The organism is Aneurinibacillus sp. XH2 (genome assembly GCF_001439585.2).
GTDB classification, from domain to species: domain Bacteria; phylum Bacillota; class Bacilli; order Aneurinibacillales; family Aneurinibacillaceae; genus Aneurinibacillus; species Aneurinibacillus thermoaerophilus.
Genome location: NZ_CP014140.1, coordinates 3,125,172 through 3,240,514, shown reverse-complemented (window position 1 = coordinate 3,240,514; position 115,343 = coordinate 3,125,172). Strand labels below are relative to the sequence as shown.

The 115,343-nt window shown below is 39.7% G+C and carries 105 protein-coding genes, 6 pseudogenes and 2 CRISPR repeat arrays (2 of these 113 cut by a window edge); of the genes and pseudogenes, 76 read left to right on the top strand and 35 right to left on the bottom strand.

Annotated features, from left to right (window positions below):
* The 10 genes from ACH33_RS16070 to ACH33_RS16030 all read left to right on the top strand — a co-directional run.
* On the top strand, positions 1–2,590 hold the 3' portion of the coding sequence (locus ACH33_RS16070) for a lantibiotic dehydratase (protein WP_057899911.1). 551 nt of this gene lie to the left of the window's left edge; only the last 2,590 of its 3,141 coding nucleotides appear in the window; the start codon falls outside the window, past its left edge; it ends in the stop codon at positions 2,588–2,590.
* Positions 2,568–2,801, top strand: a complete 234-nt coding sequence (locus ACH33_RS19735) for a hypothetical protein (protein ID WP_162265051.1) — start codon at positions 2,568–2,570, stop codon at positions 2,799–2,801. The genes ACH33_RS16070 and ACH33_RS19735 overlap by 23 nt, the downstream gene beginning before the upstream one ends.
* 14 nt (positions 2,802–2,815) lie before the next feature.
* The gene (locus ACH33_RS16065) at positions 2,816–4,645 is read left to right on the top strand and encodes an ABC transporter ATP-binding protein (protein WP_057899910.1); all 1,830 of its coding nucleotides are present in this window, start codon (positions 2,816–2,818) and stop codon (positions 4,643–4,645) included.
* A complete protein-coding gene (locus ACH33_RS16060; protein ID WP_236781913.1) occupies positions 4,626–5,921 on the top strand; it encodes a lanthionine synthetase C family protein in 1,296 nt (431 codons plus the stop codon). The genes ACH33_RS16065 and ACH33_RS16060 overlap by 20 nt, the downstream gene beginning before the upstream one ends.
* Positions 5,922–6,076: 155 nt before the next feature.
* A complete protein-coding gene (locus ACH33_RS16055) occupies positions 6,077–6,775 on the top strand; it encodes a response regulator transcription factor (RefSeq protein ID WP_057899908.1) in 699 nt (232 codons plus the stop codon).
* Positions 6,762–8,189 carry a sensor histidine kinase gene (locus tag ACH33_RS16050; RefSeq protein WP_057899907.1) on the top strand — a complete coding sequence of 476 codons (1,428 nt, stop codon included), beginning with the start codon at positions 6,762–6,764 and terminating at the stop codon, positions 8,187–8,189. Before ACH33_RS16055 ends, ACH33_RS16050 begins: the two co-directional genes overlap by 14 nt.
* Positions 8,190–8,470: 281 nt before the next feature.
* Complete coding sequence (locus ACH33_RS16045) at positions 8,471–8,653, top strand: hypothetical protein (protein WP_057899906.1); 183 nt, start codon at positions 8,471–8,473, stop codon at positions 8,651–8,653.
* A gap of 674 nt (positions 8,654–9,327) precedes the next feature.
* Positions 9,328–10,785 (top strand): type I restriction-modification system subunit M, encoded by a 1,458-nt coding sequence (locus tag ACH33_RS16040; protein WP_057899905.1) that lies wholly within the window; start codon positions 9,328–9,330, stop codon positions 10,783–10,785.
* Positions 10,786–10,791: 6 nt separating this feature from the next.
* Positions 10,792–11,952, top strand: a complete 1,161-nt coding sequence (locus ACH33_RS16035; protein ID WP_057899904.1) for a restriction endonuclease subunit S — start codon at positions 10,792–10,794, stop codon at positions 11,950–11,952.
* A 43-nt stretch (positions 11,953–11,995) separates the two neighbouring features.
* Entirely contained in the window at positions 11,996–15,337 is a 3,342-nt protein-coding gene (locus ACH33_RS16030; RefSeq protein ID WP_057899903.1) for a DEAD/DEAH box helicase family protein, read from the top strand.
* A gap of 169 nt (positions 15,338–15,506) precedes the next feature.
* Here the strand turns inward: ACH33_RS16030 and istB are convergent, their stop codons facing one another.
* Positions 15,507–16,262, bottom strand: a complete 756-nt coding sequence (gene istB / locus ACH33_RS16025) for an IS21-like element helper ATPase IstB (protein ID WP_057897355.1) — start codon at positions 16,260–16,262, stop codon at positions 15,507–15,509.
* On the bottom strand, positions 16,259–17,467 hold the full coding sequence (gene istA / locus ACH33_RS16020; RefSeq protein WP_057897356.1) for an IS21 family transposase: 1,209 nt from the start codon (positions 17,465–17,467) through the stop codon (positions 16,259–16,261). The genes istB and istA overlap by 4 nt, the downstream gene beginning before the upstream one ends.
* A gap of 570 nt (positions 17,468–18,037) precedes the next feature.
* On the opposite strand from istA, the gene ACH33_RS20235 reads away from it, so the two are divergent.
* The 10 genes and pseudogenes from ACH33_RS20235 to ACH33_RS18860 all read left to right on the top strand — a co-directional run bounded on the left by ACH33_RS20235 (position 18,038) and on the right by ACH33_RS18860 (position 26,360).
* A complete protein-coding gene (locus tag ACH33_RS20235) occupies positions 18,038–18,403 on the top strand; it encodes a PTS transporter subunit IIC (protein WP_057899902.1) in 366 nt (121 codons plus the stop codon).
* A 39-nt stretch (positions 18,404–18,442) separates the two neighbouring features.
* Complete coding sequence (locus ACH33_RS20230; RefSeq protein ID WP_335338948.1) at positions 18,443–18,643, top strand: hypothetical protein; 201 nt, start codon at positions 18,443–18,445, stop codon at positions 18,641–18,643.
* Complete coding sequence (locus ACH33_RS20225; protein WP_236782042.1) at positions 18,588–18,755, top strand: hypothetical protein; 168 nt, start codon at positions 18,588–18,590, stop codon at positions 18,753–18,755. Before ACH33_RS20230 ends, ACH33_RS20225 begins: the two co-directional genes overlap by 56 nt.
* A gap of 124 nt (positions 18,756–18,879) precedes the next feature.
* On the top strand, positions 18,880–19,833 hold the full coding sequence (locus ACH33_RS16010) for a DUF1835 domain-containing protein (RefSeq protein ID WP_236782037.1): 954 nt from the start codon (positions 18,880–18,882) through the stop codon (positions 19,831–19,833).
* A gap of 420 nt (positions 19,834–20,253) precedes the next feature.
* Entirely contained in the window at positions 20,254–20,511 is a 258-nt protein-coding gene (locus tag ACH33_RS16005; RefSeq protein ID WP_057899900.1) for a hypothetical protein, read from the top strand.
* Between the two features lie 70 nt (positions 20,512–20,581).
* A complete protein-coding gene (locus tag ACH33_RS16000) occupies positions 20,582–20,905 on the top strand; it encodes a transposase (RefSeq protein WP_057899899.1) in 324 nt (107 codons plus the stop codon).
* The gene (locus tag ACH33_RS18870) at positions 20,886–21,365 is read left to right on the top strand and encodes an IS3 family transposase (protein WP_082706109.1); all 480 of its coding nucleotides are present in this window, start codon (positions 20,886–20,888) and stop codon (positions 21,363–21,365) included. The genes ACH33_RS16000 and ACH33_RS18870 overlap by 20 nt, the downstream gene beginning before the upstream one ends.
* Positions 21,251–21,697, top strand: coding sequence for an integrase core domain-containing protein (locus ACH33_RS20395; RefSeq protein ID WP_442854483.1), 447 nt, complete (start codon positions 21,251–21,253; stop codon positions 21,695–21,697). Before ACH33_RS18870 ends, ACH33_RS20395 begins: the two co-directional genes overlap by 115 nt.
* A 287-nt stretch (positions 21,698–21,984) precedes the next feature.
* Positions 21,985–25,311: a CRISPR direct-repeat array (repeat unit 29 nt; unit sequence GTTTTATCTGAACGTAGTGGGATATAAAG).
* A 73-nt stretch (positions 25,312–25,384) separates the two neighbouring features.
* Positions 25,385–26,217, top strand: a pseudogene (locus ACH33_RS20610) (IS3 family transposase).
* A 35-nt stretch (positions 26,218–26,252) separates the two neighbouring features.
* Complete coding sequence (locus ACH33_RS18860; protein WP_082706208.1) at positions 26,253–26,360, top strand: helix-turn-helix domain-containing protein; 108 nt, start codon at positions 26,253–26,255, stop codon at positions 26,358–26,360.
* Between the two features lie 100 nt (positions 26,361–26,460).
* On the opposite strand, the gene ACH33_RS15985 is transcribed toward ACH33_RS18860, so the two are convergent.
* Complete coding sequence (locus ACH33_RS15985; RefSeq protein WP_057899898.1) at positions 26,461–27,954, bottom strand: peptide MFS transporter; 1,494 nt, start codon at positions 27,952–27,954, stop codon at positions 26,461–26,463.
* A 358-nt stretch (positions 27,955–28,312) separates the two neighbouring features.
* On the opposite strand from ACH33_RS15985, the pseudogene ACH33_RS20215 reads away from it, so the two are divergent.
* From ACH33_RS20215 to ACH33_RS15940, 10 genes and pseudogenes are all read left to right on the top strand, one after another.
* Positions 28,313–28,491: pseudogene (locus ACH33_RS20215) on the top strand (sugar diacid recognition domain-containing protein).
* A gap of 768 nt (positions 28,492–29,259) precedes the next feature.
* Positions 29,260–29,985 carry a CRISPR-associated endoribonuclease Cas6 gene (cas6, locus tag ACH33_RS15980; RefSeq protein ID WP_057899897.1) on the top strand — a complete coding sequence of 242 codons (726 nt, stop codon included), beginning with the start codon at positions 29,260–29,262 and terminating at the stop codon, positions 29,983–29,985.
* 7 nt (positions 29,986–29,992) lie between these two features.
* Entirely contained in the window at positions 29,993–31,819 is a 1,827-nt protein-coding gene (locus ACH33_RS15975) for a Cas8a1 family CRISPR/Cas system-associated protein (protein ID WP_057899896.1), read from the top strand.
* Positions 31,816–32,706 carry a type I-B CRISPR-associated protein Cas7/Cst2/DevR gene (gene cas7i, locus ACH33_RS15970; RefSeq protein WP_057899895.1) on the top strand — a complete coding sequence of 297 codons (891 nt, stop codon included), beginning with the start codon at positions 31,816–31,818 and terminating at the stop codon, positions 32,704–32,706. The genes ACH33_RS15975 and cas7i overlap by 4 nt, the downstream gene beginning before the upstream one ends.
* A 3-nt stretch (positions 32,707–32,709) precedes the next feature.
* Entirely contained in the window at positions 32,710–33,426 is a 717-nt protein-coding gene (cas5b, locus tag ACH33_RS15965) for a type I-B CRISPR-associated protein Cas5b (RefSeq protein WP_057899894.1), read from the top strand.
* Between the two features lie 16 nt (positions 33,427–33,442).
* Positions 33,443–35,641, top strand: a complete 2,199-nt coding sequence (locus tag ACH33_RS15960; RefSeq protein WP_057899893.1) for a CRISPR-associated helicase/endonuclease Cas3 — start codon at positions 33,443–33,445, stop codon at positions 35,639–35,641.
* Between the two features lie 13 nt (positions 35,642–35,654).
* Positions 35,655–36,170 (top strand): CRISPR-associated protein Cas4, encoded by a 516-nt coding sequence (cas4, locus tag ACH33_RS15955; RefSeq protein ID WP_057899892.1) that lies wholly within the window; start codon positions 35,655–35,657, stop codon positions 36,168–36,170.
* Entirely contained in the window at positions 36,164–37,147 is a 984-nt protein-coding gene (gene cas1b, locus ACH33_RS15950; protein ID WP_057899891.1) for a type I-B CRISPR-associated endonuclease Cas1b, read from the top strand. The genes cas4 and cas1b overlap by 7 nt, the downstream gene beginning before the upstream one ends.
* A 3-nt stretch (positions 37,148–37,150) precedes the next feature.
* The gene (cas2, locus tag ACH33_RS15945) at positions 37,151–37,414 is read left to right on the top strand and encodes a CRISPR-associated endonuclease Cas2 (RefSeq protein WP_057899890.1); all 264 of its coding nucleotides are present in this window, start codon (positions 37,151–37,153) and stop codon (positions 37,412–37,414) included.
* A 208-nt stretch (positions 37,415–37,622) separates the two neighbouring features.
* Positions 37,623–38,312: direct repeats of the CRISPR family, unit length 29 nt; unit sequence GTTTTATATGAACGTAGTGGGATATAAAT.
* A 126-nt stretch (positions 38,313–38,438) separates the two neighbouring features.
* A complete protein-coding gene (locus ACH33_RS15940) occupies positions 38,439–38,714 on the top strand; it encodes a hypothetical protein (RefSeq protein ID WP_162265050.1) in 276 nt (91 codons plus the stop codon).
* 185 nt (positions 38,715–38,899) lie between these two features.
* On the opposite strand, the gene ACH33_RS15935 is transcribed toward ACH33_RS15940, so the two are convergent.
* Positions 38,900–39,598, bottom strand: a complete 699-nt coding sequence (locus tag ACH33_RS15935) for a hypothetical protein (RefSeq protein ID WP_057899888.1) — start codon at positions 39,596–39,598, stop codon at positions 38,900–38,902.
* Positions 39,599–39,722: 124 nt separating this feature from the next.
* On the opposite strand from ACH33_RS15935, the gene ACH33_RS15930 reads away from it, so the two are divergent.
* Complete coding sequence (locus ACH33_RS15930; protein WP_057899887.1) at positions 39,723–40,217, top strand: hypothetical protein; 495 nt, start codon at positions 39,723–39,725, stop codon at positions 40,215–40,217.
* A gap of 516 nt (positions 40,218–40,733) precedes the next feature.
* Here the strand turns inward: ACH33_RS15930 and ACH33_RS20210 are convergent.
* The 3 genes from ACH33_RS20210 to ACH33_RS15915 form a co-directional block, all read right to left on the bottom strand.
* On the bottom strand, positions 40,734–40,952 hold the full coding sequence (locus ACH33_RS20210; protein ID WP_236781910.1) for a GNAT family N-acetyltransferase: 219 nt from the start codon (positions 40,950–40,952) through the stop codon (positions 40,734–40,736).
* A 380-nt stretch (positions 40,953–41,332) separates the two neighbouring features.
* Positions 41,333–42,172, bottom strand: coding sequence for a 1,4-dihydroxy-6-naphtoate synthase (locus ACH33_RS15920; protein WP_057899886.1), 840 nt, complete (start codon positions 42,170–42,172; stop codon positions 41,333–41,335).
* Complete coding sequence (locus ACH33_RS15915) at positions 42,169–42,873, bottom strand: futalosine hydrolase (RefSeq protein WP_057899885.1); 705 nt, start codon at positions 42,871–42,873, stop codon at positions 42,169–42,171. Before ACH33_RS15915 ends, ACH33_RS15920 begins: the two co-directional genes overlap by 4 nt.
* Before the next feature lie 674 nt (positions 42,874–43,547).
* Between ACH33_RS15915 and ACH33_RS15910 the strand changes: the two genes are divergently transcribed.
* From ACH33_RS15910 to ACH33_RS15900, 3 genes are all read left to right on the top strand, one after another.
* A complete protein-coding gene (locus ACH33_RS15910; protein ID WP_057899884.1) occupies positions 43,548–43,934 on the top strand; it encodes a saccharopine dehydrogenase NADP-binding domain-containing protein in 387 nt (128 codons plus the stop codon).
* Positions 43,935–44,253: 319 nt separating this feature from the next.
* Entirely contained in the window at positions 44,254–45,585 is a 1,332-nt protein-coding gene (locus tag ACH33_RS15905) for an APC family permease (protein WP_057899883.1), read from the top strand.
* A gap of 276 nt (positions 45,586–45,861) precedes the next feature.
* Complete coding sequence (locus tag ACH33_RS15900) at positions 45,862–47,253, top strand: L-cystine transporter (protein WP_057899882.1); 1,392 nt, start codon at positions 45,862–45,864, stop codon at positions 47,251–47,253.
* 134 nt (positions 47,254–47,387) lie between these two features.
* On the opposite strand, the pseudogene ACH33_RS15895 reads toward ACH33_RS15900, so the two are convergent.
* Positions 47,388–47,938 (bottom strand): annotated as a pseudogene (locus tag ACH33_RS15895) (tyrosine-type recombinase/integrase); the annotation flags it as partial.
* 124 nt (positions 47,939–48,062) lie between these two features.
* Between ACH33_RS15895 and ACH33_RS15890 the strand changes: the two are divergent.
* The 10 genes from ACH33_RS15890 to ACH33_RS15860 all read left to right on the top strand — a co-directional run bounded on the left by ACH33_RS15890 (position 48,063) and on the right by ACH33_RS15860 (position 56,865).
* Complete coding sequence (locus ACH33_RS15890) at positions 48,063–48,470, top strand: hypothetical protein (protein ID WP_057899881.1); 408 nt, start codon at positions 48,063–48,065, stop codon at positions 48,468–48,470.
* 27 nt (positions 48,471–48,497) lie between these two features.
* On the top strand, positions 48,498–48,896 hold the full coding sequence (locus ACH33_RS15885) for a hypothetical protein (RefSeq protein ID WP_057899880.1): 399 nt from the start codon (positions 48,498–48,500) through the stop codon (positions 48,894–48,896).
* Between the two features lie 95 nt (positions 48,897–48,991).
* The gene (locus ACH33_RS19520) at positions 48,992–49,252 is read left to right on the top strand and encodes a hypothetical protein (protein ID WP_139184998.1); all 261 of its coding nucleotides are present in this window, start codon (positions 48,992–48,994) and stop codon (positions 49,250–49,252) included.
* Between the two features lie 680 nt (positions 49,253–49,932).
* Positions 49,933–50,319, top strand: a complete 387-nt coding sequence (locus ACH33_RS15880; protein WP_057899879.1) for a DoxX family protein — start codon at positions 49,933–49,935, stop codon at positions 50,317–50,319.
* Between the two features lie 618 nt (positions 50,320–50,937).
* Positions 50,938–51,069 carry a subtilosin A family bacteriocin gene (locus ACH33_RS19515; protein WP_139184999.1) on the top strand — a complete coding sequence of 44 codons (132 nt, stop codon included), beginning with the start codon at positions 50,938–50,940 and terminating at the stop codon, positions 51,067–51,069.
* A gap of 205 nt (positions 51,070–51,274) precedes the next feature.
* A complete protein-coding gene (locus ACH33_RS15875) occupies positions 51,275–52,636 on the top strand; it encodes a radical SAM/SPASM domain-containing protein (RefSeq protein WP_057899878.1) in 1,362 nt (453 codons plus the stop codon).
* Positions 52,637–52,717: 81 nt separating this feature from the next.
* Complete coding sequence (locus ACH33_RS15870; protein ID WP_057899877.1) at positions 52,718–54,469, top strand: ABC transporter ATP-binding protein; 1,752 nt, start codon at positions 52,718–52,720, stop codon at positions 54,467–54,469.
* A 23-nt stretch (positions 54,470–54,492) separates the two neighbouring features.
* Complete coding sequence (locus tag ACH33_RS19510) at positions 54,493–54,645, top strand: hypothetical protein (protein WP_156424100.1); 153 nt, start codon at positions 54,493–54,495, stop codon at positions 54,643–54,645.
* Positions 54,642–55,376, top strand: a complete 735-nt coding sequence (locus ACH33_RS15865; protein ID WP_057899876.1) for an ABC transporter ATP-binding protein — start codon at positions 54,642–54,644, stop codon at positions 55,374–55,376. The genes ACH33_RS19510 and ACH33_RS15865 overlap by 4 nt, the downstream gene beginning before the upstream one ends.
* Positions 55,366–56,865: a hypothetical protein gene (locus ACH33_RS15860; RefSeq protein ID WP_057899875.1), complete on the top strand. Its 1,500-nt coding sequence runs from the start codon at positions 55,366–55,368 to the stop codon at positions 56,863–56,865. The genes ACH33_RS15865 and ACH33_RS15860 overlap by 11 nt, the downstream gene beginning before the upstream one ends.
* 76 nt (positions 56,866–56,941) lie before the next feature.
* Here ACH33_RS15860 and ACH33_RS15855 read toward each other — a convergent pair whose 3' ends face one another.
* Together ACH33_RS15855 and ACH33_RS19505 are read right to left on the bottom strand one after the other, a co-directional pair.
* Positions 56,942–57,805: a DUF421 domain-containing protein gene (locus ACH33_RS15855; protein ID WP_057899874.1), complete on the bottom strand. Its 864-nt coding sequence runs from the start codon at positions 57,803–57,805 to the stop codon at positions 56,942–56,944.
* Positions 57,806–58,066: 261 nt separating this feature from the next.
* A complete protein-coding gene (locus ACH33_RS19505) occupies positions 58,067–58,225 on the bottom strand; it encodes a hypothetical protein (RefSeq protein WP_156424099.1) in 159 nt (52 codons plus the stop codon).
* A 117-nt stretch (positions 58,226–58,342) separates the two neighbouring features.
* Here ACH33_RS19505 and ACH33_RS15850 point away from each other — a divergent pair, with 117 nt between their 5' ends.
* From ACH33_RS15850 to ACH33_RS15820, 7 genes are all read left to right on the top strand, one after another.
* A complete protein-coding gene (locus tag ACH33_RS15850; RefSeq protein ID WP_057899873.1) occupies positions 58,343–59,686 on the top strand; it encodes an aspartate aminotransferase family protein in 1,344 nt (447 codons plus the stop codon).
* Between the two features lie 68 nt (positions 59,687–59,754).
* Positions 59,755–61,188 (top strand): sodium:solute symporter family protein, encoded by a 1,434-nt coding sequence (locus ACH33_RS15845; protein ID WP_057899872.1) that lies wholly within the window; start codon positions 59,755–59,757, stop codon positions 61,186–61,188.
* A 509-nt stretch (positions 61,189–61,697) separates the two neighbouring features.
* Positions 61,698–62,651 carry a magnesium/cobalt transporter CorA gene (corA, locus tag ACH33_RS15840; protein ID WP_057899871.1) on the top strand — a complete coding sequence of 318 codons (954 nt, stop codon included), beginning with the start codon at positions 61,698–61,700 and terminating at the stop codon, positions 62,649–62,651.
* 127 nt (positions 62,652–62,778) lie between these two features.
* On the top strand, positions 62,779–64,119 hold the full coding sequence (locus ACH33_RS15835; protein ID WP_057899870.1) for a sodium-dependent transporter: 1,341 nt from the start codon (positions 62,779–62,781) through the stop codon (positions 64,117–64,119).
* A 93-nt stretch (positions 64,120–64,212) separates the two neighbouring features.
* On the top strand, positions 64,213–64,638 hold the full coding sequence (locus tag ACH33_RS15830; RefSeq protein ID WP_057899869.1) for an Hsp20/alpha crystallin family protein: 426 nt from the start codon (positions 64,213–64,215) through the stop codon (positions 64,636–64,638).
* An 85-nt stretch (positions 64,639–64,723) separates the two neighbouring features.
* Positions 64,724–65,065 (top strand): thioredoxin family protein, encoded by a 342-nt coding sequence (locus tag ACH33_RS15825; protein ID WP_082706105.1) that lies wholly within the window; start codon positions 64,724–64,726, stop codon positions 65,063–65,065.
* 174 nt (positions 65,066–65,239) lie between these two features.
* Entirely contained in the window at positions 65,240–66,580 is a 1,341-nt protein-coding gene (locus tag ACH33_RS15820) for a sodium-dependent transporter (RefSeq protein WP_057899868.1), read from the top strand.
* Positions 66,581–66,660: 80 nt separating this feature from the next.
* On the opposite strand, the gene ACH33_RS15815 is transcribed toward ACH33_RS15820, so the two are convergent.
* On the bottom strand, positions 66,661–66,885 hold the full coding sequence (locus ACH33_RS15815; RefSeq protein WP_057900430.1) for a DUF1128 domain-containing protein: 225 nt from the start codon (positions 66,883–66,885) through the stop codon (positions 66,661–66,663).
* Between the two features lie 238 nt (positions 66,886–67,123).
* Here ACH33_RS15815 and ACH33_RS15810 point away from each other — a divergent pair, with 238 nt between their 5' ends.
* Entirely contained in the window at positions 67,124–67,438 is a 315-nt protein-coding gene (locus ACH33_RS15810) for a rhodanese-like domain-containing protein (RefSeq protein WP_057899867.1), read from the top strand.
* Positions 67,439–67,628: 190 nt separating this feature from the next.
* Here ACH33_RS15810 and bacA read toward each other — a convergent pair whose 3' ends face one another.
* The 5 genes from bacA to ACH33_RS15785 all read right to left on the bottom strand — a co-directional run bounded on the left by bacA (position 67,629) and on the right by ACH33_RS15785 (position 70,924).
* The gene (gene bacA, locus ACH33_RS15805; RefSeq protein ID WP_057899866.1) at positions 67,629–68,426 is read right to left on the bottom strand and encodes an undecaprenyl-diphosphate phosphatase; all 798 of its coding nucleotides are present in this window, start codon (positions 68,424–68,426) and stop codon (positions 67,629–67,631) included.
* A gap of 275 nt (positions 68,427–68,701) precedes the next feature.
* Positions 68,702–69,190, bottom strand: coding sequence for a PaaI family thioesterase (locus ACH33_RS15800; protein ID WP_236781909.1), 489 nt, complete (start codon positions 69,188–69,190; stop codon positions 68,702–68,704).
* Complete coding sequence (locus tag ACH33_RS15795; protein ID WP_057899864.1) at positions 69,138–70,151, bottom strand: cation diffusion facilitator family transporter; 1,014 nt, start codon at positions 70,149–70,151, stop codon at positions 69,138–69,140. The genes ACH33_RS15800 and ACH33_RS15795 overlap by 53 nt, the downstream gene beginning before the upstream one ends.
* Before the next feature lie 166 nt (positions 70,152–70,317).
* Positions 70,318–70,503, bottom strand: a complete 186-nt coding sequence (locus ACH33_RS15790) for a YlaF family protein (RefSeq protein WP_057899863.1) — start codon at positions 70,501–70,503, stop codon at positions 70,318–70,320.
* Between the two features lie 52 nt (positions 70,504–70,555).
* The gene (locus ACH33_RS15785) at positions 70,556–70,924 is read right to left on the bottom strand and encodes a hypothetical protein (protein ID WP_057899862.1); all 369 of its coding nucleotides are present in this window, start codon (positions 70,922–70,924) and stop codon (positions 70,556–70,558) included.
* A 214-nt stretch (positions 70,925–71,138) separates the two neighbouring features.
* Here ACH33_RS15785 and rlmD point away from each other — a divergent pair, with 214 nt between their 5' ends.
* The 6 genes from rlmD to ACH33_RS15760 all read left to right on the top strand — a co-directional run bounded on the left by rlmD (position 71,139) and on the right by ACH33_RS15760 (position 77,834).
* Entirely contained in the window at positions 71,139–72,533 is a 1,395-nt protein-coding gene (gene rlmD / locus ACH33_RS15780; protein WP_057899861.1) for a 23S rRNA (uracil(1939)-C(5))-methyltransferase RlmD, read from the top strand.
* 259 nt (positions 72,534–72,792) lie between these two features.
* Positions 72,793–73,662 carry a DUF4238 domain-containing protein gene (locus ACH33_RS15775; protein ID WP_057899860.1) on the top strand — a complete coding sequence of 290 codons (870 nt, stop codon included), beginning with the start codon at positions 72,793–72,795 and terminating at the stop codon, positions 73,660–73,662.
* A gap of 263 nt (positions 73,663–73,925) precedes the next feature.
* On the top strand, positions 73,926–74,807 hold the full coding sequence (locus ACH33_RS15770; protein ID WP_057899859.1) for a hypothetical protein: 882 nt from the start codon (positions 73,926–73,928) through the stop codon (positions 74,805–74,807).
* A gap of 400 nt (positions 74,808–75,207) precedes the next feature.
* Positions 75,208–75,801: a hypothetical protein gene (locus tag ACH33_RS15765; protein WP_057899858.1), complete on the top strand. Its 594-nt coding sequence runs from the start codon at positions 75,208–75,210 to the stop codon at positions 75,799–75,801.
* A 657-nt stretch (positions 75,802–76,458) separates the two neighbouring features.
* Positions 76,459–76,617 (top strand): helix-turn-helix domain-containing protein, encoded by a 159-nt coding sequence (locus ACH33_RS20605; RefSeq protein WP_082706104.1) that lies wholly within the window; start codon positions 76,459–76,461, stop codon positions 76,615–76,617.
* Between the two features lie 467 nt (positions 76,618–77,084).
* Positions 77,085–77,834, top strand: coding sequence for a hypothetical protein (locus tag ACH33_RS15760; RefSeq protein WP_057899857.1), 750 nt, complete (start codon positions 77,085–77,087; stop codon positions 77,832–77,834).
* 435 nt (positions 77,835–78,269) lie between these two features.
* Here the strand turns inward: ACH33_RS15760 and ACH33_RS15755 are convergent, their stop codons facing one another.
* A complete protein-coding gene (locus ACH33_RS15755) occupies positions 78,270–78,623 on the bottom strand; it encodes a hypothetical protein (protein WP_057899856.1) in 354 nt (117 codons plus the stop codon).
* Between the two features lie 173 nt (positions 78,624–78,796).
* On the opposite strand from ACH33_RS15755, the gene ACH33_RS19500 reads away from it, so the two are divergent.
* Entirely contained in the window at positions 78,797–78,952 is a 156-nt protein-coding gene (locus ACH33_RS19500) for a hypothetical protein (protein ID WP_156424098.1), read from the top strand.
* Between the two features lie 2 nt (positions 78,953–78,954).
* The gene (locus ACH33_RS15750) at positions 78,955–80,451 is read left to right on the top strand and encodes a recombinase family protein (RefSeq protein WP_057899855.1); all 1,497 of its coding nucleotides are present in this window, start codon (positions 78,955–78,957) and stop codon (positions 80,449–80,451) included.
* 73 nt (positions 80,452–80,524) lie between these two features.
* On the opposite strand, the gene ACH33_RS15745 is transcribed toward ACH33_RS15750, so the two are convergent.
* On the bottom strand, positions 80,525–82,066 hold the full coding sequence (locus tag ACH33_RS15745) for a recombinase family protein (RefSeq protein WP_057899854.1): 1,542 nt from the start codon (positions 82,064–82,066) through the stop codon (positions 80,525–80,527).
* A 1,147-nt stretch (positions 82,067–83,213) separates the two neighbouring features.
* On the opposite strand from ACH33_RS15745, the gene ACH33_RS15740 reads away from it, so the two are divergent.
* Both ACH33_RS15740 and ACH33_RS15735 read left to right on the top strand, forming a co-directional pair.
* A complete protein-coding gene (locus ACH33_RS15740; RefSeq protein ID WP_057899853.1) occupies positions 83,214–84,047 on the top strand; it encodes a restriction endonuclease in 834 nt (277 codons plus the stop codon).
* Positions 84,048–84,130: 83 nt separating this feature from the next.
* Positions 84,131–85,213, top strand: coding sequence for a YecA family protein (locus ACH33_RS15735; protein WP_236781907.1), 1,083 nt, complete (start codon positions 84,131–84,133; stop codon positions 85,211–85,213).
* A 146-nt stretch (positions 85,214–85,359) separates the two neighbouring features.
* Here the strand turns inward: ACH33_RS15735 and ACH33_RS20205 are convergent, their stop codons facing one another.
* The 3 genes from ACH33_RS20205 to ACH33_RS20200 all read right to left on the bottom strand — a co-directional run bounded on the left by ACH33_RS20205 (position 85,360) and on the right by ACH33_RS20200 (position 86,809).
* On the bottom strand, positions 85,360–85,566 hold the full coding sequence (locus ACH33_RS20205; RefSeq protein WP_057899851.1) for a DUF4368 domain-containing protein: 207 nt from the start codon (positions 85,564–85,566) through the stop codon (positions 85,360–85,362).
* A gap of 189 nt (positions 85,567–85,755) precedes the next feature.
* A complete protein-coding gene (locus tag ACH33_RS18845) occupies positions 85,756–86,616 on the bottom strand; it encodes an IS630 family transposase (protein WP_236781906.1) in 861 nt (286 codons plus the stop codon).
* A 1-nt stretch (position 86,617) separates the two neighbouring features.
* Complete coding sequence (locus ACH33_RS20200; RefSeq protein WP_057899850.1) at positions 86,618–86,809, bottom strand: hypothetical protein; 192 nt, start codon at positions 86,807–86,809, stop codon at positions 86,618–86,620.
* 473 nt (positions 86,810–87,282) lie between these two features.
* On the opposite strand from ACH33_RS20200, the gene ACH33_RS15715 reads away from it, so the two are divergent.
* On the top strand, positions 87,283–87,741 hold the full coding sequence (locus ACH33_RS15715) for a hypothetical protein (protein ID WP_057899849.1): 459 nt from the start codon (positions 87,283–87,285) through the stop codon (positions 87,739–87,741).
* Positions 87,742–87,810: 69 nt separating this feature from the next.
* On the opposite strand, the pseudogene ACH33_RS15710 reads toward ACH33_RS15715, so the two are convergent.
* A pseudogene (locus tag ACH33_RS15710) lies at positions 87,811–88,380 on the bottom strand (IS3 family transposase); the annotation flags it as partial.
* 6 nt (positions 88,381–88,386) lie between these two features.
* Between ACH33_RS15710 and ACH33_RS20195 the strand changes: the two are divergent.
* A pseudogene (locus ACH33_RS20195) lies at positions 88,387–88,682 on the top strand (IS3 family transposase); the annotation flags it as partial.
* A gap of 150 nt (positions 88,683–88,832) precedes the next feature.
* Here ACH33_RS20195 and ACH33_RS15705 read toward each other — a convergent pair.
* Both ACH33_RS15705 and ACH33_RS15700 read right to left on the bottom strand, forming a co-directional pair.
* Positions 88,833–89,072, bottom strand: a complete 240-nt coding sequence (locus ACH33_RS15705) for a hypothetical protein (protein ID WP_057899847.1) — start codon at positions 89,070–89,072, stop codon at positions 88,833–88,835.
* Between the two features lie 129 nt (positions 89,073–89,201).
* Positions 89,202–89,846, bottom strand: a complete 645-nt coding sequence (locus ACH33_RS15700; protein ID WP_139185043.1) for a hypothetical protein — start codon at positions 89,844–89,846, stop codon at positions 89,202–89,204.
* Positions 89,847–90,164: 318 nt separating this feature from the next.
* On the opposite strand from ACH33_RS15700, the gene ACH33_RS15695 reads away from it, so the two are divergent.
* Together ACH33_RS15695 and ACH33_RS15690 are read left to right on the top strand one after the other, a co-directional pair.
* Positions 90,165–90,548 (top strand): hypothetical protein, encoded by a 384-nt coding sequence (locus tag ACH33_RS15695; protein WP_057899845.1) that lies wholly within the window; start codon positions 90,165–90,167, stop codon positions 90,546–90,548.
* 439 nt (positions 90,549–90,987) lie between these two features.
* Entirely contained in the window at positions 90,988–91,614 is a 627-nt protein-coding gene (locus ACH33_RS15690) for a LysE family translocator (protein WP_057899844.1), read from the top strand.
* Positions 91,615–91,737: 123 nt separating this feature from the next.
* Here the strand turns inward: ACH33_RS15690 and ACH33_RS20600 are convergent.
* Positions 91,738–91,927 (bottom strand): annotated as a pseudogene (locus ACH33_RS20600) (IS3 family transposase); the annotation flags it as partial.
* Positions 91,928–92,267: 340 nt separating this feature from the next.
* On the opposite strand from ACH33_RS20600, the gene ACH33_RS15685 reads away from it, so the two are divergent.
* Together ACH33_RS15685 and ACH33_RS15680 are read left to right on the top strand one after the other, a co-directional pair.
* Complete coding sequence (locus tag ACH33_RS15685; RefSeq protein WP_057899843.1) at positions 92,268–92,930, top strand: type II restriction-modification system restriction endonuclease; 663 nt, start codon at positions 92,268–92,270, stop codon at positions 92,928–92,930.
* Positions 92,927–94,660 carry a hypothetical protein gene (locus tag ACH33_RS15680; protein ID WP_057899842.1) on the top strand — a complete coding sequence of 578 codons (1,734 nt, stop codon included), beginning with the start codon at positions 92,927–92,929 and terminating at the stop codon, positions 94,658–94,660. Before ACH33_RS15685 ends, ACH33_RS15680 begins: the two co-directional genes overlap by 4 nt.
* Before the next feature lie 34 nt (positions 94,661–94,694).
* Here ACH33_RS15680 and ACH33_RS15675 read toward each other — a convergent pair whose 3' ends face one another.
* The 3 genes from ACH33_RS15675 to ACH33_RS15665 all read right to left on the bottom strand — a co-directional run bounded on the left by ACH33_RS15675 (position 94,695) and on the right by ACH33_RS15665 (position 97,157).
* Positions 94,695–95,312, bottom strand: coding sequence for a class I SAM-dependent methyltransferase (locus ACH33_RS15675; RefSeq protein ID WP_057899841.1), 618 nt, complete (start codon positions 95,310–95,312; stop codon positions 94,695–94,697).
* A gap of 81 nt (positions 95,313–95,393) precedes the next feature.
* Complete coding sequence (locus ACH33_RS15670) at positions 95,394–96,437, bottom strand: MerR family transcriptional regulator (protein ID WP_057900428.1); 1,044 nt, start codon at positions 96,435–96,437, stop codon at positions 95,394–95,396.
* Positions 96,438–96,758: 321 nt separating this feature from the next.
* Positions 96,759–97,157, bottom strand: coding sequence for a GNAT family N-acetyltransferase (locus tag ACH33_RS15665; protein WP_057899840.1), 399 nt, complete (start codon positions 97,155–97,157; stop codon positions 96,759–96,761).
* A 319-nt stretch (positions 97,158–97,476) separates the two neighbouring features.
* On the opposite strand from ACH33_RS15665, the gene ACH33_RS15660 reads away from it, so the two are divergent.
* The 5 genes from ACH33_RS15660 (at position 97,477) to ACH33_RS15640 (ending at position 104,120) form a co-directional block, all read left to right on the top strand.
* Complete coding sequence (locus tag ACH33_RS15660; RefSeq protein ID WP_057899839.1) at positions 97,477–98,787, top strand: sensor histidine kinase; 1,311 nt, start codon at positions 97,477–97,479, stop codon at positions 98,785–98,787.
* Positions 98,788–99,666: 879 nt separating this feature from the next.
* On the top strand, positions 99,667–100,161 hold the full coding sequence (locus ACH33_RS15655; protein ID WP_057899838.1) for an SH3 domain-containing protein: 495 nt from the start codon (positions 99,667–99,669) through the stop codon (positions 100,159–100,161).
* A 499-nt stretch (positions 100,162–100,660) separates the two neighbouring features.
* On the top strand, positions 100,661–101,314 hold the full coding sequence (locus ACH33_RS15650) for an SGNH/GDSL hydrolase family protein (protein ID WP_057899837.1): 654 nt from the start codon (positions 100,661–100,663) through the stop codon (positions 101,312–101,314).
* Positions 101,315–101,639: 325 nt separating this feature from the next.
* Entirely contained in the window at positions 101,640–102,881 is a 1,242-nt protein-coding gene (locus ACH33_RS15645; protein WP_057899836.1) for a CaiB/BaiF CoA transferase family protein, read from the top strand.
* Positions 102,882–102,911: 30 nt separating this feature from the next.
* Complete coding sequence (locus ACH33_RS15640; RefSeq protein WP_057900427.1) at positions 102,912–104,120, top strand: acyl-CoA dehydrogenase family protein; 1,209 nt, start codon at positions 102,912–102,914, stop codon at positions 104,118–104,120.
* 60 nt (positions 104,121–104,180) lie between these two features.
* Here ACH33_RS15640 and ACH33_RS15635 read toward each other — a convergent pair whose 3' ends face one another.
* The 4 genes from ACH33_RS15635 to ACH33_RS15620 form a co-directional block, all read right to left on the bottom strand.
* Complete coding sequence (locus tag ACH33_RS15635; RefSeq protein WP_057899835.1) at positions 104,181–105,608, bottom strand: amino acid permease; 1,428 nt, start codon at positions 105,606–105,608, stop codon at positions 104,181–104,183.
* 194 nt (positions 105,609–105,802) lie between these two features.
* Positions 105,803–106,294, bottom strand: a complete 492-nt coding sequence (gene pssA / locus ACH33_RS15630; protein ID WP_057899834.1) for a CDP-diacylglycerol--serine O-phosphatidyltransferase — start codon at positions 106,292–106,294, stop codon at positions 105,803–105,805.
* A 576-nt stretch (positions 106,295–106,870) separates the two neighbouring features.
* On the bottom strand, positions 106,871–107,149 hold the full coding sequence (locus tag ACH33_RS15625; protein ID WP_057899833.1) for a hypothetical protein: 279 nt from the start codon (positions 107,147–107,149) through the stop codon (positions 106,871–106,873).
* A 15-nt stretch (positions 107,150–107,164) separates the two neighbouring features.
* Positions 107,165–108,445, bottom strand: a complete 1,281-nt coding sequence (locus ACH33_RS15620; RefSeq protein ID WP_057899832.1) for an ArsB/NhaD family transporter — start codon at positions 108,443–108,445, stop codon at positions 107,165–107,167.
* Between the two features lie 168 nt (positions 108,446–108,613).
* Between ACH33_RS15620 and ACH33_RS15615 the strand changes: the two genes are divergently transcribed.
* A complete protein-coding gene (locus tag ACH33_RS15615) occupies positions 108,614–109,759 on the top strand; it encodes a glycerate kinase (RefSeq protein WP_057899831.1) in 1,146 nt (381 codons plus the stop codon).
* Positions 109,760–110,100: 341 nt separating this feature from the next.
* Here ACH33_RS15615 and ACH33_RS15610 read toward each other — a convergent pair whose 3' ends face one another.
* From ACH33_RS15610 to ACH33_RS15600, 3 genes are all read right to left on the bottom strand, one after another.
* The gene (locus ACH33_RS15610; RefSeq protein WP_057899830.1) at positions 110,101–111,297 is read right to left on the bottom strand and encodes a Ger(x)C family spore germination protein; all 1,197 of its coding nucleotides are present in this window, start codon (positions 111,295–111,297) and stop codon (positions 110,101–110,103) included.
* A complete protein-coding gene (locus ACH33_RS15605; RefSeq protein ID WP_057899829.1) occupies positions 111,294–112,427 on the bottom strand; it encodes a GerAB/ArcD/ProY family transporter in 1,134 nt (377 codons plus the stop codon). Before ACH33_RS15605 ends, ACH33_RS15610 begins: the two co-directional genes overlap by 4 nt.
* Positions 112,428–112,570: 143 nt before the next feature.
* Positions 112,571–114,196: a spore germination protein gene (locus ACH33_RS15600; RefSeq protein ID WP_057899828.1), complete on the bottom strand. Its 1,626-nt coding sequence runs from the start codon at positions 114,194–114,196 to the stop codon at positions 112,571–112,573.
* Between the two features lie 646 nt (positions 114,197–114,842).
* On the opposite strand from ACH33_RS15600, the gene ACH33_RS15595 reads away from it, so the two are divergent.
* The gene (locus tag ACH33_RS15595; RefSeq protein ID WP_057899827.1) at positions 114,843–115,025 is read left to right on the top strand and encodes a hypothetical protein; all 183 of its coding nucleotides are present in this window, start codon (positions 114,843–114,845) and stop codon (positions 115,023–115,025) included.
* Positions 115,026–115,036: 11 nt separating this feature from the next.
* A protein-coding gene (locus ACH33_RS15590) for a hypothetical protein (protein WP_057899826.1) crosses the window boundary here: on the top strand, positions 115,037–115,343 show its 5' portion. 227 nt of this gene lie beyond the right edge of the window; the window shows 307 of its 534 coding nt (coding positions 1–307); it begins with the start codon at positions 115,037–115,039; its stop codon lies beyond the right edge, outside the window.

Sequence of the window (115,343 nt, the reverse complement as noted above, 5' to 3'; positions counted from 1 at the left end):
AGTAACCTCGCCTTTTGAAATCACGTATAAATTGGCCGTTAATTTGATACCTTACCAAAAATTAAAAAAAGAATTAATGAAAAAATTTCAAAATACAGCTGAAGATAGAATTGATAATTTTTTAAAACAATTAATAGAAAATGAGTTTTTAATTTCTAACCTTCAACCGCCATTAACTGTGATGGATCAACTTGATTATCTTATAAAGGAATTGAAAAAAAGTAATATAGAAGAATTGGTCAATGAGTTAATTGATATTCAAGATTACATTCACAGATATACCATGACGCCTTTAGGTGAAGGTGAAAAAATATATAAAGATTTGCACAGGAAAATGGCTAAATTGGCAAAGACAGAATATGTATTGCAAGTTGATACGAAATTAAATTTAAAAGAAAAGAAGCTTAACAAACAAGTTATAAAAGATTTAAATCAATTGATGCGTATACTTTTGCCTTTTTCGATGACCTATCAACAAACAGATTCTCCGTTTTCAAGATATAAGCAAGAATTTATCGAAAAATATGGTGTGGACAGAGAGGTACCTTTACTGGAAATGCTTGATAATGATTTTGGTATAGGTGCTCCTTTGGATTATGAAAATCCCAAAAACTCAAAACTAGAAGTTGGAGTTATAAATCATTTGACCGATGAGAAATTAAAAGAATATTTTTTTAATAAATATGTACAGGCGGTTAAAGATAATAAAAGTATAACGATAATTGATGAAGAGATAAAAGAATTAGGGTTGGATGATTATGATTACAACAGTATCCCTGACTCATTAGACATAAACGTAATAATGAAATGTGATTCTAAGGAAGATTTTGATAACAATAATTTTAAATATTATCTTGGTCCTAATTTAGGATCTACACATGCAGGGAAAAGTTTTGGAAGATTTTCTTATATGATGGAAGGCGAGCAGAAATTATTCGAGACATTAAACGAGGAAATTCTGGAACTGAATAATGATTTTGATGATTATGTAACTTGTGAAATCGTTTATTTGCCAAATGAAACAAGAAATGCAAATGTAACCAGAAATATTCACAACAGTGAATATGAACTCGCTTTATTTACAAACAGCAGCAGAGATGAATCTCATAGGTTAAGTTTAAATGATATTCTGATCGGTATAGAAAATGATATTTTTTATGCAAAAAGCAAATCGCTAGATAAAAAATTAATTATTACTATGAATAATATGCTGAATACGCGAACAGCCCCTAATGCTATTCGATTCCTGTATGATGTAAGTTTAGACGGTAAAAAGATTTGGTATAATTTTCCTTGGGATACGATCTTTTCTGACTATCCTTACATCCCCAAAATTGAATATAAGAATTTCATTATATCACCGCAAAAATGGGTGATAAATAAGATTATCAATACAAAGAACAAAATAGATTTTGCGGAATTTAAAGAACTTTTCGAGAAGTTTTGTTTAGATTATAATGTACCGAAATATGTTTATTTAACTTTTGCAGATAATCGGGTTCTTTTAAATACTGAGGACGAAAATTGTTTGAGAATTCTTCATCACCAATTTAATAACAGATTTGGAAATATCATATTAAGTTCTTATGAAGATGCTGGTTATAATCTTGTTAAAGATCATGCTGAGGAAGAATATATTTGTGAATTGGTTATTCCGTTAGTTAAAGTTAAACAAAAAAATAACGATATGTATTCAAAACCCAAAAAATCAAATAATATCTCCAGTTTATCAAATATAAGAGTAAAATTACCTTTTGAAGATTGGATTTATCTAAAATTGTATGGAGTCAATTCCAGCGCGGATGATTTAATTGCCTTTCATATTTCGGAATACTGTCGCGATAAGTTGGCTAAAGGCGAAATTGAAAAATACTTTTTTATGCGATATGCCGACCCGGAACAACATATAAGATTAAGGTTCAATGCAAGTGAAGAGAAACTGTTAAGTATGTATCCCGACATCAAACAATGGCTCCGAACTTTAATCGAAAAAGGGTTGCTAAATCGTTTTTCCATTGATTCTTATGAAAAAGAAATTGAACGTTATGGCGGAACTGAATTGATAAATTTTGCAGAAACCTTATTTTGTTTTGATAGCATAGTAGTAGAAGACATGTTAAGACTAAAACGTTTAAAAAATATTAATTTTAGCGATGAAGTTATCGGAATGATTTCTATCATTCATTATATGGAACAGTTCGGTTTAGATTATGAAAGTCAATTGGATTTCTTACAACAGCAAATAAATAAACAGGACTATCGGGAAGATTTCAAACGCAATCGCTCTTTTTATATGAAAGCATGTAATACCGACAATAATTGGAAGGGGTTAAGAGAAAGTGAAGAGGGGATGTTATTATTAAATATTTTGAATCAGAGAAACAGAAGCATAAAAGAGTATGCAAGCAAGATCAAGGAAGGTCTGGAAGCTTCATCGGAATTATCCATCTTAGACAGCGTGATTCATTTACACTGTAACAGGTTATTCGGGATCGATCGGGAATTTGAAAAGAAAATCCGAACATTGGTTGCGCATACTTTATACGCATTAAAATACATTAAACTAAATGAAGTGGTATTGGAAAAATAAAGATTGCGGAAAAATTAAAAATGCAGGTTTGACCCTTCATTTGTGCAAGCTCTTGGAGTTTGCACAAATGAAGGTTTCACATGTTAAAGCTTTTTTAAAAACGAAATCCAGCGGCAAAAGTTCGGCAAGTTATCTCCTGTTAACTCAGGTTACACTTCTGAAAGCGAAAAAAGCCTTTATGGCTGGAATAAGGTTTAATTCTAGCATGTGAGGATTGAAAATACTATGAATATAAAAGAGTATGATGATCACGTTACCGTAAAAGATATAATTAATTCAATAAAGATGGTTCCCAAGACGCTTGTTCTCATAAAGAAAGTAGACAGCAAAAGTTTTTTTATCATTATTTTCCTGAGTTTATTAATGGGGATCGCGCCTATTATTACATTATTCGGTTCGCAAAATTTACTTAATGCAATCGGGTTCCAAAATATTCGCATTATCGTATCCGCATTAATTTTTTATATTTTTGCCAACTTATTCAGTGAGATTATCAGCAGTTTTACGGAATATTACCAAAATAAATTTCAAACTTTACTCAATTACAAACTTAATTTAAAAGTAATGGACAAGTGTACAAAACTGCCCTTAAGACATTTTGAGGATGCTGAAGTTTATGACAAGTTGCAAAGAGTTCAAAATGAAACACCGTACAAACCATTTGAAGTGTTTTTGTCAATATTAAGTACAATATCTGCTATTGTAACACTTTTCTCATCAGTAATGATCCTAATAAATTGGAAACCTTGGGTATTGATTATATTAATCATAATACCGGTAATTTTTTCTTTTTATTTTTTTAAAATCGGTCAAAGAGAGTTTAATGTCAGTTGGCTGCGTGCTCCGGAAAAAAGAAAATCATGGTATTTATCCTACTTAATGACAAGAGATAACACTTTCAAGGAAGTAAAATTATATAACCTTGCTGGATATATATTAAAACAATTTAAAGAAATTAATAAAAAGTTTGTTAAACAGGATATTAAGCTTTTTAAAAGAAGAACAGTTTTTACATTTATATTTGAGGTCGTAGAACAAATATGTATAAATACAGTATTGGTTATTATCATCATCTCAGCGTTGGCAGGTGAAATACTTGTTGGTAATGTCGTTGGGCTTATTCAGGCGTTAAACTTAATTTCAAATAATTCCAGAAAGATACTAAATACTATTCATTCTTTGTATAAAAATAATTTATATATTAATCAACTATTCGAATTTTTGGATTTAGAAGAGGAAGTATTGAATAAAGATGATAGATTAGCATTAGGAATAGACAAAATCGAAAATATAAAGATAAAAAATTTAACGTTTAGTTATCCAACCAATCCTAAAGTTGTATTAAAAAATATTAACCTTGAGATCAATAAAGGTGAAAGAATAGCAATCGTCGGTGCTAATGGTTCGGGGAAAAGTACTCTTATAAAACTTTTATTGAAACTATACGATCATGACGAAGACAGTATTTATTATAACGATGTATCTATAAATGATTTGGATACAGCACAATTAAGAAAATGCATCGCGGTGTTATTCCAAGATTTTGTCAAGTATGAATTGAAATTAAGGGAAAATGTGGGGTTCGGCGATATCACACGAATTGATAATGATAAGGAAATAAAACAAGCCATGGAAAGAGCGCAGGTAGATTTTATCGAGGATTTGAATACTCAGATGGGTTTATGGTTTGTAGACGGCGTGCAGCTTTCGGGAGGACAGTGGCAAAAGGTGGCTATTGCCAGAGCGTTCTTTAGGGATGCGTCTGTATATATATTAGATGAACCAAGCTCAGCGCTGGATCCCATTTCAGAAAAAGAAGTCATTGATATGTTTATCAATATGACAAAAGATAGAATCGGTATATTTATATCACATCGACTATCTACGGCAAAGCTTGCTGATAAAATTGTGGTAATGAACGATGGTGAAATAATCGGGATAGGTACTCATCATGAACTTTTAAATAATAATGATTTATACAGAAGAATGTATGAATTAGAAACTTTGCAAAACGAGGTGGAATATGAACGTCTCAGTGAAAGAGCTAGTTTGTAATATCGCAAAAAAATTATCGGATTATGAGAATATGAAGTGTATTGTTAATCATCCAAATAATTATATTAAAATAGGAAATAGGAGTATAAATCCATTTAATGAATTGAGTTTAAGCCATGGTTTACCGGCTTTATGCGCGCTATACGGTGAATTGAGCGAGCAATATCCCGATGAAGATTGGGATGTATTAGGGCATCAATATATGAAAAGGATTGGTGAACAAATAAATCAAAATGGTTTCTCCTCTTTATCCATGTTTAGCGGATTGGCCGGTATCGGTCTGGCTGCAGTATGCTTATCTAAAGAAGGGAAAAGATATCAAAACTTTATCTCTAATATTAACCAGATAATAGATGAAAGAATAGAATCGATCATAGATTATTTAAAACAGAAACAGTATCCGAATATGGATGATTATGATGCGATTTCTGGAGTCGCGGGTATAGCAAGTTACTGTATGTTATTCCCGCAAGAAATGGAAAAAAGTATATCTTTAATCTTAAAATATATTGTAGACTTATGCCAAGACAAACAGATTGAAGATATAAAAGCTCCGGGATGGTATATTCCTCCTGAAAATTATTTTTCGGAAAGGGATAAAAGAAATTGGCCCGACGGTTTCTTTAACATTGGTTTGTCTCATGGCATACCTGCTTTATTAATCGTTTTATGCAATGCAAAAAAACTTAATATTTATGTAGATGGACAAGATGAATGTATAAAAAAAATAGCCGACTTTCTTATCAAATTTCGTATTAAGGAAGAAAATGAGGCTTATTGGGGCACACACGTTTCTCTGGAAGAATACAAAAAAGGATCTATCCTAAACAAAAATACAAGAGATGCATGGTGCTACGGAACTCCCGGTGTTGCTTATTCATTACTTATAGCGGGAAAAACGCTAAATAATCAATCATATATTGACTGCGCCGTCAGTGGAATGGAAATAGCAAGCAAACGACTTTACGATATTTATTCTCCTTCGTTTTGTCATGGTTTATCAGGTGTTGCGTATATCTGCAATAGATTTTATGAAGAAACGAATTTAAGCTATTTTAGAGAAACAGCCCTCAAATTAGCGAATGATATAATGGAATTTTATAATGATGAATTTCCTTTTGGTTTTAAAAATATTGAGGGGAGCGAAGAAAACAGGGTTTATTATGATTACGTTGGATTAATAGATGGAACAGCAGGAATTTTATTGACGATATTAGCTATACAAAACGGTAAAAAAACGCCTTGGGACTGTGCATTTCTATTATCTGAAGTTTAAAATTAAATCATACAGTACTGTTATTGTTTAATCAGACTAAGAAAAAGGCAGGGTATTCTCTGATTACGTTAAGAGGGTACCCTATCTGCATAGATATTGAACACGTTAAAAAATGTGTTCTAATTCCAATGATCTGTAAGGTGGGATATGGAAGAATGAATAAAAAGAAAATTTTAGTCGTTGATGATAATGAAGATATTTGTCTCACGATAAAACAATATTTGGAACTTTATAATTACATTGTTGAAATTGTACATAGCGGCACCGAGGCATTACAAATCATCAATAATAATTTTGATTTGATTATTTTGGACATTATGATGGAAGGCATTGACGGTATGGAATTGTGTGGCATTATCCGTGACAGAGTGGATTGTCCTATCATATTTGTTAGCGCAAAAACGCTGGAGGAAGATAAGGTTCAAGCCCTTTCTATAGGCGGAGACGATTACATGACTAAACCCTTTAGTTTAAAGGAGTTAAAGGCAAGAATAGATTCCCATTTAAGACGAGAAGAGCGGATCAGATCGAATGATAGGCATCTTCTAAGTTCTAAAAATATTACGATAGATCTTTTAGCTAACGAAGTCTTTTGTAAAGGTGTTAAATTACAGTTAACAAAAAAAGAGTATGAAATCATTAAATTGTTAATGTTGAATAAAAATATGGTTTTCTCTAAAGAAAGAATATTTGAACGTGTATGGGGATTGGATTCGGAAAGTCAGTTAGAAACGGTTACAGAGAGCATTAAAAATATCAGGAAGAAAATAAGATCTTTAGATAAAGAAACTTCCTATATTAAAACATTATATGGATTAGGCTATAAATGGGATGTTACATATGAAAAAAGATAAAACAATAAAAAGGGATTTTTATTTATTAGTTGTTAAGGTCTTCTTGTCAACCATTATATCCTCACTTATTACTTATTTATGTTTATTATTATTCATATTTATGTTTACAAATAATAATACGATCAAACCGACGGATTATTTTGTTAAATATCTGGATTTAATTGAAGAAAAGATTGAAGAAAACTCAGCATCCATTTTAATGGGGCGATTAATTGATATAAAGTCCTATAGCGAGAAAATTCAGGGGGAAGTTTTGGACATCAACGGTAATCATATGTATGGCGATAAGGGAGTTGCTGGGGACAAAATAGATATCGGTGAAGTTATAAATCATGAGATTGTAAAAGGAAGTTATGTTTACAAATTTATACCTATTAAACATGATAACTCTATTCAAGCGGTGTATGTGCTGAAAGCTCCTTTCGGGTTCATAATTAATAATAAGGATCGCCTCGGAGTGGTATTCATTTATATTGTGCTGCTGATTTCTCCGTTAATATTTTTTATTATTTATTTAATTTTATTTACATCTAAGCTGTATAAATCATTGTTTAATAATATTAAAGTATTGCTTCAGGCCGCAGATAAAATTTCGAACGGTGATTTTGACTTTAAGGTCCATGGACTTAAAAGGCAAGAGTTTATAAGGATACAAGATTCTTTTAATACAATGATTAGCGCCCTTAAAGATATGATTGAAAGTTTATCAAAGATTGATGATGAACGTAAAATAATGGTGTCATCGATTGCCCACGATATAAGAACTCCTTTAACCGTAATCCAAGGACAAATGGATTTAATTGCTGCTCTGAAAAACCTTGATAATTTTGATATTACTCCCCATTTAGATATTATCCGCAAGAATTGCAGTAAAATGAGCATGCTTACAGACAATTTGTCGTTACTATATAAAGTAGAAAAAGCAGACTTCTTGTTGAATATTAAAAGAATTGATTTAAACAAAATGCTTGAAGAGAAAAAGCAAGAGATATCAACAATGGCCTATAATAAAAAATCCGTAAAAATTAATTTTGATGTCAATTTAAGCAAACAATTTTATTTTCTTGACGAAGCAATGTTAATGAGGGTCTTAGATAATATTTTATATAATAGCCTAAGATTTACAACAAGTGGAGAAATTAAACTTGAGGTCCATGATGAAGCTGATGGACATAGTAATAAAATTTATTTTAAATGCATGGACACGGGAATCGGATTTAAGCAAAAAGATACATCCGTTTTGTTCAAGGCTTTTTATCAAGATGATCAATATAAAAATCATGTTGGTTTAGGTCTTTATATTTCTAAAAAAATTGTAAACAATTATGATGGAGAGATTTGGGCATACAACAACGAAAAAGGCGGAGCGACAGTTGAGTTTTATATAAAGGTGCTTTCAAATTATTTATTATAAATTGGGACAAATTTTGGGGGTAGACCAAAATTGTTGTGCGAATTTGCTTAACTTTAAAAAGTTCTTCCTAATTGAGTCCTTTATTTTAAAAATATGTTCTGCCGCAACTGGCCTTGTGCTTCGGATGCATCATGTTAAAACAAAAGAAGGATTTAGTCGCAAAAAAGGCGTATAAGAAGGTCCCCCCTCTCTGTTAAAAAACTTTGATTTTCTGTTATACCCCCCTTTTTTGAAAAAAGTAACATAAGGTATATCTTTTTATGTAAGCAGATGCAATTTTTATGATAATAAGATCTAAGAAGGGGAAAATAGATGAAAAAGAAAAAATTGTAAAATGGCTATTTTTAGCTTTATTTGTTATCATTTTAGGATTTTTAGCCTATTTATTTTATCAAAAAACTGTTATTGTTGGACAATTGGAGGAAAGAGAACAGTTATTAACTGCTGTATCAATGGAATTGTAAGAAAATAGATATAAATATAGTGATTTTCAAGATATAGGTGTGGTGTAGTATATAATTATTTTAAAGGTGGAGAGTTCCCTTACCAAGTATATGTTGTATGTAAGGAAGATCCATCTCGTAAATATTATTTTGGATGGAAAGACCATAAAAAAATGAAGTTACGCTTGAAGAAGAAAGTGCCAATTAAATATCAAATTTAAAGGGACAGTTCAGTTTGGAGATGCCCCTTTTTGAAAGAGCATCGCCAGCAACTCTACTTATTTTTTGCCTCCGTATTTACCTAATCTGCATCTCTTTTTTATAGTGATAAGGGAAAGATGGCTATTGAATGGATAGTTATTAATAAATGCTAAAGGCTCTTTTCACAAAGATTGTTGTTCGTAACGTAAAATTTTTACTGAGCTAACGGGCACAATTGGATTGCTTTTTTGGCGCAGTCAATAATTAAAGAAACTTTGTATTGTATTATGAAAAAAAGAATAAGAAGTTGCGGTGTATTATATGGAGGAAGATTGTGTAATACATTGCTGATTTTTTGTTGATATGCTAACCTATACGTACGAGGCATGCAACATTCTCCTTTGCGTAAAAATCGTTGGTGGTACATTTATTTTTACACAGGATGAATGTTGAGGCCTCTTTTTGTTTGCTGGAAATAGCAAGGGGGTAGTTGCATGATTACAGGGGAATTAAAGAACAAAGTCGATAAAATATGGGAAACATTTTGGACAGGCGGGATCACAAATCCGCTGACGGTCATTGAGCAGTTTACATATCTTTTATTTATTAAAGGGCTTGACGAAGTGGAAGCAAAAAATGAACAGGAAGCCGGTCTGTTAGGTATTGATTTTGAACCAATCTTTCCTGAAGATAAACAACACTTGCGTTGGAGCAAGTTTAAAAACTTAGAAGCTACGCAAATGTACGAAATCGTATCAAAAGAAGTATTCTCGTTTATTAAAAATCTGCATGGTAATAAAGATTCTGCGTACGCCAAATACATGAACGATGCGATTTTTATGATTCCTACACCGCAAATGCTTTCAAAAATTGTGGATGGTATCGACAATATCCCGATGAAAGATCGCGATACACAAGGAGATTTATACGAATATTTGTTGTCAAAAATTGCGACAGCGGGAACGAACGGTCAATTCCGTACACCGCGTCATATTATCAAAATGATAGTAGAGTTAGTAAAACCAACACCGGAAGATATTATTGTTGACCCGGCGGCTGGTTCTGCGGGCTTCCTGGTAGCGGCAGGTGAATATCTGCGTGATAAGCGAAGTGACTTATTTTTAGTCCAAAGTTTAAAAGAACATTTTAATAACCATATGTTTCACGGCTTTGATATGGATCGTACGATGCTGCGCATCGGTGCGATGAACATGATGCTTCACGGTATTGAAAATCCGAATATCGAATATCGTGATTCATTATCTGAGCAAAACAAAGATAAAGACAAATATACGCTTGTTCTTGCCAATCCGCCTTTTAAAGGTTCGTTAGATTATGATGCGGTTTCAAGTGATTTATTAAAGATTTCCAAGACAAAGAAAACCGAGCTTTTATTCTTGGCCTTATTCTTGCGCATTTTAAAAACGGGCGGACGTTGTGCGTGCATCGTGCCGGACGGAGTGTTATTTGGAAGCTCGAAAGCGCATAAAGATATTCGCAAAGAAATCGTGGAAAATCATAAATTAGAAGCGATTATTTCGATGCCAAGCGGCGTATTTAAACCATATGCGGGCGTTTCGACGGCGATTATGATTTTCACGAAGACAGGTGCTGGCGGTACGGATCAAGTATGGTTTTACGACATGAAAGCGGATGGCTATTCGTTAGACGATAAACGCAACCCGATTGAAGAAAACGACATTCCGGATATTCTTGCGAGATTCAATAATCTTGAAGTAGAAAAAGAACGGAAACGCACGGAGCAGTCGTTTTTTGTGCCGGTGGAAGAAATTCGTGAAAACGACTATGATCTTTCGATTAACAAATATAAAGAGATTGAGTATGAAGAAATACAGTATGAAGCACCGGGTGCGATTCTTGAAAAAGTAGAAGCGTTGGAAAAAGAGATTATGCAAGGACTACAAGAATTGAAAGAAATGATTAGAGGGTAAAGCATTATGACTGCAATTAAGTATAAAAGAGTTTCAGAAGTATGTGAAATAATCATGGGACAATCTCCTTCTTCTGATACATATAATAATAGGAAAGAAGGATTGCCTTTTTTTCAGGGGAAAGCTGATTTTGGAAAACTGTATCCAACTCCCAAGATTTATTGTTCTGCACCTTTAAAAATTGCAAATAAAAACGATATATTAATGTCAGTACGAGCACCTGTAGGAGATGTTAATATTGCGAATACAAAGTGCTGTATTGGTAGGGGATTGGCTGCTATCAGAGCGAATAATGATATGATTAACTATAAATATTTATTTTATGCACTAAACTATAAGAAAAATGAAATAGAAAATATGGGGACAGGAAGTACTTTTAAAGCTATAAGTAAAAAAGATATAGAGAATATTAAGATACCGGTTTCCGATATAGAAAATCAAATAAAGATTTTAAAAGCATTAGACAAAGCCCAAGAACTCATCGACAAACGAAAAGCCCAAATTGAAGCGTTAGACCAGTTAACGCAAAGTGTGTTTTTGGAGATGTTTGGCGATCCAGTGCAAAATTCTTTAGGGTTTAAAACAGAACCACTTCATGAATTATGTGTTCACATTTTTGGAGGGGGTACACCATCAAAAAGTAATCCGGAATACTATATAGGAAATATACCTTGGGTAACCCCAAAGGATATGAAGGATATTGTTATAAATGATAGTATTGATCATATTAATGAGGATGCAATAGCAAATAGTTCAGCTAAGTTAATCCCACCTAATTCACTTTTGATGGTTATCAGAAGTGGGATTCTAAAGAAAAAGCTTCCTATAGCGATAAATACTAGAGAAGTGACAGTAAATCAAGATATGAAGGCTTTTGTAGTGGATAAAAATAAGATAACTGTTGAATATTTACTTTATTTCTTTGAATTTTACCAGAAAGTTTTATTAAACCGAGTTAGATCAGTTACAGCTGATAATCTCGATTTTCAACAAATTAAAGAAATATTAGTACCAGTTCCCGCAATAAATAAGCAAAAGGAGTTTAGCAACATCTTTTATAAAGTTCTAGCAGAGAAAAATAAATGCTTACAACAATTAAATGAATTAGAGAATAACTTCAACTCCCTTATGCAACGTGCATTTAAGGGAGAATTGTTTAGTGATTAACAAATATAGAGAGAAATGGTTTCGATTACGGGAGGGGTGTTTGTTGCTATCCAATTTTCATTTTTTAGTAGAGAAGCCACATTATGAGAGCTTTACGAATGCCTGTCTAGAAGCCGAAAAAGCTTTGATTGTCAGCCCGGCGACGTGTGCGATTTTGACGCGCCGCGCGCTGGAACTTGCGGTAAAGTGGGTATACAGCTTTGACAGCGCCTTGAAAGCTCCTTATCAGGACAACCTTTCAAGCTTGATTCATCATCATGGATTTTTGTCGATCATTGACGAAGATTTATTACCGTTATTGCGTTACATTGTCAAACTTGGAAATGTCGCAGTTCACACGAACTCGATGATTACGAGAGAAGAAGCAATTCTTTCCCTTCACAATCTTCATCAGTTCGTCTCTTGGATTGATTATTGTTATTCCGATGAATATACTGCTGCTGACTTTGATGAATCATTGCTGCAAATCGGCGAGGAAAAGCGTGAGCGTCCGGAAGAATTAAAGGATTTATACGAACGGCTAAGCTCGAAAGACAAGCGTCTTGAAGAGATGATGAAAGAAAACGAACAGCTGCGCGCTCTTCTCACAGCCAAACGGGAAGCGAACACGAAAGAGTACGATTTCCAAGTCGATGAATCAAGCGAATTTGAAACAAGAAAGAAATATATTGACTTGGACTTGAAGCTTGCAGGCTGGGAATTTAAAAAGGATGTTGTCATTGAATACCCTGTTGTTGGCATGCCGAATCAGGAAGGAATCGGCTATGTCGATTACGTCCTTTTTGGCGACAACGGCAAACCGCTTGCGGTCATCGAAGCGAAACGAACAACCGCTGACCCGAACAAAGGAAAGCAACAGGCGAAACTATATGCCGACTGCATCGAAAAAATGTACGGCCAACGCCCGATTATTTTCTATACAAACGGTTTTGAAACGAACATTTGGGATGATCTGAACTATCCGGCGCGGAAAATTTCCGGTTTTTATAATAAAGAAGAGTTACGCTTACTGATCGATCGCCGCACAATGAATTTGCCGTTAAAAAATGTAAAAATCAATGACAATATTACAAACCGCTATTACCAAAAAGAAGCGGTTTTAGCCGTATGTGACGCCCTTGAGAAAAAACGGCGCAAAGCATTGCTTGTCATGGCGACAGGGAGCGGCAAAACACGGACGGCGATTTCGATTGTTGATGTGCTCACCCGCCACAATTGGGTGAAAAATATTTTGTTTTTAGCTGACCGCAAAACGCTTGTAACGCAAGCAAAAAATAATTTTAGTCATTTGCTGCCGAATTTAACGCTTTGTAATTTACTTGATAATAAAGATAATCCGGAAGAAAGCCGGATGGTGTTTTCGACTTATCCGACGATGATGAACGCGATTGACGAAGCGAAACGAAAAGACGGAAAACGTCTCTTTACGGTTGGGCATTTTGATTTAATTATCGTCGATGAATCTCATCGAAGCATTTATAAAAAATATCGGGCGATTTTTCACTATTTTGATGCGATGTTACTCGGGCTTACCGCAACACCGAAGGACGAAATTGACCGCAATACATATGAAGTGTTCGATTTAGAAAACGGTGTACCGACCTATGCCTATGAATTAGATCAAGCGGTTCAAGATGGATATTTAGTTGATTATCGTACGATTGAGACAAAACTAAAGTTTCTTGAAGAAGGTATTCATTATGATGACTTATCTGAGGAAGAAAAAGAACGATACGAAGAAACGTTTGATGATGAAGTAGGCGAGGATATTGACAGCGCGGCATTAAATGAATGGCTGTTTAATGACGATACGATCGATACCGTGCTTAAAAATTTGATGGAAAAAGGAATTCGCGTTGAAGGTGGAGACAAACTTGGAAAAACGATTATTTTTGCGAAAAACCATCGTCACGCGGAAAGAATTGTACAGCGCTTTGATCAATTGTTTCCTGAGTACAAAGGTGGCTTCGCACGGGTTATTGATTACAGTGTGAACTATTACCAAACGTTAATCGATGATTTTTCTGACCGCAACAAACTGCTGCAAATTGCCGTATCGGTCGATATGCTTGATACTGGAGTGGATATTCCAGAAGTTGTGAACCTTGTGTTCTTCAAGAAAGTACGCTCCAAATCAAAGTTTTGGCAAATGATTGGGCGCGGAACCCGCTTATGTAAAGACTTATTAGGAATCGATCAAGATAAAACCCACTTCCTCATTTTCGACTATTGCGGCAACTTCGAGTTTTTCCGAGAAAACCCAAAAGGGATCGAAGGAAAAGCGGTGGAAAGCTTAACGGAGCGTTTGTTTAACTCTAAAGTTGAAATCATTAAAGAACTGCAACATTTACAATATCAAGAAGAAGAGTATATTGCCCATCGCAATGAATTCATTGATGAGGTACTAGCCGAAATCAATAAGCTAAACGAAGAAAACTTCCGTGTACGCCAACATATTCAATATGTGCACAAGTTTAAAAATAGAGCCAAGTGGGACTCTTTAGCAGCGATGGATGTAAATGAGATCAAAAAATACATCTCGCCGCTCATTGTTCCGCTGAACGATGACGAATTTGCGAAACGTTTTGATTTACTTATGTACACGATTGAGTTGGCAAAACTGCAAACAAAAAATGCGACAAAGCCGATTAAAAGCGTCATCCGAACCGCCGAAGCGTTATCCAGGCTTGGTTCAATTCCTCAAGTGGTAGAACAAAAATATATCATTGAAAAAGTACAAACAGAAGAGTTTTGGAGCGAAGCTGATATTTTTGAATTAGAAACTGTTCGCGAAGCGTTACGTGATTTAGTCAAATTCCTTGAAAAAGAGACGCAAAAAATTTATTACACGAACTTTAAAGACGAAATCTTAGAAGTGAAAGAAAACGGCCCGATGTTTGATGTCAATGACCTGCAAAGCTATCGAAAAAAAGTTCACCATTACCTTCATGAACACCGTGACCAAATCGCAATTTACAAATTAAGAAACAACAAAAAGTTAACAGCCCAAGATTTAAAAGCATTAGAAGAGATTCTATGGAACGAGCTTGGCACAAAGGAAGATTATCAAAAAGAGTTTGGGGAAACACCAGTGACGAAACTTGTTCGTCAAATTGTTGGTCTTGACCCGCAAGCGGCTAATGAGGCCTTTTCCGAGTTTTTATCTAGTGAACGACTTAACATCAACCAAAGCCGCTTCGTCAAACTGATTATTGATTACTTCGTTAGAAACGGAGTCATGGATAAAAAAGTATTGCAGGAAGAACCATTTAAAACCGCAGGCGGCATTGTCGAACTTTTTAAAGATAACATGGACGATGCGCGGAAAATTATTCGCATTATCGACGAGATTAACAAGAATTCGGAAGATATTGTCGGGGCTTAGCAAAAGCGTGCTTGTAGTATCTAATATTAAGTCGGTTGGGTTTTACTAACACCTAAAAAGGCAAAATACATTTGACAATTAACAATAAATACGATTATTCCCTCAGTACTGTCAAGGCCGGCTATAACTTCCCCAAAATCGCCGTTTTAAAATTCCCCAGAAGGGCTCCTCACGAACCCTTCTGTTTTCGTGATGCAGCCTTCTTTTCCCGTAATCTGTAGCTTTCACCTTTCATGTTAAAGATACGAGAATGATGCAGAAGTCGATCCAACATCGCTGTCGCAATAACTGGATCTCCCAATACTTCTCCCCATTCACCAAATGACTTGTTGGAGGTCATGATGATAGAACCACGTTCATAGCGGCGAGAGATGACTTGAAAAAGATAGTGGGCACTTCCGTGCTCTAGATGCATATAACCCATCTCATCCACAATGAGTAAACTTGGCTTTACGAATGTGCGAAGCTTTTTCTCCAACTTTCCTTCTTGGTCCGCTTTTCGTAACTGGGAGATTAGCTCCTGTGCTGTAATGAAATATACCTTATGCCCTTGTCCAATTGCCTCAAGAGCGATGGAAACGGCAAGATGTGTTTTCCCAATGCCGGGAGGACCAAGAAAGATGAGGTTCTCTTTGTGTTTCAAGAATGAAAGGGTCATCAATTCTCGAATACGCCGTTCATCTACAGAAGTCTGCACAGAGAAGTCAAACTCGTCCAACGTTTTGCGAAACGGTAGTTTCGCCAACTTGAGTAACGTTTCCGTTGTACGTTGATGCTTCTGCGCAATTTCTGCTTCTAGAAGGCTGAATAAAAACGCAGAGTATGGTACATTATTCTTGGCAGCTTGTTCTGCTGCTTCCGACCACATATCGCATATGGTCGGTAAATTTAATCTTTGACAGTACTCTTCGATTTTCTCCATCATGACATCTCACCTCCGGTGAGCTCGTCATATTCAGAAAGCGAACGAGTATGTACCTCAAAATGAGAAGCGGGTTGAGAGCGGCCAACTCCAATGTCCTGTTTCTCATTTTGCTTTTGCGGAAGGAAAATCACGTTCTCGTGAAGCTGTTTGCACGAGATGCGCACTCCTTGATAGTAGGCTGTCACTTGTCCATCTAGGGACTCTTTGACCAGTATCTCTTTTTGTGAGTACTCTGGATCCACAATCCATTTCACGCCACGATAGGAGAACGTCCCGTCGAAATGCGTCTTGCGATAGGAACGATAACTTGTGTCATAGTCCGCTTTCTGGAGAATCGGCTGAAGCTTTTCTTCTGCCCAACGCTCTTGCGGAGAAACCCCTGTCGTATCGTTTTTCTTGCGGTTTCCAACGCGATCCAGCCATCGAAGAAGCTGTTGGTTCAGATCCTCTACCGAATCGTAAGATGTCCCTACATAGAATGAATTTATAATGTACTGAATGGCTCGCTCTACTTTGCCCTTTGTTTGAGCCCTGTAGGGCTTACAAGCCTTCGGAGTGAAGGAGTAGTAAGAGGCAAACTCCGCAAATCGTTCATTCCACTTCACCACACCTTGTTCCCGTCCATCTGTCACAGTCTTCATGTTGTCAAACAAGATATGTTGCGGAACACCGCCAAAATACTTGAAACTATGAATGAGACACTGCATCAAGTGCTCCTGGTCTTGAGACGTTGTCACTTCTGCATACTTCATTCTGGAGTATCCTAATACGGCAACGAACATTGTCAGCTTGACTGGTTCGCCATGTAGGATCACGGTGCCAATTTCTTTCCAGTCTACCTGCATCTGTTCTCCAGGCAACGTTTCATACCGTACGGTATACTTCGCTCTATGCGTATCCCGAAAGGGCTTGATGTAGTCTTTCAGGATCGTTCTTCCCCCTGTATAACCAAGGCTCTGGATTTCTCCATACAGTTTCTCGCTGTTAAACACACCATCTTCTATCATGCGTTTATGCAAGTAGTCTTTATAGCGGTCTAGTTTACTTCCTCGGCTCGTTCGTTTCTTTTTCAAAGGCGGGGAGTTTTCCCCAAGATACTTACGAACTGTTTTTCGATCAATCCCCAACTGCCGGGCAATGTCAGAGATAGACATTCCTTTCCGGTATAACTCCTTGATCATAAAAAATTCCCCTCTCGTAATCATGAACCATAGCTCCTCTCAGATGTCTATGGTTCTTATTGTAGGTTGGGGAATTTTATTCCGGCTATATTGGGGATTTTATCATCGGCTTTAACAGTACAGGAGCTTACAAATTTTCTTAAAGCGCTTAAAAGTGAATCACCTTATGTATTATTGTCCGAAACACACATTGGAAATTTACAAGGTTTCACGAAAAAATGTCACGAAATGAATATATTTCTACGAATGAAATGATAACAGAATTGTTTGATTGTGGAATAAAAAGGGTTACAACGAGTCATCCTGCTCTTTGGAAAACAAAATAGCTTATACGGGTTATGTGAATAAGCGAAACCCTACAGAGCTCTAGTCGTTGTTAAGCTAGGTTTTTGTAGGGTTTTTTGTTTTTTTAGGAGGTGAGTGTTATTTATGTAGTCGTTTAATTACGAATGTTTACGACAAATAAGGAGGAGGGGCTCAAATGACAATGATCGAATCGTTAATACAATTAGGACCTTCTGTGATGATGCCGATCATTTTCTTTATTCTTGAATTGTTTTTCAAGTAAAGATTGGTCAAGCTTTTAAAGCAGCGATGTTAATTGAGATTGGGTTTGTAGGAATTAATTTAGTCATTGGCTTATTACTAGATATTCTTGATCTTGCCGCAGAATCAATGGTTAACCGTTTTGAGCTAAAGTTAACCGTTGCTGATCCCGGATGGCCAGTCGGTGCTACGATCGGTTGGGGAACTCCGATTGTTCCGTTTGTTGTTTTTGGAGCGATTATTTTAAATGTAATTCTATTATTGTTAAAGCTTACGAAAACTGTAAACATTGATATTTTTAATTATTGGCATTTCATGCTGACAGGCGGCGTTGTGCACACTGTGACAAATAGCATCACGATATCTGTAATCGCTTCTTTGCTTCCCTTCTATATTGGACTGGACACCACCTGACTAGTTGGAAATCCAGCTGTATTAGCAACAGGATTACTACTGATTCCAGGAACGCTTGTTTTAGCTGTGTTTCTCCCAGGAAACAAAGTCCTTCCATTTGTCGACTTAGCGTCGCTTATCTTTCTCGTACCAATGGCGGTTCCTTATTTAAAGAAAAAATTAATTCGTTTTTTTATCCGGTATAGTGATTATATTATATGCAGGAAGTTCAATTGCCCCTTTTTATACAAAAACAGCTGAAATGGTGAACGTAACTTTGCCAGAAAATCTTCAATCTGCAACTGATACTGATCATATCCCTTTTTTGAAAATGATGGATAATTATTACATATCCCCTGATCTTATATTATAATACATATGATAGTTTTTGCGATATAGAAAGGAATGATAAAACAATGATAGAAAATCTAAAGAAAATAATAGATGATTTGCCAGAAAAAGAAGCGAAAACATTGTTGTACCATATATTCTTGAGAATGAATCTGGTGGAAGAAACGCAATACAGCCAAGAACAATTTTTTACTGATATGAGCAAGACATATAAGCAAATTCTGAATTACAAAGTCAATCAGATGCATAACAAAGAAAACAAGCCATACAAAAAAGTACATATTATTTTTGGTGTTTCTGCTTCTGGATCTCTACGAATGGTACTTAAGGAGTCAGGGGTAAGTGGAGAAGAGAAAGTGATTACGTTTTCTGACCTGTTTTCTATTGGTCCTGTATGGCAATTGCACACTGAAGAAGGCAGGGAGGCGAGAAAAGAGTGGTTTACAGAGCATTTTCGCTACAGCGAAGGAGACAGCACGCATTATATGCAGCACTTTCAAACCGCCCTCAATGAAATTTACTCGATTCCTTCGGATGTGCCCGTCACAATTTGGACAGGAGAAAACGCCCATGAGCAAACTGGACTCCGATTCGTTTTGTATCTGTTAAGAGAGAAAATAAATACGATTACTATTATTAATACTGCAGAAGCCTATAAACAGCATTTCAATCGACAGGATACTAGGTCTTTATATACAGGGGAAATTAGCACGGAACGATTGCAGACTATATATGATGAAATAGATAGGCTCATTCAGCCACTAACAATTCAGAACCGGGACAGGCTTGTTGAAGAATGGCTTCGTCTTGCTGATACGCGGGAAGTATTGCGTATTTGGAAAAATGGATGCGTGGAGAGTGTTACAGAAGAGTGGTGTGACTCATATATTATCCAGGCGGCTCAGAAGTTTCATAACAAGCAGAAGCAAAAAAATTTCATGAAAGCAGCGAGAGTGATTGGAGAAGCTTTAGGGAGCCTGGAACAATATGTCGGTGATGAATTTCTGGAATATCGACTTAGAATGCTGATAAGTCAAAATGTTTTTGAAGCAATAGGCAGTTTGGAAGCTATGAGGTATTATAGCGTCCGACTGCAATAAAGAGGAAATTGGAAAATATATAAGAATTCCTTTGCTTGTAATTGTAGAAGGATTCTTTCCAAAACACCATTTATCACCAAAAAAGAGCTATGAGTATTTCACAGCTCTTTTTGTGTACATGAGGGTTTTATTTCCGTTTTCACTTAATTGATTTCTTATTCTAAAATTCTGTGATAATTTTTCAGCTACGTTTATGCAGAAACCCTACCAAAAGACCAGAATCCAGCCATGTTTTCCAAGCTTCTTACCTTCACCACAAATGGATGGCGATTTTTCAAGTAAGACTTATATAAAACATTTTTTTAAGATGAAACAGTTTAAATATTACCAAAATTACCATTATAATTATAATAAAAAGTATAGAAAACTTCCCATATAGCACTAGTGGATACCTACTACATTTTACGGAGGATTATAGCTATGGATCATCTAATTGCTTTAGATGCGTGTGCTAGTCCTAAATTAGAACGAGCAAAGCTTGAATATGAATGGGAACAATTTATTTCTGGAAACAATACAAGCCCATCCATTCGTCCCCTAATATACGATTCATGGAAACGATGTCTGGAACAAAACGTAAATCCTTTTCAAAGCAAAACATTCATCAGACTTAGTAAGGAGCAGATCGAGGAATATTTATCAACCAATCTACTATATCGTATTCTAAAACCTCTTTAGCCCCCTAGAGAAGTTGGACACTAAGGGTGTATTTTGATTACACTTATAGTGACAGAGGGGGAAGACATCAATGACAAGAAGAAAGTATTCCATTGATTTCAAAAAACAAGTGGTGAAAGAAGCGAAAGAGACCGGTAATTTAGCAGCCGTTGCCCGCCGTTATGAGTTATCCGCTAACATGGTGGGGCGCTGGAAGCGAGAGTTCGAGAGCGGAAAACATGGAGAAATTGATTTCTCTATGGTTCCGGTCCTTGATGCCGAAGAAGTTGTGAAAGAAAACGAACAACTTAAACGGTTACTTGGCGAACAGGCATTAGAACTTGCGATTTTACGTGATTTGATAATACTACCATCGAAAACGAAAAGGGCAGAACGTGGAACCAGTGAAAAGTGAGGGACGAGCCATACCGGGCTATTCCCTAAAGCAGGACGGCACAAAAGTGTCCGATGAACAGATCAAAGAATGGTTGATGGAAGGCATGGAAGGCGAAGCCTATGCCTATGGGTACCGTAAACTGACCGTCTTTTTACGTCGGACATACGGGCTTTGTATCAACAAGAAAAAAGTGTACCGATTATGCAAGGAGATGGATATTCTACGGCCACAGCGCCAAAAACGGGATTCGTACTCGAAAAAGCTGGCACGAAACCGCATTATTACCGGCTCGAATCAATTGTTTGAAACGGACATTAAATACGGGTATATCGAGAAGACCGCTTCTTTTTCATCCAGTCCGTTCTGGACGTATATGACCGTTCGGTCATTGCGTATCATATGGGTCTGTCCTGTGAGGCAAAGGATGCGAGTCGTACGATACAACAGGCATTATTTAAACGGCAATTATTTGGAATAGATACGCTTCCCGTTCTTCGTTCCGATAATGGCCCGCAGTTTACGTCTCATCATTTTACACAAGCATGTGAAACGTTTGGAATTGTTCATGAGCGTATTCCGCCACGAACACCGAATATGAATGGGCACATCGAAGCGTTTCATCGCATCCTGGAAGATGAATGTCTGGCACGTTATGAGTTTATGTCCTATGCAGAGTCGTATCAAGTTGTAACAGATATCCGCTTTTATAACGAGAGACGAATCCATTCGAGCATTTGCGATTTAGCTCCACAAGAGTTTTATGCGCTCCAAACAGAACGTAAGTTCGTAATTAGAGAAGTGCGAGTATAAGCGAGGAATTTTACGAAAAAGGATGAATAAGGTTGTTTGTGTCCAAGTAATGGGGGTTAATCCGAAACCAATACTTGTGAATTTAATTTAGAAGAGAATGGGTAGTTTGCAGTGAAGATAGTTTTTGGTAGAATAAGCACAAAGCCTTGTGTGATAAGGTTTTCGTGCTTTTTTTTATAGAGTATGAAAATAGAATTGCCGGTTTACTGCAAAAAATGATTTTTGGTTGATTTGTTGGAACGTGAAAGGTTTGAGAAATAAAGGATTTTGGCTGCTTGGTTTTTAGGGTTTTATCTGAACGTAGTGGGATATAAAGACGCCCTGCCAAGCGAAGTATAATTAAACAAATTCTTGTTTTATCTGAACGTAGTGGGATATAAAGAGTGAACGAAGTAAGTCATACTGCTTCTGTGCATTAGTTTTATCTGAACGTAGTGGGATATAAAGTCGCTTCGTTCCGCTACCGCTCCACTTCGCTCGGCGGTTTTATCTGAACGTAGTGGGATATAAAGGATTCACGTGGTGCAAATATTCCAATGTACTCAATGTGTTTTATCTGAACGTAGTGGGATATAAAGCTTTCAGCGCCTTTGCTTCAGCATCCATCGTTTTAAGTTTTATCTGAACGTAGTGGGATATAAAGATTAGTGGTATTGTTGGGGCGGGCGTTGTGTCCGCCGTTTTATCTGAACGTAGTGGGATATAAAGTTGTAAACGTCTTTTTCGTAACTGGGCCGTTATACTTGTTTTATCTGAACGTAGTGGGATATAAAGTCTCTCCCGTCTGAGCAAACGGGGGGAACTACGACTACAGTTTTATCTGAACGTAGTGGGATATAAAGTGACATCATTATACTATACTACAGTCATGAAATCAATGTTTTATCTGAACGTAGTGGGATATAAAGTTGGGTGGCTTCCGAACTCGCCCTTCCAAACTTCTGAGGTTTTATCTGAACGTAGTGGGATATAAAGTTTCGTTTTTCATACGATTTTTCTAGTTTGGATTCGTATGTTTTATCTGAACGTAGTGGGATATAAAGTATATATTGCGCGTCTCACCAACTTTAACCGACTTCGTTTTATCTGAACGTAGTGGGATATAAAGTATCCTCGCTGGCGCTCCGGTACCGTTGACGAGCGCCGTTTTATCTGAACGTAGTGGGATATAAAGTTTTCTTTGCCTTGGGACGCATATTTCTTGCTCTCTATGTTTTATCTGAACGTAGTGGGATATAAAGTAGAAAGAATTGGATTGAAAAAAAATATCGCTGCACAGTTTTATCTGAACGTAGTGGGATATAAAGGAAGTTCGGATATGATTTCATATTTGTCTGTCAGTCTGGTTTTATCTGAACGTAGTGGGATATAAAGGGTGATGGTTCTCCTGACCCGACTGACTGGGGGAAAAGTTTTATCTGAACGTAGTGGGATATAAAGGGCTATGTGGTTCTTGGGATTTATCGTGGCTAGTTGTGTTTTATCTGAACGTAGTGGGATATAAAGGTTTTTTTATGGAAGGAGGTGAATGTGTGGGTAGGAAGGTTTTATCTGAACGTAGTGGGATATAAAGTCAGCCAACCTTTTTCTGTTATGTTCACCCACTCACCCGTTTTATCTGAACGTAGTGGGATATAAAGTGCTCACGGTGGGTTGCTGTTGCTCATTTCGATTCTGTTTTATCTGAACGTAGTGGGATATAAAGAAAGACAAAAGCCAAATAAACGAAACAAACGGCATAGTTTTATCTGAACGTAGTGGGATATAAAGGGGAACTGGTTTTTTAGTCCATCTTTGAGAATGTGCGTTTTATCTGAACGTAGTGGGATATAAAGGTGCTTACTGCGGGCGGCTTCATGCGTCTTGCCCGGTTTTATCTGAACGTAGTGGGATATAAAGCTGGAAGGGTATATCATACCGGTGAGCAGTATTATTGTGTTTTATCTGAACGTAGTGGGATATAAAGGGGCTTGAAAATGTCCATACGCAAGTTGGCTTTAACTGTTTTATCTGAACGTAGTGGGATATAAAGTTTTCTTTGCCCTGGGACGCTTATTTTCTTTTGGGCAGTTTTATCTGAACGTAGTGGGATATAAAGGAAGAGACATAGCCCTATCGGATACAATTTCCACTGTAGTTTTATCTGAACGTAGTGGGATATAAAGGCTTGAGTGATATGGTATCAAGGAAGCAAACTGACCGTTTTATCTGAACGTAGTGGGATATAAAGTTTTCTTTGCCCTGGGACGCGTATTTTCTTTTGAGGTTTTATCTGAACGTAGTGGGATATAAAGAATTCGCCCTTCCAGACTGCTGAGTTTCGTGATGCTGTGAGTTTTATCTGAACGTAGTGGGATATAAAGTTTATATAGCCCAAATACATTTGCGGGCAGGTCGCAAGTTTTATCTGAACGTAGTGGGATATAAAGTTGTCCATATTTGTTGTATATTTCGATACGTGGCTCAGTTTTATCTGAACGTAGTGGGATATAAAGTTTTCATTCCTAAACGAAACCCACCTAATCCTGCAAAAGTTTTATCTGAACGTAGTGGGATATAAAGGGGAATCATGTATTCTTCCTCCTTTTTGTCCGTAATCTTGTTTTATCTGAACGTAGTGGGATATAAAGAAGAACGGCGAGACGGGGCAGGGAAGCTGCTCTCAAAGTTTTATCTGAACGTAGTGGGATATAAAGGAGATTGAAGCGGGCAACATTTTTCTTCCTGACCCGTTTTATCTGAACGTAGTGGGATATAAAGCTGCTGAACCTGGTTTAGATACTTCTATTTCTAAAGTTTTATCTGAACGTAGTGGGATATAAAGATGGATATTGAGTTTTGAGTTTGGTCACTTTTAACTCGTTTTATCTGAACGTAGTGGGATATAAAGTCAACTGCATCTTTCGGCAGTTTTTCGCAGAAAGCAGTTTTATCTGAACGTAGTGGGATATAAAGGGGCTTGAAAATGTCCATACGCAAGTTGGCTTTAACGTTTTATCTGAACGTAGTGGGATATAAAGAAATAACAGGGTTCATTTCTCGCCACTCTTCAGGAGTTTTATCTGAACGTAGTGGGATATAAAGACCGTTCGCAACAACTATTGCCGGGTCAGGAAAATGAGTTTTATCTGAACGTAGTGGGATATAAAGTCATTACATTGTCTTTGACCGTCCCATTTCCTTTAACAAGTTTTATCTGAACGTAGTGGGATATAAAGTAGAATATGAAGGGGAAGAAGTTTACACCTGCTGGCAGTTTTATCTGAACGTAGTGGGATATAAAGTCAAAAGCTGAAAGAACATATTGAGATTTCCCACGAAGAGTTTTATCTGAACGTAGTGGGATATAAAGAGGCAAACTGAACGGAAACTTCGTAGTGAAAAGCGTCTGTTTTATCTGAACGTAGTGGGATATAAAGTTGAGAGGATTTTTTAAACATAAAATCACAACGTAGTTTTATCTGAACGTAGTGGGATATAAAGGCTACTTCGTCCGACTCTACTCCTAGCGATTCGTATGGTTTTATCTGAACGTAGTGGGATATAAAACAACTGTGAGCAAATACGGCAATTCACGAAATACCTGTTTTATCTGAACGTAGTGGGATCTAAATCAAACTACTAAGATATCTAATCTGATGTTAGACTAAAAAGTGGACACACATTATGTATACATGAGTTGTTCGTATGAGAAGACAATATGATGAAGAATTCAAACGCCAAACCGCTCGCTATATTATATGAAGAGGGGAAGGGTGTCATTCAAGTAGCGGGAGAGTTGCAAATTAGTAAAAATACATGAATAACTGGGTGAAGAAGTATAAACAAGAACCTGAGATAGCAAGCAGAAATTCCGAAGAGAAAATCACCAGCTCTCCGAGCTTCAAAAGCGAATTCGTGACCTAGAAGAAGAAAATGCTATTTTTAAAAAAGGCCATGCACATCTTCGTCAAAGACCAGCGATAATTTTTGCCTTTATTCATCAACATCGCCACACGTTTCGGGTGGAGAAGATGTGCCGGGTGTTTCAAGTTTCCCGAAGCGGATATTACGTACATTCCTACTCGCGAAGGCTGGCTTTATTTAGCCAGTGTGATGGATTTATATTCCCGTAATCGTAGGATGGCACGTAGATAGCCAGATGACGAAAGAGCTTGTCCTTCAGGCACTGGATTGAGCTTATATCCGTCAAAAACCGAAGGGTACTGTTCTCCATCATTCCGATCGAAGCAGTCAGTATGTTTCAAAAGAATATCAGGCACGCCTTATACGATACGGCATGCGTTGCAGTATGAGTTGAAAGGGAAACTGTTACGATAACGCTTGTATTGAGTCCTTTCATGGCATTCTCAAACGAGAGTTCATCTACCAGCAGACATATATATAGAACAAGAGAAAAAGCCAAGAAAAGCTTATTTGAGTATACTAAAATTTTTTACAACAATAAACGGATTCATTCGGCAACAGAGTACTTTTCGCCTTCTGAATACGAACGTATGTACTTCAAGAAAACAGCCTAGTTTAAAAGTTTTTGTGTCTACTTTATTGACCTAATATCAGCCATCTTTGTTCAGACCAAGTAGACAGAGTCTACCTCTCAACATCGGAGAAACTGTGTAAAGTGTTAGACATCGATATTCAGGAGTTAATTGAGGTGGAGTAATCCTCTCACTATAGAAATCTGTGGTAGTGAAGAAAAAGTTACGAAAAAAATTTTTAAGCCGTGTTTGGTAAATCCTCAACGGTCGCTTGTAAATAAAAGTTTACTTTACACCTTTCATATAGCCTTCAATTTTTGGCGATAGCGCGAAGAGGAGAATGCCAAAGAGAATGGCTGCTCCGCCAATGAAGCCAAAGTAAATCATTTCGGTCTTAGGTGTATAAAATTTGACAATTTGCGCATTAATCGCTTGCGCGGCGGCATTGGATAAAAACCATAAGCTCATCGTTTGCGCCGAGAAGGCGGCAGGTGCTAATTTTGTAGTAGCCGATAGCCCTACAGGTGACAAGCATAATTCTCCAAATACAACAATTAAATAGCTAAGAACGAGCCATAACGGGTTCACTAATGAATCGTCGCCGCCAAAGTAAGCTGGCAAAAGAATGACAATGTATGATAAGCCTGCGAACAACAAGCCTAAAGAGAACTTTTTAGGTATCGATGGCTGACGGCTTCCGAGCTTCACCCATAACCAGGCAAACACAGGGGCGAACAGGATAATAAATAACGGGTTTAACGATTGAAACCAAGCAGGCGAAATATGGATTCCTGCAAAGTCTAATTGTGTGCGTTTATCCGCGTAATTGGCAAGGATGGTCGATCCTTGCTCTTGAATAGCCCAGAACATCACGGAAGCGATAAATAACGGAATATAAGCAATAACACGTGAACGCTCTATTGCTGTTGTTTTAGGGCTACGGTACATAACAATGAAATAAATCGCTGGAATTACGATGCCGAGAATTCCCACAAGAGCAATAAAGGTATCAAATGTCAGCAGATTCATTGAAATTGCGATAACGATCAAGACAGCAATAAGAGCGGCCCCAACGCCAATCAAGGTGAAAACTTTTTTCTTTTCGGCCGGTGACAGAGGATTTGCCACAAATGTACCGGCAAGGCCAAGATTTTTTTTCTTGGTGAAAATAAAAGCTAACAATCCTAAAAACATGCCGACAGCGGCGATACTGAAACCTAAGTGGAAGTTGTATTTCATTCCTACCGTTCCCACAATTAATGGAGCAAGGAATCCGCCAAGGTTGATTCCCATGTAGAAAATGCTGAATCCCGCATCGCGACGATTGTCTTCTTCGCTGTAAATATCCCCTACAATGCTGGAAACGTTAGGCTTCAGCAACCCTGTGCCAAGCACGATCAAGACCATGGAAACGAAGAACATCGTTATGTTTCCAGGTATCGCCAAAGCAATATGACCAAACATAATTAATATTCCACCGTAAAACACGGCTTTAGAAGTACCAAATATTCTGTCAGCCAGCCAGCCGCCGATGATACTCGACATATACACTAGCGATCCGTAAATCGACATAATAGCAAGAGCAGTGGTTTCATCAAGCCCCAATCCGCCTTTTGATACTTCATAATACATATAGAAAACGAGGATTGCCCTCATTCCGTAATACGAGAAGCGTTCCCAAAATTCGGTAAAGGAAAGGGTGAACAGCCCCTTAGGATGGCCAAAAAAGCCTTGTTGAGGAACGCTTGAAACAATTTTCTGCTTGTTTGAATTTGACATAAAACAACCTCCTTTATTCAACTATAATAATTTTTCTTTTCTATATTGACAAAATATTTTTAAATGAATGAGATGGAAATATATGTAATACTTAATTAATTTTAAAGTAAATAATTAAGTAAAGTCAATAATATTTTTTTAGAATAATAAGTTAATTATGGTGGAATAGATATTATTTCCTTTAGGAGTTTAAAAAGGACTTATGATTTCATCTTATTGGCGAAATGCCGGCATCGGTGCGATAGTCGTTCTACAATCGTGATGATAAAAACAAGCATTTATAAAAATTGTGAAGAAGAAGGGAGAAGCGTTGTATCCATTTACGAAAGAGCTAGCGCAAGAAATCGTCGAACGGACGATGGAAATTTTAGGGGGAAATATTAACGTGATGAACCGAGAAGGGTCATTATTGGCTTTGGCGATAAAGAGAGAATCGGCGATGTTCATGAGGGAGCATTGTTAGTACCAAAGGAGAATAAGACCGTTGAAATTGACGAACGGGCCGTAACATTTTTTGGGCGTACAAGAAAAATCTAATAATTATCAAATAGGAGTTTCGTAGGTCATATGTACATGGATTATTAATAAAGTTTTATTCGTCACTCTATCTAACATATCTAACATAAAAAAATGAGGGTGACTCCATGGCTATCAAGTTAAGGTTCAAAAGCTTTTAGTTTTTGAACCTTTTATCTATTCTTTATCTATAATCACTATTTTTCTCCATGCCAAAGAGCCCCCTATCTGTTATCCACCAACCTATCGCGAATCAACTTGGCAACGCTTCTGAAATCTTAAGAGGACTTTTCTTATTATATCTCTTTGATTTTTTACCATTTTTCCTCATGAGATCATACAGATCATCGAAAAAGGCCGTGATTTTTTCATATGTTTCAAACATGTGGAGATAAATACTGGGTAACGCTTCTTTCACATTCATTTACATGTTCAGAAGAAAAAATTTGTTTAAACGTATGTAAAAAAGGTATCCAATCTATTTCTTGAGACGATAATGCAGGGAAAGGCAAAGTAAAGACTACTTTTATTTTCAGATTCACAATGAATAAGGATGGTCATTTTTTGTCTTTTTATATCATGTTTTTAACTTGATGGCTAGCTTGTAGACCTGTCTGGAAGTTAGACTTTGTCTACAAGCTGTAATCAGTACAAAGAACCTCTTGTGCTGATTTTTTTATGATAAAATTAGGTAAAATATACTTGATTTGTTAGTCCTGTGAGAGTATATTAAAGTTAATAAGAATTCAAATATAGAAAATACAACTTTTAAAAGAAAGGGAGGGGAATATGCGGATCGTTTTTTCTCTAAAAACAAAAGTCATACCTATTTCCTATCGGATGATTATTGTCTCTCTTGTCAAAGAATGCCTCCAGCAAGCGAATGAAAAGTACTATCGAAAGCTATATGAAACAAATCAGGCTGTTTTAAAGCCGTTTACATTTGCGCCGTACTTAAAAAACTTTCGCTTTGCGGAAGATGAGATCTATCTTGATGAATTGGTTCTTACTTTTAGCTCTCCGGATTTTGAATTTATGCTCCATTTTTATAACGGCCTGCGGAAAGTGTCCTGGTTCCGATATAAACAATATGAGTTTATTCGGGGACGTGTTCGGATGCTACCAGAACAAACGATTCGTAATCGATCAATTATTGTAAAGACGCAGTCACCGCTTCTCATTGAAGATGAAAATCGGAAGCCGGTTTCGCCTGAACGACCGGAATTCGCCAAACATTTTGCGTACATGGCAGATACCATTTTACGTGAATATAGAGGAAAAGGACTGCGGGAGTCTTTGATTGTTACGCCATTGGCAATGCAAAAAAAGGTTATTAAAGAATCCAATCATGTATTTACGGAAACACATGGTCCGAATCGCTATCTTTATTTCACAACATATCAGGGACAATTAAGACTGGAAGGACATCCGGAAGATTTGCAGTTGCTGTATCAGTTGGGCATGGGGAAAAGAAGAGGGCAAGGGTTTGGACTTGTAGATGTAATAAGGGGATGAGAAATGTATGGTACTTCGCTTGTATGCAAGTGATTGGCTGATGTCGATGGCGTTGGTCGGATTGCAGCGATTGTACATATATGGTGAAAAACACAACATAATTCCTGACGAACACAGGGGGACTGTTCGTGAAACAGACAGTGGACTGGAAATAGAGCCTGTTGCGTTAGGATATCTTCCGCAAATCTTTTTTTCCTACCTCATTGATGAATATAGCGTGGCTGAACGAGACTACGAACGATTGAAGAACAATCTAAAATACGGAAAAAATAAAGAGCGTTTCTCAGATGCTTTGGCATCTATTAAGAAAACAATCGCTGACTCCACTAAGAAAATTCTCAAATATTTCACAGACACTCCGGCAGAAGCTGCTTTGCAGGACATCCAGAACCGCCTCAAAGAAATAAAACACCACGATCAACTAGAAGAATTACAAATATGCATCCATGATTATTATAACGTAGTAAAACAGAAAGAAATTAACGACAAGCTGACGTTGAATTATTTCAAGAGCGTTATCTTATCTCCGTTTTTTGGACAACCCTCTTTTCTTAATGTAGCCAAAAATAGCCTCGATTTATCAGGGCATATTGATTTGTTTTATAAAGACTATGTGTTACCTGTACAAAATGATATTCAGCTATTAGAAGTTATTAACAAGACGGAAACAGGGGAGGATGTGCTGGCATTTCTTGATGAACATGCGGATTACTCGCCGTTTCGTACATTGAAAAAGGCATGGAAGAAAAAAGACATTATATTTATACGCAATTATATGAAAGAAGAAGTGCCGGAATGTACATTAGCCGCGGGACAGCCTGCTTTTCAAAATTTTGAAGAGATGATGTTTTCGCCGCTGGGGGTATCTAGTAAGAATGCAGCTAACTTCTTCTGGGATTTAGAGAAGAACCGTGCTTTGCCTATTTCTTCGCTGGCAAAATTGGTGCTTTTTTGTGTGCCGCTAGGGGCAACGATGTATTACCGAAAAGACGGGTTTGATGATCAGGGCGAGGTGCGATTGTATGCGGGATTTGTGCATACAGATGAAAAGTTTAAAGAAATTTTTCAGAAAAATGAACATTTTAAACAGTTGAAAAAACAGTCACAGTCATTTGAAAAGATTGTGAGCCGCCTAGTTCGAGGTATTAGAAAAGAAAGTGAATATATTATGCAACATCTGTTTTTTCTTGAAATGTCGGCTAATTATCAAAGTAAACGAACGTTGCTTGATTACTATCATATTCCACACTATTTGGCGAAATATTTTCAAGAGTACGGGGAGAAATTGGAGCATATTTCGCCATACGAATATCGGGAACATTTTATCCGAAATGCTTTGCAGGGAATGGATACGAAGCATGTTATCTTTAAGTACTTGCGGCATGTTATCAAAAAAGGTGGTTCCGGGCTTGGGGTATATATTGCGGTAAGAGAACGGCATAGAATTGAATGCTATAAGAGAGGAGAGAAGGATATGAAAAAGCAGGATAATCGGGTTGCGGCATTTTTTAATAGTGGACGTGACATTCGCAAAGCATTTGAGCAAGCGGGAAAAGCCCGAGAAAGCGAAGATACATACAGTGCCAGTGCAGGAAAGAAAGTGGCCGGAATTGCGTATCGTCTGTTGAATGCAACGAAAGCGAACAATAAAGATAGTTTTATGGACACGCTGTTGCGTGTGTATATGTCAGTAGATAAGCCGGTGCCGACTGTATTCTTACATGCGATACATGAACGAGAAATGGATTTTACGACAGCGGCTAACGCATTTATTGCCGGAATGTTGTCAAGTGAAAATGAAAAACAAAAAGATAGGGAGGAAGCAAGCGTATGACACAGGCTTTAACGATGACCATTGTGTTTGAGGGGAATTCATTGAATTACGGAGAAGGAATTGCTAACATTTCCGAATTGAAAAAGCTTCATCGTTCCAATGGGGAGGTATATTCGTTCGCTTCGCGCCAGAGTCTTCGCTATGATATAGTACGACTTGGTAACCAGTGGTATGGCTGGAATCTTGATACGGTAGCGAAAGAAAAGGGCGGTGTTGTTCAGTTTCGCAAAGATGTTACAATTAACGATTCAGTTGAAATGGATTTATTTGGTTACTTAAAAACATCACAAAAGTCAGAAAAGCGTCCGGCAGTCGTGCGCTTGAGTCACGCAATCTCGCTTGAACCGTACAGAGGGGATTTAGAGTTCCTGAATAATATGGGACTTGCGAGCCGAATTGATCAAATGCCGAATCTGGCTAATATTGAGCAGCATGCTAGTCTATATACATATACGGTAACAGTCGATTTAAGCCGTGTCGGGGTTGATGGTGAAGTAGAATTACCTAATGAACAAAAAGCAGAGAGGATGCGGCAATTTTTGGAAATATTAAAATTCTTAAATCGTGATATTCGTGGTCGTCAGGAAAGCCTCGCTCCTTTGTTTGTTATTGGCGGCGTATATAAGGCGGCGAATCCATTTTTTCTTGGCAAAGTGCAGTTGAAACAGAGCAGTGAAAAGTGGGAGATTGACACGAGGCCACTGGAATCAACAATGGAGCAAACATTTGCCGGAGAACCAGTTGGCGAGCGGACACGTATTGGTATGGTATCTGGCATATTTGGTAATGAAGAGGAATACCATACAACATTTGGGGATCGAGTCGTGTCCATTGAGGCGTTCTTTCAGCATATTCAAAAAGAAGTTGCAGCGTTTTATGGGGGATAACCAATGAAGGCGTTGCGGTTGAAACTATATCAAGAAACGGCATGTTATAAAAAGCCGCTGGCGTTTAAAGTAGGAGAAACATATCCTTTGCCGCCATATGCAACAGTAAAGGGTATGTTGCATGCAATGTTGGGAGCAAATGAGTTTATCCCGATGCGTCTCAGCATCCAGGGAACATACGAAGCAAAGATGGTCGACTATCAAGCACACTATTTTTTTAAGAAAACAGATGTAGCCGAGTTTCCGCTTGTACTGGATGGATTAGCGTCGAAACCGTATGAATATGAGCACATGACCAAAATGCCACTCTATATGCATCTTCTGTATGGTGTGCAGTTATTAATTCATGTGGAAGCAGTACCGGAAGTATTGGAGGCTATTGTTGCGGCTATCGAAAACGGAAATACTCACTGGAGTCTGGGACGCTGGGAAGACCTAGTACGGATTGATGAGTATGAACTAGTGGAAGTAAAGGAAATAGAGGAACGTATTCGTTTAAAATATAATGCCTATATTTTGCGGGATGTGCTCAACTCATTGGAGACGGAACTAAATGCTGTACCGTATCAACTGAACTGGAAGTATGAGATCAAAAACGGGATTCGCCGCTGGGAGAAAATTGATGTTGGTTATGTATTAGCGGTTTCAGGTCTTGAATTTGATGCCGATGATGATGTGTTACAGGATCAGGATGGCAACCTCATTTTCTATAATTTGTAAGTAAGGGTGATGGGCATTGTTTTATGCCAAAACCAAGCCTGTCCAGACAATCCGTGAACATACGGATTGTCTGGTAGCTGAATTAGAACGGTTGAAAAGTACGTATGGTTCTCGTTTTGTCCACATGGATGAACGCATGTGGAAATTGTTACGTTTGGCAGTAGAGTATCATGATGTAGGAAAAGCATGGCCCGGTTTTCAAAATCGGTTGCGTAAACAGCTAGGGGAGAAGAAACTTCCAAATACTATTACATATTCTGTGCCGCATAACTATTTGTCGGTTGGTATGATTCCTATTAAGAAATATAAGTTAACCAAAGAAGAAAGTCGCTTGTTAATTCATGCTGTAGGGTACCATCATGAGCGAAGTGAACTACCAGATAAAGAGAAAATTGAAGAAATTCTAGAGAATGAGATGCGCCCATATCTACCACAATTAATTGATCATATGAAATTGGACATTCCAGAAACGTTTTCATATAAGTCTATTGCCCGATTGTCCAAGCGATACAGTCAGTTCGACGATGATTTTTATAAATATGTGCTGCTTAAAGGGCTTGTGCATCGCATAGATCATGCGGCTTCAGCGGGTGTTGATATCGAGTTACATGCGGATAAGCATATCGGAGCACAGGTAACCGCGTATATGGAGCACAAAGGATATGCGAAAAACGAGTTGCAGCAATTTGCAGAAGCAAATACAGATAAAAGTATTATTGTTATTGCACAGACCGGAATGGGGAAAACAGAAGCTGCATTGTTGTGGATTAATGAAGATAAAGGGTTTTTTACCCTTCCGTTGCGCGTTAGCATTAATGCGATTTATGATCGTATCCTCAGCCCCCAAGAAATTAACTATCACCCAGAAGCGCTGGGCCTGCTTCACTCCACTAGCAATGATTACCTTCAAGAGAAAGAAGAGCTGGATGAGAAGTGGGAGGACATTTATCGCCATTCACGTCATTTATCGTCCAAGCTATTGTTGACGACAATAGATCAGATTTTGAAGTTTCCATTTGGTTATCGCGGATTTGAAAAAGAACTGGCCGCCATGGCAAATGCCAAAGTGGTAATTGACGAAATTCAAGCGTATGAGCCTAAAATTGCCGCGATGCTTATTAAAGCATTGGAAATGATTCATAAAATTGGTGGCAAATTTATGGTGATGACCGCAACGTTGCCTACTATTTATCTGGACGAACTTAAAAAACGTAATATTATTACGGAGAGTGATGTAGGAAAGTTCATTAATCAGGATATTACCCGGCATCGAATTTGTCTGCGTCAGGAGGGAATTACAGAGGTAGGGGAAGAAATCATCGAACAGGCAAAAGATACACAAGTGCTGGTCATTGTGAATACGGTGCGCCGAGCGGTAAAGATGTATGAACAACTGAGGAAAGTCGATCCGGAAGCTAACGTATATTTGTTGCATTCACAATTTACACAGGAAGACAGAAAACTTCTGGAGGAAGAAATTAAATCGTTCAACAAGCCCAAACCGGGTGAACCACGGAGAAGTGGGGTTTGGGTTACGACGCAGTTGGTAGAAGCAAGTCTTGATATTGACTTTGATTATTTATACACAGAAATTTCAACATTGGACAGCTTTTTCCAACGGTTAGGGCGGTGCTATCGGAATGGTAAGCGCAGTCCGGTTCAACCAAATGTATATGTGTTTACAGAAGATGTGGCAGGGCTTGGATACATATATGATGCCGATCTTGTAAAAAAGGGCCTCGCCTTACTTCAGCCATATCAGGGCCGCATCCTTGATGAACAGGCGAAAGTTGAGATGGTACAGCGTTTGTACAGTCGAGAGAGTCTGGCGAATACAGCGTTTTTGCGAGAGTTTGAAGAGGCGCTTCATGAATTTGATTTTTTAGATTTTTATGAGGTAACAGGACAGGAAGCACAGAAGAAGTTACGGGATATTCAAACGGTTCAGGTAATTCCAGAGTGTTTTTTTGATGAGATATTTGATTTAGTGAAAGAGTATGAGAAATGTCAAGTTGATTGGAAGCGGCGTCAGGAGATTCGTAGAAAAATTGAAGCAAAGTCAATAGGAGTTTATCGTTTTCAGGCGGAAGATAAGCTTTCTACTTTGTCGGGATTAGACAATATTTTTATTTTGCATTGTGGATATGAATTTGACAGAGAAAGTAGGCAGGGGCGAGGTATTGTCAGTGACATAGAAATAACCATGTTCTCTTGATGGAGGGAGACCGATGGTGGAAGCAGATATCAAAGGACTTCAGGTGCACTATTATAGCGTATGTCAGCGAAAGCTATGGCTCTTTTCTAAAGGGATCACAATGGAACAGACTAACGATCGTGTTATGGAAGGGAAAATGCTGCATGAGCGTGCCTATCCACAACTCGAACAGAAAGAAATTCTTATTGATGATACGTTTAAAATTGATGCGTTTGATGGGGAATATGTTCGTGAAGTAAAAATCTCCAGCAAAATGGGCGAAGCAGATCGAATGCAGATGCTGTATTACCTGTATCAGTTAAAGCAGCGTGGTGTCGAAAAGAAAGGTCTTATTAGCTATACGAAAGAGCGAGATACGGAAGTTGTTGAACTTACAGAAGCCGAGGAAGCAAAAGTGATTGAAGCATTGGCTGGTATCAAGCGTATTTTGCAGCGGCCCAGGCCGCCTGGTTTGAAAAAGCTGCGATATTGTTCGAAATGTGCATACTATGAATTTTGTTTTGCAATGGAGCGGGATGAAGAATGTTAAAAGATCATTATATTTTTTCAACCGGGAGATTGCAGCGTAAGGATAATACATTATATTTCGTTGACGCAGAAGGAAAGAAAAAATCATTGCCCATTGAACAAATTGAAAACTTGCATATTTTTGGGCAGGTAGACGTAAATTCAGCGCTGCTCAACTTGCTGGCACAGTATGGAGTTTGTTTGCACTTTTATAATTATCATGATTACTATGTTGGGACATTTTATCCACGCGAGAAAAATGTGTCGGGTTATACAGTGGTTCAGCAGAGTGTTCATTATTTAAATAGGGAGAAGCGGCTGTATCTTGCTAGAAGTTTTTTGTATGGAGGAATTCATCATATGCTGCGCAATTTGCGGCGGCATAAGGAAAAAACAGAAGAAATTATACGAGCAATTGAAAAAGAAGCTGCCAAACTGGAGGATACAGCGAAAATTCCGGAATTGATGGGGATTGAGGGGCGTATTCGGCAAGAGTATTATCAGGCATTTAATGTGATGTTGAAGCCGGAGTTTGCATTTGAAAAGCGGACGAAGCGTCCACCGACTGATCCGTTGAATGCGTTAATTTCGTTCGGGAATAGTCGAATGTATACTGAGATTTTGTCGGAAATGTATAAGACGATGTTGGATCCTACCATTAGTTTTCTTCATGAGCCCTCCAGCAAGCGTTTCTCGTTAAGTCTAGATTTAGCTGAAATTTTTAAGCCGTTATTGGTAGACACATTGATTGCTTCGTTGGTTAATAATAGAGTAATTACGCTTAAGCACTTTGATGAGATGGAAGGCATCGTGTTCCTGAATGAAGAAGGACGGAAGAAGTTTTTGGCTGAATGGGAAAAGAAGTTAGAAACAACTGTGCAGCATCGAACATTGAAAAGGAAAGTGTCATATCGCTATTTCATCCGACTGGAGTGTTATAAACTGATTAAGCATTTTATCGGAGATACTTTGTATAAACCGCTAAAGGCATGGTGGTAGAAGATGTTTGTAATTGTGACATACGATGTGGGTGAGAAGCGGGTACATAAAGTATGCAAGAAGTTGAAACAATATTTGATGTGGACGCAGAATTCGGTGTTTGAAGGCGAAATTACAAAGGGAAAGTTAGTGAAGTGTCTGACGGAATTGGAGAAGATAATGGATAAGCGGGAAGATTCGATTTATGTATATGAGGTGCAAAATCCGAGAAATATCGTGAAGCGGGTGTATGGACAGGAGAAAAGTTTTGAGGAGATGTTTTTATAGTATGTAAGGGAAGTTTTAGAAGGGTTTGCAGTAAACCGGGTTTTTAGATAGAGTGAGTATGAAAACGTATATCGCAATGGTTTTGGCCTTTTTTTCTGTGAGGTTAAAAATAGAATTGCTGGCTTACTGCAAAAAAGCTGATTTTTGATTGTTTTTTAGGTGATAAAGACCCCGGCAAATTAATGATTTTCGCTGTTTTATTTTTAGGGTTTTATATGAACGTAGTGGGATATAAATGTCCCATCGTTCAAGCGTTCCGTCCGCTTTCTTACGTTTTATATGAACGTAGTGGGATATAAATCATTCGGGAGCTGTTACCAGTATACCACGGAAGGTGATGGTTTTATATGAACGTAGTGGGATATAAATTGGGATGTAATCAACGGCGGTATCCAGGCGGAAGAAGAGTTTTATATGAACGTAGTGGGATATAAATTACTTACCCTCCTGGGTGGGGGTTGTCTTTTCTACGTGGTTTTATATGAACGTAGTGGGATATAAATTTCAGAAACGATTTTCGGATGCTCGCCCAGTTTCAAGTTTTATATGAACGTAGTGGGATATAAATGGTTCCGTAGCGGGCATGGAAACGATAGAGCCCGAAAGGTTTTATATGAACGTAGTGGGATATAAATCGGCATTAACTTGCATCAAATTGGACGCGATATTATGTTTTATATGAACGTAGTGGGATATAAATTTTGTTGCGGGCGTAAAAGAAGGAAAACGCTGGGTTGTTTTATATGAACGTAGTGGGATATAAATAAAATTTGTGACACCTTATTCCGGGCGAAAAAGCCAAGTTTTATATGAACGTAGTGGGATATAAATTACATCCACACTATCTATTAGATAGTGCACAACCTTTAGTTTTATATGAACGTAGTGGGATATAAAGAAGCGATGTGGAGGACTCTGTAGATTTAAAAGCAATCGTATGCTGTGTACCGGCGGAAACTCCGCAGGATGTGGTGTGGGCATTAAAGGAAAAGAAAAAAACAGCCAAAATTTTTCGGCTGAGATTATGCGGTTACTCACTGTAGCAATCCGTACAGAATCAGACCCTTATACTGTGACATTTCCAATGCCGCAAGAAATACCAGATGATGTATTGCAATGGGTAAAAGAAGATGAAAACAAGAAAATGTTAGGCCGATTCATATACGCGGCACTCACCGGGTTACAGGGACAAATGCCGGGAACATTTCAACAAACAAAGCCAGAAAAGAGTAAAGAAAAGATGGAGGCGGACGAAGCGGCCCGGAAAGCAGCGGCCATGTTTTTAAATGACGATGAATAGAAAAAATCTTACCCGGTAGAAATCTAAAAATCTACTATTCTACCGGGTTATTTCTTGTTTTACCCGGTGAATGTATGGCCGTATCTTCTATGGCGTACCAATCTTCTTTACCTTTTTGGTGGTAAGAAAAATTAAAAAGAAACAGCCTGTTTGGTTCGCGGCTGTTTCTTTTTAATTTAAGAGAATTAAATCGGGCTAACAAATATAGCACCCTCAACACTTTCAGTTGGACTTAATACAACAAAGTTCCGATCAGGTGAAAAGATATTATGCTCAGTAAAGTGAAAACGGTTATAAATATCCCATGTTATGATATCAGCTTTGTTTTTGGCTGGAACATCCGGAATCATGAATTCATGTGAATATTCTACCTTTTTATCCAATTTAACACCTGTAGTTGCCTTGAAATAGTCCGCAAATCCTGCCTCTAATGTAATGAATGTTTCCGTTGAGAATGTTCTATCTACTGTCTTTTTTAGTGTCACTCTCTTGTCGCTATAATTATATACCGTAGTTGTTGCATGCCCATAATTATATCGGTCTACCCCCCTGTATGTATAGCCGCTTTTTGTGCCATAGGTAGGTGTTACTACTTCTGATGAATTGGGAGCCGAGTTTAGAGCTTGCTGTTGGACCTGATTCATCAATTCTTGCTTATATGACTCAGCGCCCTCTTTACTATTGAAATAAAAAACAGGAATTTCATTTCCGTTTATGATTGCTCTTTCCACTTTGTATGGCTTATTGGTGTTTGAAATATTTTCAGTAGACTGTATTTGTGATGTACTGGAACTCGGTTGAAAGCTTTCATCAGCAAAAACCATGCTGCTTCCTAAAAGACTTATCGCAGCAACCAAAGGTATGATTTTCGATTTTTTTGCCATAAAAACATCCCCTTTTTATTGTAATATTTATATAATTAAATGGCACCATAAAAATACAATATTTAACATTTATTTGGTTTAATTTGTAAAATTAAGTTATTTGATGGAATCATAGGAGGTTTATATGAGAATATTAACACTGATGCTTGTTATTTCTCTATTTCTTACGTCTTGCACTGAAGTGAGAGACAAAGAAAAAGAACAGAAGAAAAACCAAATAAAAGAGGAAGTATGGTTGAAAGGGAAGGGGGAAAACTGGAAAATAGAAAATTGTTCAGCGAGAATTTTTGGTAATTCTATAGAGTTTGAAGGAGGCAAGATTCAATATATTGGCTCTGACCTATTTAAGAACGAAAAAAATTTAAAAGATTTTTCGCTAGAGTTTTATCTAAAGGATAATACCCCTTTATACCGACATAAATTAATATATACTGATGTCAATATTCTAATAAAAAATGAAAAAATTGGTTTAATAAAAACTGATCTTCCTGAAAATAAGATATATGATACCAAAAAATACTTTGAAGAGATGTATTGTCTCATTACATGGAATCAAGAAGGAAAGGAAAAAATAGAAAAAATAAAACTAAACATTGTCGAAAGTGAAAAAAATCCTTGAAGAATCAAAAAACAACCCATACTTTTAGTTGAAAAAGACGGAGTAATACAATTTTGTATTTGCTCGGTTAGTTATTTACCCGGTAAAATCAAAATAGACAATCTGCTATGCTTGAACCAATTACAAATTGTACGGAAATACAAAAAAGCCACCGGGACTGATGGGGCTCCTACCTCCCACCAGTTCTGGAACGCCGAACAGGCCTCGGTGACCAGGCGAAACGCTCCGGCGACTTTTTATTACGTTTTATCTGAACGTAGTGGGATATAAAAATCTCCTTAATCTTGCGTCATTCATACACCATGATGTTATTCAACCATCGTTTCATTCGTCTAATATTTTACAAAACTCTTTTTCCAGAATAGAAAAAGAGCATGGGTCAATCCATTTATTTCGCTAAAAAAAGTTCTTCTTTAAAAAATAGCTCCCCTTGTCATACCAATACATTCCATTGATGTTGCTGAACGCGTGTTATTTGAGTTACACATTCCGACTACTTTATGTGCATTCAACTTTTCAAAAGCGAACTTGTAGTAAAAGCTTTGCCGCTTCGCTTCCGTAACCTCGACCCCAATATTCAGGAAGGATTGAAAATCCGATTTCCCGGCTTTTTCTATAATTGACATAGCTCCAAATTTGTGCTAAACCAATCGGCGTTTTACTTCTATCCGCTGCTAAAGTTACAACAAAATTATAATGGTTCGTTTCTTCGTTTTCTTCAATTTTACGTAACAATTCTCTCGAACAACCTTTTCATCTAACGCTACATATTCTTCAAAATACCATAAATCTTTATTATATTCTAAAATCCAAATCATTGACTGATATCTTTGACAGCAATACTTTTTGTCCCGAAATGTCCATTAAACATTCCTACCTTTTTCTATCTTGTTTTATCGTACGGAAGAAGTGTATGTTAAGGTTATTGTAAAATATTTCTTTATCTATTAGATTTTTTGGATATATTAATGTGTAACACTCTCATTTGCTTTAATTTGATTCGGCCGATGAGCTGATGAAGATGCGAACTTCCAGCGTGAAAACAAACGGGGCTGTCTCATAAATAAGTGAGACAGCCTCCCTTTTTTTCTTGGGTCAACTATTTGCGGGTCGTGTTAGCGCAGCGCCGCCAGATCCACTTTCGGCACAAGTCCTTCTTCTGCAGCCCGACTAAGTAGGGCGGTCACGGCTGCGTACCCATCTTCACCCAGATTCGCGGTGAACTTGTTTACGTACAGGTCAATATGAGCCTGTGCTACTTCAGGGGCCAGCTCCTGAGCGTGGCATAGCACGTACTCACGGGATGACTCCGGGTTCGCCCACGCGTATTCGACCGATGCGCGAATCCAGCCTGCGATCGCTTCCAGATCCAATGATCGACGGGCGATGATTGCTCCTAGCGGAATGGGTAGATGGGTGTCGGCTTCCCACCAGCTTCCTAAATCAACCAAGAGATTTAAACCATACGAAGGATATGTAAAGCGCGCCTCGTGGATTACCAGCCCGGCATCGACCAAACCATCGCGCACCGCCGGCATGATTTCATGAAACGGCATAACAATAATTTCACCCACGCCTCCTGGCACGTGCTGGGCTGCCCATAGCCGGAACAGTAGGTAGGCGGTTGATCGCTCACTAGGCACTGCGACCCGTCGGCCAGAGAGCATCGCTGGTTCCTTAGTTTTGGACGTACTGCTTTTCGTTAGCACCAATGGCCCGCAGCCTCGACCCAATGCCCCTCCGCATGGAAGTAATGCGTACTCGGACAGCACCCATGGCAGAGCTGCATACGAAATCTTGAGCACGTCCGGCCCGTTGGGGCTCGCTGCCAGACTGTTGGTGATGTCGATGTCCGCGTATAAAACGTCAAGCCGGGGTGCACCGGGCACAAGTCCGTGTACCCAGGCGTGGAAAACAAACGTGTCGTTGGGGCAGGGAGAAAAAGCGATTCTCATAGTAACACCTCCAGTAATACTGAGCTTGCTGATTCTAGTATGTTTAGAGCTTCTTCGATACGCCATGCAGCTCGGTCACGTGGCCCGACGAGGTTCGATATAGCGCGAATTTCCAGGATTGGAATGCCATGATTATGGGCTGCGGTGGCTACGCCATAACCCTCCATTGCCTCGGCGGTCGCCCCTGGTACCCGCGAGGCTCGTTCGAAGGAGGTTGCAGCGGTACCCGTCACGGTTGATACAGTAAGCACCGGGCCAGTAGTGACCGGTAGTCCAGCGGCATGTAAAGCCTCTGTGACCTGGGTCACCAGGCTAGCATCGACTGGGATGCGGGTGGAGCCAAAGCCCAGCTCGTCCAAGCTACAGAAGCCTTCTGGAGTTTCTGCTCCCAGGTCGGCGGCGACGATCTCGTTTGCCACCACTAGAGAGCCTACTTCAGCCCGATTGGCAAATCCACCGCCAATTCCGGCGTTCACTACCAGGCCGTACTTGGCAGTTGCTAACGCCGTTGCCGTGCTGGCTGCGGCAGCCGCCGGGCCGACGCCTGCCACTAGGACGTTGAACCTGCTGTTGCCGTGAAGCCCACGCAATACCGCGTCTTTCTCGGCTGGGACAGAGGTTATCACGAGTACGCGCATTTCCGTTTCCTGTTGTTTGGGGTGTGAAACAGCAGGCGTTTTTGCGCTCAAATCAAAATTCATAATTATGCTCTCCTTTATTTTCTATCTACAATGACTTTGTTCCAAGCATGATCACGCTTTACTATTTTTAAAAAATCTATATTTTATCTGCTCTGTCCTCTCTATAAAACGCAGCAAGAATTTTTACATCCACTAAAATAATATTCTTATTCAAAGTTATCTTTATCTTAACGCCGTGTAAAGAGGGGAAGTTTATTGAAAAATTTTTATGGGAATGTTTGGAGACGAACATAGATTTTCATATTCGACATAATAATAAAGAAATTCTAGTTTTTTAAAAATTCTGTTTATTTCGAGAAATATGATTCAATACGTCATTGAATCAGGGTAAGGGGCGTTTATTTTTTACTTTTGATTTCTTAATGCTTGAGAAATTTTTTGGGTAAAAAGCTTAAAAACAATGCTTTGCATTTGGTATAATAACTCTTCATACATTTTTTATATTAAGTCTATTTTGAATATATTGTATAATTTTCATTGTCTTAATAGAAAAGGAGGCACATGGAAGGGAAACGACACGATAAGTGAAAAAGGGATGCGAAGCTGTTACGATAGAGCGTTGATTGTTTCGAATTCGAAGATAGGAATATTAATTTAAGGCGGACGACTGTTTGAGCTTACATGTTGCAGTTTTAGGTGTTGGCGGTGTAGGTTAAATATGTGCTGCGGAAGTTGTGAAAAAAGGGTATGTAAAAAAGTTAATTCTCGCAGATATCTTCGCCGAAGGAGCAGAGAAATTCGTGAAAAAGTTATGTGAACAAACATCTGCAGAAATTGTTGTTCGTCAGGCAGATGCAAGCAGTACGGAAAGTGTTGTGGCGATTTTAACGGATGTTGATGTCTTGCTTTATACGAGAATACCGGAGTATAATTTTAAAGTTATGCAAGCATGCTTAGATACAAAAACACATGATATCGACATGGCTTCCGACGGCCCAGACTCGCTGTTACAGCAGTTAGATTGGGATGGTAAATTTAAACAAGCGGGTATTGTAGGAATTATGGGATTGGGTTGTAATCTTGGATTCTCCAATGTTGCTGCTCGTTATGCCGCTGATTAAATGGACACTGTAAAAACAATTACTATTCTCGATGGGGATAACTCTGAAGTTGATTACGACGGCTTTTGTGCTTACTTTAGCCCGCAGACTGCAATTTTAGAGAGACTACGGGCGCGAGGAATGGAATGGTATGTTATTAAGAAAACAAGTCCGATTATAAAAACGGCTTAATAAATAAAGGGTTTTTGTAAGTAAAATGGAGTAGCTTCCATTACTGGAGGCTATCCTGCTATATTCACTAAAACCAAAAAAATAGAGACTCTTATGTAGAAGAAACGTCGATTGAGACCGTTTTGCCAAAAGAAGGGGGGTATTTTCATTGAAAGAACAGACTAACCTGAAGCGAATACTTACATTAGCACCTGTTGTCATGATCGGACTTGCTTATATGGACCCGCTCGTCGTATTCGACTCATTCGGTGTGGTGGCACAGCTGACGAAAGGGCATACAGCTACTTCCTATATCGTAATCGTTGTAGCTCTGTTGTTTACTGCTTATAGCTATGGAAAAATGGTACAAGCCTATCCGTTTGCCGGTTCTACGTATACATATACGCAGAGAAGCTTCAGTCCTTACGTCGGTTTTCTTGTTGGTTGGGCGGTTATGCTGGATTATTTATTTCTTCCGATGGTCAACTATGCTATTGGTGGGGTTTATCTTTCCTCTGCTTTTCCAGCGATTCCATACCCAATATGGGTCATCATTTTGGCGACCATTCTGACTACTGTCACTTTACTAGGTGTTAAATTAACGGCAAATGTTAATACTTTGTTTGTCTCCTTTCAATTACTTGTAACAATTACATTTGTTGGATTTATGGTGAAAGGGATTACAAATGGGATAGGCGCTGGAGTTTTAATATCCTCAGAACCTTTTTATTCAACAAACATTGATTTGGGGCTTATTATGTCAGGTGCCGCCATTCTTTGTTTTTCCTTTTTAGGATTTGATGCCGTTACAACACTATCGGAAGAAACGCTTGAACCGAAAAAGACAATTCCAAGAGCGATTTTTCTAGTTGCATTGATAGGCGGAGTATTGTTTACGACAACTTCATATTTTCTGCAGCTTGTGCATCCAGATTTTGCGGCGTATCAAGATGCCGATGCAGCTTCAATGGAAATTGCTGAGCTTATCGGAGGTGCATTCTTACAAACTTTCTTCCTGAGTGGCTCCATGGTGGCTGTTTGTTCGTCTTCTCTGGCATCGCAAACAAGCGCTTCACGTCTTCTGTTTGCGATGGGGAGGGAAGATTCCCTGCCAAAACGATTTTTTGGTTATATTCATCCGAAGCTTGGCACTCCGGTATTCAATATTTTATTCATCGGTGTTATTTCTCTTACCGCAATAATGGGTGAACTTGAGGTGATTTTTTCATTCATCAGCTTTGGCGCACTCATTGGATTCACATTCGTGAACTTATCTGTCATTGCTCATTATTTTGTGCGAAATAAGCAGCGTGGTGGAATGGATACGATTCGCTATCTTGTAATACCGGCTATTGGTGCAGTGGTTAGTATGTGGTTGTTTACAAGCCTTCATATATCTGCTCTCATCCTTGGTGTGAGCTGGATTATAGTCGGGGTTGTCTATTCCTTCTTTATAAGAAAGAAAAAACTAAGATTAGATCTCGCAATTGAAGAAGCTTAGATCTTTGAAGACCATTTCATCAGCTTGATGAGGTGGTTTTTTATTCCCGATATACCCTTAATTTATTTTTATCTAAACCGTAACGTCTACATTCACTCCTGAATATTTATTCTTTTCGATAGCGAAAAAAGTGGAAGCAGGATGCCCGGTTGTTCCATAAATAATAAAGAAAATTAATCCCGATTTGACTTATATGTATTATTGTATTATAAAATAGATAAGACAAAGCAAGAAACAATCCAGAAAGATTATAAATAAGAACAAGGTGGGGTTAAATTGACAACATTTTTGGTGATTGTGAACGTTGCCTTTATGCTTTTATTTATTACAGGCTTATATATAATGCAAAAAAAGCATATCTCTTTTTCAAAGCGTGTCTTTACGGCATTAGGAGTAGGAGTAGTATTTGGGCTTGTAATGCAATTTTTTTATGGTACAAAATCTGAAGTTGTTAAAACATCTATTGATTGGTTCAACATTGTAGGAACAGGTTATGTAAAATTACTTCAAATGATTGTAATGCCACTGGTATTTATTTCAATTTTGTCCGCTTTTACAAAATTAAAATTGTCTAATAATATTGGAAAGATTAGTGGAATTATTATCGGTATATTAGTAGGTACAACTGCGATTGCTGCTGCGATTGGCATTGCAACATCGTTAACTTTTAATTTGGAAGCTGTTCAAATAGAGCAAGGAGATGCTGAAATTACTCGTGCAACACAACTTGAGCAAAAGCTGGGCGATATTCAAAACATAACATTGCCGCAAAAAATGGTAGAGTTACTGCCAGAGAATCCGTTCATGGATTTAACCGGTGCACGTCCAACTTCCACGATTGCAGTGGTTATTTTTGCTGCGATAATCGGTTTGGCTTTTCTCGGAGTCAAGCGAAAAAATCCTGAACAAGCTGATATATTCGCTAAGATTGTTGAGACTTTCTATACCATCATTATAAGGGTTGTAACTCTTGTTTTACGTCTTACACCATACGGTATTCTGGCATTGATGACCAAAGTTACGGCTACTAGCGATTATAATGCAATTTGGAAATTAGGAAAATTTGTAGTTGCTTCATATGTTGCATTAATCATTATGCTTATCATTCATTTGCTTTTGTTAGCTTTTGCGGGATTGAACCCTATGACATATGTAAAAAAGGCGCTTCCAGTTCTGATCTTTGCCTTTACATCACGTACCAGTGCAGGGGCATTACCGCTTAATGTAAAAACCCAAACCAATGAATTGGGTGTTCCTGAAGGAATTGCAAACTTTGCAGGTTCGTTCGGACTTTCCATTGGACAGAACGGATGTGCAGGGATTTATCCGGCGATGCTTGCTGTCATGATTGCGCCCACCGCGGGCATTGATCCATTTACTCCTTCTTTTATTCTAACGTTAATCTTGGTCGTAGCCATCAGTTCTTTTGGTGTAGCTGGAGTAGGTGGAGGGGCAACATTTGCGGCATTGTTAGTATTATCAACGATGAACTTACCTGTTGCTTTAGCAGGGTTGCTTATTTCGGTAGAACCGTTGATTGATATGGGGCGTACCGCTTTAAATGTTAGCGGAAGTATGACGGCAGGATTGCTTACAAGTAAAATAACGAAAGAATTGGATGCAAATGTTTTTGCTGAGACGAAGCAGCAAAAAGCAGAAGCGCTATGAAGCAGAGAATGGGGTACGATACCTTATTGCTTTGAGAAATTTTATAAAGCAAGATTAGAAGAGCAGGGTGTTCCAAAAGCGGTCGCTTTTGGAACACCCTCTAGTTTATTTTATCAGAGATTAAATACATTTCCTCAAAACTTTGGCAACGCCTCCACAGCATCAGCCAAATCACTATAACTGTCTTTTAAGTATATTACTATGACCGGCAAGCCTCCGTACTTTCTCAATATCATTGTTCGTCGCCTTGAACATCCACTTACAAAACGTATGCCGGAACATGTGTGGTGTGAGCTTTTTATTTGGCAGACTGTAGCTTTCAATCATTCGCTGAACGCCCCGTACCGAAAATTTCGATGAGCAAAAGACGTATGGCGATGCGGCCACATGCGTTTTCTTTTTTGCCATTTCTGCGCGAAATTGCAACCAGTCCCCCAGTTTCGCCAGTAACCAGTAAGATATTGGAGATCGGCACCGTCAGGACTTTCATCCTCTTCCCCATCATCCGAATTCGTTTTACATCCAAATCCAGGTCCGTTAATTTAAGATTGGACAGTTCTTCCACACGCAGTTCCGCATAGGTAAGCAGGTAAACAAACGCATAGTCCCTCTTATATTTCTCCTCGGGCTCGACTCCTCGGCTTTGAACCGGTTTTTTCCGCATACGATGCAATAAGTCCGCAAATCAACTTCAAATTTGTGTATAAAATAGAAAAATATTCTTTTTTTATATGGAAAATTTTTCTGTTTAATAGTATAATTCTTATTAGAAAGTTTTAAAACAATAAATTAGAAAGGTGGTAGGTAAAATGAAGAGACTGATTTTATCAGCAGGTTTATCCACAGTAATCCTAATGGGTAGTATGGGGTCAGCTTTTGCCGCAGAGCCACCAACTAATTCTCCGGATGGTGGACTTGGTAGTATTCTCGGAGCTGTAAATCAATTAGTTGGTAGTTCTAAAGTAAATGTCCAGAGTGGCGTCAGTTTGAATGTAGATGATGTAACTGTGACAGCAAAAGCGGTGAACTCGACTGAACAATCTGGATTAACTGGATTAATCAGCGGTGGAATTTTAGGTGGAACTAGCGGAACCTCTGCTTCCGCATCCTATGCAGGGTATTCAGCTAGTACCTCGGCAAACGGTAGCTGGGGCCTCGCATCTTCGGTTCAATCTATTGGTGGGTTATTGAACAATCTGGGTCAAGCATTAAAATAACATGCTAGAAAAGGAAGGGAAGTTATAATGAATAAGTGGATCAAAACAGTTGGACTTTCAGCAATGTTAGTGGCTGGTAGTTTAATAGCTGGTAATGCGATTCCAGCCTCTGCAGCAGGTCTTGGCGATATACTGGGATCGGTTAATAGTTTAGTAGGAAGTACAAATGTATCTAGTGGTAGTTTAGTTAATGCTAGCGGCCCTAATTTTAACATTCAAGCTGGTTCCACTTATACAGTTAATCAAGATGGCGTTACGGGTCTGTTAGGAGGAGTTCTTGGTGGCACATACAACACCAGTGCGAACCTAAGTGGTCCGAATGGACTGTCTGCATCAGCTTCCACTAACGGTGGCTATGGTCTGGCTTCTTCAGTTCAGTCTCTGGTTAATGGATTAGGTGGTCTACTTGGTGGACTTTTGAAATAACTTTTTCATAAGGTCAGAGATTGATCTCTGGCCTTTTTTACAATGATCATTCTAGTATTTAGAATATTATGTATATTTATCATGGAGGCATATTGATGAAAGGATCGCTTTTGATATTACCACTTTTATCTCCTTTATTCGGATATACTGGTCATATTGCAACACCAGTAACACAAGGTCAGGTATCTGTATCCATTTCGAGCCCCACTGAATCGTATTACCAAAGCAGTATCATTCAACAACTTACTCCTCAAACTTTTGGAGCATCTGTTGAAAAGTCCGTCACGCTGCCATCAGGATTAAATATTTCTGCTAGCTCTTCTTCTACAGTCATAGTACCAGAGTTTATAAAATAATGAGGAGCAGGGAGTTAGCTAAGGGGCTCGGATTGTCAGTAGGCTGGGATGGAAAAACGAGGACAGTTAACCTATCTTAAGTTTGCTAATGTAGATAATTTTCTTTTTTTAGGTTTAAAGATTAGGTTATTATTACTCGAGTTCGACAAATCACTAGGCAAATAAAACACCCATAAACCTAGGCCAGATCAGGGATTATGGGTGTTTTTTTGTGTCGTTTATGTGTGTATCCAGAGTTTAGGAAGGATTTTTAGAAACTTTAGAGGCGGCTCCACCCCTACAGCCGCAAAGATTTGACGCTGTTAAACCGTCAGTTCCGTGCATTGGTGGACACGTCATCATTAATACATTTGGAATCAATGTTGCGGGTGTTCCACTACCATATTGGATGAGTCATTTCTGAGCATCATGAGAGGCTACTGACTGTAATGTTCAACTTCACATCAAATACGCTTCCATTCCTTAAAATAATCGTTCCTCAAAATCACCTGCATATTTTTAATGTCCTTATTTTTACACAATTATACAGGCTCAACTACATACAGTATACAAAGTAGGTTCATTACCTTTCTTTTTCATTATTTTATTATATTTACTTTACAAACATAAGTTATGTGTTGTATATTACTAATATAAAATTAGTTTTATACTTTTAATAAGTAATAGGAGGTACTCATATTATGATGGATCTTGGTTTGTTACTTATTCGTTTGGTAGTGGGTTTGACATTTGCGGGACATGGGGCACAGAAGCTCTTCGGTTGGTTTGGTGGATATGGCCTCAAAGGAACGGCGGGATGGCTGGAATCCATCGGCGTGCGTCCGGGTATACTGATGGCTCTGCTCGCTGGTCTGGGAGAATTGGTGGGAGGTTTGCTGTTTGCTGCCGGCGTATTTACTTGGCTTGGTGCGGCCTTGATTGTCATTACCATGCTTGTTGCCATCGTTACTGTTCACGGTAAAAACGGATACTGGATTACGCAAAATGGTTTCGAATACAATCTTATGCTAATCGTGGTAGCTATCGGGATTGCTCTCATTGGGCCTGGTGCATACGTACTTCTGTAAGAAATATTGCTTCTTTTTTTCTTTATGCATAGGACTCATTGCTTTTATTCTGTTATAAATTGAAGGAACAAATAAAAAAGCCGTTTCTGTTCTGAGGCTGTTAAATTGAGTAATAGCAGGGTGACGCTGTTGCTCAGTTAAACAGCTTACTGAATCGGAACGGCTTTTTTATTCGCGTAACAAGCTAAGCACAACTAAATCGGGCTCAAACGAAAACCAGCTTTTCTTGGATAATAAAATGTCGTAGTAAAAATTAGAGACTTTTTTCTTACCTCTTTTTTAGATTATAAGCAAATTTTCTACCTTCAAAGCACCATAGATTTTTGAAATACCAAGGAAAATCATAGTTTTCAAACAATTATTCTCCCATTCAAGCGTCTTCTGTATCTAAAGAACTATTAAGTAGAAAAAAAGAAATATTTAACAAGGAATTTTTTAGCATCAGAAATATGAAGGAGTAAAAAAGAACCAAAAATTGGTTAATTAAATATATTTTCAACATATTTTCAGTAAAAAAAAAGTTACAACTTCTGGCTTGTTTACACTTTTTTAGGGAAGGAGGTATGATGAGCATGTACAGAGTTACCTGTACACAAAGAACGTGAAGGAGGAATAAAAATGGAAAAACCAACCATTCAAGCGGCAGGAAACCCGTGCGCAATTTGTGGAGGATGCGCGGCATGCTTAGCAGATGGTCCGATCCCGGACTTTGAAGGATTTGGTGTCAGCATTGTTGCCGGTATCTTCTAAAGAAAAAGCGAGATATAAACATCCCGCTCAAACTGCTTCTCTCTATTGAGAAAAGCGGAAAATATTCTTCACTGTTAATTGTAGCACATGTAGCAAAGAATGGATAGGGGGCTTAAGGCCCCTTATCTATTTATCACTATGGGCTTACTGAAAAAGAAAAATAAAATCCGGAAGATGAAAATCGTAAGCACGATGGAGGAATAAAATGAATTTCAATGAGCATTATTTTTCTTTGCATGACAACGTACAATTACATTTAAATCCGGTACAAAGCTCATTGCTCCGACCTTCCAGCGAACGAACTGAAATTACTGACAATCGTGTGTCCGCCATCAACAAAACCGCCGCAGAGCTGTTAATGCGGTGTGATGGTACGAAAACAGGATTGGAAATTTTAGAGGAAGTATGCAAGCAATACAAGGAAGCTCCTTCTACTCATTATGTGTGGGTACGCGATTTTTTCATTCAACTCAAAGGAATGGACATTTTGCAGGAGATGGAACAGCCATCCCATAAAAAAGTAAAAGTGTCCGGAAATTTTGATTATCCTACCCCCGTTCATGCTACCGTTGAACTGCTTGCCCGATGCAATCTTCGCTGCGCTCACTGTTATCGGGAAAGCAATCCGGAAGTTGAAGACACGATGAGTTATGAAGACGTAATGCGCCTGTTTTCTATTCTAAAAGATAACGGAATCTATACGTTGGAACTAACCGGTGGAGAAATTACGATTCATCCTCACTTTTTGCCTGTACTTGAAGAAGCGCTTAACAAATTTGAATTGGTTGGATTGTTAACAAATGGAACAAGAATTACAGATGAAATGATTCATATTTTGCTTCCTTACAAAGAAAAAGTATTTTTCAGCATTTCTTTGGACGGGCCGAACGCTGAAGTACATGAAGACCTTCGCCGTGTCAAAGGAGCGTTCCGGCGGACATGCGAAGGCATAAAAAAATTAGCGGATGCTGGCATTCGCGTCCGCGCCGCGATGAGCGTCTATCCAAAAAATATGTGGCTTATTGAAGAAACTTTGCTGCTTGCGAAAGAACTAGGAGCTATATCGTTCAGCTATTCCAAAGTTGATCCCTTTGGTCGGGGAACGAACATCTTGTTCGAAAAAAAGAAGGGAAAAGAGTTTACGGAGTATTTTGAATACGAATCATCCCTGATTCAAAAACATAAAGACTTTATTGCTCTGCTTACAGACGATCAAATGCGGCTTTCAAAAGCACGGACGAACTGCGGAGCCGGCTGGCGCTCCATTACCATTAACCCGTTTGGAGATGTCCGCCCTTGCGTACTGTTTCCGCAGGGGGTGATGGATCTGGGCAATGTATTTCATCAGCCGTTTGAAGACATCTTCCGTTCGGAGAGAGCGCTACAGCTTTTTCGAATGACGGCTCCTGTAAAAAGTGAAACGTGCAACCCAAATTGTAAAAACAAAAATTATTGTAACGGGTGTGTGCTTCGTGCCATTGAGGCGAACTCGCATTACAAGAAGCCATGCGGATGGATTGAAGAAAATGGGCTCGCTTCCTACACTAAGCACCCAGTGTTTGTATAACGAACACCGGACAGGGATATCCGCCTGAGAAAAGGATATCCCCATTCTTTTCATGATATCCACGGAGAAAGGATTTATGAAATGAAAACCGAGCAACAACATAGCCATAAGGCTTCACAAATCTTATGGCGCTTATTGAAAGAAAACCGGAAATTTGTCAGTTGGTGGTTCGTCTTACTGGTTTTTACTTTGGTTACGACTTTGCTTATTTCTTCTATCCCGTTGGTTGTAAAAGAAATTATCGATCAGGCCCTGCTGAAAAACAATACAGCTTTGCTCTTTCAATTACTTTGCCTTCTTTTTTCTATTTATCTTGTCCATATCCTTTTGGAAGGTGTGAAAACATATATTCAAACGCTGGTTGGACAGCGAGCTGTGGCGATTTTTCGGCTGCGACTGTTTCGGAAAATACTGTCTCTTCCGGCCGCTTTCTACGACCGTCATCCTACGGGAGATATTCTCAATCGAATGGAAGGTGACATTAATGTTGTTGATTTCCTTACATCCAGGCTTCTCTTTCTCAGCTTTTCACAAATCATGATGATGATGTATAGTCTCGGCATGATGGCGTATTTAGATTGGAGACTTTTTCTAGTAAGCGCCGTCTTGTTTCCGACTGTTTATGCGGTTCAAATGTATTTTGGAAAAAAGATTAAACAAAAAACCCTACAGTTACGCACCTTTGCCTCAGGCATTTTCACAGCTACGCAAGAGAGCATAATCGGCATTCGATTCATTCAGGAAATGGGAAGGAGATTATTTGTTGGAACCCGTTATATTAAAAGCCTGCGCAGCGTGATTCGTCAACAATTGCACCTTGCACGCTTCTCAGTCTTTGCATCTGCAGCAATGAGCGGAAATGTGATCTTTATGCTACTAATTTCTTATGGTTTAGGGGGATATTTTGTTACTCAAGATTTGCTTACTCTAGGTACGCTTATTGCATTTAATACATACATCGAAAAATTATATTCTTCGCTGACGGTTGCTTCAACCTACTGGATTGAAATGCAGCGGGCAGCAGCAAGTGTGGAGCGTTTATATTGGTTGCTTGACCAGCCTTCCTTATCACGAGATGGACAACGGCTTGAGCGTTTGCAGGGACATATTGTGTTTCGTGATGTGTCTTTTCATTATGAAGGGAAGCAACAGACGTTGGAAGACATTACGTTTGACATTCAACCTGCGACCACCACAGCTATTGTAGGTGCGAGCGGCTCCGGAAAAAGTACGCTCCTTTCCTTGATTATGGGGCATTATCCGGTGGCGAAGGGAAACATTTTCATTGATGGGATTCCGCTTTCATCGCTGTCGCTTACCAGCCTGAGGAAAAAGATCGGGGTTGTATCGCAACAGCCTTTCTTCTTTTTGGCGACTATACGCGAAAATTTACAACTGGTAAAAAGGGAAGCAACTGATGAAGAATTATATGAGGTTTTGGAAGAAGTAGGGTTGGGAGGATGGGTGAAAGAGCTTCCCAATGGTTTGGATACTATGGTAGGAGAGCGCGGTCTTCAGTTATCAGGTGGACAAAGGCAAAAACTTGCACTTTCCCGTGTTATCTTGCAGAATCCTGATATAATTATTTTAGACGAAGCTACTGCTTTCTTGGATAATTTGTCGGAGGAGCAAATCAAGCGTTTGCTTCGCTCCCGATTTTTTGGAAAAACCATTGTAATGGTAGCTCATCGCCTATCTATGGTACGTGAAGCGGATCAGGTCATTATGATTGAAAATGGGCGCATATGTGCGCAAGGAACACACGAATATTTGTTTGCTACTTCTCTTTCCTATCAAGCTTTGTGGAAAGATGAGGTTTCTGCCTTTACATAACCATACAAGGAGGAGATAACATCATGAATCAGCTTATCTTTCGGCTCGTCATTCTGGCTTTATTTATCTTTGTGGCCATCAAAAACGGGAACAAAGGCGGATGGGTCACCTATGCGATTTGGGCTGCGGCTGCCATTTGGGCCATTGATACTATAAGAAGGGTTCGGAAACGATGAAGACGGCTTTCGTACTTACTGTAAAAAATCTAAGCAAAACATACGGGGAATACAAGGCGGTTCACCCTTTGACTTTTTGTATACGACCCGGAGAAATTCACGGTTTATTAGGTCCAAATGGCGCTGGAAAAACCACTACAATTAAAATGATTATTGGTGTCTTAGAGAAAACGTCTGGAGATATTGAAATCAATGGCATTTCTTTGCAGGAGGAGCCAGTCCGAGCGAAGAGGAATGTATTTTATGTACCCGATCATCCTGTGCTTTTTGAAAAAATGACTGGAAAAGATTTTTTATCTTTTATGGCTGATCTGTATGGTGTTGATTACTGTTCGTCTCTTGTTGAAATTGAATCGGTGATAAATCGGTTTCAGCTGACTCCACATCTAGCAAAAAGCATTGGTGAGATGTCGCTTGGAACCCGGCAAAAACTGTTGCTTACCGCCGGTCTTATGGTGCGGGCTCCACTGCTTATTCTGGATGAACCGATCGTAGGTCTCGATCCTGAATCGATCCTGTATTTTAAGGAATGCTTGCGCGAGTATGCCCAGCAGGGAGGAGCCGTCCTGTTTTCCACACACCTGTTATTCATGGCTCAGGAACTATGTACTCATCTGGTCGTTATGAAACAAGGAACGATGATCGCTGCCGGGCCTGCCAGCGAACTCATATCAAAACAAAACCAAAATCTGGAGCAGGTATTTATGGAGATGATAGCACATGGGGAGTAAAGCGACCTGGCTGCTTGCGCGAACGATCTTGCGAGACTATTTTACTTTTACCAAGAAAAAGACGATTTTATTTATCGTGACGATAATATTGTTGTGGAACGTTCTTTATGAAAATGCAGGGCTTTTTTTTCACAGTGTTTCCTTCCTCTTGCCTTCAAATCTTGTGATGCTTTCGCTGATCGGAACGCAAATTATTTTTTTATATGTGACATTTAACTGGTTGATGTCAGCGCTTTATTACGGCAAGAATACAGAAACGCTGCTGGCCCTGCCCTTTACTAAAAGCCGGATCGTATGGACTTATTTTGCGGTGACCTTGTTGCGGTTTTATGCCTTCAAATTGTTATTTTTCTTGCCGCTTGTATACGCGGCGATGAGAGCAGGCGACTCTTCCTGGACGGAGTGGGGCCTTATCATGGCCAGCCTCTTTCTGTTTCCGGTTTTCACGCAAGAGCTTTCTTTGCTGCTTTTGTTAGTTCTCTTTTCATTTTCTGTAAGAAAAGGGGGGCAGCACATCGCAATAATCCTAGCGGCAGTGCTGTTCATTCTCACTGCTGCGCTCTGGCTTCGAAGTCATCCAGCGTATCTTAACGCGATAGCGGAAACGGTACATCATCCAGCATTTTGGTTCGGGCTGAGCGGGAGTATTGGGGCGTTAGCCGTTCTTCTTCAATTTTTCATTGAAAAAAGCTGGCTAAAAGGGCGTGAGCAGGCGAAGCAAACGAGCGTTGCGGCCGATTTTCTTCCCGGGATGAACAATCAATTGCTGAAAAGGGAAATCAAAAACTTTTTTCTTACGCCTACGTTTATTATTAACTATATTGCCATGGCCATGCTGGGAACAGTGTTTGTATTCTTTTTCATTAATAACTTATCGGCGCAGCTGTTTCCTTCCGTTTTTTCCGCAGATGACATATTCATGCGAGGAAGCGCTATTTTTGCGGCGATTTATTTGTTAGCCATGATGATGTCAAGTTCTACCGTAGCATTTTCGCGGGATGGAACGGAATGGACATATCTGCGTTGCCTTCCGCTTTCTTTTTCGGCACTTTTTCATATCAAGCTTTGGTTTTGTTATGCTGTAGATATATTGGCTGTCTTTCCGGCTGCAATCTTTTTATTCTGGTGGCTTCCGCTCGGCTCGGTTGTTATGATACCCGTGCTTGGGGTTGCGATCGCTGGAAGCATTTTGACGCAAACCCTTGTCAAAATGGCTGTGGATGCTATATGCCCCCAGTTTGCGTGGAACAGTCCGGCGCAAGCGCTGCGCCATCCGAAACGCTATATTGCCTATTTGGTGAATCTTATCGTTATGGGTTTATACGGAGGAATTGGCTGGGGTTCCTATCACTACGGAGTGTTTTCCTTTTTTGAAACAATTTTTCTTATTATATTAATGGAAGCTATAGTAGCCGCGTTTCTTTATTTATTTTTACGCATTGAAGGAAAAAAAGCGGATCGTCTTTCCAGCTGTATATTGAAGGTATAACAGGTTTTAGCATCATTCATTCATGCAGAGGCCGTTCTGGATGTTCAGGCGGCTTCTGCATGAAGGGTACCATAGGCTATTTTTGTTGCAAATAAGGAGTCACCTGCTCGATAACTTGTTGTAACGCTTTGGCATTCATTTCGTATTCCTGCTTGACTTTTTGATCTGTCGTTTCAAGTGCGAAACTTTCTAAATCGGCTTGGCATTTTTTCAAGGTCGCCAATACTAACGGAAGTTCCTGGGGAGTTGGCACCGTAATGTTATCGTTATACAAATCGACATATAGCTGGCCATAGCTATCCACCTGGCCCAAATATACATTATCCAAGGATACTCCTATTTTATCCAAGGCGGTGTGCAACCATCTTACAGATAAACCAGCCGCCTTAAGAGGTTCCAGCATAATCTTGCCGTCCAGAATGACGGTTTGCGCTTCTTTTACCGGGGCTGGTTTCATCTGCAAGTCGCTTGGGGTAAGCGGCTGTTTGTCTTTTTTCAACAGCACGCTAACCTCCCCGTTTTGTTCAAGGACAGCAAATTCCACATCAGCCACAGAAAACACATTTTTTAAACGCAGCTGTTCCAATAATTCCTCTCCAGCATATCTTTCCTTTTTTAGATTTTCCTCCATGATCTTTCCATCTTTTATCAGAACAGTCGCATTCCCCTCCACAATGTCATTAAACTTTTTATTTTTGAGCGCTAAATAACCGAAAAGAATAGGAATAAGCGCCCAGATAAATAAACTGGTAAAGCCATGCAGCCAATTCGCTTCAAGGTCGGATGAAATAAAGGCCGCGAGCGAACCTATGGTAATTCCTACCACATAATCAAAAAAAGTTATTTGGGAAAGTTGGCGTTTTCCCATCAATCTTGTTAAAAAGAGCAATACAACAATGGATATAATGGAACGAATAATCACTTCTAAAAAATTAGGCAATAGACTCCCTCCTTTGACAACAAAGATGCAAATTTTTTTCGTTTATAGTTTGCTTTGCAGGCGTAAATGATAAACATGGAATTTTGAAATTTGTTGCTTTAGACCTTACGTTTTCAATACGTAATCAGGTATTTCGTCAGGCCGGACATTTCGTCTAATTTAAAAATAAATCAATCAATTCAAAAATGAATAATTACTTATGTATCAAAAGTTTTTTAAATATATCAGAAATAGTAAAAATGGTTTTTATTCAAAAATGAATCAATCGGAAGTTGAGCCGATGAGAAGTCTACGTGAAGAAACATGGAACGGGTGAAAAGCGAGTTGAATGTTCTCCGGAATAAGTACCAGCTTGCGTATGGTATGATTATCAAGAGCGAGAAAATGATACAGAACGACGACGGAAATAGCAAAAGCCATCGGTATTAGTCAACCTTTCGTTTCTCGTAAAATTAAAAAATACAGAATAAAATAAAAATGGTATAGAATTTGCAAATTCTAAAGAAACGAAATTACGTGCCAGAGGAGAGAATTTGCATGACAGAGAATAGCTGGATGAAATTGTTCAAAAAGATGCCGGATTTGCTTGCGCCGACGATGGCGAAAGATCACCCGAATTTGCCGGTTGTGAAGGAAGAAGGATGTTATTACTACGGATTGGACGGCAAGAAGTATCTAGATTTCACATCAGGCATTGCGGTAGCGAACACCGGACATCGACATCCAAGAGTAGTGCAGGCGATTAAAGACGCTGCCGATCGGCTTATGCACGGACCGTCCGGGGTTATTATGTATGAATCGCTGCTTCGTTTGGCAGATGAATTGACACGCATCATGCCGAAAGGACTGGATTGTTTCTTCTTTGCGAATAGTGGCACGGAAGCGATTGAAGGAGCTATCAAGTTGGCCAAGCATGTTACCAGAAGACCGTATGTAGTTTCATTTACAGGGTGCTTCCATGGGCGTTCTCTGGGAGCATTAAGCGTCACTACTTCAAAGAGCAAGTACCGAAAATATTTGCAACCGAACGGATTGACGTATCAACTGCTGTATGCGAATCCGAAAGATTGTCCGCCAGAGGAAAATCCGGACACGTACTTCGCAAGCAAGCTGGAAAAAGACGCGGCTTCTCTGTTTGCGCATCAGGTCACTCCCGAAGAGGTGGCGTGCATGATTCTGGAGCCGGTGCTCGGAGAAGGAGGATATATCGTGCCGCCGCAAGGCTGGTTGCGCAAAGTACGGGAGATTTGTGATCGGTATGGAATTTTGCTGATCTTCGACGAGGTACAGACTGGATTTGGCCGCACGGGCGAATGGTTTGCCGCGCAAACGTTTGGTGTTACTCCTGATATTATGGCGATAGCCAAAGGGATCGCTTCCGGACTTCCGCTAAGCGCGACGGTCGCCTCCAAGGAGCTAATGAAACAATGGCCGCTGGGCAGCCATGGTACAACATTCGGCGGCAACCCGATTGCGTGTGCGGCGGCGCTCGCAACGCTGGAAGTATTTAAAGAAGAAAGGTTATTGGAAAATTGCCGGGAAGTTGGGGCTTATGCCCGTGAAAAGCTGGAAGAGTTGAAAGCCATGCATTCGGTGATCGGTGACGTGCGTTCAGTCGGACTGATGATTGGTATTGAGGTTATTAATCCGCGTACCGGTGAACCGAACGGCGACGGGGTCATGCATATTTTGAACCGTTGCCTGGAGAAAGGGGTTCTTTTCTATCTGTGCGGAAATAAGGGTGAGGTTATTCGTATGATTCCTCCGTTGACCGTAACGAAAGAACAGATTGATGATGGGCTGCGAATACTGGATGAAGCACTTACTGAATATGAAGCGGACATGGGAGTAAGTTCGGTGATGTCCGGCGCTGGATGTTAAATAAGAGAGGGAACGGCCCTTCTTTAGTCCATTTTTGCAGGTAAAAATGAGAGGACGGAGGAAAATAGATGAGCGTACTTGATACAACTGTTGTTCTTCTTTATTTTATTATTTTAATCGTTGTGGGATTTGTCGGGGCGAAAAAGGCGAAGACTGCAGAAGACTACGCATTGGCAGGAAGAAATCTTGGTTTGTTTATATATCTTGGATGTCTTTCCGCCGTTATTCTTGGTGGAGCATCCACAATCGGAACCGCTAAGTTAGGATATCAGTTCGGTCTTTCCGGGATATGGTTTGTTTTCATGATTGGCCTTGGTATTACCGTGCTTGGACTCGTTTTTATTCATCATATTTACGGGGCGAATGTAACGACAATCAGCGAGTTGTTGGGGCGGCGGTACAATAAGGAAACACGCTTGCTTAGCGCGTTGGTAGCTGCTATTTATACGATGATGGTTTCTGTGACCCAGGTTATAGGGATCGGAACCATTATTAACGCAGTGCTTGGCTGGAATATGACTGCTTCCATGTTGATAGGTGGAGGGATCGTGCTGTTTTACACGATTCTAGGGGGCATGTGGAGCGTCACAATGACAGACATTATCCAGTTTATTATTATGACTGTCGGTATCTTCCTGTTTATGCTGCCAATGAGCCTGTCACATGTGGGCGGATGGGAAGCGCTTACTTCCCGTTTGCCGGCTACGTATTTTGATTTTACATCGATGGGTTGGGGCGAAATTTTCCAATACTTCTTGCTCTATACGCTGGGCATGGTAGTATCGCAGGACATTTGGCAGCGCGTGTTCACAGCACGTACGACTAAAATCGCGCGCAGCGGCGCAGTATACGCAGGGCTCTATAGTTTTATATACGCGCTGGCGCTGAGCATCATCGGTATGTGCGCGCTGGTGGCGTTGCCGTCTCTTAAGGATACACAGAATGTATTCGCGAAAATGGCGCTGGAGATTCTGCCTCCTGGTATTCTCGGGCTCATTCTTGCAAGCGTGTGTTCCGCGTTGATGTCTACGGCTTCAGGAACATTACTGGCTTCATCGACGCTTTTATCGCACGATATTCTGAAGCAATACTGGCCAAAGGATATCAGCGATAAGAAGTTTGTTTTTTTGTCGCGTCTAATTACATTAGTGATTGGAGTTATCGCCATTATGTTTGCTATCTGGATTCAGGACGTGCTTGTGGCGTTGGATGTAGCATATGCCATTCTATCAGGAGCGATTTTTGTTCCGGTGGTTCTTGGATTTTTATGGAAAAAAGCAACAGCAAAAGCTGGCCTCTATTCTATTGTTATTAGTTCACTGGTGGTGTTCGGGAGTTTGGCGGTTGAAGGACTCAGTTCCACCAATCCGATCATATATGGAATTGTGACCAGTATTGTATCAATGGTTGTTCTTTCATATGTGAGCCAGCCTTCTTCTCCGTCGCAGGAGGTGAATCGGTTTGTAGAAGAGGAAGAGGGCAGAAAGTTGATAAATGGGTAAGAACTGAATGCTTCCCTTTAAAGTAGATGCTTTACGCATTTACTTTAAAGGGGTTTTTTGTAAATGTAACGCATAACCATAGTTTCGCTTTAATGTAAGCGTTTGCGATGATTTTGGAATAGAACTTATAATTTGATTAGCCGATTATTTTCTAAGTAGACGCGCAAAAACACATAAGGAAAAAAATCGTATTTTTGAAGCGGGAAAAGTTACAACACAGTCCGTCACATATACTACACAGCAGGTGTTGGTTATTTACAAAAGCATTGAAAAGGGAGGATGGTTCCGACGTGCCACGATCACGCAGCGCTTTTAAAAGAGTGGCGTGAAAAGTGCGATTCTGTGACTTTTCTTCGTTTGTTCCTGGAAAAACAGGTATAATGGTCTTCCTCATTTCTGGATTGTGATAGTATAACACCTGGCACATTTTATATTCGAGCATTGGTTGTAGCATGCATACAGATAAGGCAAGTAGGGTACAAAGAAGTAAAGAAAGGAGGAAAACCATTTTGATAGAAACACTGGCGCTAACCGACGACTTGGAACTTGTAAAGGATTTGTCGCTCGAACATCTGTCATCCCCCCGCATTGTTTGGTATTGGGTGAACTTTTATGCTCCGACTCTGGAGGAGACACGGCTTTTGAATACATATTTTCATTTTCACCCGCTCGCGATTGAAGACTGTCTTCACGCTTTACAGCGTCCGAAGGTCGATTATTATGGTGAGTATAATTTTTTTGTGCTTCATGCGCTTAATCAGGATACGTTAGACCCGGAAGAAGTAGATATGTTTGTCGGAAAAGATTTTATTGTCACGTTTCATACGGCTTCACTGCATGAAATCCGGGAAGTGAAAGAGAAGCTGATTTCTAAGCAGGAGGCTTGGGCGGAGGGGCCAGGGTATGTTGCTTATTTGTTGATTGACAAACTGGTGGACTATTATTTTCCTGCTGTTTATGAAATTGAGGATAATTTAAATGAACTCGACATCACAATGAAAGAAAATTTCAGCCGGAAGTTAATGGATGAAGTGTTCGAGATTCGAGGCGATTTGATTAAATTGAGGCGCATCATTAGCTCTATGCGCGATTTGCTGTACCGGATTTTAAATTCGGAACGCCTTCGCGAATTTAAAGAGTCGCAAGTATATTTTACCGACGTATACGATCACTTGCTTCGCCTGTCAGAAATTGTGGATGCGAGCCGCGACATTACAGCGGATATGCGGGATAGTTATATTTCTTTTACTTCGCACCGTATGAATAATATTATGGTCACTCTTACCATTATTTCGTCTATTTTTATTCCGCTTACGTTTATTGTCGGGGTGTATGGCATGAACTTTGAGTATATGCCTGAACTTAAGTGGAAATACGGGTATTTTTTGGTATGGGGTGTTATGATTGCGGTAGCCGGTTCCCTGATTTGGTGGTTCCACCGCAAAGGTTGGTTTGATATGTGAAGGTTTCATTTCCAATTTTTTGATATAGTTTTTTTATAAAGAATATTATGATATAATTTCATTTCTAAAAACTTGTTTTCGTTATATATGTAGCAGAGAAAAAATAAGGGGAGAGTTGAGAGGGAGAATGAAGCAGTCAGAGCAATGGACATCGAAGTTGGGATTCATTTTGGCGGCTGCCGGTTCGGCGATTGGTCTTGGCGCTATTTGGAAATTTCCTTATGTCACTGGGACGAGCGGAGGTGGCGCGTTTTTTGTTTTGTTTCTTTTATTTACGGTACTCGTCGGTTTGCCACTTTTGCTTGGTGAGTTTGTCATTGGCCGCAGCACGCAGCAGGAAGCGATTACGGCCTATAAAACGATTGCACCCGGGACAGGTTGGCATTGGATTGGCCGGCTTGGCGTTGTGACGTGTTTCATTCTACTATCTTTCTACAGCGTAGTAGGCGGTTGGATTGTATTGTACTTGTTCCGCAGTGTAACAGGTCAGTTAATTGATGTAGAAGGCGGTTATGAAAAGCTGTTCGAAACCGTTATTGCCGATCCGGTCATGACGGTCGGTGCGCAGTTTGTTTTTATGCTGTTCACGATTTTTGTCGTAGCCCGGGGCGTGCAGGACGGGATTGAAAAAGCAAATAAGTATATGATGCCGGCTTTGTTTCTCTTGTTCCTCGTGCTGATTATTCGCTCTTTGACACTGGATGGCGCGATGAAAGGTATAACGTTTTTCCTGCGGCCTGACTTTTCGAAGCTGACTTCGGAAGCGGTGTTGTATGCGCTGGGGCAATCGTTCTTTTCGCTAAGTGTTGGTGTGTCGGTTATGGTTACGTACAGTTCGTATCTCGCCCAAAACGAGAGTTTGCCGCGTTCAGCAGCGTCTATCGTCGGTCTGAATCTGTTGATTTCCCTGCTTGCAGGATTGGCAATTTTTCCGGCAGTGTTCTCGTTAGGTGTAGAGCCGACGGCAGGGCCTGGATTGCTCTTTATGGTGCTTCCGTCGGTATTTTCGAAAATTCCGCTAGGTGGCTTATTTTTAACCATTTTCCTTGTACTGTTTTTGTTTGCAACACTGACATCTGCATTTTCCATGCTGGAAATTATCGTCGCTTCACTGGTAAAAGGCGATATGACAAAGCGTAAAAAGATAGCTTGGCTTACCGGTCTGCTGATTTTTGTGGCAGGTGTTCCTTCAGCGTTGTCTTACGGCGTATTAAGTGAATGGACGATATTTGGCAAGAGTATTTTTGATGCTGCTGATTTTCTTGTAAGCAACATTCTGATGCCGCTTGGCGCGTTGCTGATTGCTATTTTTGTACCGCTGAAGATGAAGAGGGATATGCTGCTCAAAGAAATCAGTATGGGTTCAACGAACGGACGGCGTTTTTTCGCCGTATGGCTTATGCTTTTGCGTTATGTGGCGCCGATTGTCATCATAATTGTCTTTATGGATGTGTTAGACGTTATATAAACGTAGAATGAAATATTCATGTTTGAGTTCGGATATTTCCGGGAAAATAATAAGGGGAACAAGATACTTTAAAATTGAAGGGGGAATATTGCTATGCCATTTCTTCCAGGCGATCGTTTGCGTAATTTTGATATGCTGAAGCGAGAGTTCATGAACATGTTTCCCGATTTATTGTCCGAATTTAATCTTTATTCGCTGCGCATCGACGTGTATGAGACGGAAACACACGTGGTGGCGTCCTGCGAGATTCCTGGTATTGCCAACAAAGAAGATATCGACATTCAGATTGACGATAACGCGTTGACGATTAGCGGTACGGTAAATAAAGGACATGAAGTGCAAGAGGAGCAACTTTACCGCAGGGAGCGCTTTTCGGGCCGGTTCGATCGAACCGTAATGTTGCCAGCGTCTGTTATCGCCGAAGAATCGAAAGCGAGCTATAAAAATGGTATCCTTGAAATTCGGATGCCGAAGGCGAATTCAAGTCGCAAGAAAAAAGTGAACATCGACTTTCTGTAAGCGTGATGATGGGGAAATATACAGAAGGAAAGGGAGTCTCACAGAGGCTCCTTTCTTACTTTTCAAGGAAAAGGAGGATGGTTTGTTGGAAGAGGTAAACGGACAACAGCTCAAGTATCGTTGCGCAGACATTAGGGCATCGTTCGCCGTTTATTTTTATACGCCGCTATGTGGCACGTGCAGGGTCGCTGAAAAAATGTTGCAGGTAGTGGAAGCGACGCTGCCTGACTTGCCGCTTTACAAAAGCAATATTAACTTTATGTCGGAGCTGGCATTTGAATGGGAGATCAAAAGCGTGCCTTGTTTAATTTTCGTGGAACATGGAAAAGTGGCGCGCAAGCTGTATGCTATGCGTTCAGTGTCTGATTTGTATGAAGCATTAAAACCATTGCTTAATAAGGAAGCAGGAAAAGAACAAAAGGAATAATTTTTGGAAATCATCTGCTTGCATGAAAGCGTTAAACATAGTATGCTAAAACCGTTCGTTTGATAGATAACATATATATATATAATGTTTTAGTTTTTTAGTAAAATACTTATCCGAGATAGGAGAAATATCAAAGTGATGGGTACAGTTTAGAGGAGAAGAGGAGAGAGCAGAATGAGTAAACATACGCAATGGACATCGAGACTCGGGTTTATTCTGGCGGCTGCCGGTTCGGCAATCGGTCTCGGCGCCATCTGGAAGTTTCCTTATATGACCGGAACGGGAGGAGGCGGCGCATTTTTTGTTGTATTCCTCCTGTTTACCGTATTCATTGGAATGCCGCTATTGCTTGCGGAATTTATTATCGGGCGCAGCACGCAGAAAGAAGCGGTTAGTGCGTATAAAGCGCTTGTTCCTGGAACAGCCTGGCCGTGGCTCGGCCGGCTTGGCGTTTTGACGTGCTTTATTGTACTGTCATTTTACAGCGTAGTCGGTGGTTGGATTTTGCTGTATTTATTGCGTGGCGTTAGCGGACAACTGTGGGAAAGCGGTGTAACGTATGAACGGTTATTTGAGCAAATGATCGCTAATCCGTACGAAACTGTTGGGGCTCAGTTCGTGTTTTTGCTGTATGTGATATATGTGGTGGCCCGAGGCGTGCAGGACGGGATTGAGAAAGCGAATAAGTATATGATGCCAGCGCTGTTTTTGCTGTTTATCGCATTGATTATCCGTGCGTTGACGCTGGACGGAGCATGGGAAGGCGTTGTATTTTTTCTGAAGCCTGACTTTTCGGAACTGACGTCGGAAGCTGTGCTGTATGCGATGGGGCAATCGTTTTTCTCACTAACTGTGGGCGCTTCGGTTATGGTTACGTACAGTTCATATTTATCAAAACGGGAGAGCTTGACGAAATCAGCGACATCTATTGTAAGCTTGACGGTGCTTATTTCTTTTTTAGCCGGCTTGGCGATTTTTCCGGCGGTATTCTCGCTCGGACTTGAACCGACGGAAGGTCCCGGCCTTTTATTTATTGTTCTTCCATCTGTATTTAGCAAGATACCATTTGGCGAACTATTTTTTGTAATTTTTCTTTTGTTGTTTTTGTTTGCGGCGCTGACGTCTGCTTTTTCCATGCTGGAGATCATTGTAGCCGCATGGACAGGAGGCCGGCAAGAAAAACGGAAGAAAGTTGCTGTGTTCGCCGGGCTCCTTGTATTTCTTGTAGGTATTCCATCCGCGCTGTCATTTGGTGTTATGAGCGATGTGACATGGTTTGGGAAGACGGTGTTTGACATTGCGGATTACGCAGTGAGCAATGTAATGCTTCCCCTGGGCGCGTTATTGATTGCGATTTTTACGCCGTGGAAAATGTCGAAAGAAACATTGAAGCGCGAATTGAGCATAGGCACGAGCCATGGGGAAACATGGTTCGCTGCGTGGTTCCTTTTTATTCGTTATGTGGCCCCGGTTGCAATTGTCATTGTTTTTCTTGATGTAACTGGAATTATATAAAGACAGGAAGCAAGAAGTGAGAATGTAGAGAGGAAGAGGGGCAGGGGAGTTGCCCCCGCCCTCGCTCCTTATTTTTTCGCTTATGCCCGGCGAAGGCTGCCGAGCTCATTTACGATGGCCTCCATTTCGCTGATGCTGAACGAATCTTTTTTCATTACCATTTCATAAATGTCGCGCAGTTCTTCATATTTTTCCTCATCAAAATGGGAAGAGCGAATGGCTGCTGCGTTAACAACCCGCAGTTTGTTTTTAATCCCTTCAATCATAAACTCTATATTTTCTGTTGACTTTTTCGATAAATCCACTTTTTTCATCCTTTCCATCTTCGGATTTTATTGATTGTAACACGTTTCTTTTGAAATTTGGTGATTGATTGCATATTTCGTGTCATGGGAATATTATACTTGGGTCTATTTTATTCTATTTGAGGGAACTTTCCATTATTAAAACAAGAGCTATTTCTAAAAATATAAAATTTTATCTTTGCAATCGTGATGGTTATAATAAAGCTAAGATGAATTTTGAGTGAGGGAGAGGAATCTCATGGCAGACAAACATACGATTGCAGCCGAAGAATTTGCGGCGCAGTATAAAGCGGGAAAATTGGATGAAGCGTACATTATGGATGTCCGTGAGCCGTATGAATGGGAGGCCGGTCATCTTGATAAGGCGCATCATGTCCCGATGAATACGGTTCCAGAACGTCTTGCAGAACTGAATAAAACAGAAACGATGTATATTGTTTGCGCACATGGTGTGCGCAGCTGGCATGTAACGCAGTATTTGCTAGGAAATGGCTTTGAACATGTAATCAACGTCGAAGGTGGAATGGCGGAAATTGAACAGTATTTAAAATAAAAAGAAAGCCGGGCTATGGACATATTCTCCCCTTCTTCTCAGGCGATGCTGCCTTTAAAGAATTTTTCTTTCAAGTAAAAAAGGCAACCAAGCCTCAGGAAGAAGGAGAGATTTGTCAACATTACAGAGATGTTTCGTCTAAACATTTTTTGATTAATTTTATAGCAGGATTGTTATCGCTTTGTTTTTGCTATTTCAGAATGAAGAAATAAAATACGACTGCTAACGCAAAACGATAAATGGCAAATGGTGTAAGACTGACTCTTTCCAGCAGTTTGAGGAAAGAGACAATCGCTAGCATCGCCACTACCATAGCGGTAATAAATCCTGTGGCAAAGAAGCCGAAATCGCTGACGGACAGGTAGTCCCAGCTTTTGATCAAATCCAGACCAGTTGCGCCCATCATGACCGGAATAGCCAGAATGAATGTAAACTCGGCTGCCGCTTTATGGCTTGTTCCAAGCAAAATACCGCCAGCAATGGTTGCTCCGGAGCGGGAAAAGCCGGGCCATAACGCCAAGCACTGGAACAAGCCAATGCCGAAAGCCTGCCGGTAGCTAATGTCATCCACCGTTCTTGCTGTCGCGCGAGGCTGAAGCTTTTCCGCTGCGATCATTAAAATGCCTCCGATAATAAGGCTAAGCAGCACCGTCCAGGCAGAAAACAGCTTTTCTTTAATGAAATCATGCAGCAAAACCCCGGCAATTCCCGCGGGAAGAATACCGATAATGATATGTAGCAGGTTGAGCTGTGGACCTAATGCATGTCTTCTGCTGATCCCTAGCAATCCTAAAATTCTCTTCCAGAATAGAAGCAGAACGGCACAAATCGAACCAAGCTGGATAACAATCGCGAATGTTTTCCATTTTTCCTCGGTCGCTCCCAGTAGGGTTTCAGTCAAAATTAAGTGACCTGTGGAAGATACCGGCAGAAATTCTGTCAGTCCCTCCACAATGCCCAGAATGATAGCTGTTACATATTCTCCCATATGTATCCTCCAAATGTTTCTCCAATTTTTATTGAATGGTTCAACAGAGATTATTATATAATTGAAGCGGGATAGTCACCACCTTTTTTCAAAAAATAAGCGTTTCTGCGGGATGTGAAGATAAGTACATAAGAGGAGTCTTGGAAAAGAAGTGTATTATAAATCCGTCAACAGGCCCAAAGTATAACTTTGCATTTGAGGAATATACACTACAACATTTAGACTTGAATTTGCTATGCTTATTTTGGACAAATGGCTTATTTCACTCTATAGAACTAATCTTTATTTCGGCGCAGCTGAAGGAAGGTGCCGGTAGCTGTTACGATGAGTTCGCCGCGGTCATTATGCACATGGCATGCCATCTGCCAGATGTCCTGCGCTTGGTGAATGACACGTGCAGTTGCCGTTAATTTTTTGCCGGTTCCTGCCTTATGATAACGAACGTTCATTTCGAGTGTCACGAACTTGTCTTTATCGGAAATTCGTTTTTCTAACATCCATCCCATTGCCATATCTGCCAGCGTGGCAGTAATTCCGCCATAGACGATTCGGTACGGATTTAATATTTGCCGGCTAATAGGCATGGAGCAGACGAATTCGTCCGGCTGTTCACTTTTTTCTTCTGTTACACCAAGGAAATTTCCGAGAAATGGATACCTATTTTCTTTCATGATAGAAAGTGCGTTCAACGTTTGGATGATTGCTTTCAGTTCACGTTCTGACAGACCTTCGATTGCTTTGATTACTTCTTGCTTTGTCATCATCTTCCCCTATTTTCTTCAATTGACCTTTTTTATCGCAAATGTTTTCTTCCTGACACATTGTCATATCTTCGATTTGAATGGTTGTATGAGAGATATGAAACCTTTCCCTGAATATCTGATTGGCGGTACGCAGCACATCGCCGCCCTGCGCGAGATTGCGCACGACAATATGACAGCTGAGCGCTGGAAAACCAGATGTCACAGTCCAGACATGCAGATCGTGCACTTCTACTACTCCTTCCAGCGCGAGCACGGCGCACCGCATTTCTTCTACATCCATTCCTGCTGGCACACCTTCCATTAATACATTAACAGAATCGCGGATGATGCGCCAGGTGGACACTAGTATGAGCACGGCCACAATTATACTTGCAATGGGATCGGCAATTGTCCAGCCAAATAGCCAGATAAGAAGTCCAGCCATGATGGCTCCGACCGAACCGAGCATATCGCCGAGTACATGCAGAAACGCGCTGCGTACATTTAAGTTTTTAGAGGTATCGCCGCCCCGCATCAAAATCCAAGCCGCGGCAATATTGATGAGAAGACCGAATGCAGCAATCGTCATCATGCTGATGCTGGCGACTGGTTGTGGCGAGAATAGGCGATCGTACGCTTCGATAAAGATGTATAAGGAGATAATGATAAGTGTGATACCATTTAGCAAAGCGGCCAGAATTTCCGTCCGTTTATAGCCGTATGTTTTTGTCGCGGTGGTTGGCTTGGTGGCGAGACGCATAGCGAATAGACTTAAAAATAGGGAAGCAGTGTCGCTTAGCATATGCCCGGCATCGGAAATAAGTGCAAGGCTGTTGCTGAGGAGGCCGCCGAAAAACTCGACAATCATAAAGCCGGTAATTAGAATGAAAGCAAGAAACAATGACGTATGATTGGCATTTCCGTCGTGGTGGTGATGGCCGTGTCCGTGGTAGGAGTGCCCATGATCATGGTGTCCGCCCATAAAGAATCCTCCTATATTTTTGGTATTTTCAGTATATGCTTCCCAAAATTAAATTCAAGTATTCTTTTGAATATTTGCTTATTTGTGTATTTCGTTTAGTATAGGGAGGATAGTGGAAAGTAAATGGCCCGCCATTCGCAGTCTGCGAACGGCGGGCCGTTGCCCGTTATAGAGTTCCATTTTTCCGGCGCTTGCTTTTTAACATAAAGCCGAAGCCAATAATAAAGATAGCAGCTATAAAGAAAACGCCTGCCATCAGAGCGCTTCGTTCTCCGACTGAAATTCCGACTCCTATAAAGCATATGACGGCCAAAACCGCCAGCAGAAGCGACTGTTTTTGATGTTTGGTCATTCGCTTTTCACCTCAAGGAAGATTATACTACATAAGAAAGAGGAAGTCTTAATTAGATTAAGAGGTTAAGCGTTGATAATTTTTTTCCGAGCTCTTCTCCAGTTTTGGCAAGCGCCGCATAATCAGATTCATCAACCGGCTGGGAAGGGTTAGTTATGACCATAATTTTTCCCAGCACCCTTTTTTCTCCGCGAATGGGAATTTGCATGATGGATTGGTGGGCGAGCGACACAGGAGCCAATTCATTGGAAGCAGCTTTCAACATCATATTTGCTCCCTCCTGAATATAGACGCCAATCCAGCCGAAGTGCGGAACACGCTTGAAGTTGGAAACGAGTTGTTTGTAAATTTCATCGGGGTCGTCGCTCCGATGAATGGTAACAAGTGTCTCCAACGAAGCGATGGCTGTTGAAGTCGCCATATGAATTCCCCCAGATACTATTCTTTGTCCTAACCATTGTATCAGATTTATGCATGAAAAGATTGTAGTAAGTTCAGGAAGAAATCCCTGGATACGTATAACAGACATGGCGTTTTAATTTTGTCTTGGGAGTATGGAGTTTGGATTAAACCTTTTAGGCGGATATAATGTACTATACAATTGCATATATAATTGAAAAAGGATGAGTTTTTGCATGAAAACGAAAAAAAGGAAGCAAACAGACGGTGCAGAACTGGATGTTGGCCGGGAAATACTTTTAACAATAAAGCGGATTGGGATTAACGGAGAAGGTATTGGTTATTATAAGAAAAAAGCGGTATTTGTGCCCGGCGCCTTGCCTGGGGAAGTCGTGGAGGCAAGCATTACGAAAGTACAATCTTCCTACGCGGAAGGAAAAATAAAAAAAATCAAACAAACATCAGAACTTCGCCAGACGCCATTCTGTCCGGTATATGACGAATGTGGTGGTTGCCAGCTGCAGCATATGACGTATGAAGGACAATTAAAAGCAAAAGAAGATATGGTGCGCGGCGCGTTTGAGCGGTATACGGAGATGAAAGAATTGCCGCTTCGTCCGATTCTGGGCATGGACGAGCCATGGAACTACCGAAACAAGGCGCAGTTGCAGGCCGGGATGAGGGATGGAAAAGTCATTATGGGATTGTATGCGGCGGATAGCCATCGACTTGTTGATATTGGTGATTGCCCGATTCAACATCCGGAAACGAATCGTATGATTTCCGCAGCCCGTGAAGCGCTTGAAAAGTTGAATATTCCAGTATATAACGAGCGAAAGCGAACTGGAGTTGTCCGGACGATTGTGGCGCGCGTTGGCTTTGAGACTGGCGAGCAACAGCTTATTCTTGTGACGGCAGAAGATAAGTTGCCCCGCACAAAGGAACTGATTGCGGAGCTCAGGATGCGTTTGCCACGGTTGACAAGCATTAGCCAGAATATTAATAAGCGGAAGACTCCCCTAATTTTTGGCGACAAGACGATTACGCTCTGGGGAAAAGAGGCGATTGACGAGTCGCTGGGGAATGTAAAGTTCTCGCTGTCACCGCGTGCGTTCTTCCAATTGAATCCGTCCCAGACTGTGAAATTGTACAATGCTGTGAAAGAAGCAGCCGGTTTGACTGGCTCGGAGCTTGTAGTAGATGCGTACTGCGGTGTGGGCACGATTGCTCTCTGGTTGGCCCCGGATGCGCGAAAGGTGCGCGGTATTGAGGTGATTCCGGAAGCGGTGGCAGATGCGAAGCGGAACGCGGAAAAGAGCGGGATTACGAACGCGGAATTTTATGTTGGACAAGCGGAGAAATTGCTGCCACAGTGGGTCAAGCGGGGAGAACGTCCGGATGTAATTGTCGTTGATCCGCCGCGCGTTGGCTGTGACAAAGCGCTTTTAGACGCCATACTGAAAGCAAAGCCGAAGCGTTTTGTCTATGTATCGTGCAATCCGTCGACCCTGGCCAAAAACATAGCTGATTTATTAAAAGAGTACAAGCTGGAATGGGTACAGCCAGTGGATATGTTTCCACATACGGCGCATGTGGAGTGCTGCTCACTGTTAGTACGGAAAGAAAATTAAGTGAGATGTATTGGCCAAACGAAGAGGATGACTTCCTTAATGTTGCAGATTTTATCGACAGACTGGGGAGAATCCTCTTTTTTTATTGCTTTTTGCAGAATATTACTTTGATTAACAGGAGGTAGTTATCAAATGTCGAAATTATAGCCCGTATAGACCTAGGAAGCTTATTTCACTTGTAACCACAGAATGTTAATTTTTTTCGATGCAATATGGCTTTTTAATTGTTGGGATTTTTATTACAAGGGGGAAATGATGTATGCAAAAAATCCAGAAAAGAAAACATCATTATGTTCCAAGGTTCTACCTGAATCAATTTTTAGATTCCAGAGTACAACCGCCACGAGAGCCTTACCTTTGGGTTTTCGATAAGCAAGAAGAAGGGGACGTTTTCAAACGAGCACCCAAAAATATTGGTTATGAAACAGGATTTTATGACATGAAACTTATTGATGGTACAACTACAACTCATGTTGAGGATTTTTTTCACAAAGTGATTGAAACACCATCATCCAAGATACTAAGAAAAATTCTTGACCAACAACCAATAACGGATGAAGAAAAACAAAAGTTTGCGATGTTTATATTTTATTCTCATGCAAGAGTTCCTAATTATATAAATTTTATGAATAAATTCTATGAAGCAACAAAGGAAGGAAAGAGTAATGAAAAACAAGTAATTAAAGATCCTGAAGTAGAAAAAATGATTAAGGAAGCTGAGATAAAAGATGAGGTCTCAACTTTAGAATTTATGATAGAATTAGTCAAAGTCTTTGCCCCAATAATTTATAACATGAATTGGCAGTTTCTTTTTGCGCCTAACGGCTATGCATTTATAACTTCGGATAATCCAGTCATTTTAAATGATCCGAAACAAACAACAATATATCGTCCTGTTGTCGGATGGAATAATCCGAATATTCAACTAACCTTTCCCCTGTCCCCTTCAATGTGTTTTCTAGGTACATGGACTAAGAAAAGAAATTTATACAAGGTAGCAGATATTAGATTCGTGAGAGCAGTGAATTTTAGAACTGCTTTTTTTGCTACAAGATATCTTTTTGGGTCTAGGCCGTTTTATCTGAAAGAAGAGGTATTAAAATTAGAAGCACTTAAAAGTATTAAATAAAGGAGCCTGTAAAGGTGTTACACTAGTGATAAATTGAGGATAAAATGTTTTAAAAACCATCCGAAGAGACCAGAAAAGAACAGAGTACAAACACCGAACTCCTAGGAATCAAGTCTTTAGTGGACTTCGTCTAAAGGCGGGCTTAACTTGCATACGGATCATATGAAGTGCTGCTCACTGTTAGTGAAGAATGGTAAAATTTAATAGTCATTGAAGTCTATAGAACCGATGAAAGCAAGATCATTTTTATGGAGAAGGTTTATATGGAGCGAAAAATCAGAATGGATTTGTTATCAGATTGGCATGATGAAATGATTAAAGAAATGATTGAGGAAGGTCTCCAGTTTTCTCAAGATTCATCCAAGGATTCGTTGATAATCAAGTATTTTGCTTATTTACGAAAGAAAGGCGGACAAATCCCACGTAAGGTATATAAATCGAAGGAATTTAACTGCCCACCAAAGCACGAGAAGGGGCTGGCAAATCTGATTCACAAGCTTGAGACCGGGGAAGACCTTGCTCCGTATCTTAGTAAGCAAGTTAAGAAGCTCAACCATGACGGTATGTTTAATGATTGGGGGGTACTACATTTTCATCTTGGGGAGAAAATGGAAGGGAATAGCAAGTATATCGAGCGTACAGGGCCGTTGCTCTATGCTGTACTAAGAGAAAATGCAGCCTATCTCATAAACGTCTTGGAGCACCAAAACTGGACAAATCGAGACATACTTCAAACCATATATCGCAACTGGCCAGAATTGATTAGTCCATATAAAATTGCTGGTGATGTAAGGTTAGCTTATAATTACACAGAAAAGCAACATCAACAGTTACGAAATGCCGGAGTAGTTGTCATGGTGGAATTGGAAGAAGAGAACGGAGAAAAGTTTGTTGTTGCGCCTCCTGGAATGGGAATCGTCACATCCGGACATTCCATGAATGATGTTAAGCTCTATCAAAGAGAAGCTAATTTACTTCGTACAATTGAAGATCAAATAAAGAACGATATCATTTCCATCGAACAGGCGATGAAAGAGCAACAAATGGCTACTCCAGAAACTTATAATTTTAAGTTAATCCATGAGGATGGTAAATGGAAAGTGAGAGAAGAGAATACAGGTTATGTAATCAATTTTGAGACTTAAGGTAAAATATAAAAAAACCATAATTTCCTAGTATTTTTATGGTAATCTTACTATACTAGAGGGGTTAACGAATCAATAAGGGATTGCTGTCCAAAGGGGTACTTTCCCACATATGACGCATATGAAGTGCTGTTCACTGTTAGTAAGGAGAGAAAATTAAATAGGATGTATTGGCGATTGCAGTAGAGGGGCGGCTATGATAGTCGCTCCTTTTTAGTTGCATTTAGCATTACTGATTATTATGTTGCATGAGTGGGGACTTGATTGCATTGTTGGAACTTTGTCTAGTATCTTCTTGGCTACATTATGTATTGTGTTCATATGTCGAATTATTGTGTATTTTAAAAGTATTCTATCTTATCCTATAATACACGTATACACATTAAGTAGGGGGAATCTTATGTTAGTTTACCTAATCAGACACATTGATCGAAGAGAATTCATAGACCACAATGAAAATTTAGAAAGCGATGCAGACTTCCAAAAGCCTGCCACATTTTTAACTGTTAACCGTGCTAAAAGGGTAATTGATAATTTATTTCTCCCAGAAGATTACGAAATAGTAGAGTCGAAATTCATTTACTTAGTAATAAATATCGCAAGGGAGAAATGGTTAAACCTACAACATCATCCTTTTGTTTACAGTTCATGGTTAGAAGAAACAGGAGAACGCCAAAAGAAAGATCGTGTACATGTTATGATTGAAACTTTACATATGTATGAAGTTAAGTTGTGGCGTTATTACCATAATAGGGGTGCAGATCCTATCGCCATTAGAAGGCATGAACCACCTGAGAAGATACTAGATCTCGAACAAGTAATAGGGTTATGCAAAGAACTTGATACTATACCTAAACCGCTTACTTACATGAAAGGTCAACCAGTTTGGTCGAGTATACAAATAGAGGAATTTCTATCACGTGAGAAAAATAATCTTCGTCAGAAAAATGAGTTGAATCAGGAAAATGAGTTGAATCAGGAAATTGAGGCTTAGCCACCTTTCATAGGTGGCTCTTTTGTTGAACTAGGGATTAGAAGAAGGCAACCGATTGTTTCCTCAGATGGAGAGGTTTTGAAGATAGTCTTTCTTTATAAATGATGACCCACTAGCGAATAAGATGGTTTTATTCTAATTAACAAGCGTAATCGTTCTTGCCTTTACGGGAGGTCGGGCTGACTTGCATGTACGCACATGATTAGTAGGTACTTTTTACAATTCACAGAAAAATTCATGAGTAAAAAAGATAGCTCTATACCGTGGAAAGTTGGCAGGGCCTGAAACAAAGAAGTGATGAATCAGTGTACTTATTTGCTACCTTATTAGTATGGTATACCTGAGAGTATTTACTTCCAATACTTTTATTAATATTGGAATTTTTAACCTGTTTTTCTTTGAATGTTCTTTGGTATAACCCACATTTTAGCTAGATACCATCGTATCTAGAGACAAATCCCTGACCTTCGCTTTCCCTCATTTTTCTGAAAAATAATTCAATTACCTACCAAATAACACCATAAATTTTTAGATCCTTGTACACAGTATCGTTAAACATCGAGATTAAGTACTCATATTGAATGTGAATGGTGGGTGCAGTGCAGTCAGCCTCCTGACAATAAAAAGAATGGAGTGATTGAAACTGTGTAACGACGATTGTTAACGGTCAAAGAGGTATCACAATGTCTAGGTTTAGACCCGCAAACAGTCTATACGTGGATAAGAAATGGAAAGATTGCAGCTATCAAACCGTCTGACTGTATGATTCGTATTGCTGAGACGGAACTTGAACGCTTTATGAAAGGAGTTGAGTAACATGGCAATTATCGATAATCGTACGGTTTCACTGTCCGAAGCTGCCTCTATGATGAGATAGGGGCCGTTAAGCTTGGAGAAAGTATCATTAGGATTCCTGAGAGGGAGTTGTTCTATTTCTATGCTAAATCGCAGATGGATGGTGAGTGGCAATGATGAATGTATGGACAGTGGAGCGTGTTGCTCGTTCGTTGGGATGTAGCCCCCAGCAGATCAAGCGTTGGTGTGACTTAGGAGACCTCTCCTACTACACTGATACTACAGATCGTTTAGTCTCTCGTTACTCTTACCGAATCATCGAAGAAGATTTATTGAAATTCTTGGGTTGTGAGACCGTGGACGAATTTAAGAAATTACAATATAGATAAAGTATGACCTGTCCTTAATTGGGCAGGTTCTTTTTTTATCGCAACCAAAACCTAAGTTATCTCGATTATTAAATTAGATTAAATTAAGGGGGAAATAACATGATAAATTTTGATGCAATTCATAAGAAACCTATTAATTCCTATGCTCACACTACAGGTTTCACTCGTATGTTGAACGTAATACAGCAATGTGACCGTATCGGTTCATCATACAAACTTCTAGAAATGATTTTGAATGTGCATAACACGAATGTAAGTAAGAACATATCGAACCCATATTCTGTGCGTATGCATAAAATTATGCTGAGGAAGGCTTTAGGTTATTGCACTGAGAAGACAATACAGGATCAAGCTAATACCTTAGTTCAACTAGGGCTACTTGAAAAATATAGAAAGGAAAATGGGGAGGATGGCAATTTTATTTTTACGTTGAGTGAGAAGCCGTATGAGAGTCCGTACATCCTTCTTAGTGAAGCTGAGTACTATTTCTTGGAAGTATATCAACCAGAAGAAAGGAGGGACATAGGAAAAGTATTTAAGGTTTTGAAAGATGCTTCTAAATTATTGGGAGGGCAGTATGTTCAGTTGCTGTACCAAGCGAGAACGCAGGAGGAGACCGACAGGGTGTTGGCTGATTATATTGATGCTTTGCGGCAGAAAGTCGAGGCGGAGGGGATTGTATTGGATGGGAAGCGGAAATCTTGCTCAAAGGAAAGGATTATATTGGAAGGTAAGCAGAAATCTTGTGCGAAGAAAGGGAGTGATTTAGGAATTAAGGAATCTAGCGAAGAAGCAAAGAAAGCGTTTTTGGAATTCATCAAGGGTTCCAATAGTGACGAGTACGAGTAATGCATCGGAAAAAAAACTTCTTTGATATAGAGAATAATTTTTCCGATATGGGGAATAAAATTTCTTTTTTGAAGAAATAGTCTTCCTTGTACCAAGAAAATACCTTCTTGGTAAACCAACAATAAAGCTAGATACTATCTAGGGATTTAGGATGTCCTAACAAATATATAAACAAATTAAATAACAAATGAATAAAAAATGGAGTTGATCTTGGAGATAGATGACGTAGTTGGGGGGGAGTTTATTGAACAAGTTTTACATTTCTTGCTTAAGGTTCCGCCGGGGGCGGCTGTTCCATAGTCCCAGAAAGCAAAAAGCCCTCCGTGGTGGCTCACAGAAGGCTAGGCAGTTAGAAGGAAGGGGATAGGGAGTAATCCCGCCCCGCCTGTCCTCTTATTATCTACTTCCCTATTACTCGTAAATGCTTTAAAGGTGCTAATTCTTTTTTGTAGGCATCCACTTATGTCCACAATTCATACAACCATTTACAATCTTGCTTCTTCCAACGAAGCCGCACAGGATTGCCACAGGAATAGTTAGTGTACTGAGTAAAACGAAGATAATTGCTATCACCTGATAAGCATCTTCATTTCTTTCCATTAAAAATGAACTTAATGCAATACAGGCAAGCGCTCCTCCCCCCATGATAACTAACCATAAGAACATATTTAGGAAGCTATATCCCCGTTTGTTTGCTACTACTTGAGTAGACTTACACTTTCGGCAAGCTACAGTATTGCTAGTACTTGTTGTAGATGTTCTTTGTACCTGTTGTACTGTTGCCTTCATGATATCCCTCCGATATATCTAGTAAAGTTGTCATGGATATTTTAGCATACCGATGGTTCAGTAACCATAAAATGTATTTCTCTTTCTTCTTTCGTATCATTCAATTTTTTTCGCAACGAATCCCGTACATACCACGATCATTAATACAAATGGACAAACGGGAGGGAAACAACATGGAAGTAGAGCGTACATTTGTGGGTGACCAGACGTTTATTAGTTTATTTATTCCATTACTTGACAATGAAATAGATCGGATTATAGAACAGCAATCCAACTTGGAGTATAATGGAAGTAACGCCAATACATCTCATAGTGAAGGAGTTGCGTAGCTGTGAGATGTGCAGTTTACATTCGAGTATCAACAAACAGGGAAGAACAGAAGTCGTCATTGGAAAATCAGAAAGATCTATTCTATCGTTATATTGCGGACAAAGGATGGGATTTGTACGATTTCTATGTTGATGTGGAGAGCGGAACCACTGACAAGAGGGAAGGTTTGAAGCGACTGATAGCGGATGCAGAAGAACGTAAGTTTGATGTCATTCTAGCAAAAGAACTTTCCCGACTAGCAAGAAATGTGGGACTTGCTTCAAAAATCAAGGAGATTGCAGCAAAAAATCGTATAGACATCATTACCCTTGATAATGCAATTAACACAGTAAATGGTGACCAAAATTTCTTTGGTCTGTTTGCGTGGGCTTACGAACTTGAAGCACAACATACTAGTCGGAGGGTAAAGGACACTTTCCGAACTAAGGCAAGTCAAGGAGAGTTCAAGGGTTCTGTTCCCCCCTACGGTTACAGAATTGTTGGCGGCAAGGGAGAGCGGAGAAGACTAGAACTTGCTAAGGATGATACACCAAACGTGGTTAAACGAATCTTTCGTATGTACCTAGAAGGAAGAGGATTTGACGCTATTGCACGAGCCTTGACTCGGGAAGGTTATCCTACACCTGCGCAGGTAATTGGAAAAGCAAATGCAGGGCTGTATTGGCATGGTTCGTCAGTTAAACTCATCCTAAGCAATCCTCATTATGTAGGAGACCTAGTACAAGGAAGACAGACAACAAGAAGTGTAACATCAAAAGTTCGTGAGGAAGTTCCCAAGGACAAACAAATTATTGTCCCTAATGTCCACCCTGCAATTATCTCAAGAGAAGACTTTGAAGCGGTTCAACGATATATGCAGGGACGAAAACAACAACAGGCAAAACCAAAGGCTAAGAAACATCTGTTTACCAACTACCTTTATTGCGCTGATTGTGGTAAAAGTTTGTGGTATGTCCAACATCGCAAAGGATATGTCTGTGGCAACTATTATAAGCATGGGAGACATGCTTGTTCCCAACATAGCGTCAAGGAGAAGGAACTTATTGACGTAATCCTTCATGACATTAAGTGCATGGCTACTCCCTTTAACGATGACTTACTCATTAAGCGACTTGAGTTGAAGACCAAGGAGGTTAAGCGACAGGCGGAAAAACAGATTCAGACCTTGACACAGCAGATTGAAAAACTGAAGGCTGAGAAGAAGGAGTTCATCCGACTGCTTGCTAGTAGAAGTATTACAGAAGACGATTATAAGGAGATTACGGAGGACAACAACAATAAGATTATCGAACTGCAAAACAAGCTTCGCAACTTGTTATCCGTTCGTAATGTTAATGATGCTGAGATGCTTGTCAAACTGAGACAGGAATTGAAGCAAATAATGTCCTTCGACAACCTTACTCCTGAGATGGTTCATCGTTTGGTGAACAAGATTGTAGTCAAGGCGGATGGTTCGGTGAACATTCATTACAAGTTCACCGCCACTGCCCTTATATAGGGCTTTTTATCAGTGACCAGTATACAAGCCATGTGGAGTGTGTAATATTGATGGTAAGAAGGGGAGCCGAGAGTTAGGCTCCCTTTTGTATTGGATTTTTGAAATTGTAATGGATGGTGATTTCTCCATTCGCCGACACTTCTACACGGTCAATGAGCCTGTGCAGGACGTGCCGTAGCGTTTCTTCATTATCGAACTGAAGGTTGATAAAGCGCTGAATTTCAGCTTGAAAAGCGTGTATGTTTGCTTCTGTGTCAATCTCTTTAGCAAGCATATCCTCTAATGTGCGCTTCTGTTGCTCCAATGCAATTTGTTCATCGTTGATGATTTGATACTGTTCCTCATAATCGCGCTGAGTAATGACTTGGCGGGACAATAAGCGAAGCAGTTCCCTTTTTTCAGTTTGCAGGGAATGGATTTCTCGTTCAATCCTTTTTAATTCTTCCATCGCTCCGAGCTTCTTTGTCCCTGCCCTTTTCAAGGCGATATTCAGTAAAGCATTCATGTTTATAGAATTGGTCGCCAAGTCCCGTAGGTCAGACAGCACCTTATCCTTTAGGTCATCATGTTTGATGTAGTGGGACTGGCATGCTTGTTTGCCGTTTTTCTGATAGGTGGCGCAGACATAGCCTTTTCGGTCGTTTTTGTAGTTCATCCCCGCGCCGCAGTCCGCACAAAACGCCAATCGTGCAAAAAGAGACTTTTTCCCACGGCCTCTAAAGATTTTCTCCCCCTTTTTACTGATCTTCTCCTGCACTTCTTGAAACTCTTCCTGTGAAATGATGGCGGGGTGGGAATTCGGAATGATAATCCATTCATCCTGATTGTTCAGTATCCGCTTTTTGTAGCCCTTCTTCTGCAAAAATATCTTGTCTTTCCCGTCCGTCTTGGAACGTCCCTGTACCAGATTCCCCGTATAGTGAGGATTGGTCAGAATCAATTTGACCGTTGAGTATTGCCATTTGTCGCCTGCATTTTTTGCTCCAGCTACCGCCCGTGGGGTGGGGATTTTATTAGCAGTAAGATAGTTTGCGATCTTCTGCATTCCCCATCCTTCCCGCAAATAAAGATCAAAAATATGTCTGACCGTCTGCGAGTGAATCGGATGCAGTTCTAATTTGCCCTTCACTTTTTCATAACCGTATGGGGGAAGACTGCCGTGAAATTTGCCTTCCCGCGATTTGACGGAAATCCCAAACTTCACACGTTTGGAAATGGTGTCGCTTTCCTGTTGAGCAAGCGCTGAATAGATGGCTAGCTTGAATTCTGCTCCATCGTCAAATGAATCGAAATTGTCCTCAACAGACATGACCCGAATCCCAAAACTCATGAGTTGTCTGACCAAGAGAATCGAGTCCACCGTATCCCTTGCCCACCTTGAAACGGATTTGATGAGAACAATCTCAAATTTTCGTTGCTCTGCGTCTTTCATGAGTTTTTGAAGCTCTACACGTTTGACCGTACTTGTGCCGCTTTTGCCTTCATCCGCATAGGTTTTAACCAATTCCCATCCTTTTTCCCGTATGAAGTTTTCAAAGAACGTCAGTTGATTTTCCAGACTGTCCAATTGACTTTTCATATCCGTGCTGACACGGGCGTAAATGGCACACTTCATATTTAGCCCCTCCTAAGAGCCTCATACGAAACGTGCTACCAACAATCCAGTTTGATATTAATGCTGGATTTTTCGTTTGTGACTTCGTATCAGGCTGATAGGGGGATGTTCACATTTTGAAGTTTTTTCTTTTGGTGATTCACCCCACCCGATGCCTAGAAAAAGCAACTTTTCGGTTGGCGGGCGGAGTGGCTAAGAAATATCCCGATGGAAATTTTCAAGAAGTCGTTGCGGAGGGAAAACAATATGACGCAAAGAGTGTTTAGCAGTGAGCAAACATTGCAGGAAGTGATGGAGCTATTGATTTGTACGATCTTTGCAGTTGAGCAAAGTTCAGAAACGGACTGATTACGAAAAATGTTTTATTCAAATTGGATTATTCGCTAGTGACTTCGTATAAAGCTGATGAAGGACAATTATGCAACAGCTTGTTAAAAACTAAATATAGCTTTTTACGTGGTTTTTCGGTAGCACACGTTAAAGAACCGGCCCGACTCATCATCGGTGTATCGTGCGTTAGAGGCACATTGCCTTTTCCCAGATACCACTCAATGAGTGGTCCCGTCGTAGTGCCTAATTGGCAGGGAATCTTGACAGAGTGATGGAATGATGCCATCCACGCAGTAAAGCTACACCTGGGTGCGTCTGATGTCTCGTAGGCTCTGGAAACCTCATCCTCACATAGCTTAGTTCATTCCCCTTTTTGCAAGGGGGAATGCTCTGTGTTCCTATCTTCACATAGCCCCCGCCTGCGAAGCGGGCGAGGGGAGGTTGAGGTAGTTTTCATATGACAATGCTTATAACAATGACAATTACAGTCATACAGTAACATAAGCAGTTGACATTCAATTGATCAGTTTAGGAATACGGTTAGACAATCAGCTATTTATCTGGATAGTCTTACTCCCATCTCCCCCGCCGCCTCCCCCAAAAATCTACTAGTTGAATATGACATAGCTTCATCATCTCTATAACTTTCAAATTGTGGTGTGTGGTGCAGATATCTGCATTTTTACACTGAACAAAACACAACGATTCACTAATAATTGATGTATATTAGTGAATATCAGGAATATTTGTTCGTTATTGAAGAAGGAGTATACTGGTTCTTAAAACTAACTGGATAGATATGATTTGAGGTGAAAAAATGAAACAACTTACAATAGTGGATCTAAGAGACATAATATTTTCCTCTCTTGCTAAAACAATATCAATACATCGAAGTTCTAAAAGAGCACAAGGAATTGAAACGCCTAATGAATTTGAAGAGGTAACAGAAGAAGAAGTCGACGAATTCATTACTCATAATGAGTTATTTGACTTTGAGCTGATAGAGCAACTAAGCGATCCTGGTTTACTTGGATTTGAATCTAGAATTGTTAGAGTTAATGATGAATGGCTTAGAGAATTTAAGGAAAATGTTCAGAATTGGGCACATTCAAACGCTTGGTTGGGGGCTGATAGTTCTTTAGTAGAATGGGTATACACTCAGAGGGTTCCCATAGAATCTGAATTATGGATTCCTAAGAATGAAAAACCACTATGGGTACATTCTTCACCCACATGCCTTATTCTGGCTAATCAATTATTGAAAGAAGGAAGGCTTCTTTCCGAGATGGGATGGAGGCAATTTGAAGAACTTATTGGAATACTTTTAGAAAAAGAAGGATGGAAAGTTGAAGTTACTCGTCAGTCACGAGACGGTGGAATTGATGTTATAGCTTATAAAAAGGATGAAACAATTGGAGAAATAAAGTCAGTTTGGCAAGCAAAAAAATATGGGCCTTCTAACTATGTAAAGCTAAGTGAAGTCAGGGAATTATCAGCTGTTAGAGAAGATAGTCGAGCAACTAAGGGAATTATTGTAACTACAAGCAGGTTATCTAAAGATGCAATTGACTGGATTAAAAGAGATCTTTATCGACTTGACTATAAAGATCATGAAAAATTAAAAAAGTGGATAATGAATACGGAATTCTAGTCAATAAACATTAAGAAATCTCTTAGTAAATTTATAACTATTGAACTACAAAAATATGGTACAAATTATAATGTGTGGAGGAGATGATGATGATGAATAAAAAAATAGGCCGAAATGATCCATGTCCTTGTGGTAGTGGGTACAAATATAAGAAATGTTGCTTGAATAAAAAAGACGATGATAATTTTACTAATCCATTAAAATTTCCAGAAAATTATAAGACTATTAGAAAAGAAGCTAGATTAAAACAATGTCTTCATCCAGATAAGGCTTCTTGTTCTGAAAAAATAATCAATGCACATTCTATTCAGAATAATAAAATACTAAAGCGTATATCAAGCAATGGGTACGTTTATATGCCTTGTCCCAAACCAGACAATCCATTTGCTGTTATAACAAGATGGGGGAGAAAAGAAGCAACCGTTTTTACTGGTTTTTGTAATTATCACGATAAAACGGTATTTCAACCCATTGAAGACAGTTATTTTGATAAAAGTGAACTACATATTTTCTTATATACTTATCGATGCTTTGCTGTTGAATATCATAAAAAACAAGAAGTTATTAATATGCAAAAAGCCATATTTAAACGGAAACCATCATTAATAGGTATGTCTCATCATGATGATCCATTTGGAGGTATGAAATTAGCGTTTGAAGATTTTCAACCAGTTAAGCAAGTATTTGATAATGCATTACTCACTGGTAAATATGATGTTTTATCAAGCGTAATTTGGGAGTTTCCCATTTCCGTAAAGTTTGCAGCTTCTGGTTTTGAAGCACCAAGCACAGATTTACAAGGCAAAAAAATTCAAAATCTACTTGGTACAAAAACATCTGCAAAACATATTTTTATAATGGTTTTTCCCGAGGATAATAAAACTTATTGCATCATTTCTTGGCTTAAAACAAATGATAATTTCTTTTCTGAATATCGAAGACAATTAGAAAATATGGACATGCAACAAAGAAAAAATTATATAAATAACACACTTCCAATCATTAGTGAAAATATTGCGATCAATCCTGAAGCGTGGGATAAATGGGATAAATCTAAAAAAGACGAATTTGGTGCTTTAATTTGGGGGCTATCCGATTTATCTGAGCTAAACGGACAATTTTTTAATCGCTTAGAAGCACCTTTATATGATTTGTTTTCATTATAATATTTATATTCCAATGTTCTCTATCATGGATTGATTAGTAGCACATTCCGCATAGGCTGTCCTAATTAACTACTTCACACATGTGGAGTGTGTCTCGAAGTTAATTCTAAAAAAAGAAGCAGGAAAAAATTAATAATTTCCTGCTTCTATTTAATTTTCGGGGCGGCAAACCGATAATGAATAATCGGCGTACCGTCCTCTTTTACCTCAATCCGATTAATAAGCCGATGCAGAATTTCTGGTGTCAATTCATCGAAGTTGAGAAAGTGAAGTAATTCTTGTTTTAGTTTTTCAATGGTTTCAATCACATCTTCACTTTCCAATAATGAAAGAAGTTGATTTTTCTTTTCCATTAATTCAGTTAGTTCTTTGTTATTTGCTTCAATACTATCTTGATATTCCTCATGGGTAATGATTCCATCAGCTAACAGGTTGATGTATTTTCTTTTTCGATTTTTTAGAACATCAATCTGTTTGTTAATCTTATCGATTTTCTTTTGATAACCAGCTTTTGAATATTTATATACATTCCAATTGACAGTTTAACAGCCAATACGACGTAGTACTTGTTCTGGACAAGATTGTGTAAAGTCTAAAAATCGCTGAACCGCCTGTTCAATCTCCGATTGATTTTTGTGAAACATGTTTGAAATGACACTATCTTTAAGCCAGCGCCAAAGCTTTTCAATTGGATTTAGATTGGGTGAATACGGCGGCAAAAACAATAAGTAGAGTCTCTGATGATGCTCTTTTAGAAAAGGACGAAGGAGTTTGGCATGATGAATACGAGCATTATCGATGATCATAATGACCTTCTTGTTGGCATGGCGCTTCATCACTTTCTTCAAGAATTCCAGAAAAGAAGCGGCATTACAGGAATCTGCCGTTGTACAGAATATGTCGCCGGTTTGCGTATCTACGGTTCCGAATAAAGTCACCTGAGCGTGATGACCGTATGTTGGAATCTGCTTCTGTTCTCCTTTCGGAGACCATGTAGCCCGAAGGGCTTGATACGAGCGAACATGGGTCTCGTCTTGTGCAAGCAGTACCGTATTTTCGTCCATTACGTTTTTTTTTATCATCTCTACCTGGTGTACAAACGCCTGCTGTTTCTCTTTGTTTGCTTTTGCCAATACATACGTTGTACGCTTCCAACGCAATCCTAAGCGATGAAGCATATCCGCGATACTGGAACGTGACATCGTAACAGAAAACCGTTCTTCGATCCATTTTTGAAGCAGGCGGGTATCCCACGATTGAGACGGTTCAATCCCTTCCTGTTCCGGTGTGCTTTCCAATATCACTTTTTTCACCTCCATTTGTTCTTCTGGTGAGAGATACGGTTGTTTTCCCGGAGGGAAATTACGCTGAAGAAGTTCAGCTATCCCACCTCGATTAAACATCTTAACATACGTAGATACAGACTGGCGACAAATGCCCAGTACTTCTTGCAGCTTTTACCGTAGAAAAACCTTCAAGAATCAGCCGAACAGCCGTCACACGCTGCCGAAAAAAAGCATCAGAAATCGCACGCTCTCCCTTTCGTAACGCTTCACTCGTAAATCCGTGAGTGTTTGTAATCAGTGATTTTTTCATAACATAATCCGCTCCTTATCATTGTGATGATAGGAGCCAGTATTGCCAAATAACCGTTTGTTAAACCCTTAATCGGTAGCTATATAAATTAGGATGTAAGGAAATAGACTTATTTTATGACTGATGGCTTCTGAATCATTAGGTTTTACAATGTTATATTATATAATTAATTTTTATGTTTAAATTTAATCAAAATTGGAAGAGTAAATTTTTAAAAAAATAATTAACTAAATCAATTTCATAACTTGGAGCCTTAGAGCCCCAAGGGTTTCAGGAGCTTAAAAAAGTAGCACCTCCCCAAGTTTTACTTACAAACATGTGTTAAAAACTCGATAATCCCTGTAAAAACGCAGTTTTTAATGGGTAATTATGAAATTGATTAAACTGTAAATATATTAAAAAATATGGAATATTTTTCTCTTCCGATATATAATTACAATATATGTAATTGGAAATTTTAGGAGGTTATTATTATGAAAAAAATTATAAAACTTGGGCTAGCAACGGCATGTATATTGACCGTACCTTCAGCATCTTTAGCATGCGCTGTAAAAGACAGTGAAAGTTCGACAACTCCTGCCATTTCAACAAATTCGCAAGATGAAGGAAAAGAAGTAGATAACAAGCTTTTGTCAGTGACATTAATAGACGATGCTTATCATAAGGGAAGGGATTCTTTTGAGAGGACATTTACATGTTCGCCAAGTAATGGGACACTTCTAAATATACATGTAAAAAATAAAGGTTCTGGAAAAGTGAGATTAAAAATATACCATAATGGATATGAAAAGAGGAATATACTTATTGACCCAGGTACATCTACAACAGAACCGTTTTCTAATATCAATGGAGTAGGAGGGAATTGGAAAGTGTACGTAACTACTGACGATGGACACGAGATGGATATCTTTGTCCGTGCAAGACAATCTTAAAGAAACAATTAAAGTGCTCTGTATGGTCTTACCCCTGTCAAGTAGCCAGTGTTAAAAAAGCCTATATTTTTATGCGTCCATTTTTTCCCGATATTCGATCGGCGACAGATAGCCGAGTTTTTTCTGGAACCGTTCACTGTTGTAAAAAGTAATATATTGCCCAATGGCTTGATGAAGTTCGTCCATTGACGTACACTTATCCATGTACAACTTTTCTGTTTTGAGATGCGAAAAGAACGATTCGATGCAGGCGTTGTCTAGGCAGTTTCCTTTGCGAGAGTGGCTGCCCACCATGCCCCACTGTTCGATTCGTCTGTTGTACGAACGAGACGTGTATTGGAAGCCTTGATCGGAGTGGATCATGGTTCCAGTCACGTTTCTTTTTCTTTTTGCTTTATCCAATGTATCCAGGACAAGCTTGAGGTCATTTCGTTCGGAAATATGATAGGCAACAACTTCGTTATTATATAAATCCTGTATGGCAGACAAGTAAAGAAACTGGTTTTGGAAAGGAAGATACGTAATGTCGATTACCCATTTTTGATTTGGTGCTTCTGCCTTAAACTGGCGTGCAAGAAGGTTTGGGTACACTACGGATGGTTGTTTGCCAAAGAAACGTCTCTTCTTACGGATCACCGACCAGAAGCAATCTTACATTCAGATCAGGGTGTTCATTACATGAATCCAGCTTATCAGAAGCGGAGCATAGAACTTGGTTTGCCCCCCTCCATGTCTCGAAAGGGAAACTGTTGGGAAATGCCCCAATGGAATCCTTTTTTGGTCATATGAAGGACGAGTTAGACTACTTAGATTGCATAAGTTTTAACGAGCTCGTTGAGCTCGTGTCTGACTATATCTATGACTACAACTGCCACCGCTACCAGTGGACATTAAAAAAGATGACTCCAAATGAATATCGGAGTCACCTTCTCAGTGTATAGGTTCTTTTTTTAGTGTCTACTTTTAGGGTTACAGTTCACAAAGCCCCTTCTAGGGCTTTTTGTTTTTTGTATTTTTAATGTTCTTCTTATGTTATAAAATAGAACAAAAATAACCCGGCGTGGCCGGGATGTTTTGTACATATTTTATTTTTAAGTAAAGCGTATTCCTAACCACGTAGACAGAATAATTAAAAACAACAATAAGTTTCCTACTTTTTTTGGTTTTTCAATATAACGTATAAGGAAAATAAGAGAGGCTAATAATGCAATGGTGTTAAAATGTTGATTTGTTCTTATAGCAAAAATAATAAAACCTACAAGCACAACAGTTATTGATAGTTCAAGAAATAAAAATAACGGTAAACGATTTTTATAAGGATTAATAAACATATCTATCCTCCTTCAGTCTAAAAATAAAAAACACATCTGTATATTTCAAAAATATACAGATGTAATTTAAGTTTTTTAATAATTTTACAACAAATAACTTGTCTACTAAAATATATAAATTGAATCTACTTAACTATTAGGTAAATATACCTTAAATTCAATGCTTTTATGAGGCCCGCTATATTTTTTTTTTCTGGCTGAATCTGTATAGAAAGTTGTTTCTGTATATTGATACCAATTGTCAGTCATTGGATTTTTCTCGTATAGATCATACGCATAATAAGCATCCGGAATATTGTCACGAAGCATTTTAGATAAAATATTAGTAATAACTCCAACCCCTAATTTAGTGTATAGACCTATTAAATAACTTGCATACTCTATACTATCTTTATTAACTTTTGTATGCCCTGTTAGGGTTCCAACATATTTGTAACCTGGAAGTGCTGTAAGAGCAAAGTTGCTTTTTGACTGATTGCTTTGCTGACGTTCCACTTTCAAGGGTAATATTTCTCCGTTAAATTTTACCTCTCCACTATTAAAGTTAAGTTCCATCTCACCAGTTTTTCCATCCCATTCAGTGAAAGTACGATAGATTCCTTTTTCTTCTACTGCCTTATCAAGTTTTACATACTTTGATATTGGAGCCGTTTCCTCTGCATTAGCAGCAAATGAAGAAACAGGGGAACCTAAAACCATAGTTGCAACTACCGTTCCTAAAATTGCTTTTTTGTAGTTTCTCATATTTTCTTTTAATACTTTGTAATATTTCATATACAGGATTGAAAAAATGACAATCGCTACAATCGTCGTAGGAAATAACATGTTTGCTACTCCGTTCTATCAAGAATATAAGGTCCAGACACCGCTCAAAACTCATTCCCATATCTATTGCTTCGTCAGCAATCTCGCCAAACGAGATAGTCGCCTATTCCTCGTGCCTTTCCATACAGCACTTCTTCCCTGTATCGACAGGAAAAATATGTTTTTGTTTTTGATTCTATAGTATCGTGAATATAGAATAAAAGGATAAAAAAGGGAGAGTTAGTAGTAGATATAACGGAAGATATGGAGACCTGGGAGGAGTTTTCTTTGAGAAAGTATCTACTTATCGTTCTTTTCCTTTTACTTTCTGTATTTCTCACAAGGTTTGTGTTAAATAGAGAATATTATCCACCATTGCCCATCTCTTCTATAAATAAAAGGGAGGCTGTTTCACGGCTTGAACATTCATCTGAAACCATCGTAAAAATAGCGGAGGAAGACGGTTATGAATGGTACATTACAAGAATGGAGCAAGGGAGAGGATATAAGAATGTGACGCGAATGGTAAGTAAAAATGGTTGGACATTGAAGAATAGAGATGGAAACGGATTCTTCTTTATGAAGAAGGACCGGACTATCATTGTAACGACACAAATGTGGACAGGAAATTATATTCTCTGCAAAATACCGAATGAGTGGAGAAGTAAGTAACTTATGGAGAGAATGTCTTTATGGTTAGCTTTAATGAGTAACAGATTCTTATTTTTCCTTTCATTCTCTCAATATTTCGAGAAAAATAAAGTCCTGACATAAAAAACGGGATAAAAAAATCGAAAAAAGCGGGATTTGTAGCAAGAGTTTATTTATTCTGGACATAGTTAGGATGAAAAAAAGAGAAAAAAACGAAAACATTTTTTAGAGAAATGGAATGGTTTTCTGTTTCTCTTTTTTTCATAGGGATAAGGGAAATATGATTATTGAATGGATAGTTATTAATAAAGGCTAAAGGCTTTTTTCACAAAGATTGTTGTTTGTAACGTAAAATTTTTTACTGAGCTAACGGGCAGTATTATTCAGATAAAGGTATTTTCAAAACTACCCATTTATGCTATGTTAAGAGACAAAATTTTTATTAAATTTGGAGGTTGGTATGGGAAATTTTTATCTCTTTGTCATCACATCGATCTTACTTATTATTCTTCCTGGTCCCGATACTGGATTAGCCACGCAAAACACTATTGCTTACGGAAAAAAAGGAGGAATCAAGACGGTTTTAGGCATTTCTACAGGGCTTATCATTCATACCTTAGCAGCAGTTTTTGGTCTTTCCGCCATTATCGTTAAATCCGCACTATTGTTTTCTATTTTTAAATATGTTGGTGCAATCTATCTCATTTATCTAGGTATAACATCATTGTGGTCTTTAAAGAAGAAAAGAGAAGTTTCATCGAATGATGATATTCAAGCAAAATATCAGAATAAATCTCCATTTCGCCAAGGGTTTCTAACGAACCTCCTGAATCCGAAAATAGCTATCTTTTTTCTTACTTTTCTTCCACAATTTTTAACTTCTGGGAGTAACCCCTTTTTGCAATTTCTTATTATGGGAATCACTTATACTGTTTTAACCATTATTTGGTTTTTACTGTATGTGAATTTAATTGATTCTATTAGTGTATGGATGAAAAAAACATCTACACAGCGTGTCATTCAAGGAATCTCAGGATTGGTTCTTGTGGCTTTTGGAATCAAGCTTGCTCTAGAAAGAAGACCATAGTTAACATAATTAATCGACAACCTATTTCTAACCAATTTAATTAGTTGTTTTTTATTTACCATTAAAATCATTGGTTAACATCCAAATGATTATTCAACTAACAGGAATCAATTGCGAAATAAAAGTCTGAGAACGGTTCAGCCACTTGTAATATCCGCTTCGGGAAACCTGAAACACCCGGCACATCTTCTTCACCCGAAACGTGTAGCGATGTTGATGAATAAAGGCAAAAATTATCGCTGGTCTTTGGCGAAGATGTTTTTAAGATGGCATTCTCTTCTTCTAGATCACGAATTCGCTTTTGAAGCTCGGAGAACTGGTGATTTTCGCTTCGGAATTTCTGCTTGCGTAGACTCTTGTTTCTATCATAAATGTGTGTCCACTTTTTAGTTTAACATCATGAGGGTAAAAGAACTCAGCATGACTGAGGAAAAAGGTTATAAAATTGTACAGTCCAGAAAAGGATTTGGGGGAATTTGGTGTGGGGGAAACGAGCCTTACGCTGTCTTAAACAAAGAAAAACGAATCACTAGGCACTGGGTCGGGGTATTGCATATTATTTCACGGAATAAAACCACATAACATTTTGGCGTAACTAAGAGCAATATGGTATTATGAACTAGAAATCCTGGAAGAAAGAGAGCAAACTTTAGATGAAGCCAATATTAACCATTTCAGATTTAATAGCCAAGGCAGAAGAGTTCTGTAAACTTGAGTCGCAAAAGCAGAATTCTTCATTATTTGGAATTACCGACGGAAAAGCAGTTGGTACATATGTCGAACACTCTTTCCAACAGTTTTTACAAGATTCTTTTACTATAGAAATTGGAAATTCTGCCAAGGGAATCGACCTCCCTTCAGAGTCTATAAATACTGATATAAAGGTTACTTCGATTAAACAACCTCAATCTTCTTGCCCATTTAAGTCTCCAAGAGAAAAAATCTACGGGCTTGGATATAATTTATTACTTTTCGTTTATGATAAAAAAGACAATCCTTCAACTCAAACAACTACATTAGATTTTGTAAGCTGTGCTTTCATCGATAAAACTAGAACGGGTGATTATCAAACTACTAGAGGTATTCGGCAAATTCTCGAAAACGATGGTAACGTGGATGATTTGATAGCATATTTTTATGATAGAGCATTGCCAGGTGATGAAATTATTTATCAAGGGCTTGCCGAAGAAATTCTAAGTAATCCTCCCGTACAAGGATATTTAACTATATCAAATGCTCTTCAATGGCGATTGCAGTATAAACGAATAGTTGACATACCTAAGAATAAAGTAGAAGGAATAGTGAAGATTATATGATTCAAAACAAGCGTATCTTACTGGAGTCTTCTACTCAAACTAACATGACTATTACAGACATTAAGGCTTATAACGATACAATCTATAAAGAAACGGGTATAGTTGATTGCTTTACCTCTGTTGACGATTTTATTGAGCATGATAAGTTTGCAAATGAAGAACTGCTACAGGGTGGGAGGGAGTTTGGTGATTATCAAACTCCTCCACATCTGACTCATCAAATCTGTGAATACTTGGTTAGAAATTACAACTGTAATCCTACTATTGTTATTGAACCTACTTTCGGGAAAGGTAACTTTATAAATTCTGTTTTAGATTTTTTTTCTAACATAAAAAAGATATATGGTGTTGAAATACAAAAAGGATATGTTTGGTATTGTAAGAAAACCTTACTGGAGAAACAAAAATTTTCAAACCAAAAACCAGATATTTATTTATACCACGATGACATTTTTAGTCATGACTTTGATAAGAGTATTTTTAACTCTAATGAAGAGGTTTTAATTATTGGTAACCCTCCATGGGTGACTAACTCTGAACTTGGTACTCTTGATGCAAAAAACTTACCAAATAAAAACAACTTTAAAAAACATAAGGGATTAGATGCATTAACAGGAAAAAGTAACTTCGATATTTGCGAGTATATTATCCTGCGGATGTTAGAGACGTTTTCCAATGTTAATGGCACACTTGCGATGCTTTGTAAAAACTCGGTAGCCAAAAAAATCGTTCATGATCTTCCGAAAAGAAGATTTAACATAACTGATATTAAGCTACTAAATATAGATGCCAAAAAAGATTTTAACGCTGCAACTGAAGCCTCATTGTTTGTTGTTAGACTTGGAAAGCCATTAACAGACCAAGTTTGTAAAACTTATAAGTTAGACGAGCCTGAAAAACTTATCTCTACTTTTGGGTGGTATAATCATAAATTTGTATCCAACATTGATAAGTATAAGCGTTCCTACCTTGTCGATAATCAATGCCAATTTGAATGGCGGTCTGGTATAAAGCACGATTGTTCTAGCGTTATGGAATTAGACACGAAGGGAAATAAGTTGACTAACAAATTAAAAGAGATTGTGGATATCGAACGCGACTTAGTCTATGACTTACTTAAAAGTTCTGACCTTAAAGCAGGGATTTTCTCTGATTCCGTTAGAAAAAAGGTGATTATAACTCAAAAGAATATTGGAGAAAGTACCGATTATATAGAGAAACAATATCCAAAACTATGGTCTTATTTACAATCCCACAAAGATAAACTTGACGCAAGAAAGTCAAGTATCTATAAGGGAAAACCCAGTTTTTCAATTTTTGGTATAGGTGATTACTCGTTTTTACCTTATAAGGTTGCTATCTCTGGGATGTATAAAAACTCTCATTTTACCTTTATACAGCCAATTAATAATAAACCTGTCATGCTAGATGATACATGTTATTTCCTTTCTTTTAACGATTACAATACTGCGATCTTTACCTTCGCAGTATTGAATAGCGAAGTTGTAAAGGACTTCCTTTCAGGAGTAGTTTTTCTTGATGAAAAACGTCCTTACACCAAAGATTTATTGATGCGAATTGATTTGTATAGGGCGACAGAGCAGATAACATTTGATGATATTTTATTAACACTTAAACCTTTTTCTGACAAAATAAATTTGCATAACATATCATCAGAGGCATATCAAGATTACATTGATTTATTGAAAAATAAAGCCCTCCTTCTCTAAGGAGGGACTTTATTGTTAGAGCAAATGCATTCCTTTAAGAAGGTTTTCTGGTAATCAAAATCCTTGCAGCATGGCGATGGGGAATGCCACTGGAATTACAATCAAAAATCATTTCTTCAGTAAAAAGTGTTTCCCAATCCACATAATAATTTTGTAATTCGTTTCTTTGATAGAGGTATTCATTTTTTCCCCAGTCGGGTGCAATTTCAATGTCAGGATGTTCAATGAAGGCAAATAATACATTCAGTCCATCAGGTAACGTGTTTTCTTTAAAATGGTTAAATTGTTGCATCCTATTCCTTGGATGGATGTATTGTAATGTTCCAATGGAATAAATGATATCAACACTGTGAGGAAGAATAAAATGATTTACATCTCCCTCAACTGTCCGAATCGTTGTATTCATTTCACTCGCTAATTTCTTCGCCTTTGCTAATCCAGCAGGTGCAACATCCATAGCTAAAACATCAAAACCATGCTTAGCTAGGAACACACTATCCCTGCCTTCTCCTGCACCGATATCAATCACCTTTTTGCCATGGATTTGGTCTTTAGGTATGTAACCCAAAATGCGCTGCGCTAATGTATTCGGCTCTTTTCCCCAGTAGTATTCCTCTTGTGAATACATTTCCTGTAATTGTTCTTTGTCCATTGTAAATTCCTCCAACCCTTTATGTTCGTACACTTTGAATCATAAAGGTTTACGTAACGAGAAGGTCAAGAACAATGATTGTTAGATGGGTACCGCATAAACAATATAAAGGAAGTCATTAATTTGATGGTATTTGGTAATGTATCTATTTTTGTCGAACCATTCAAGTAAATCAGTTAGAATGGAGTAGTATTCATCCTGAATGGCTTTAACAGTATTATTCATACCTTTTTCGGACAAATCTTGCAGATACTCGACTTGTTTTTTCCTGTTTTCAAACATCAAATCCGCAATACAAATTCTCCCATGTGGTTTTAATACTCTACGCATTTCAGTTAAAGCTAATTTTTTTTGTTTGTGGGTAAGATGGTGGAAGGCAAAGCTGGTTACTACAAAATCAAAATCTTCATCAAGGTAAGGGATGGCAAGGAAATTTCCAAGTTTCGTTTCCATATTCGGGAATTTCCGCCGACATTGCTTCAACATTTCTTTTGATTGGTCTATTGCTGCCATCTTAATGTTCCTGGTTAAGAATTTACCTGCTAAGTTTCCCGTTCCAGTTCCAATGTCTAACCCCCATTCGTTTTGTTGTGGCGAGACCCATTGAACGATCATATCAAGGGCTTCTTCATAATTTTGATATTCGTCATTATTGTTCCGTACATATTCATCGTGGCTACTTGCTTTATGGTCAAAATTCCATTTATCATACCAATTCTTTCTTGATTCCCTAAGTCTTTTTGACCCTTCTGCAAGCTCGAAAATATTATGTAAGTCAAGAGATTGTTGTTGTTTCATCAATCCAATCATCTGGTCTGTTGTTTCGAGAATTTGCTTTAATTCTAACCATTGTGAAAACATGACTGAACGTTGGAGTTCAAGATAATACAGGAGTTCCTCCTTATCTTCTTTATCTACCTCTGCTAAGGCTTTTTTTATGTCTTCAATGGTCATTCCTGCTTCCCGTAATGATAGGATGGTTTGCAGTCGCCATATCTCTTTCTCGGTAAAAGTACGATATTGATTGTGCTCCTGCTTAACAGGAGAGATTAACCCTTTTTCTTCATAAAAGCGAATAGCTCTTGGGGAAATGTTTAGTTTATTAGCTATCTCTTTGATTTTCATTATGTTCATAAAAACGAATCTTCCTTTTGAGTTTGAATAGGAAAAATTTGTTTTTTTTAATTCTATAGTATCATAAATATAAAATAAAAGAATAAAAGGGCAACATCTGATGAAAAATGGATGAGTCAAATAAGAAAATTGGGTTACCTTAATAGCCCTAATGTTGAAGTAGAAATGCCGTATGGTATTAGACAAGGTTTTATGAAACAGTTAAAAGATAATGGCTATAAAACAAGGGTATACGTAACGTATGGAAAGACCTATTTTTGATTGTTTTTATCAATATACTGTTCAGCTTCAATTAACCGTTTAACAGCACGCCTAACGTTTACGTCGAATAATAAACCCGTTATCGACCTTCTCGAATCCAACCTTTGGGTAATAATCCATTGCATTGGGTGCAGATAGTAGGATAAGAGCCACCTCTTCACCGATGACTTTTCTTATCCTCTTTATCAGTTCCTTACCGATTCCATTCTTTTGATAATCTTTATCGACAGCCAAATCAGAAAGATAACAACAATAACTGAAATCTGTTAAGGCACGAGCAATCCCAACCAACTTATTGTTATCCCAGGCGGTCAAAATAATATTTGCGTGGTCTAACATTTTCTGAATCCGCTCTTTTTGTTCGATTGGACGTGTTATCCCGCTCTTTTTAAAGACCTGTACAACATCTTCGGCTTTAACTGGCTCGTTGTATTTATAAATGATTTCCATAATATAGGATACCTCCTCTTTACAATTATACCAATTATTATAATATATATCACTACTTTTGATAGAAAAGGGTTCAGTCTTACCTGGCGAAAGTTGAAAAAACGGTTCAATTTTATTCAGCGATTATACCAAGGGCAATGACATGTCTCTATTTTCTAGAAATCTTGGTCAGAAATTTTAACGTATAAGGCAACCGATTCGTCCAATAATCATTTTTGTCGGGTTACTTTTTTGAAACGTATATAGCGAGACGAAGACACATGGTATACTTATAAAATAATAATAAAAAGACACTAAATGAAAATAAGGGTTGTAACAAATGGACTTTATTATTTTTATTTTTTATTCCATTCCTGAAATGTTATTATTAATCGCCTTGGTTCTTACCTTGTGCGGACAGAGGCCGCCTACTACCCGTTACATTGTCGCTTCTGTTTTGATCGCATGTACAAATGAGTTGATTCAGTTAGCGGACACGGATATGGTATTACGGGCATTTTTACAGTTGATTTTCGCCCTGGTTATCATGATGATGTTTTTTGGTTTGCCTTTTTTTAGAGTTTTTATTTCGTTATGTTTTTCCTTGCTGGTATTACAAGCCATTGAATTAGTATCGTTCCAATTCGGTATGCTCATTACCGGAATGGACTATCAAACCCTGAGAGAACATACGGCTTTTCTGTTCGTGATCTGGGGTAATCTCGTCTTGTTATTAGCGCTCTTATTCTTTTTAGAGAAAATAAAATTTTCATTATTCGCAAAGGAATCACTCCAAAAGCCGCCCCGCTCTCAAACGATGATTTATTATTTTTTAGCTGTTCTTTTTTATGTAATAGGGATGGTTGGGGCTGAATTAAATAGCACCGGAACCATCACAAAAAGCAAGGATATTTTAATCATGCTAATCTTTCAAGTGATTTTTCTATTCCTAATGCGAGAAATCATGCGGGCGGACCGAAACGAGTTCAAATTAAAAATTCAGCAAGAGTATACAGAGAATGTAACTTCACTGTTTACCTCTATTCGCGCGCAGCGACATGACTTTGCAAATCATATTCAAGTCCTTTCTCTCTTACTGTATCAAAAACAATACGAAAAAGCCGAAGAATACTTACGCGAACTGGCTAAGCAAACTGTAACAATCAGCAAAATTTTAATTAAAGATAATGCTGGGCTTTCCGCTTTACTCCAAGCCAAAACATCTGAATTGGCCCGTGAAGGTATACAACTTGTGTTAGATTTGCAAACAAACTTAATTAATACGACAATGACAAGTATTGAAATGAACCAGCTGATCGGGAATTTGATTGATAATGCCGCCGACGCTATTCGTGAAGATGGGTACAAGAGCCCGGAAATTCATTTACATACAGCTGTCCATGCAAATATGGTGTATATTAGTGTCACAAATTTTCGTCCTATTATTCCAGCTGATTTGCAGAAGAAAATTTTTGAGTATGGATTTTCAACAAAACCTGGGCATTCCGGAATCGGCTTGGCTATTGTGAAACAGCTAGTTAAAAGTCATAAGGGGGAAATATCCTTGGCAAGTACGCCGATAGCGGGTACAACTTTTATCATTCAACTTCCGGTTATAGAAAAAACACAAGAAGCGGAAAAAGTGATATAACTTTGTAAAAACCGGAGACGATAATATAAAAAAGTCCCTCCCGATTATTCGGGAGGGAAATAAGGGATAAAGGAGCTTACATTCTTTTATACGAGAGTGATTGCAAGAAGTTACAAAAAGACATTGTGAATCGTTGCAATTAGAATGAGAAAAAGTTGGCTTCCCTTTCCTTTGTTTATAAACATTTCATACCAATGTTTTTAGTCATAGGACATACCATCCAATTTATCGATACTACATAGGTATTCGGCCTATTATTGTATAGACAACCATACTACATAATTTTTATTATCCTTACTTGTTCAATTTATGAGACATATCGTACCTAATTCCCATAACAACAAAATTCACTTTACGTCATAGAGGTCTTCATACAGGAACCTTACTTTTAGATATTATTGTAAGCATATTGCTGATTGGAATTGTGCGATGCATTTTGCGAGAAGAGGTTTCATAGATGATGAAGAAGCGGATTTAGCATCGATCGTTGCTATCAAATCAGAAAGTAACATTTTGTATGATGCGTAAAGTATTTTTTTATAGTACGTAATCAGCCAAGAGAGATTGTAAGAAAAAAGTTGGCTTCTACCATGCTAAATACCTATACTATATAAATTTTTACTAAAAGTTATATAGTCACTTAGTATTGCTAAAATTGGTTAGATTTCATGAATTTGGTTGTATTTTTATATCTTCAGGGTTTTAGTATGCTAGTATACGTGCTGTTAAGACACCAAGAGTAGTAAAACTATGAAAAAATTCAATTTTAGCAGGAGGGGATTTGAAGATTTTTGCGAAGATTTGGAATTATAAAGTTAATAATAAAAAGACCAGATAATTTAGAAAAATACAGATGGATATAGAAGGAGGAGTAATGAGATGAAAAAAATGAAATGGTTATTATTCATGATGCTAACCGTTACATTTGCTACAACTCCTGTTGCTTGGAAAGCAGAAGCTGCCACAACACAGAAAGTGGGAGTAGTTGTTAATGTAAAAACAGGCCTCAATATAAGGGCTGGCGCAGGGACGAACTATAAGATCATCGGAGTGTTGAAGAATGGAACGGCTGTGTCGGTTCTAAGCAAAGTTAACGGATGGTACCAGATTAAATACAAAGATATAACGGGCTATGTTTTGGGAAGTTATATCAAATTGTTAGATAATCAAGTTGTTAAAAAAGAAGACGTTAGAAATAAAGAGGAAGTTAAAAATGATGATAAGGTATTAAAAATAGACATTACCTTTTATAATGAAGAAGGAAAAGTAATAGGTTCGGCTAGTGGCCTTTCCCTTAATTCTTTTGGACAGAACGTTAGTTTTATTCAGCAAATACCATCTGGAGCAGACAGATATACAATAAATATTAATTAGGGCCTCTGGTTTCTGTCACCAGGTTAGATGTACATAAAACAACAAGAAAGTTATAAATTATGGTGTTATCGATGCTGAAAAAAATACGTAGGAGGATGACGCAATGGCGCATGAGACGTCATTATCAGAGAATGGACAGAATATGTCAACGTACGTATTTTTCTAAAAAGAACACGTATTGAATGGCGTGTGGATTTTTCATTTGACTTAGGTGGATTATCTATAAACAATTGGATCGCTCTTGCGGAAATACAGGACGAGTGCACCATTTGAAATTCTGTTAAGCGAAAGAGGGGAAAGAAGGTTGTATCAACGACACAGCCTTCTTTTTTGTATCTGTAGAAAAAAGCCTGGTAAGTGTGATGGCGTTTGCATAAGCAGTAGAGCGATAATATTATTATGAATATCCCGGTGCTGTGTATACTCAATATAGTTATCATAAATAAAATGGAAAATTGCGCTTGGTATGGATAGAGTGCGTGACAAGGAGGAATATGGGATGACAGACAAATTGCTTATCGGTTTTGGCGACAGTATCATGGCTGGAGCTTTTGTACAACCAGAAGATACATATCTTGTTAAACTGGGAGAAATGTTCGGTTTTAAAACGAAAAATGCCGGTGTACCAGGAAATACATCTACCCAGGGATTGGCGCGTATGGAAGAAGATGTTTTGCGTTTTCGACCGGATATTTGTATTGTAGCGTTTGGTATGAATGATCACTATGCGGTAGCCTCAGACGTTCGAAATGTAGAGAAGCCGGTATATCGAAAAAATCTTAGAATTATGATTACAAAGCTCCAAGAAATTGGATGCAAACCGGTTCTTTGTACCATTAATCCTGTTATTGCCGGAGATAAACACGCTTATTATTATCGTCGCCATCCAGAGGAATGGTACTTGCATCCGAAAGGAGTAATGGCCTGGATTGAGGAATATAATGAGATAATCCGCCAGATAGCGAAAAGCATGAAGATTTCTTTAGCTGATATTGCTATGTATTGGAAAAAATATGTACACAATGGCGGAAGTCTCGCAGAGGTGTTGCGTACTATTGAGAATAGCGGAGATGATGATGGTGTCCATCCTACGCCAGCTGGACATGCGCTTTATGCGGAATGCATAGCCGAAGAAATCAGTCAATGGTTATAAGGGGGATATGTCAGCCGCCAAAGTAGGAACTTACTAGGAACAGCGGACTGTTGTGCCTTGCTCCGGAAAAGCTACCGTTTGAAGAAGAATAAACAAAAAAGACATGTTTTTTACACAGAATTTGTTAGCTGAAAATATAAAATATATAGTATAATTGTATTATAATGAATATTTAAAATATTAGACTGTTTATGTCTGTCCTCTTTCCTACCAGAAATGAGTTCACAGGCAAACCAGCCAGTCGCGCCCCTTACGTGAATGCTTTTTGCCATGGGGATTGCACTGGCTTTTTTTGCTCATCCATGACATAAAAAGGAGGGAAAGCATGATTACATCGTCGTCAAATCGGGAAGATGTGGCCGATTCTTTTGAGCCTTACAGCCGAGGAGCACTAGATGGTATTAAAGTGATTGATTTAACCCGTGTTCTGGCAGGGCCTTATTGCACAATGATTCTTGGCGACTTGGGAGCTGATGTCATTAAAATTGAAGCGCCCGGTGGAAGCGATGAGACGCGCGGGTGGGGTCCACCAAATATCGGGGGAGAAAGCGCTTATTATTTGTGTACTAACCGCAATAAGCGGGCGCTGACGCTAGACCTGAAGAATTTGAAAGCGCGCGACATTCTGCGTGAACTACTTAAAGATGCGGACGTAGTCATCAATAATTTCAAGACAGGCACGATGGAAAAATGGGGACTTGGCTACGAGACGATGGCAGAACTTAATCCGCGCCTGATTTATGTGTCTATCAGCGGGTTTGGACAAACCGGTCCGTACAAACATGTGCCGGGATATGATTACATTGTGCAGGCGATGGGCGGTATGATGAGCATTACTGGGAGCGAAGAAACCGGGCCGATGAAGGTTGGTGTCGCTATCGCGGATGTCGCTACAGGGTTGTATGCGGCTATCGGTATTCTCGCTGCACTGCGTGAACGCGATCATTCTGGTATGGGACAGATGATTGATCTTGCGCTATTTGATTCGCAGATTTCCCTACTTGTTAATGTGGCGAGCAATTACCTTGTATCGGGACAGATTCCAAAAAGATATGGAAACCAGCATCCGAATATTGTACCGTACCAGACTTTTGCAGCATCCGATATGGAGATGGTAGTGGCGGTAGGTAATGATCAGCAATTTCGCAGACTGTGCGTGCTACTTGGCAAAGAAGAATGGAGCCGTGATCCCAAGTTTGCGACCAATTCCGCTCGGCTTGTACACCGAGAGGAAATCTGTGAACTGTTGCAGGAAGAGTTTAAAAAACGTCCTGCTTCGGAATGGCTGGTACGTTTGACAGATGTTGGTGTACCGAATGCCCCAATTTATAATCTGGCGCAGCTGTTTGAAGATCCACAGGTACAGGCAAGGAAGATGAAAGTGGAAATATCGCATCCAACAGCAGGAAAAGTTTCGATGGTGGGAAGTCCGTTGAAATTGTCGCGGACTCCTGTGTCTATTCGGCGCCATCCGCCTCTTGTGGGTGAGCATACAAAGGAAATTTTACTTGCGCACGGATTTACGGAAGAACAAATTGATGAGTGGTTTCAGGACAAAATTATTTAAAATGTAAATAAAGGAGCGAATAAGAAGATGATGAATTTTGCCTTAACAGAAGAACAAGAAGCTGTACGTAAAATGGTACGTAGCTTCGTGGATAAGGAAATTAAGCCCTATATTCAAGAATGGGATGCGAAAGGCCATTTCGAGCGTAGCATTATGACGCGGCTGGCTGATCTCGACCTGATGGGAGTTTGCATTCCGGAAGAATATGGTGGAAGCGGGATGGATTACAATACACTGGCAATCGTATGCGAGGAGCTGGAACGGGGCGATACTGCGTTTCGGACGGCCGTATCCGTTCATACGGGGCTGAATAGCATGACCTTATTGCAGTGGGGAAGCGAGGAACAGAAACAAAAATATTTGGTTCCACAGGCGAAAGGTGAAAAAATCGGGGCCTTTGGATTGACAGAGCCGAATGCAGGCTCCGATGTGGCGGCAATGCAGACAACAGCAGTGCGTGACGGCGATTATTATATTCTGAACGGGCAGAAGACATGGATTTCCCTATGCGATATCGCTGATCATTTTCTCGTATTTGCATACACGGATAAGTCGAAAAAGCATAGAGGCATTAGCTGCTTTATTGTTGAGCGTACGTTTGAGGGTTTTGCATCGAAAGCGATCAAAGGAAAACTTGGCATTCGTGCAGGGAATACGGGCGAGATTTTCTTCGATAATATGCGCGTCCCGGCGGAGAATTTGCTGGGAGAAGAAGGGGAAGGATTCAAGATTGCCATGTCTGCGCTGGACAACGGACGTTTTACAGTGGCTGCGGGTGCGTGCGGCCTGATTCAGGCGTGCCTTGAAGAAAGCTTGAAATATTGCCATGAACGTGGCACGTTTGGCAAAGAAATCGGAAAACACCAACTGGTGCAGCAGATGATTGCAAAAATGGTAGATGGTCTTGAGACGTCGCGTTTGCTTGTGTACCGTGCCGGGTGGCTGAAAAATCAGGGCAAGCGCAATACGCGGGAGACGTCGCTTGCCAAGTGGCATGCATGTGATGCGGCGTTTGAGGCGGCGTGCGACGCAGTGCAAATTCATGGCGCATATGGCTATTCAAACGAATATCCGGTCGAGCGTTTTATGCGTAACGCGAAAGCGCCGGTGATCTATGAGGGGACGCGCGAGATTCATACGATTATGCAAGCGGAATATGCGCTTGGCTACCGTCAGGATAAACCGCTGCGTAAAATGCTGCCAGCGTGGCCGTTTACGGAAGAAGCGGTAGAAGTATAATCGCTAAAAGCGAGAGTAAAAAAGCGGCTTGTCCGTTGTACAGGCAAGCCGCGCATATTTTTATCGTTGATAAGACGGTTTCACGCTTTGTTTATGATTTTCTTCTTCTTTTGCTTGTTTGGTTATTTTCCGCTTGTGCAGACCTTTTGCGAAATAGAAAATAATAAGAATCAAGTACCAGGCAGGTCCCACGATTAGAGCAATGCGAGTATCAGGGAAATAGGCCATCAATCCGACAACACTGATAAGAAACGCTAGCGTTACATAGGAACTGAACGGGAACAGGGGCATTTTGTACTTCAGATTTTGCACTTGTTCCACGCTTAGGCTTTTGCGGTAGCGGATTTGCGCCAGCAGAATGATAGCCCACGTCCAAATTGCCCCGAATGTGCCGATGCTTGTCACCCACTGGAATACTTTTTCTGGTACGATATAGTTTAGTGTGACGCCAATGAGCAACGCTCCCGCGGAAGCGAGAATCGCGATGTTCGGCACACCGCTGCGGCTGATGTTCTTGAATTTCTGTGGCGCTTCACCTTGCTGTGCTAAGTTGAAAAGCATGCGGCCCGTGCTGAAAATCCCGCTGTTGCAGGATGAGAGCGCAGCAGTTAATACAACAAAGTTGATAATGCCCGCTGCGTAAGGGATACCGAGCTTGTCAAATGTCATGACGAACGGGCTACCTTTTGTGCCAATTTCATCCCATGGATAAATGGACAAGATGACAAACAATGCTCCGACATAGAAGAGCAAAATGCGCCAGAACACAGAATCAATAGCACGGGCGAGCGACTTTTCCGGGTTTTTGACCTCTCCCGCAGTTACACCGATCATTTCAATTCCAAGGAATGCGAACAGCACCATTTGCATGGACATGAGCACACCATTGATCCCGTTTGGCAGGAAGCCGCCGTGTGACCAGAGATTGCTAATGCCGGTTGCAACACCGCCATTCCCGATTCCAAAGATAACCATACCGAGGCCGACAATAATCATGAGAATAATGGTGACGATCTTAATAAGCGCAAACCAAAATTCAAGCTCACCGTAAGCTTTTACGGCGATCAGGTTGACTGCGGCCATAATGACAAGCGCAGCAAGCGCCCATACCCATTGATCAGTATTCGGGAACCAAAACTGCATGTATACGCCGACAGCCGTAATCTCAGCCATACAAGTTACGACCCAGAGGAACCAATAGTTCCAACCGGTTAGATACCCTGCTATGGGCCCGAGATAATCGCGCGCGTAGCGGCTGAACGAACCGGCTACCGGGTTTTGGATAGCCATCTCACCAAGCGCCCGCATAATGATAAACATTCCGGCTCCGGCCAAAGCGTACGCGAGCAGAATTGCAGGGCCTGCCAATTTAATGGCAGAAGAAGAACCGAGAAATAGGCCAACCCCGATGGCTGCGCCCAAGGACATTAACGCAATATGACGTTCTTCAAGGCCACGATGGAGTTCATGATGTTGTTTTTGCTTCATAGAACCTCCCAGAAAATTTTATATATAATAAAAATCATATTAAGGAAACGCTTTCATAATTCGATTATATAGTATATTTTCTCAAATTGACAGGTTTTTATACGAAGTAATTATTTTCTGATTATTTTTCGATAAAATTTATTATATAATTTTAATTTATAGAAAAATAAAAAAACCCCGTGAACGGGGGGAGGTTATAGTTTTGGAATACGGATGGGGCTCACCATTAAAACGGCGAGGATAAGCATAAGCAGGGGACTGGAAAAAGAAAAAAGCGCCAATACAGCAAGAATGAGTCCGGCCAATGTAATGGGTACACCCATATAATAGCCGACAGTAGGTTTAATGTTGAAACGACCGAGCCGCCAGGCGCCAGCAATCGGAAATGCGATAAAAGCGATGGTTAGCAGGGGAGAAGGTGTATGCATGGTATGAATCAAAATTGCGGGCGCTACTCCGAAGCTAACAATATCAGCTAGGGAATCCAGTTCGACTCCCATAGGGCTGTCCACTTTCAGCATACGCGCCAGTTTGCCGTCAAATACGTCGCATAGTGCAGCCAATAAAATTAAGAGGGCAGCCATTTTATAATATCCATTCATAGAAAAAGTAAGCGAAAAAATTCCACATACAAGATTACTTAACGTAAAACTGTTTGGGATCGATCGACGAATAGAACTCATTATACACCTCAGTATGTATTGTTTGTTTGCATTTTATCATATGAAGAGATAAAGAAAAATAGCCCATCAGCAAAACGCTGAAGGGCTTTCATCGTTATCAGAATAATCTTCATTTTGTACGGTCATTTCATTTATGATGCAAAGGGAAGGGGGACTGGAACAAAGCTGTGGGTCTTCCTCGATGGTTGAAAGATCAGAGGAGCAGGTTTCACAAATGTTCATGTCTACACGATGTGAGTCGCCATGTTTGACCTGCAGGCACGATAAACAAACATACATCCTCATGCTTTGTCCTCCTTCTTAAATTAGTATGTTTTTTATTATACCCTATTTGTTAGAAAATTTAAACGATAAAAATGGTGGATTTTATGGAAAATTACAGAAAAAGGTTTAGAAGAGGATACGAATCGTTTTCCCCTTAATTATAATTATATATATGAATGACAATTTTTTTGCAAAGGGGATAGAAATTTAAGAAATTTATTCATATTCTATTATGATAAGCAAAGAAGCGTGATACAAGAGGAAATAAAAACAGGCCGAATTTCCTTTTCGGCCTGAGAATATGGCGAAGTGGGCTTAGCTCCATTCCAAAGTATGGATAATCTTGTTTTTGAATAGGGCAAGCAGGAAATCAATGTAGTAGTCTTGTCGGACAATGATCTGGTACTCATGGTTAGGATGCGGGTAGAAAATAACATCCGTGTACACTTTGTCTTGGTCAAAAAATGCGCGCACTTTGCGTAACGAAGGGATAATTCCATCTACGTCCTTTACCTTAAGAATAAATTCGGTGTCAAGTTCATTCTTCTGCTCTTCAATTGTCAGGGCATTTGTATCATACTGGTAACTGATCATAGCGCTTTCTCCTTTTTACATAAGATAGCGTACGTAAATATATACAGTTGAAATAATGATGGATAAAATCATCAGCGGAAAGCCAATCCACAGGAATTTAAGGAAAGAAATGTGGTATCCCTCTTTAGAAGCCATCCCCGCTACAATCAAATTGGCACTGGCACCGATAAGTGAACCGTTCCCACCTAGGCACGCACCGAGGGCGAGACTCCACCAGAGCGGCTCCAGATCGCTAACACCCATTCTTCCCATCTCCTGAATCATCGGAATCATGGTGGCAACGAACGGAATGTTATCCACGAATGCGGAAGCGATCGCGCTCATCCAGAGAATGAGTAAGGACGTTGCTACCAGATCTCCTTTTGTAAGTTCGATCGCTTTATTTGCTAATTGGGCAATAACTCCCGTCTCTACCAGTCCAGAAACGAGCACAAACAGGCCAACAAAGAAGAAGATGGTTGTCCATTCGACCTTTGTTAATGCGTCTTCGAGATAATGTTCGCCTGTCAGCAGTAACAGAATAAATGCACCAAGCAGCGCAATAGTAGCGGATTCGATATGAACAATCTGATGCACGAAAAATCCTGCGATTGTCAAAGTGAGAATAGCCAGACATTTTTTTAAAAGGGCCGGATCTGTGATCTCGTCCTGTTCTCGCATATCCATCAGGCCGGCTTTTAATTCTTCGGTTGTCTGGATTTGTTTGCGGTACAGCAAAGCGAGAATCGCAACAGTTACAATAAGAATGAATGCGGAAATAAGAGCCAAATTATTGATAAATGCGACAAATGTCAATTCTTTTACCGCGCTTCCGATCATAATGTTTGGCGGATCGCCGATCATTGTCGCCGTTCCACCGATATTGGCGGTAAAAATTTCCGCGATTAAGTAAGGAATAGGCGAGATTCTAAGCTGTCGAGTAATACTGAATGTAACAGGTACCATAAGCAATACCGTCGTCACATTATCAAGAAACGCCGAACCAACGGCCGTAATAATACTTAATGCGATAAGAATTTTTATCGGGTCGCCGTTTACTTTTTTCGCCGCCCAGATCGCGATAAATTTAAACAGTCCGGTTTGCGCTGTAATAGCGACGATAATCATCATTCCGGTCAACAGACCAAGCGTATTGAAATCAATGTGGTGAATGGCGGTTTCCTGATTGACAATGCCTAGGGCGACCATGAGAGCACCGCCCAGCATGGCTACGATCGTCCGATGGATTTTTTCAGAAATAATAAGACCATATGTAACAAGGAAAATCCCGATAGCTATGAGTGCTTGTTGCTCCATTGTGCTTCTTTGAACCCCCCTATACTGAAATGTTTTGAACAAGTACTTACATACGGAAAACAGGAAAAAAGGTTTCAAAAACTTTTTAAATAGGAAGCCATCATAGAGGAAAAGAACAAGTGGGACGCGAAGGAATAGACGGAGAAAAAATAGGGAGAGGAAAGTACAATGAAATTTTTGCTGGCACCGGATTCATTTAAAGGAAGTGTTTCAGCAAAAGAAGCGGCTGAAGCGATGAGAAGGGGCGTACTTAAAGCAAGGCCTTCGGCTCGCACTTTTACACTTCCGCTATCGGATGGTGGAGAAGGCACGCTCGAACATTTGGTGAAAGCAACCAAAGGGACAATATACGAGACGATGATCGAAGATCCGTTAGGTAGGCCAATATGCGGATATTATGGTGTAACGGGAGATGGAAAAACGGCGATTGTAGAATTGGCGACCGCATCTGGCCTCACGCTCCTCAAAAAGGAAGAATTAAATCCGAGGCTTGCGTCTACGTTTGGCACCGGACAATTAATCATGCGAGCAATGGAACGAGGGATCGCTTCATTTATTATTTGCCTTGGTGGAAGCGCTACTGTAGATGGAGGGGCTGGAATTCTCCAAGCATTGGGGTTTCGGTTGCTTGACCATTGCGGAGAGGAGTTGCCGCGCGGAGGCGTCTATTTGCGGGAATTAGCGCACATTGACGATTCACGGGTCGATGAGGGCATAAAGCAGGCAAAATTCCGTCTCGCGTGCGATGTGACGAACCCACTGCTTGGACCGCAGGGAGCGGCCTATGTATTTGGCCCGCAAAAAGGAGCGGACAAAGAAGCGATACGTGAACTGGGGGAAGCGCTGACTGTCTGGGCGGATCAGATAAGGCACAAGACGGGTGTCGCTGTACACGATATGCCGGGAGCTGGGGCGGCGGGCGGAACGGCGGCCGGGCTGTGCGGTTTGCTTGGCGCGGAAATTCGTCCGGGATTTGCTATTGTTAGCGAGATGCTTGGACTGGAACGCTTGCTGGACGAGCATTCAATAACTGCCGTTCTGACTGGCGAGGGGCGCCTGGATGCCCAGACAGCGGGCGGAAAAGTAGTGGCGGGCGTATGTGCGGTTTGCGCCGGGCGCGGCATTCCGGTGATTGCTGTTGTTGGCGGCATCGACGGGGATATTTCGCCCCTTTACGGACGCGGGCTTACCGCCGCTTTCAGTTTGGTTGATGGCCCGCTTTCCGTGGAAGAAGCGATGGGGCGGGCCACGGTATTGCTTGAAAAACAAACAGAGCAAATTGTACGTGTATTTGTAAAAGCGAAAGGCATGTAAAAAACGTCTCAGCCTGTAGCTCCTGTTCCTTGCGGAACTTTGTCTACAGGCTGGCTCGTAGGCAATACCCGCGAGTTTTTCTTTTTTACGCATAAAAAAGATGGTGCGCAAGGACGCACCAACAAAGGGAGTCAACTGAAGACTAGCCAGAGGTATGTTGCGAGGTTCTTACTATTAATTTTACCTGTTTAAAATTAGCAATGAAACAAAAATCGTTCGTCAAATTCCACTTTTTATCTTCAAGAAATGACAAAATACTTTATATTTCAGGTATACTCCTGTTGAGAAAGACTGATCTCCTGATTTTTGTGTCAGGGTTGCGGCTGAAAAGCCATGTACGTTCATTTCTTCAACTTATAATGAGGAGTCTTGAGTGAATCTCCAATGTTGCGGATTTTTAAGTCTACATTTACGTCGATAGTCAATTGCTCAAAAAATGTTTTCGGCTGTTTACGTATCTGTTTATACATATCAGGGTGGTTTTTGAGCCTTGTAGTCAACCGAAACACATCGGCTTTGTACTTCTTTTTGAGTGTTTCTATAGTCTTGTGCAATCGTTTTTCCAGAATATCTGAATAAATACGCTCAGCCCGTTCAAGCTGGTTCGGTTTATCGAAGGAGGCGCCAAGACATTGATATTCCATTAGCTCGGTGTCCAACTCAATCTGAAACGTAATGTGGGGTCTATTGTTTTTCATGGTAGGACGGATGTTATTTTTTCCCTTGAGAATTTGCAATCCTACTTTTTTTCCAGCGTAGCAAGGAAAGTTCAATACCCCTCTTTCGATCTCGCCGTGTAGTATGGAAAGGTTTTGGATGTCGTTTTTGGACAATATGCCCATCTTCTTGAAGTTCTGAAAGACAGTCGCTTGATTAATGACAATTTGCTTTCTTTTGTTTATAGAGGCTGTAAGTAAAAAGAAAGGTGTGTTGCTCCGAACGCTCTTGCTCACGGTACCCAAATTGGATTCAGGCATGATCAATGTTTTTTGAACGCTGTCTGTGATCTCTGCAATATGCAGAGAGGGAGTTGGTTCCGACACGCTCGGTATTGTGAAGTACTCAGTAATCGGGCCTGTTGTCATAATTATCTCGGTGTGACGACGCATTTGGGGAAAGCGGGAGAAAAAGTCAAATAGTTCATTGAGCCCTTTCTCGGATACTTTTTCTCCTACAGCAATCATTTGCAGATGAGATAAAATGGGGAAGCGATCGCTTTGCGTGGTGATTTGCTCAATTCCGTTCGCAATGGACGGAGTTTTAAAGATAAAGTTGGTATAGCCTTTTGGTTGTTGTCCTGTCTGCGTCCCCATTCCCATCTGACCACTTGCACTGGCCGCTTCTACTACCTGCACGATAACTTGATACATACGCATTTCCTTTCCTGCAAAGCGTTCCGGGGGGAGTTCCTCAATACCAAGTCCTACGATGATCGCTCGCCTTTCCAATTCCCTATAATCCCAACATCCTGTTAGAAGAATGGCAGCAAAACTTATGAGTGTAATTGCTGATATAAAACTTCTCTTCCATTTTTTCATACGCTATCACCTTTTTGTTCGGGAGAGGGAAGGAGCCCCAGTTTTCGTCGTACAAATACACAGGTGAGGAGAAGTAGTGGATAGCCGATGAGAAGGAACAAACCGATAGCCCCTACCACATTCAGCCAACCCTCCATTTCGATCAAATTTTCCGGAACGAGGGACAAGACGAAGATTAACGGAAGCGATAACACCATCCACCATCGCAACGAAATACGCGGAAACGTGCGGTTCAATGCAAAAGCTGTTGAGAAAAAAGTGACTAGATGGGTGGTATACGCTAAAGGGAGCCATAAGATAATCAGCAATAGTTCGGCTCGTTCTATAAATTGTCTGACAATTTCAATAGTTTTTGCCATCGTAATGACAGGGTATGTTTGAGCTATGGTCACATCCGGTCCAAGCGTAACTAATGCACCCAACACGACGAAGATATAAAAGATGCCGGACACTCCAATGCCGATAGCGGTGTGCAGATACGCTTTCTCTTTCTTGGCAATAAACGGGTAATACAGAAATAAAATTTCATAGCCCAGAAAGGAGTACACCGTATTCGGTAACGATTGAATGACAGAGGTCATTCCGTCCAAAAAAGGTACCCGTAGTTCATACCAATCAGCTTCCAAATAAGCTAACATCAAAAAGAACACCAACATAAAGATAGAACTGGGGATTCCTGATTCATGTATCCGGACGATTGGCATGAGGCCGTCCCATGAGGAATAAAGAAGGATGAGTAGCATGCTGCCAATGATGACTTCAATGGGGGTAAATGGCAGCATTTCTGATCTCACTACTTCCGCCATGACTCGGATTCCGGTAATAGTGAAAAATAAGTAGTACCCTGCAAGCGATAGGTTAAACAACAGTCCGACCGTACGGCCGAAAAGTTTTACATTGTATTCAATTACCGTGTCCCCTGGAAAGACGCGAGCGATCCGTAAAATTAACCATAGCGAGAAAAAGCAGAAGCCTATCGCTAATATGATAGTCAGCCATGCGTCTTCTCGCGCTTTTTCCATCACCCCTCGAGGTAGCGTGATAAAACCGGTACCGATAATGACGCCGAATATGAGGAACACAAGTTGAACAGGGGTTAAGCTTGGACGAACTTCATTTCCACTCATCATAATTAATATCACCCTTCTTTATGGAAATTGCTTCTTTTACTCAGCTTTTGCGTACATTTTCCTTCCTTCTCGAATGAGTGATAATTCCTTGGAAAAGTAAACATGGTTCATTGACAGCGGTGATTCTTCAAGACGCTGCTTGATTATCGTTTGTTCTCCTTTTTGTGTTGTTTTCTAGATATCATTGGCAAAGGCTTACTTTTACTTCTTTGCAACGGGTTAAGAAATGAGGGGCGTTTTGTAAGCTTTTTAAACGGAAAACGTACCAGTGTATCTTTCCAATCCGCTATGCGAAGAGGAGAGAGAGGGGCCAGATAGGGCACTCCAAACGAGACAAGTCGGGCCGTATGAGCGTGAATGAAAAACAACCCCAATATCAAGCCGTAGAGTCCTAGAATGCTGCTACAAAAAAGCACGAAGAAGCGTAAAATTCGATATGTGATGCCCAGTAAGTAGACAGGGGCTGTAAAGGACGAGATCGTGGTGAGCGCGATAATCACGATGGTAACGGGGCTCACCAGATTGGCGTTGACGGCCGCTTCTCCGATGACCAAGCCCCCGATGATACTGACGGCCTGTCCAATTGGTTTGGGCAGTTTTACTCCGGCTTCCCGAAGAATTTCAATCATGATTTCCATTACAAATATTTCCATTAAAATCGGTAGAGCTACCTTTGTTCGAGCAGCGTCCATAGAGATAACCAGTCGTGTGGGAATCAGCTCAGGGTTAAAGGCGGTTAACGAAAGGTACAATCCTGGAATTACGATACTGAACAGGAGGGCAAGCATTCGAACAAAGCGGATTAGGGTCGCGTACTGCCAACTGCTGTAGTAATCATCAACCGTGTCCAGCAGCTGGAAAAATGTGATAGGAAGAATGAGTGCGTGAGACGAGTTCCCCGTCATGACCACCACGTTCCCTTCCAACAAGTAGGAGCAGACGACGTCTGGCCGTTCTGTCGGACGCAGCTCGGGAAATAAAGAAAACGAATTGTCTTCGATTAATTCCTGTAGATGCATTTGTCCTTGTATGATATCTGTGTCGATAGCAAACAGGCGCCTTTTCACTTCTTCTATGATACTCGGATTAGCCACATCTTCTAGATAGAATATACAAACCTTGTGTTTTCCCCGCTTTGTTATATTAATGACTTCGATAGTTAATTTGGGATCACGCAGACGTTGGCGGATTAGCGTAATATTGGTATCCAAATCCTCTATAAAGCTTTCTTTCGGTCCGATCACGCTTTGTTCTGTATCGGGATTTGCAATATTCCGCTTTTCTACCCTTTCTACTCCAACCGCGAGCCCCGTGGCTTCCCCGTCAACAATTAACAGTGCTTTTCCATCCAGCATTTGTTGAATAGCAGCTTGCCAGTCCATGATCCGTTGTGTTTCTGTGGTGGCCACGATTTGTCGCTGGATTATTTGCAGAAGCTCATGTTTCGCTTTTTCTTCGGATAAAAGCAGTCCCTTTTCGCTTGCATCTTTGTCCCAACGCTCCTGTAAGGGAAGGATGACGTATTCACTTAGATGTTGGATATCTACAAGACTTTGAAAGAAAAATAAAGCGACGCGCCTTCCTGCGCAAATCAGGTGGTGCGAAGTGAAATCCGTATTTTGGCCCAATTGTTCCGTAATGTCCTGAACGTTTTTTTCTAGCGAAGTGTGCAAGGGTTGCAAGGGGATAGAGGATATCGCTGCCTTCTCCTGTGAAAGCCATTGCTTTGATTTACGGGCTTTCTTCCGCCAGAGCTGACTCATTTTCATCGTTATGAATCTTCCCCCTTTATCATTTTTTTTAGGATTTTTTTTATTATTAACGAATACATGATGAACAATACAAAGGGTAGCGCTAACGTTTTGACAATGAAACTCATGCTGATCTCATCTATGTGGATGGGGACGCGAAGCTAAGTCAGCGAAAAATTCGTGTGTTTTCTTATTACCTTAAGCTACCAGTATAGTGCATATATAATTATGACCTGTTTATCTGGGCTGCCCTTTGCATTTAGACATTCTACCAGTATAGTGCATATATAATTATGACCTCTATTCGCTACGCTGGCAGAGTAAGATTTTGTTTGCAGTAATGCGATGGCACGTCGTGTGGAAGACTTGATGTTGGCGATGCAAGTGATTTCCACACCAGAGTCATTGAAGAGGGCTCCAATTTAGACGAGAGATTCTCAATGTGTGAAGGGGTTGCGAATTGGAGTTTATACCACTGACGGCATCCTAGCTTCGTCCGCGTTGTTTAGCGGTCACTGACTTTTGTTTCGAAGCAAAAATACTCTATATAAAGCAGGGGATAAGGTATAATAAATAAGGCGAACGTACGCGCCTTAGGCGTTGATATAGTTTTTCGTCATTAGGAGAGGAGTGGTTACTTTTGGCTATGTTCTCTAGCCCCAGTATGATTATGATGTTTATTACAGGTGTCATCATTCTGGTTGTTTTCTTTGGGGCGATTATTACTGCCATTGTCCAAACAGCGCGCGGGAAGTGGAAGGTGGATTACGATGCTCTCGCCGCTAAAAATGCTGTGGAAGACGAAGCGCGGCGCAAAGCGAGAAAGCTTAGACAGAAGCAAGTATAGGGGAGAATGAGGTGTTTGATCCGACTATATACGAAAACATAAAAGTAGCGCTTGAGGGCGCGATATACGATTTCGATTTTGCGGGCGAAATTCTGGTTACTTCCCGCAGCGATACCGTGGAGTTGGCCTCCATGTCCCGCACGTACACAATTGGCTTCAGTGAGCGACATAAGAAGGCAGAAAAAGGAACGACAGCGCTTCTGATCTTGTCTGCTGATGCGGCGGATCTGGTGGGGGAGATTCTTGAGCTTCCCGAAAGCGAAGGCCGGAAGTTTGGCTGTACGCTGCGCGTCCAATTCGTTATGGAAATAACAGATA

What these genes read in the sequence shown, in the direction of transcription:
- ACH33_RS15700 (WP_139185043.1), bottom strand. Translation starts at nt 89,846, where the DNA reads ATGAAATATTACAAAGTATTAAAAGAAAATATGAGAAACTACAAAAAA.
- ACH33_RS15680 (WP_057899842.1), top strand. Translation starts at nt 92,927, where the DNA reads ATGATTCAAAACAAGCGTATCTTACTGGAGTCTTCTACTCAAACTAAC.
- ACH33_RS15920 (WP_057899886.1), bottom strand. Translation starts at nt 42,172, where the DNA reads ATGAGAATCGCTTTTTCTCCCTGCCCCAACGACACGTTTGTTTTCCAC.
- ACH33_RS20205 (WP_057899851.1), bottom strand. Translation starts at nt 85,566, where the DNA reads ATGGAAAAGAAAAATCAACTTCTTTCATTATTGGAAAGTGAAGATGTG.
- ACH33_RS16045 (WP_057899906.1), top strand. Translation starts at nt 8,471, where the DNA reads ATGATAATAAGATCTAAGAAGGGGAAAATAGATGAAAAAGAAAAAATT.
- ACH33_RS15610 (WP_057899830.1), bottom strand. Translation starts at nt 111,297, where the DNA reads ATGAAAAAATGGAAGAGAAGTTTTATATCAGCAATTACACTCATAAGT.
- ACH33_RS15690 (WP_057899844.1), top strand. Translation starts at nt 90,988, where the DNA reads ATGGGAAATTTTTATCTCTTTGTCATCACATCGATCTTACTTATTATT.
- ACH33_RS15885 (WP_057899880.1), top strand. Translation starts at nt 48,498, where the DNA reads ATGAATAAGTGGATCAAAACAGTTGGACTTTCAGCAATGTTAGTGGCT.
- ACH33_RS15850 (WP_057899873.1), top strand. Translation starts at nt 58,343, where the DNA reads ATGACAGAGAATAGCTGGATGAAATTGTTCAAAAAGATGCCGGATTTG.
- ACH33_RS15640 (WP_057900427.1), top strand. Translation starts at nt 102,912, where the DNA reads ATGAATTTTGCCTTAACAGAAGAACAAGAAGCTGTACGTAAAATGGTA.
- ACH33_RS16050 (WP_057899907.1), top strand. Translation starts at nt 6,762, where the DNA reads ATGAAAAAAGATAAAACAATAAAAAGGGATTTTTATTTATTAGTTGTT.
- ACH33_RS16005 (WP_057899900.1), top strand. Translation starts at nt 20,254, where the DNA reads ATGGATCATCTAATTGCTTTAGATGCGTGTGCTAGTCCTAAATTAGAA.
- ACH33_RS15660 (WP_057899839.1), top strand. Translation starts at nt 97,477, where the DNA reads ATGGACTTTATTATTTTTATTTTTTATTCCATTCCTGAAATGTTATTA.
- ACH33_RS15875 (WP_057899878.1), top strand. Translation starts at nt 51,275, where the DNA reads ATGAATTTCAATGAGCATTATTTTTCTTTGCATGACAACGTACAATTA.
- ACH33_RS15765 (WP_057899858.1), top strand. Translation starts at nt 75,208, where the DNA reads ATGTTAGTTTACCTAATCAGACACATTGATCGAAGAGAATTCATAGAC.
- ACH33_RS16040 (WP_057899905.1), top strand. Translation starts at nt 9,328, where the DNA reads ATGATTACAGGGGAATTAAAGAACAAAGTCGATAAAATATGGGAAACA.
- cas1b (WP_057899891.1), top strand. Translation starts at nt 36,164, where the DNA reads ATGTTAAAAGATCATTATATTTTTTCAACCGGGAGATTGCAGCGTAAG.
- ACH33_RS15860 (WP_057899875.1), top strand. Translation starts at nt 55,366, where the DNA reads ATGGGGAGTAAAGCGACCTGGCTGCTTGCGCGAACGATCTTGCGAGAC.
- ACH33_RS15670 (WP_057900428.1), bottom strand. Translation starts at nt 96,437, where the DNA reads ATGAAAATCAAAGAGATAGCTAATAAACTAAACATTTCCCCAAGAGCT.
- ACH33_RS15605 (WP_057899829.1), bottom strand. Translation starts at nt 112,427, where the DNA reads ATGATGAGTGGAAATGAAGTTCGTCCAAGCTTAACCCCTGTTCAACTT.
- ACH33_RS20235 (WP_057899902.1), top strand. Translation starts at nt 18,038, where the DNA reads ATGTTAATTGAGATTGGGTTTGTAGGAATTAATTTAGTCATTGGCTTA.
- ACH33_RS15600 (WP_057899828.1), bottom strand. Translation starts at nt 114,196, where the DNA reads ATGAAAATGAGTCAGCTCTGGCGGAAGAAAGCCCGTAAATCAAAGCAA.
- ACH33_RS16035 (WP_057899904.1), top strand. Translation starts at nt 10,792, where the DNA reads ATGACTGCAATTAAGTATAAAAGAGTTTCAGAAGTATGTGAAATAATC.
- ACH33_RS15740 (WP_057899853.1), top strand. Translation starts at nt 83,214, where the DNA reads ATGAAACAACTTACAATAGTGGATCTAAGAGACATAATATTTTCCTCT.
- ACH33_RS15665 (WP_057899840.1), bottom strand. Translation starts at nt 97,157, where the DNA reads ATGGAAATCATTTATAAATACAACGAGCCAGTTAAAGCCGAAGATGTT.
- ACH33_RS15775 (WP_057899860.1), top strand. Translation starts at nt 72,793, where the DNA reads ATGCAAAAAATCCAGAAAAGAAAACATCATTATGTTCCAAGGTTCTAC.
- ACH33_RS15870 (WP_057899877.1), top strand. Translation starts at nt 52,718, where the DNA reads ATGAAAACCGAGCAACAACATAGCCATAAGGCTTCACAAATCTTATGG.
- ACH33_RS15845 (WP_057899872.1), top strand. Translation starts at nt 59,755, where the DNA reads ATGAGCGTACTTGATACAACTGTTGTTCTTCTTTATTTTATTATTTTA.
- ACH33_RS15705 (WP_057899847.1), bottom strand. Translation starts at nt 89,072, where the DNA reads ATGTTTATTAATCCTTATAAAAATCGTTTACCGTTATTTTTATTTCTT.
- cas4 (WP_057899892.1), top strand. Translation starts at nt 35,655, where the DNA reads ATGGTGGAAGCAGATATCAAAGGACTTCAGGTGCACTATTATAGCGTA.
- bacA (WP_057899866.1), bottom strand. Translation starts at nt 68,426, where the DNA reads ATGGGAGAATATGTAACAGCTATCATTCTGGGCATTGTGGAGGGACTG.
- ACH33_RS16000 (WP_057899899.1), top strand. Translation starts at nt 20,582, where the DNA reads ATGACAAGAAGAAAGTATTCCATTGATTTCAAAAAACAAGTGGTGAAA.
- ACH33_RS15620 (WP_057899832.1), bottom strand. Translation starts at nt 108,445, where the DNA reads ATGGAGCAACAAGCACTCATAGCTATCGGGATTTTCCTTGTTACATAT.
- ACH33_RS15830 (WP_057899869.1), top strand. Translation starts at nt 64,213, where the DNA reads ATGCCATTTCTTCCAGGCGATCGTTTGCGTAATTTTGATATGCTGAAG.
- ACH33_RS15715 (WP_057899849.1), top strand. Translation starts at nt 87,283, where the DNA reads ATGAAAAAAATTATAAAACTTGGGCTAGCAACGGCATGTATATTGACC.
- ACH33_RS15785 (WP_057899862.1), bottom strand. Translation starts at nt 70,924, where the DNA reads ATGGCGACTTCAACAGCCATCGCTTCGTTGGAGACACTTGTTACCATT.
- ACH33_RS19505 (WP_156424099.1), bottom strand. Translation starts at nt 58,225, where the DNA reads ATGGCTTTTGCTATTTCCGTCGTCGTTCTGTATCATTTTCTCGCTCTT.
- ACH33_RS15915 (WP_057899885.1), bottom strand. Translation starts at nt 42,873, where the DNA reads ATGAATTTTGATTTGAGCGCAAAAACGCCTGCTGTTTCACACCCCAAA.
- ACH33_RS15930 (WP_057899887.1), top strand. Translation starts at nt 39,723, where the DNA reads ATGAGAATATTAACACTGATGCTTGTTATTTCTCTATTTCTTACGTCT.
- ACH33_RS15685 (WP_057899843.1), top strand. Translation starts at nt 92,268, where the DNA reads ATGAAGCCAATATTAACCATTTCAGATTTAATAGCCAAGGCAGAAGAG.
- cas5b (WP_057899894.1), top strand. Translation starts at nt 32,710, where the DNA reads ATGAAGGCGTTGCGGTTGAAACTATATCAAGAAACGGCATGTTATAAA.
- ACH33_RS15935 (WP_057899888.1), bottom strand. Translation starts at nt 39,598, where the DNA reads ATGGCAAAAAAATCGAAAATCATACCTTTGGTTGCTGCGATAAGTCTT.
- ACH33_RS15770 (WP_057899859.1), top strand. Translation starts at nt 73,926, where the DNA reads ATGGAGCGAAAAATCAGAATGGATTTGTTATCAGATTGGCATGATGAA.
- cas6 (WP_057899897.1), top strand. Translation starts at nt 29,260, where the DNA reads ATGCGGATCGTTTTTTCTCTAAAAACAAAAGTCATACCTATTTCCTAT.
- rlmD (WP_057899861.1), top strand. Translation starts at nt 71,139, where the DNA reads ATGAAAACGAAAAAAAGGAAGCAAACAGACGGTGCAGAACTGGATGTT.
- ACH33_RS20200 (WP_057899850.1), bottom strand. Translation starts at nt 86,809, where the DNA reads ATGAAAAAATCACTGATTACAAACACTCACGGATTTACGAGTGAAGCG.
- ACH33_RS15760 (WP_057899857.1), top strand. Translation starts at nt 77,085, where the DNA reads ATGATAAATTTTGATGCAATTCATAAGAAACCTATTAATTCCTATGCT.
- ACH33_RS15675 (WP_057899841.1), bottom strand. Translation starts at nt 95,312, where the DNA reads ATGGACAAAGAACAATTACAGGAAATGTATTCACAAGAGGAATACTAC.
- ACH33_RS15795 (WP_057899864.1), bottom strand. Translation starts at nt 70,151, where the DNA reads ATGGGCGGACACCATGATCATGGGCACTCCTACCACGGACACGGCCAT.
- istB (WP_057897355.1), bottom strand. Translation starts at nt 16,262, where the DNA reads ATGATGGAGAAAATCGAAGAGTACTGTCAAAGATTAAATTTACCGACC.
- ACH33_RS15635 (WP_057899835.1), bottom strand. Translation starts at nt 105,608, where the DNA reads ATGAAGCAAAAACAACATCATGAACTCCATCGTGGCCTTGAAGAACGT.
- ACH33_RS15940 (WP_162265050.1), top strand. Translation starts at nt 38,439, where the DNA reads ATGCGGTTACTCACTGTAGCAATCCGTACAGAATCAGACCCTTATACT.
- ACH33_RS15625 (WP_057899833.1), bottom strand. Translation starts at nt 107,149, where the DNA reads ATGATCAGTTACCAGTATGATACAAATGCCCTGACAATTGAAGAGCAG.
- ACH33_RS19500 (WP_156424098.1), top strand. Translation starts at nt 78,797, where the DNA reads ATGGAAGTAGAGCGTACATTTGTGGGTGACCAGACGTTTATTAGTTTA.
- ACH33_RS18845 (WP_236781906.1), bottom strand. Translation starts at nt 86,616, where the DNA reads ATGTTTAATCGAGGTGGGATAGCTGAACTTCTTCAGCGTAATTTCCCT.
- ACH33_RS15790 (WP_057899863.1), bottom strand. Translation starts at nt 70,503, where the DNA reads ATGACCAAACATCAAAAACAGTCGCTTCTGCTGGCGGTTTTGGCCGTC.
- ACH33_RS19515 (WP_139184999.1), top strand. Translation starts at nt 50,938, where the DNA reads ATGGAAAAACCAACCATTCAAGCGGCAGGAAACCCGTGCGCAATTTGT.
- ACH33_RS15810 (WP_057899867.1), top strand. Translation starts at nt 67,124, where the DNA reads ATGGCAGACAAACATACGATTGCAGCCGAAGAATTTGCGGCGCAGTAT.
- ACH33_RS15800 (WP_236781909.1), bottom strand. Translation starts at nt 69,190, where the DNA reads ATGATGACAAAGCAAGAAGTAATCAAAGCAATCGAAGGTCTGTCAGAA.
- ACH33_RS15755 (WP_057899856.1), bottom strand. Translation starts at nt 78,623, where the DNA reads ATGAAGGCAACAGTACAACAGGTACAAAGAACATCTACAACAAGTACT.
- cas2 (WP_057899890.1), top strand. Translation starts at nt 37,151, where the DNA reads ATGTTTGTAATTGTGACATACGATGTGGGTGAGAAGCGGGTACATAAA.
- ACH33_RS15865 (WP_057899876.1), top strand. Translation starts at nt 54,642, where the DNA reads ATGAAGACGGCTTTCGTACTTACTGTAAAAAATCTAAGCAAAACATAC.
- ACH33_RS15655 (WP_057899838.1), top strand. Translation starts at nt 99,667, where the DNA reads ATGAAAAAAATGAAATGGTTATTATTCATGATGCTAACCGTTACATTT.
- ACH33_RS15975 (WP_057899896.1), top strand. Translation starts at nt 29,993, where the DNA reads ATGGTACTTCGCTTGTATGCAAGTGATTGGCTGATGTCGATGGCGTTG.
- ACH33_RS16065 (WP_057899910.1), top strand. Translation starts at nt 2,816, where the DNA reads ATGAATATAAAAGAGTATGATGATCACGTTACCGTAAAAGATATAATT.
- ACH33_RS15615 (WP_057899831.1), top strand. Translation starts at nt 108,614, where the DNA reads ATGAAATTTTTGCTGGCACCGGATTCATTTAAAGGAAGTGTTTCAGCA.
- ACH33_RS19520 (WP_139184998.1), top strand. Translation starts at nt 48,992, where the DNA reads ATGAAAGGATCGCTTTTGATATTACCACTTTTATCTCCTTTATTCGGA.
- ACH33_RS15880 (WP_057899879.1), top strand. Translation starts at nt 49,933, where the DNA reads ATGATGGATCTTGGTTTGTTACTTATTCGTTTGGTAGTGGGTTTGACA.
- ACH33_RS15645 (WP_057899836.1), top strand. Translation starts at nt 101,640, where the DNA reads ATGATTACATCGTCGTCAAATCGGGAAGATGTGGCCGATTCTTTTGAG.
- ACH33_RS19510 (WP_156424100.1), top strand. Translation starts at nt 54,493, where the DNA reads ATGAATCAGCTTATCTTTCGGCTCGTCATTCTGGCTTTATTTATCTTT.
- ACH33_RS15985 (WP_057899898.1), bottom strand. Translation starts at nt 27,954, where the DNA reads ATGTCAAATTCAAACAAGCAGAAAATTGTTTCAAGCGTTCCTCAACAA.
- ACH33_RS19735 (WP_162265051.1), top strand. Translation starts at nt 2,568, where the DNA reads ATGAAGTGGTATTGGAAAAATAAAGATTGCGGAAAAATTAAAAATGCA.
- ACH33_RS15820 (WP_057899868.1), top strand. Translation starts at nt 65,240, where the DNA reads ATGAGTAAACATACGCAATGGACATCGAGACTCGGGTTTATTCTGGCG.
- ACH33_RS15595 (WP_057899827.1), top strand. Translation starts at nt 114,843, where the DNA reads ATGATTATGATGTTTATTACAGGTGTCATCATTCTGGTTGTTTTCTTT.
- ACH33_RS15735 (WP_236781907.1), top strand. Translation starts at nt 84,131, where the DNA reads ATGATGATGATGAATAAAAAAATAGGCCGAAATGATCCATGTCCTTGT.
- istA (WP_057897356.1), bottom strand. Translation starts at nt 17,467, where the DNA reads ATGATTACGAGAGGGGAATTTTTTATGATCAAGGAGTTATACCGGAAA.
- ACH33_RS16055 (WP_057899908.1), top strand. Translation starts at nt 6,077, where the DNA reads ATGAATAAAAAGAAAATTTTAGTCGTTGATGATAATGAAGATATTTGT.
- ACH33_RS16010 (WP_236782037.1), top strand. Translation starts at nt 18,880, where the DNA reads ATGAATCTGGTGGAAGAAACGCAATACAGCCAAGAACAATTTTTTACT.
- ACH33_RS15745 (WP_057899854.1), bottom strand. Translation starts at nt 82,066, where the DNA reads ATGAAGTGTGCCATTTACGCCCGTGTCAGCACGGATATGAAAAGTCAA.
- cas7i (WP_057899895.1), top strand. Translation starts at nt 31,816, where the DNA reads ATGACACAGGCTTTAACGATGACCATTGTGTTTGAGGGGAATTCATTG.
- ACH33_RS15650 (WP_057899837.1), top strand. Translation starts at nt 100,661, where the DNA reads ATGACAGACAAATTGCTTATCGGTTTTGGCGACAGTATCATGGCTGGA.
- ACH33_RS15835 (WP_057899870.1), top strand. Translation starts at nt 62,779, where the DNA reads ATGAAGCAGTCAGAGCAATGGACATCGAAGTTGGGATTCATTTTGGCG.
- ACH33_RS15890 (WP_057899881.1), top strand. Translation starts at nt 48,063, where the DNA reads ATGAAGAGACTGATTTTATCAGCAGGTTTATCCACAGTAATCCTAATG.